Annotated in this window: 73 protein-coding genes and 1 tRNA gene (1 of these 74 only partly in view); 33 read left to right on the top strand and 41 right to left on the bottom strand. The window is 63.3% G+C overall.

Annotated elements, in window-relative coordinates; genetic code table 11:
- Positions 1-173: 173 nt before the first annotated feature.
- Complete coding sequence (locus P7A97_RS09835; protein ID WP_277689753.1) at positions 174-1,073, bottom strand: D-hexose-6-phosphate mutarotase; 900 nt, start codon at positions 1,071-1,073, stop codon at positions 174-176.
- A 104-nt stretch (positions 1,074-1,177) separates the two neighbouring features.
- Positions 1,178-1,582: an acyl-CoA thioesterase gene (locus tag P7A97_RS09830; RefSeq protein ID WP_277689752.1), complete on the bottom strand. Its 405-nt coding sequence runs from the start codon at positions 1,580-1,582 to the stop codon at positions 1,178-1,180.
- Between the two features lie 209 nt (positions 1,583-1,791).
- Here P7A97_RS09830 and P7A97_RS09825 point away from each other — a divergent pair, with 209 nt between their 5' ends.
- The 6 genes from P7A97_RS09825 to P7A97_RS09800 all read left to right on the top strand — a co-directional run bounded on the left by P7A97_RS09825 (position 1,792) and on the right by P7A97_RS09800 (position 9,669).
- On the top strand, positions 1,792-2,760 hold the full coding sequence (locus P7A97_RS09825; protein WP_277689751.1) for a phosphate ABC transporter substrate-binding protein PstS family protein: 969 nt from the start codon (positions 1,792-1,794) through the stop codon (positions 2,758-2,760).
- 175 nt (positions 2,761-2,935) lie between these two features.
- A complete protein-coding gene (locus P7A97_RS09820) occupies positions 2,936-5,218 on the top strand; it encodes an ABC transporter permease subunit (RefSeq protein WP_277689750.1) in 2,283 nt (760 codons plus the stop codon).
- A 22-nt stretch (positions 5,219-5,240) separates the two neighbouring features.
- Entirely contained in the window at positions 5,241-6,917 is a 1,677-nt protein-coding gene (gene pstA, locus P7A97_RS09815; RefSeq protein ID WP_277689749.1) for a phosphate ABC transporter permease PstA, read from the top strand.
- Between the two features lie 53 nt (positions 6,918-6,970).
- Entirely contained in the window at positions 6,971-7,804 is an 834-nt protein-coding gene (gene pstB / locus P7A97_RS09810) for a phosphate ABC transporter ATP-binding protein PstB (RefSeq protein WP_277689748.1), read from the top strand.
- Positions 7,805-7,956: 152 nt separating this feature from the next.
- A complete protein-coding gene (phoU, locus tag P7A97_RS09805; protein WP_277689747.1) occupies positions 7,957-8,682 on the top strand; it encodes a phosphate signaling complex protein PhoU in 726 nt (241 codons plus the stop codon).
- Between the two features lie 87 nt (positions 8,683-8,769).
- Positions 8,770-9,669, top strand: coding sequence for a response regulator (locus P7A97_RS09800; protein WP_277689746.1), 900 nt, complete (start codon positions 8,770-8,772; stop codon positions 9,667-9,669).
- A gap of 78 nt (positions 9,670-9,747) precedes the next feature.
- Here the strand turns inward: P7A97_RS09800 and P7A97_RS09795 are convergent, their stop codons facing one another.
- A complete protein-coding gene (locus P7A97_RS09795) occupies positions 9,748-9,963 on the bottom strand; it encodes a DUF1127 domain-containing protein (RefSeq protein WP_277689745.1) in 216 nt (71 codons plus the stop codon).
- 354 nt (positions 9,964-10,317) lie between these two features.
- Between P7A97_RS09795 and P7A97_RS09790 the strand changes: the two genes are divergently transcribed.
- Positions 10,318-11,361, top strand: coding sequence for a low specificity L-threonine aldolase (locus P7A97_RS09790; protein ID WP_277689744.1), 1,044 nt, complete (start codon positions 10,318-10,320; stop codon positions 11,359-11,361).
- Between the two features lie 364 nt (positions 11,362-11,725).
- Here the strand turns inward: P7A97_RS09790 and P7A97_RS09785 are convergent, their stop codons facing one another.
- From P7A97_RS09785 to P7A97_RS09775, 3 genes are all read right to left on the bottom strand, one after another.
- The gene (locus P7A97_RS09785; protein WP_277689743.1) at positions 11,726-12,814 is read right to left on the bottom strand and encodes a polyamine ABC transporter substrate-binding protein; all 1,089 of its coding nucleotides are present in this window, start codon (positions 12,812-12,814) and stop codon (positions 11,726-11,728) included.
- 31 nt (positions 12,815-12,845) lie between these two features.
- On the bottom strand, positions 12,846-13,874 hold the full coding sequence (locus P7A97_RS09780) for a histone deacetylase family protein (protein ID WP_277689742.1): 1,029 nt from the start codon (positions 13,872-13,874) through the stop codon (positions 12,846-12,848).
- Between the two features lie 108 nt (positions 13,875-13,982).
- Complete coding sequence (locus P7A97_RS09775; RefSeq protein WP_277689741.1) at positions 13,983-14,978, bottom strand: AraC family transcriptional regulator; 996 nt, start codon at positions 14,976-14,978, stop codon at positions 13,983-13,985.
- A gap of 133 nt (positions 14,979-15,111) precedes the next feature.
- Here P7A97_RS09775 and glsB point away from each other — a divergent pair, with 133 nt between their 5' ends.
- Positions 15,112-16,035 carry a glutaminase B gene (glsB, locus tag P7A97_RS09770; protein ID WP_277689740.1) on the top strand — a complete coding sequence of 308 codons (924 nt, stop codon included), beginning with the start codon at positions 15,112-15,114 and terminating at the stop codon, positions 16,033-16,035.
- Positions 16,036-16,156: 121 nt separating this feature from the next.
- Here the strand turns inward: glsB and P7A97_RS09765 are convergent, their stop codons facing one another.
- The gene (locus P7A97_RS09765) at positions 16,157-17,149 is read right to left on the bottom strand and encodes an asparaginase (RefSeq protein WP_277689739.1); all 993 of its coding nucleotides are present in this window, start codon (positions 17,147-17,149) and stop codon (positions 16,157-16,159) included.
- 126 nt (positions 17,150-17,275) lie between these two features.
- Positions 17,276-18,721: an alanine/glycine:cation symporter family protein gene (locus tag P7A97_RS09760; protein WP_277689738.1), complete on the bottom strand. Its 1,446-nt coding sequence runs from the start codon at positions 18,719-18,721 to the stop codon at positions 17,276-17,278.
- 169 nt (positions 18,722-18,890) lie between these two features.
- Here P7A97_RS09760 and P7A97_RS09755 point away from each other — a divergent pair, with 169 nt between their 5' ends.
- Positions 18,891-19,712, top strand: a complete 822-nt coding sequence (locus P7A97_RS09755; RefSeq protein ID WP_277689737.1) for a helix-turn-helix transcriptional regulator — start codon at positions 18,891-18,893, stop codon at positions 19,710-19,712.
- A gap of 341 nt (positions 19,713-20,053) precedes the next feature.
- On the opposite strand, the gene gabT is transcribed toward P7A97_RS09755, so the two are convergent.
- The 3 genes from gabT to P7A97_RS09740 all read right to left on the bottom strand — a co-directional run bounded on the left by gabT (position 20,054) and on the right by P7A97_RS09740 (position 24,379).
- Positions 20,054-21,334 (bottom strand): 4-aminobutyrate--2-oxoglutarate transaminase, encoded by a 1,281-nt coding sequence (gene gabT, locus P7A97_RS09750; protein WP_277689736.1) that lies wholly within the window; start codon positions 21,332-21,334, stop codon positions 20,054-20,056.
- 249 nt (positions 21,335-21,583) lie between these two features.
- Positions 21,584-23,035: an NADP-dependent succinate-semialdehyde dehydrogenase gene (gabD, locus tag P7A97_RS09745; RefSeq protein WP_277689735.1), complete on the bottom strand. Its 1,452-nt coding sequence runs from the start codon at positions 23,033-23,035 to the stop codon at positions 21,584-21,586.
- Positions 23,036-23,368: 333 nt separating this feature from the next.
- Entirely contained in the window at positions 23,369-24,379 is a 1,011-nt protein-coding gene (locus P7A97_RS09740; protein WP_277689734.1) for an AraC family transcriptional regulator, read from the bottom strand.
- Positions 24,380-24,514: 135 nt separating this feature from the next.
- Here P7A97_RS09740 and P7A97_RS09735 point away from each other — a divergent pair, with 135 nt between their 5' ends.
- From P7A97_RS09735 to P7A97_RS09675, 13 genes are all read left to right on the top strand, one after another.
- Positions 24,515-25,570 carry a fatty acid desaturase gene (locus tag P7A97_RS09735; protein WP_277689733.1) on the top strand — a complete coding sequence of 352 codons (1,056 nt, stop codon included), beginning with the start codon at positions 24,515-24,517 and terminating at the stop codon, positions 25,568-25,570.
- Positions 25,571-25,639: 69 nt separating this feature from the next.
- A complete protein-coding gene (locus P7A97_RS09730; RefSeq protein ID WP_277689732.1) occupies positions 25,640-26,359 on the top strand; it encodes an NAD(P)H-dependent oxidoreductase in 720 nt (239 codons plus the stop codon).
- Entirely contained in the window at positions 26,356-26,520 is a 165-nt protein-coding gene (locus P7A97_RS09725) for a rubredoxin (RefSeq protein WP_277689731.1), read from the top strand. The genes P7A97_RS09730 and P7A97_RS09725 overlap by 4 nt, the downstream gene beginning before the upstream one ends.
- Positions 26,521-26,575: 55 nt before the next feature.
- Positions 26,576-26,652 (top strand) — tRNA-Arg (locus tag P7A97_RS09720).
- A 166-nt stretch (positions 26,653-26,818) separates the two neighbouring features.
- Entirely contained in the window at positions 26,819-28,054 is a 1,236-nt protein-coding gene (locus P7A97_RS09715) for a tyrosine-type recombinase/integrase (protein ID WP_277689730.1), read from the top strand.
- 116 nt (positions 28,055-28,170) lie between these two features.
- A complete protein-coding gene (locus tag P7A97_RS09710; RefSeq protein WP_277689729.1) occupies positions 28,171-28,995 on the top strand; it encodes a hypothetical protein in 825 nt (274 codons plus the stop codon).
- A 97-nt stretch (positions 28,996-29,092) separates the two neighbouring features.
- Entirely contained in the window at positions 29,093-29,317 is a 225-nt protein-coding gene (locus P7A97_RS09705; RefSeq protein WP_277689728.1) for an AlpA family phage regulatory protein, read from the top strand.
- Positions 29,318-29,342: 25 nt separating this feature from the next.
- Entirely contained in the window at positions 29,343-29,588 is a 246-nt protein-coding gene (locus tag P7A97_RS09700) for an AlpA family phage regulatory protein (RefSeq protein ID WP_277689762.1), read from the top strand.
- Positions 29,588-29,773, top strand: coding sequence for a hypothetical protein (locus tag P7A97_RS09695; protein ID WP_277689727.1), 186 nt, complete (start codon positions 29,588-29,590; stop codon positions 29,771-29,773). Before P7A97_RS09700 ends, P7A97_RS09695 begins: the two co-directional genes overlap by 1 nt.
- Before the next feature lie 5 nt (positions 29,774-29,778).
- Complete coding sequence (locus P7A97_RS09690) at positions 29,779-30,192, top strand: virulence-associated protein E (protein WP_277689726.1); 414 nt, start codon at positions 29,779-29,781, stop codon at positions 30,190-30,192.
- Complete coding sequence (locus P7A97_RS09685; protein WP_277689725.1) at positions 30,189-31,850, top strand: YfjI family protein; 1,662 nt, start codon at positions 30,189-30,191, stop codon at positions 31,848-31,850. Before P7A97_RS09690 ends, P7A97_RS09685 begins: the two co-directional genes overlap by 4 nt.
- Positions 31,847-32,440 (top strand): hypothetical protein, encoded by a 594-nt coding sequence (locus tag P7A97_RS09680; RefSeq protein ID WP_277689724.1) that lies wholly within the window; start codon positions 31,847-31,849, stop codon positions 32,438-32,440. The genes P7A97_RS09685 and P7A97_RS09680 overlap by 4 nt, the downstream gene beginning before the upstream one ends.
- On the top strand, positions 32,421-33,074 hold the full coding sequence (locus P7A97_RS09675; protein WP_277689723.1) for a hypothetical protein: 654 nt from the start codon (positions 32,421-32,423) through the stop codon (positions 33,072-33,074). Before P7A97_RS09680 ends, P7A97_RS09675 begins: the two co-directional genes overlap by 20 nt.
- 141 nt (positions 33,075-33,215) lie before the next feature.
- On the opposite strand, the gene P7A97_RS09670 is transcribed toward P7A97_RS09675, so the two are convergent.
- The 9 genes from P7A97_RS09670 to P7A97_RS09630 all read right to left on the bottom strand — a co-directional run bounded on the left by P7A97_RS09670 (position 33,216) and on the right by P7A97_RS09630 (position 46,802).
- The gene (locus P7A97_RS09670) at positions 33,216-33,680 is read right to left on the bottom strand and encodes a hypothetical protein (protein WP_277689722.1); all 465 of its coding nucleotides are present in this window, start codon (positions 33,678-33,680) and stop codon (positions 33,216-33,218) included.
- A 219-nt stretch (positions 33,681-33,899) separates the two neighbouring features.
- Positions 33,900-34,778: an ImmA/IrrE family metallo-endopeptidase gene (locus P7A97_RS09665; protein ID WP_277689721.1), complete on the bottom strand. Its 879-nt coding sequence runs from the start codon at positions 34,776-34,778 to the stop codon at positions 33,900-33,902.
- Positions 34,779-34,817: 39 nt separating this feature from the next.
- Positions 34,818-35,729 (bottom strand): restriction endonuclease, encoded by a 912-nt coding sequence (locus tag P7A97_RS09660; protein WP_277689720.1) that lies wholly within the window; start codon positions 35,727-35,729, stop codon positions 34,818-34,820.
- Between the two features lie 250 nt (positions 35,730-35,979).
- Positions 35,980-38,808, bottom strand: coding sequence for a UvrD-helicase domain-containing protein (locus P7A97_RS09655; RefSeq protein WP_277689719.1), 2,829 nt, complete (start codon positions 38,806-38,808; stop codon positions 35,980-35,982).
- A 40-nt stretch (positions 38,809-38,848) separates the two neighbouring features.
- The gene (locus P7A97_RS09650) at positions 38,849-39,424 is read right to left on the bottom strand and encodes a hypothetical protein (protein WP_277689718.1); all 576 of its coding nucleotides are present in this window, start codon (positions 39,422-39,424) and stop codon (positions 38,849-38,851) included.
- On the bottom strand, positions 39,417-40,133 hold the full coding sequence (locus P7A97_RS09645; protein WP_277689717.1) for a hypothetical protein: 717 nt from the start codon (positions 40,131-40,133) through the stop codon (positions 39,417-39,419). The genes P7A97_RS09650 and P7A97_RS09645 overlap by 8 nt, the downstream gene beginning before the upstream one ends.
- 65 nt (positions 40,134-40,198) lie before the next feature.
- Positions 40,199-43,390 carry a DEAD/DEAH box helicase family protein gene (locus P7A97_RS09640; protein ID WP_277689716.1) on the bottom strand — a complete coding sequence of 1,064 codons (3,192 nt, stop codon included), beginning with the start codon at positions 43,388-43,390 and terminating at the stop codon, positions 40,199-40,201.
- Positions 43,390-44,805 (bottom strand): restriction endonuclease subunit S, encoded by a 1,416-nt coding sequence (locus P7A97_RS09635; protein ID WP_277689715.1) that lies wholly within the window; start codon positions 44,803-44,805, stop codon positions 43,390-43,392. Before P7A97_RS09635 ends, P7A97_RS09640 begins: the two co-directional genes overlap by 1 nt.
- 20 nt (positions 44,806-44,825) lie before the next feature.
- Positions 44,826-46,802, bottom strand: coding sequence for a class I SAM-dependent DNA methyltransferase (locus P7A97_RS09630; RefSeq protein WP_277689714.1), 1,977 nt, complete (start codon positions 46,800-46,802; stop codon positions 44,826-44,828).
- A 371-nt stretch (positions 46,803-47,173) separates the two neighbouring features.
- Here P7A97_RS09630 and P7A97_RS09625 point away from each other — a divergent pair, with 371 nt between their 5' ends.
- The gene (locus tag P7A97_RS09625) at positions 47,174-47,404 is read left to right on the top strand and encodes a hypothetical protein (RefSeq protein WP_277689713.1); all 231 of its coding nucleotides are present in this window, start codon (positions 47,174-47,176) and stop codon (positions 47,402-47,404) included.
- A gap of 329 nt (positions 47,405-47,733) precedes the next feature.
- Here P7A97_RS09625 and P7A97_RS09620 read toward each other — a convergent pair whose 3' ends face one another.
- From P7A97_RS09620 to P7A97_RS09580, 9 genes are all read right to left on the bottom strand, one after another.
- Positions 47,734-50,280 (bottom strand): TRAP transporter permease, encoded by a 2,547-nt coding sequence (locus P7A97_RS09620; RefSeq protein ID WP_277689712.1) that lies wholly within the window; start codon positions 50,278-50,280, stop codon positions 47,734-47,736.
- Between the two features lie 118 nt (positions 50,281-50,398).
- Positions 50,399-51,367, bottom strand: a complete 969-nt coding sequence (locus P7A97_RS09615) for a TAXI family TRAP transporter solute-binding subunit (RefSeq protein WP_277689711.1) — start codon at positions 51,365-51,367, stop codon at positions 50,399-50,401.
- Between the two features lie 168 nt (positions 51,368-51,535).
- The gene (locus P7A97_RS09610; protein ID WP_277689710.1) at positions 51,536-54,136 is read right to left on the bottom strand and encodes a LuxR C-terminal-related transcriptional regulator; all 2,601 of its coding nucleotides are present in this window, start codon (positions 54,134-54,136) and stop codon (positions 51,536-51,538) included.
- 136 nt (positions 54,137-54,272) lie between these two features.
- Positions 54,273-55,640, bottom strand: a complete 1,368-nt coding sequence (locus P7A97_RS09605) for a DUF1329 domain-containing protein (protein ID WP_277689709.1) — start codon at positions 55,638-55,640, stop codon at positions 54,273-54,275.
- A gap of 14 nt (positions 55,641-55,654) precedes the next feature.
- On the bottom strand, positions 55,655-57,478 hold the full coding sequence (locus tag P7A97_RS09600; protein ID WP_277689708.1) for a DUF1302 domain-containing protein: 1,824 nt from the start codon (positions 57,476-57,478) through the stop codon (positions 55,655-55,657).
- A gap of 260 nt (positions 57,479-57,738) precedes the next feature.
- The gene (locus P7A97_RS09595) at positions 57,739-59,070 is read right to left on the bottom strand and encodes an MFS transporter (RefSeq protein ID WP_277689707.1); all 1,332 of its coding nucleotides are present in this window, start codon (positions 59,068-59,070) and stop codon (positions 57,739-57,741) included.
- A gap of 127 nt (positions 59,071-59,197) precedes the next feature.
- Complete coding sequence (locus tag P7A97_RS09590) at positions 59,198-60,259, bottom strand: 3-deoxy-7-phosphoheptulonate synthase (RefSeq protein ID WP_277689706.1); 1,062 nt, start codon at positions 60,257-60,259, stop codon at positions 59,198-59,200.
- A gap of 406 nt (positions 60,260-60,665) precedes the next feature.
- On the bottom strand, positions 60,666-61,889 hold the full coding sequence (locus P7A97_RS09585; protein WP_277689705.1) for a CaiB/BaiF CoA-transferase family protein: 1,224 nt from the start codon (positions 61,887-61,889) through the stop codon (positions 60,666-60,668).
- Positions 61,890-62,039: 150 nt separating this feature from the next.
- On the bottom strand, positions 62,040-63,221 hold the full coding sequence (locus P7A97_RS09580) for an acyl-CoA dehydrogenase (protein WP_021699135.1): 1,182 nt from the start codon (positions 63,219-63,221) through the stop codon (positions 62,040-62,042).
- 178 nt (positions 63,222-63,399) lie between these two features.
- Between P7A97_RS09580 and P7A97_RS09575 the strand changes: the two genes are divergently transcribed.
- The 4 genes from P7A97_RS09575 to P7A97_RS09560 all read left to right on the top strand — a co-directional run bounded on the left by P7A97_RS09575 (position 63,400) and on the right by P7A97_RS09560 (position 67,785).
- The gene (locus tag P7A97_RS09575) at positions 63,400-64,317 is read left to right on the top strand and encodes a LysR family transcriptional regulator (RefSeq protein ID WP_277689704.1); all 918 of its coding nucleotides are present in this window, start codon (positions 63,400-63,402) and stop codon (positions 64,315-64,317) included.
- A gap of 330 nt (positions 64,318-64,647) precedes the next feature.
- Positions 64,648-65,544 carry a peptidoglycan DD-metalloendopeptidase family protein gene (locus tag P7A97_RS09570; RefSeq protein ID WP_277689703.1) on the top strand — a complete coding sequence of 299 codons (897 nt, stop codon included), beginning with the start codon at positions 64,648-64,650 and terminating at the stop codon, positions 65,542-65,544.
- Between the two features lie 73 nt (positions 65,545-65,617).
- The gene (locus P7A97_RS09565; protein ID WP_277689702.1) at positions 65,618-67,447 is read left to right on the top strand and encodes a diguanylate cyclase; all 1,830 of its coding nucleotides are present in this window, start codon (positions 65,618-65,620) and stop codon (positions 67,445-67,447) included.
- A gap of 89 nt (positions 67,448-67,536) precedes the next feature.
- Complete coding sequence (locus P7A97_RS09560; protein ID WP_277689701.1) at positions 67,537-67,785, top strand: hypothetical protein; 249 nt, start codon at positions 67,537-67,539, stop codon at positions 67,783-67,785.
- Positions 67,786-67,804: 19 nt separating this feature from the next.
- On the opposite strand, the gene P7A97_RS09555 is transcribed toward P7A97_RS09560, so the two are convergent.
- The 5 genes from P7A97_RS09555 to P7A97_RS09535 form a co-directional block, all read right to left on the bottom strand.
- Positions 67,805-69,145 (bottom strand): hemolysin family protein, encoded by a 1,341-nt coding sequence (locus P7A97_RS09555; RefSeq protein WP_277689700.1) that lies wholly within the window; start codon positions 69,143-69,145, stop codon positions 67,805-67,807.
- A gap of 54 nt (positions 69,146-69,199) precedes the next feature.
- On the bottom strand, positions 69,200-70,477 hold the full coding sequence (gene phoR / locus P7A97_RS09550) for a phosphate regulon sensor histidine kinase PhoR (RefSeq protein ID WP_277689761.1): 1,278 nt from the start codon (positions 70,475-70,477) through the stop codon (positions 69,200-69,202).
- A 58-nt stretch (positions 70,478-70,535) separates the two neighbouring features.
- Positions 70,536-71,225: a phosphate regulon transcriptional regulator PhoB gene (gene phoB, locus P7A97_RS09545; protein ID WP_068827619.1), complete on the bottom strand. Its 690-nt coding sequence runs from the start codon at positions 71,223-71,225 to the stop codon at positions 70,536-70,538.
- 84 nt (positions 71,226-71,309) lie between these two features.
- The gene (ubiA, locus tag P7A97_RS09540) at positions 71,310-72,203 is read right to left on the bottom strand and encodes a 4-hydroxybenzoate octaprenyltransferase (RefSeq protein ID WP_277689699.1); all 894 of its coding nucleotides are present in this window, start codon (positions 72,201-72,203) and stop codon (positions 71,310-71,312) included.
- Between the two features lie 109 nt (positions 72,204-72,312).
- The gene (locus P7A97_RS09535) at positions 72,313-72,861 is read right to left on the bottom strand and encodes a chorismate lyase (RefSeq protein WP_277689698.1); all 549 of its coding nucleotides are present in this window, start codon (positions 72,859-72,861) and stop codon (positions 72,313-72,315) included.
- Positions 72,862-73,010: 149 nt separating this feature from the next.
- Between P7A97_RS09535 and P7A97_RS09530 the strand changes: the two genes are divergently transcribed.
- The 4 genes from P7A97_RS09530 to P7A97_RS09515 all read left to right on the top strand — a co-directional run bounded on the left by P7A97_RS09530 (position 73,011) and on the right by P7A97_RS09515 (position 75,032).
- Positions 73,011-73,178, top strand: coding sequence for a rubredoxin (locus P7A97_RS09530; protein ID WP_277689697.1), 168 nt, complete (start codon positions 73,011-73,013; stop codon positions 73,176-73,178).
- A gap of 276 nt (positions 73,179-73,454) precedes the next feature.
- Positions 73,455-73,727, top strand: a complete 273-nt coding sequence (locus tag P7A97_RS09525; protein ID WP_043307679.1) for an HU family DNA-binding protein — start codon at positions 73,455-73,457, stop codon at positions 73,725-73,727.
- 123 nt (positions 73,728-73,850) lie between these two features.
- Complete coding sequence (locus P7A97_RS09520; protein WP_277689696.1) at positions 73,851-74,249, top strand: helicase; 399 nt, start codon at positions 73,851-73,853, stop codon at positions 74,247-74,249.
- Positions 74,250-74,306: 57 nt separating this feature from the next.
- Complete coding sequence (locus tag P7A97_RS09515) at positions 74,307-75,032, top strand: hypothetical protein (protein ID WP_277689695.1); 726 nt, start codon at positions 74,307-74,309, stop codon at positions 75,030-75,032.
- A 58-nt stretch (positions 75,033-75,090) separates the two neighbouring features.
- Here the strand turns inward: P7A97_RS09515 and P7A97_RS09510 are convergent, their stop codons facing one another.
- The 6 genes from P7A97_RS09510 to exbB form a co-directional block, all read right to left on the bottom strand.
- Positions 75,091-76,500 (bottom strand): aminoacyl-tRNA deacylase and HDOD domain-containing protein, encoded by a 1,410-nt coding sequence (locus tag P7A97_RS09510; protein WP_277689694.1) that lies wholly within the window; start codon positions 76,498-76,500, stop codon positions 75,091-75,093.
- A 103-nt stretch (positions 76,501-76,603) separates the two neighbouring features.
- Positions 76,604-78,679, bottom strand: coding sequence for an ATP-dependent DNA helicase RecG (gene recG, locus P7A97_RS09505; RefSeq protein WP_277689693.1), 2,076 nt, complete (start codon positions 78,677-78,679; stop codon positions 76,604-76,606).
- Complete coding sequence (locus P7A97_RS09500; RefSeq protein ID WP_277689692.1) at positions 78,676-79,611, bottom strand: hydrogen peroxide-inducible genes activator; 936 nt, start codon at positions 79,609-79,611, stop codon at positions 78,676-78,678. Before P7A97_RS09500 ends, recG begins: the two co-directional genes overlap by 4 nt.
- A 97-nt stretch (positions 79,612-79,708) precedes the next feature.
- A complete protein-coding gene (locus P7A97_RS09495) occupies positions 79,709-80,413 on the bottom strand; it encodes an energy transducer TonB (RefSeq protein WP_277689691.1) in 705 nt (234 codons plus the stop codon).
- The gene (exbD, locus tag P7A97_RS09490) at positions 80,410-80,835 is read right to left on the bottom strand and encodes a TonB system transport protein ExbD (RefSeq protein WP_277689690.1); all 426 of its coding nucleotides are present in this window, start codon (positions 80,833-80,835) and stop codon (positions 80,410-80,412) included. Before exbD ends, P7A97_RS09495 begins: the two co-directional genes overlap by 4 nt.
- 3 nt (positions 80,836-80,838) lie before the next feature.
- Positions 80,839-81,942: a tonB-system energizer ExbB gene (gene exbB, locus P7A97_RS09485; protein ID WP_277689689.1), complete on the bottom strand. Its 1,104-nt coding sequence runs from the start codon at positions 81,940-81,942 to the stop codon at positions 80,839-80,841.
- Between the two features lie 141 nt (positions 81,943-82,083).
- On the opposite strand from exbB, the gene P7A97_RS09480 reads away from it, so the two are divergent.
- Positions 82,084-82,941 (top strand): NAD-dependent epimerase/dehydratase family protein, encoded by an 858-nt coding sequence (locus tag P7A97_RS09480; RefSeq protein ID WP_277689688.1) that lies wholly within the window; start codon positions 82,084-82,086, stop codon positions 82,939-82,941.
- 122 nt (positions 82,942-83,063) lie between these two features.
- Positions 83,064-84,560, top strand: coding sequence for a methyl-accepting chemotaxis protein (locus P7A97_RS09475; RefSeq protein ID WP_277689687.1), 1,497 nt, complete (start codon positions 83,064-83,066; stop codon positions 84,558-84,560).
- Here the strand turns inward: P7A97_RS09475 and P7A97_RS09470 are convergent.
- Positions 84,557-85,004, bottom strand: the 3' portion of a protein-coding gene (locus P7A97_RS09470; RefSeq protein ID WP_277689686.1) for an NRDE family protein. It continues 314 nt past the right edge of the window; only the last 448 of its 762 coding nucleotides appear in the window; its start codon lies off the right edge, out of view; it ends in the stop codon at positions 84,557-84,559. The genes P7A97_RS09475 and P7A97_RS09470 overlap by 4 nt on opposite strands.

Raw genomic sequence — 85,004 nt, 5'->3', positions numbered from 1 at the left:
AGGGAACGGGGGCTTGGGCGCTATCGGTCGTGGTGTGTGCGCAGAAAGTGGCGCAATGGACCCGGTGCGGGTTGCCCCGGGCGAGGACTGCGTGGGTGCGGCCGTGGCCTCGACTGGGTGGGCCGGGAGTAATCGCGGCCGAAGCCGCTCCCACAGATGCTCGGAGTACGCGCTTAGAGCGCCTCGCTCCACAGGCTGACATTCAGGCTGTGACTGGCACCTGCGGCCAGCTCGATGCAGTCGTCCCAGACGTTGGCGGTTTCGATGCACAGCATGCGCTGCCAGGCGTCATCGGCGAACTGCGACAGGCGCTGGGCCTTGTCGATCCAGGGGTTCCACACCACAGCCGAGTGCGAACCGCTGGTTTCAATGAGGGTGCGTCGCTTCCAGCCGTTGTCGACCAGGGCCAGGCGCGGCGGTACGTCCAGATAGATGCGATCGGTTTCGCCGGCAAACTGTACGGCACCGCTTTGGCGGCATTCCCGCCAGTCGTCCAGGGTCTCGAGGTAGCGGCAGCCGTCCAGGCCCAGCACGCTGGCCTGGCGGATATCGCTGACGGCAAAGTAGCTGTGCAGGGCCTGGCTCAGGTGCAGAGGCTGCTCGCCCAGGTTGCGGCTGGTCAGGCTCAGGTGCAGGCGTTGGTCGAGGCGAATGTCCAGGCGCAGCTCGGCGTCATACGGCCAGTGCGGCAGCGGTTGCTGGCGGCTGTCGTAGAGAAATTGCAGGGTCACCGACTCGCCCTGCTGCTCGACACCCAGCAACTGCCAGTCCAGCCCGCGCACGCCGCCATGGGCCGGCGCGCTGGTGGGGGCGGCATGCTGGTGTTGCAGCGCTTGCGGGTTGCGCTGCAGGTCGCCGAACCAGGGCCAGCATACCGGGATACCGCCCCGTACAGACTGGCCACGGTTATAGCTGGCCTGCTCGCTGCACCAGATGATCGGAGGTTGATCGCCGTGCTGGTAATGCATGATCTGCGCGCCTTGCTGGGCCACCAGCAGCTCGCTATCGCCCAGGTGCACACGCCAGCAGGTCAGTTGGTCCAGGTCTAGGCGTTCGATTTGCGCTTGGCTCATGGGCTTTCTCCGTGTCGTGCGGTCATTTGACCGCAGCGCGGGGCAAAGGCCAAGCGCCATGAAAAACGCCGACACGGAGTCGGCGCTGTCTGTTTCGGTGCTGTCTAGCTGCGCCGGGGCGGAACCGGACGGGTGCGGCCGCTGCCGTCGATGGCGACGAAGACGAAGACCGCCTCGGTGACCTTGCGCCACTCACTGGACAGCGGGTCGTCGCTCCACACCTCGACCAGCATCTGGATCGAGCTGCGACCGATTTCCAGGGCCTGGGTATAAAAGGACAGCTGCGCGCCGACGGCTACGGGCACCAGGAAGGCCATGCGGTCGATGGCCACGGTAGCGACGCGGCCGCCGGCCACCTTGCTGGCCATCGCCGTACCGGCCAGATCCATCTGCGACACCAGCCAGCCGCCATAAATGTCACCGAAACCATTGGTTTCGCGCGGTAGGGCGGTGATCTGCAGGGCAAGGTCGCCCTGCGGGATGGGATCATCCTGTTCGAGTTCGATCATGGCTGGTACGGCCCCCGGTTCTTATGTTTGGTTGCGGCGCATGGCGCGCAGTATATAGGGCGGCGCAGCGCAGCACGACCGCCCGGTCTGGCTTTTGCGCGGCAATTTCGCGCCTTCATCGAACTGTAACAATCCGTTCATAGAGTGTTCATGCGGCCTGTCGATACTTGGGCCCGTTCCATCCAACCCCTTCCTGCTAGGAGCAAGGCATGAAACTCAAGCGTTTGATGGCGGCCCTGACCTTCGCCGCCGCTGGCGTAAGCGCTGCCAGCGCTGTTGCCGCTATCGACCCGGCTCTGCCGACCTATGAAAAGACTTCCGGTGTATCGGGCAACCTGTCCAGCGTCGGCTCCGATTCCCTGGCCAACCTGATGACGCTGTGGGCCGAGGAATACAAGAAGCAGTACCCGAACGTGAACATCCAGATTCAGGCTGCCGGCTCCTCCACTGCGCCGCCCGCGCTGACCGAAGGCACTGCCAACCTCGGCCCGATGTCGCGTGCCATGAAGGACAACGAGCTGCAGGCCTTCGAAGAGAAGTTCGGCTACAAGCCGGTCGCCGTGCCGGTGGCCATCGACGCCCTGGCCGTGTTCGTGCACAAGGACAACCCGATCAAGTCTCTGGACATCGCCCAGGTCGACGCGATCTTCTCCAGCACCCGCCTGTGCGGTGGCGCCAAGGACATCACCACCTGGGGCGACCTGGGTCTGACCGGCGAGTGGGCAGCCAAGCCGATTCAGCTGTTCGGTCGTAACTCGGTGTCCGGCACCTATGGCTACTTCAAGGAAGAAGCGCTGTGTAAGGGCGACTTCAAGGCCAACGTCAACGAGCAGCCGGGCTCGGCCTCCGTGGTGCAGTCGATCTCCAGCACCCTGAACGCCATCGGCTACTCGGGCATCGGCTACAAGACCTCCAGTGTCCGCGCCGTGCCGCTGTCGAAGAAAGGCGGTGAGGCCTTCGAGGCTTCCGAAGCCAATGCCCTGGCCGGCAAGTTCCCGCTGGCACGCTTCTTCTACGTCTACGTGAACAAGGCTCCGAACAAGGCGCTGTCGCCGCTGGAGGCCGAGTTCCTCAAGCTCGTGCTGTCCAAGCAGGGCCAGGAAGTGGTGGTCAAGGATGGTTACATCCCGCTGCCGTCCAAAGTGGTTGAGAAGACCATGAAGGAACTGGGCCTGTAACAGGCCTGCCAGCGGGCTGGCCCTCGTGCCGGCCCGTTGTTCGATGCGCCCGCTACTCTCTTGGAGTCGCGGGCGTTGTCGCGTCACTGGGCTGTAATCTTTCTGTCACACAAGCCGGATAGATTGACGTACCTCACATTGAGCGGGCTGTGTCCGCAGCGCCCGAGAACTCCTTATGAACGACCTGGCCCATAACAGCATGAGCGCTTCCGCGAACAACCACCGGATCGACTTCGACACCCCAGCCTTGCAGCGCAAGCGCCGCATTCGCGCCCTCAAGGACAAGATGGCGCGCTGGTACGTGTCCATTGGCGGCCTGGCCGTGCTGGGCGCGATCACCCTGATTTTCTTCTACCTGGCCTACGTGGTGCTGCCGATGTTTGCCGGCGCCGAGCTGGAATCGCGTGAAGCGCAGCAGCCCGCCTGGTTGGCGCAACAGGAGCCGGCCCTGCTGATGGCCGTAGAAGAGCAGAACAAGGTGGCCATGCGCCTGGACGCTGCTGGCCGTGTGCAGTTCTTTGCGCTGAAAGACAGCGCCGAGCTGAACAACATTGCCCTGCCATTGCCGCAGGGCAGCCGGATCGTCTCGGTGGCGCAGGATCAGCCAGGCAGCCGCCGCGTGGTGCTGGGCCTTTCCAACGGCCAGGTCCTGGTGTTCGAGCACGCCTACAAGGTCAGTTACCCGAACAACGTCAAGACCATCACCCCGACCCTGGACTTCCCCTTCGGCGAGGCGGCCATTGCGCTCGACCCCCAGGGGCGTGCTCTTGAGCACGTGGCGATCAGCCAGAACGGTGACAGCCTGATGCTCAGCGCCTCGGTCGGCGCCGAGCTGCAGTTGCTGACCATCAGTCGCGAAGAGAACCTGATGACCGGTGAGGTGAGCCTCAGCGAAGAGCGCATCGCGCTGCCGCAGATCGCCGAGCCGATCAAGTCGATGATTATCGACCCGCGCCAGCAGTGGCTGTTCGTGATCAACGGCAAGGCCACTGCCGATGTCTTCGACCTGCGCAACAAGAGCCTCAACGGGCGCTACAAGCTGCTCAGTGGCGAGGCGGAGGTGAGCAACGTCACGCCGCTGCTGGGCGGCATCTCGCTGATGGTCGGCGACAGCCGGGGTGGTATCAGCCAGTGGTTCATGGTGCGTGACGCCGACGGCAAGGCCGCGTTGACCCATATCCGCGGTTTCCAGCTGGGCGACGCTGCGATCACCCAGATTCTTCCGGAAGAGCGCCGCAAAGGCTTCCTGGCGCTGGATGCCGAGGGCCGCATGGGCATCTTCCACAGCACCGCGCACCGCACCCTGCTGGTCGAGCCGGTCGCCGAGGGCGCCGCCATCGCCGCCCTGTCGCCGCGTGCCAACCGCGTGCTGGTGGAGAGCAACGGCCAGCTGCAGCGCTACTACATCGATAACCCGCACCCGGAGATCTCCTGGAGCGCGCTGTGGGGCAAGGTCTGGTACGAGAGCTACGACGAGCCCAAGCAGGTCTGGCAGTCGACCTCGGCCAACAGCGACTTCGAACCCAAGATGAGCCTGGCGCCTCTGACCTTCGGCACCCTCAAGGCGGCCTTCTACGCCATGCTGCTGGCCGCCCCGCTGGCCATCTGCGCGGCCATCTACACCGCCTACTTCATGGCCCCGGCCATGCGCCGCAAGGTCAAGCCGGTGATCGAACTGATGGAAGCGCTGCCGACCGTGATCCTTGGCTTCTTCGCCGGCCTGTTCCTGGCGCCCTATGTCGAGGGTCACCTGCCGGGCATCTTCAGCCTGCTGCTGCTCACCCCGGTCGGCGTGCTGCTGGCTGCCTATGCCTGGAGTCGCCTGCCGGAGCGTATCCGTCTGGTGATCCCGGATGGCTGGGAAGCGGCCCTGCTGATCCCGGTGATCCTGCTGATCGGTGCCGGCGCCCTGGGCATGAGCGGTCACCTGGAGAACTGGTTCTTCGGCGGCGACATGCGTCTGTGGATCAGCAATGACCTAGGCATCACCTTCGATCAGCGCAACGCCCTGGTGGTCGGCCTGGCCATGGGTTTCGCGGTGATCCCGAACATCTACTCGATCGCCGAAGACGCCGTGTTCAGCGTGCCGAAGAGCCTGACTTTCGGCTCCCTGGCCCTGGGGGCTACGCCCTGGCAGACCCTGACCCGCGTGGTGATCCTCACCGCCAGTCCGGGCATCTTCTCGGCGCTGATGATCGGTATGGGTCGTGCGGTGGGTGAAACCATGATCGTGCTGATGGCCACCGGCAACACGCCGATCATGGACATGAACATCTTCCAGGGCCTGCGTACCCTGGCCGCCAACGTGGCGGTGGAGATGCCGGAATCCGAAGTGGGCAGTACCCACTACCGCGTGCTGTTCCTCTCCGCGCTGGTGCTGCTGACCTTCACCTTCGTGATGAACACCCTGGCGGAGCTGATCCGTACCCGCCTGCGCAAGAAATATGCGTCGCTCTGAGAACTGGGGAAGGTAGACGTCCGTGAAAAGCAAAGAGCAAAACCTCAAGTCCTGGTTCAAGAGCGGTTCGCCCTGGGTCTGGATGACTGCCAGCGGCGTGTCCATCGCCGTGATCATGACCATCGGCCTGCTGTCGGTGATCGCTGTGCGTGGCCTCGGTCACTTCTGGCCAGCCGACGTGGTGCAGGCCAGCTACCAGGTGCCGGGCGAGGCCCCGCGTCTGCTCGCCGGCGAGCAGGTACAGGTCGAGGAAGTGCCGCGCGCGCGCCTGGCCGCCGCCGGCCTGCCGGTGGACGTCAACGGCGGCGAGTTCATGACCCGCGAACTGCTCAAGGTCGGTAACCGCGAAGTCTACGGCGCCGATTTCAGCTGGATCGTGGCCGAGTGGCTGAGCGATCTGCAGACGCCGGAAAACCTGCTGGTGATGGAACGCCGTGAGTGGGGCAATTTCTATGGCTACCTGGTCAGCGTCAAGGAGTCCGGTCAGGTGGTGGCCGAGGGCGACGCTGCCTGGCCCGAGCTGCAGGCACGCATCGAGCGTGTCGGCGAGCTGCATCAGCAGCTGGTTCGGCTGGAGAAGAAGGACATCGGCCGCATCAACGCCGGGCTGGAGCGTATCCGCCTGGAGAGCCGCGGGCTGGAGCTCAAGGGCCAGCTGGACGCCGCCGCCCAGGCCGATCTGGATGCCCAGCGTGCCCAGTGGGATGCTGAGTACAAGGTGCTGGAGGCCGAGCTGATCGAACTCAACGGCCAGTTCAATCGCGACAGCGTAGTCGTGCGCACGGCCGACGGTCGTGAGCAGGAGATCAGCCTGGGCAAGGTGGTGCGCGCCTACCAGCCGAACGCCATGGGCACCCTGGAAAAGCTCGGCTTCTATTTCGCCAAGATCTGGGAATTCCTCAGCGACGACCCGCGCGAAGCCAATACCGAGGGCGGCATCTTCCCGGCCATCTTCGGCACCGTGATGATGACCCTGATCATGGCCGTGATCGTCACCCCGTTCGGTGTGCTGGCGGCCATCTACCTGCGCGAGTACGCCAGCCAGGGCCCCCTGACCCGCATCATCCGCATCGCCGTGAACAACCTGGCCGGCGTACCGGCCATCGTCTACGGCGTGTTCGGCCTGGGCTTCTTCGTCTATGTACTGGGCGGCTCGCTGGATCGTCTGTTCTTCCCCGAATCCGCACCGGCGCCAACCTTCGGTACCCCGGGCCTGCTGTGGGCCTCGCTGACCCTGGCGATTCTCGCCGTGCCGGTGGTCATCGTCGCCACCGAAGAAGGCCTGGCGCGCATCCCGCGGGCCCTGCGCGAAGGCTCCCTGGCCCTCGGCGCGACCAAGGCCGAGACCCTGTGGAAAGTGGTATTGCCGATGGCCAGTCCGGCCATGATGACCGGCCTGATTCTCGCCGTGGCGCGCGCTGCCGGCGAAGTGGCGCCACTGATGCTGGTCGGCGTGGTCAAGCTCGCACCGAGCCTGCCGGTAGACGGCAACTACCCCTACCTGCACCTGGACCAGAAGATCATGCACCTGGGCTTCCATATCTACGACGTCGGCTTCCAGAGCCCCAACGTCGAGGCCGCCCGCCCGCTGGTGTACGCCACCGCGCTGCTGCTGGTGCTGGTGATCGCCCTGCTCAACCTGAGCGCGGTGTTCATCCGTAACCACCTGCGCGAGAAGTACAAGGCACTGGATCATTGATTAACGGTGTCGCCGCGGCGGCACGAACGAATTGTTAGCGTAGGGAGCCTCCCATGCAGCACGAAGTACACACCCACGGTATCGACATGGCCGCCCTCGGCCGTCAGAAGCAGGGCCTCAACCTGGCCGAAGAGACGGTCGCCCTCGAGGTGCCCAAGCTCAACCTGTATTACGGCGAGAAGCAGGCGCTGTTCGACGTCAGCCTGAACATCCCCAAACAGCGCGTGACAGCCTTCATCGGCCCGTCCGGCTGCGGCAAGTCGACCCTGCTGCGCACTTTCAACCGCATGAACGACCTGGTCGACGGCTGCCGCGTGGACGGCCAGATCCTCCTCGACGGTCAGGACATCTACAAGAAGGGCGTGGACGTCGCCGAGCTGCGGCGCCGCGTCGGCATGGTGTTCCAGAAGCCCAACCCCTTCCCCAAGAGCATCTACGAGAACGTGGTGTACGGCCTGCGCATCCAGGGCGTGAACCAGAAGCGCGTGCTCGACGAGACCGTGGAGTGGGCGCTGAAGAGCGCGGCGCTGTGGGATGAAGTGAAAGACCGTCTGCACGAGTCGGCCCTGGGCCTGTCCGGTGGCCAGCAGCAGCGTCTGGTGATCGCCCGGACCGTGGCGGTGCAGCCGGAAGTGCTGCTGCTCGACGAACCCTGCTCGGCCCTCGACCCGATCTCCACCCTCAAGGTCGAAGAGCTGATCTACGAGCTGAAGAGCAAGTACACCATCGTTATCGTCACCCACAACATGCAGCAGGCGGCACGGGTTTCCGACTACACCGCGTTCATGTACATGGGCAAGCTGATCGAGTTCGGTGACACCGATACGCTGTTCACCAACCCGGCGAAAAAACAAACCGAAGATTACATCACCGGCCGCTACGGCTAACCCCTGGCTATGCGAAACCGCGCCGGGCGTTGTCGGCGCCGCTTGCCGTACGAGTTGTACTGTCTGCGCGGCGCCTCCTAGCCCGACACAATTTCGCAAAGGCCAGGACGATTGAATTTCAAGAACCTAATTCGCTGCACAAGGGCTCGACCATGATCAACAAAGACAGCCTCACCCACCACATCTCCCAGCAGTTCAACGCCGAGCTGGAGGAGGTGCGCAGCCACCTGCTGGCCATGGGCGGCCTGGTCGAGAAGCAGGTCAACGACGCCGTCACCGCGCTGATCGAGGCCGACTCCGGCCTGGCCCAGCAGGTGCGCGAGATCGACGACCAGATCAACCAGATGGAAACCAACATCGACGAGGAATGCGTGCGCATCCTCGCCCGTCGCCAGCCGGCCGCCTCCGACCTGCGCCTGATCATCAGCATCTCCAAGTCGGTGATCGACCTCGAGCGCATCGGTGACGAGGCCTCGAAGATCGCCAAGCGCGCCATCGAGCTGTGCGAAACCGGCGAAGCGCCGCGTGGCTACGTCGAGGTGCGTCACATCGGCGATCAGGTGCGCAAGATGGTGCAGCAGTCGCTCGACGCCTTTGCCCGCTTCGATGCCGACCTGGCCTTGTCCGTGGCCCAGTACGACAAGACCGTCGACCGCGAGTACAAGACCGCCCTGCGCGAGCTGGTCACCTACATGATGGAAGACCCTCGGGCGATCAGCCGCGTGCTCTCGATCATCTGGGTCCTGCGTTCGCTGGAGCGTATTGGCGACCACGCACGCAACATTGCCGAGCTGGTGATCTACCTGGTACGCGGCACCGACGTGCGCCACATGGGCCTGGCGCGCATGCAGGAAGAGGTGCAGGGCAAGGCTGACTAAGCCTTTGTCCATCGTCGCGCTGCATGCCGTTGGCCTTGGGCCATCACCCCGGACTATGCTTGTCGGCATTGTTGCCGGGAGTGGTCGATGAGCAAAGTCAGTGTGCTGGTGGTGGATGACGCCACCTTTATCCGTGATCTGGTGAAGAAGGGCCTGCGCGACAACTTCCCTGGCATCCAGATCGAGGAAGCGGTGAATGGGCGCAAGGCTCAGCAATTGCTGGGCCGGCAGGCAGTCGACCTGATCCTCTGTGACTGGGAAATGCCGGAAATGTCCGGCCTCGAACTGCTCACCTGGTGCCGTGGCGAAGAGGCACACAAGATCACGCCCTTCATTATGGTGACCAGCCGTGGTGACAAGGAAAACGTGGTGCAGGCCATCCAGGCCGGCGTTTCCGACTACATCGGCAAACCCTTTTCCAACGAGCAGCTGGTCACCAAGGTGAAGAAGGCGCTGCACCGTGCCGGCAAGCTGCAGGCCCTGGCGGCCAGTGCGCCGCCGAAGATGCTCAGCACCGGTGCCTTCGCCAATGATTCCCTGGCCGCCCTGACCGGTGGCAATGCCGAAGTGGTCAAGCCCGCAGCCAAGGCGGCGGCGCAGCCCAAGGCCGAGGCCCCTGCCAAACCCTCCAAGCCTTCCGGCCCGCCTGCCGGACGCGGCCAGGGCCAACTGCGTTTGCCCAATGGCAGCATGTCCTGCGTAATCAAGGCGCTGAGCCTCAAGGAGGCGCTGCTGGTGGTCAAGCGCGGGGATTTGCTGCCGCAGGTGCTGGAGAGTGCTGTCCTCGACCTCGAACAGGGCGAGGCCGCCGAAACGGCACGCCTCAATGGCTACCTGCACGCGGTGGCGGCGCTGGAGCCCAAGCCGGACAGCGAGTGGCTGCAGCTGACCTTCAAGTTCGTCGACCGCGACCCGCAGAAGCTCGACTACCTGTCGCGCCTGATTGCCCGCGGTACCGCGCAGAAGCATTTCGTGCCCGGTGCCTGAGCGGCGAGCCTGGGTTAGCAATTCTCACGCAACAAAAAGGGAAGCATTTGGCTTCCCTTTGTTCATTACCTGCAAGGCTTAGCGCCAGAACGGCTTGCTGATCTCTTCGGCGCGTTCGTTCAGGCTGATGCCGGCATCGGCCAGCAGGCGCTCGTCGAGACGGGCCAGCTCGCGGCGGCTGCTCACGCGGCGCTGCCACAGCAGCAGGGTGGCCAGGGCGCGCAGCGGCAGCAGGCCGGTGGCGTCGGAGGTGTGTTGCTTGAACATCGAGGCGGAACCGAGGGTACGTTCCATGGTGGTGCTTCCTTCCGCTTGTGGCGGGCTAGAGAGTGTTCTACTGGAAGGCTATTTTCCTGACTACATGGTCGATTTTGTAGGCACAGCTGGGCTAAATTGTCGGGCTGTTTATTAGCCAGCTTCCTAACTGTTCTGCTTCTATGGCAGCAACTGTACTGGTCATCCGTGGAAAATCATGCAATTGAGTGAAGGGCGTGATTTTTAACTGGGCAAGGTCGAGAAAATAGCGACTTGCCACCGGTACAGATGCGGAGATAATCCAGTAAGAACTGCATCTGTTATTGCTGTAAACGGGCCCACGAAGCCTGTCTGCAGCCTCTAGCGTTTCGGTAAGCCCACGAGGACACTTCTATGACCGACCAGAGTCAGCAATTCGCCAGCGACAACTATTCCGGTATCTGCCCGGAGGCCTGGGCCGCCATGGCCGAGGCCAATCTCGGCCACCAGCGTGCCTACGGTGACGATCAGTGGACGGCACGTGCCGCCGACCAGTTTCGCCAGCTGTTCGAGACCGACTGTGAGGTGTTCTTCGCCTTCAACGGCACGGCAGCCAACTCCCTGGCGCTGGCCTCGCTGTGCCAGAGCTACCACAGTGTGATCTGCTCGGAGACGGCGCACGTCGAGACCGACGAGTGCGGCGCGCCGGAGTTCTTTTCCAACGGCTCCAAGCTGCTGACCGCGCGCACCGAGCAGGGCAAGCTGACCCCGGCCTCGATCCGCGAGGTCGCCCTCAAGCGGCAGGACATTCACTACCCCAAGCCGCGCGTGGTGACCCTGACTCAGGCCACCGAGGTCGGCACCGTCTACACCCCGGACGAAGTCCGGGCGATCAGCCAGGTGTGTGAAGAGCTGAACCTCAACCTGCACATGGACGGTGCGCGCTTCTCCAACGCCTGCGCCTCCCTGGGCTGCAGCCCGGCCGAGCTGACCTGGAAGGCCGGCGTCGACGTGCTGTGCTTCGGCGGCACCAAGAACGGCATGGCCGTGGGCGAGGCCATCCTGTTCTTCAACAAGGCCCTGGCCGAGGACTTCGACTACCGCTGCAAGCAGGCCGGTCAGCTGGCTTCGAAAATGCGCTACCTGTCGGCGCCCTGGGTCGGTCTGCTGCAGGACGACGCCTGGCTGCGCTACGCCGGCCACGCCAACCGCTGTGCGCGCCTGCTGGCCGAACTGGTGGCGGATGTGCCGGGCGTGAGCCTGATGTTCCCGGTGCAGGCCAACGGTGTGTTCCTACAACTGTCCGAGCCTGCCTTGCAGCGCCTGCGCGACTGGGGCTGGCGCTTCTACACCTTCATCGGTGCCGGTGGCGCACGTTTCATGTGCAGCTGGGATACCGAGGAAGCGCGGGTGCGCGAGCTGGCGGCAGATATCCGCAAGGCCATGGGGGCAGCCTAGTTCGCCACTCCACCCAGGCAGTTACCCCCAGCCTGGGTGGATCACCTTGTGGATAAGCTGTAGGTCAAGCGTGCTGCGCCAGGCTTGGCGCGCTCTGCCGGTGGTTGGGTGATTTCTAGGCAGCCGTTTCATGCGGGCACGCAAGTTAATCACAGAGAGTGTGCAAGCTTATGTGCGCAGGCTGTGGATAGATGTTCGCTCGCCAGTGCTGCCGTGGGGTCTGGGTTGGCGAGTGTTTTTTGTGCAGCCACCTGTGCGCATTGCGAGCTATGCGGCGGCTGAGTGCCCGCCATTTGCGCCACCCGCCGGTGATGGCGGACAGCGTGCGCCGAGCCGGCATCCTGCCGGCCCGGGCGCGTCCGGCTCAGGTGCCGGTCTTGATCTTGCTCCAGGCGCGCGTGCGCACGCGCTCGATCTTCTGCGGCAGCGGCTTGAGCACGTAGAGGTTCTTTTGCGCTTCGGCCGAGGGTGACAGGTCGGCGTCGTCGCGGATCGCGGCGCTGACCAGGGCCATGCCGTCCTTGTTCGGGTTGGGGTAGCCGAGGAAGTCGCTGATCGGCGCCACCACTTTCGGATCGAGCAGGTTGTTGAGGAAGGCGTGGGCCTCGTCGACGTTCTTGGCATCGGCCGGGATGGCGAAGGAGTCGTACCACAGCGGTGCGCCTTCCTTCGGCAGCTTCCACTGCACCACCACGCCGTTGCCCGCTTCCTTGGCGCGGTTGGCGAACTGGAAGAAGCTGCCGGAGTAGCCGACGGCCACGCAGATGTCGCCGTTGGCGATGTCGGTCATGTACTTGGCCGAGTGGAAGTAGGCCATGTACGGGCGGATCTTCAGCAGCAGTTCGGTGGCCTTGTCATAGTCGGCCGAATTGGTGCTGTTGGGGTCGAGGCCGAGGTAGTCGAGGGCGATCGGCAGGATTTCCGCCGGCGAGTCGAGCATGGCCACGCCGCAGCTCTTCAGCTTCTCCATGTTTTCCGGTTTGAACACCAGGTCCCAGCTGTTCACCGGCGCGTCGTCGCCGAGGGCAGCCTTGACCTTGTCCGGGTTGTAGCCGATCAGCACGGTGCCATACATGTAGGGCACGGCGTGTTCGTTGCCGGGGTCGTTGGCGCTCATCAGCTGCAGCAGGTTGGCGTCCAGGTGCTGCCAGTTGGGCAGCTTGGACTTGTCCAGCTTCTGGTACACGCCGGCCTTGAGCTGGTTTTCCAGGAAGGTGTTGGTCGGCACCACCAGGTCATAGCCGGAGTTGCCCGCCAGCAGCTTGGCTTCCAGCGCTTCGTTGGACTCATAGGTGTCCCAGGTCAGCTTGATGCCGGACTTTTCGGCGAACGCCTTGGGCACTTCGGGCAGCATGTAGTCGGCCCAGTTGTACACGTGCAGCTCGGCGGCACTGGCCTGCAGCGCGCCGGCACAGAGCGTGGCGCCGAGCAGCAGCGGGATGGCTTTTTTCATCGTGGATTGCTCCCCTGGTTGAAAAACGGGCTCAGGTGCCCTGGAAACCTTCGAGTACGTTGACGGCGTTGATGCCGATCTCTTCCACCGCGTAGCCGCCTTCCATGACGAACAGGGTCGGCTTGCCCAGCGCGGCGATGCGTGCGCCCATGCGCAGGTAGTCCGGGCTGTCCAGCTTGAACTGCGAGATCGGGTCTTCCTTGAAGGTGTCGACACCCAGCGACACCAGCACCACGTCCGGCGCATAGGCGGCGATGCGCTGACAGGCGCTGTCCAGCGCCTGGCTGTACAGCGTCCAGTCGCTGCCGGCGGCCAGCGGCAGGTTGTAGTTGAAGCCGCGCCCTGCGCCTTCGCCTTCCTCATCGGCATAGCCGAGGAAGAACGGGAATTCGGCACGCGGATCGCCGTGGATAGAGGTCACCAGCACGTCGTTGCGGGCGTAGAAGATCGACTGGGTGCCGTTGCCGTGGTGGTAGTCGACATCGAGGATGGCCACGCGGCGGGCGCCCTGGTCGAGGCAGGCTTGTGCGGCGATGGCGACGTTGTTCAGGTAGCAGTAGCCGCCCATCAGGTCGGCGGCGGCATGGTGGCCTGGCGGACGGCACAGTGCGAAGGCGCCGTGAGCGCCGTCGGCGATGGCCTGCTGGCCGGTCAGGGCAACCTGCGCCGAGCTGTAGATGGCCTGCCAGGTGCCGGCGGTGATCGGTGCGCCGCCGTCGAAGCTGTAGTAGCCCAGCTGGCCGTGCAGGTGGTCGGGGCGCACGGCGCGCAGGCCGCGGGTTGGGAAGATGTAGGGCATCAGGTCGCCATCGACACCTTCCTGGGCCCAGCGCGCCCAGGCGCCTTCGAGGAATTCCAGGTAATCCAGCGCATGCACCCGTTCGATCGGCGCGCGGCCGAAATCATGCGGCTCGTGTACCTCGCCTAGGGCGCGTTCGCGCACCCGGGCCAATACGTAGTCGGCGCGTGCCGGCATTTCGAAGCAGGGCTTGAGTTCACCGTCGATCAGCTCGCAGCGGCCGTGGTGCAGGCGGTGATCGTCGCTGTAGATGGTCAGCATCTTGTTGTTCTCCACAGGGCATCTGCCGTCATTCTTGGCGGCTGGCGGCGGCTGGGGAACGGCAAGAGTGGCCACAAGGGGATAGATATGGCCACTTTTTGCCTGGCCTCAGGCGCGAAACCGGCTGGGAGGCTGGCCGCTCCAGCGCTGGAAAGCATGGCGGAAGCTGGCGGTTTCGCTATAGCCCATGGCTTCGGCGATGCGGTAGATGGGCAACTCGCCCTGTTCCAGCAGGTGCCGCGCACGGGCATAGCGCAGCTCGTCGAGCAGGCTCTGGTAGCTGCTGCCGGCATCGTGCAGGTGGCGGCGCAGGCTGCGTGAGGAACAGTGCAGTTGGCTGGCCAGACCGTCCAGGCCGGGCGGTGCTTCGAGCTGGGCGGCGAGCAGCTGGCGGCAGCGCATCACCAGCGACTGGCGGCTGGTGAACTCCTGATTGATCTGCCGGCAGCGGGCGAGCATGTCGCAGTGGGTGACCGGGTCGGCCAGCGGCAGGCGCTGTTCCAGCCACTCAGCGGCGAAGGCGAAGGCGTTGCGCGGTGCCTCGAACTGCCGGGTGCAGGGGAAGCTGTGCCGGTACTGAGCCTCGTACGCCGGCGCGGCATGGGTGAACTGTGCACCGATCAAGGGCAAAGAGCGCCCCAGCAGGTCGTCGCAGATCAGTTTCATCGAGGCCAGGCAGAACTCGGTGTTGAAGGTTTCCAGCTCCGCCTGGTCGCGGTAGCCGGCGGCCTGCAGCCAGACCCGCTCGCCTTCGTGTACCAGGCTCAGTTCGAAGTAGGTGCCGAGCAGGGCGGGGAACTCCAGGGCGCGCTGCAAGGCGTCACCCAAGGTAGCGCTGGAGATCAGGGTGTAACCCAGCGCGCCATAGGACGACACATGCATGCGCCGACCCAGCTCCAGGCCGAGGCTCTGGCAATGCTCGCGGGCATTGGCGCAGACGCGCATCTCCTGGTTGGTGCTGATGCGGAAATCCGGGTGCTGCAGGTCGGCGAGGCGAATGCCGCTGCCCTCCAGCAGGCTTTCGGCGCTGAGCCCGGGGCGCTCAGCGAGCAATTGCAGGATCAGCGAGACGGTATGCAGGGTGGTGAGTTGCGAATGCAGCATGGCGATACAACGGGCCGATGGAGCCTTTGCTGCAGCAAGAACTATGCCCCTGTATCGGTAGGTGATGGCAGGCACGCGGCTGGCGTCTAGTGCTGAACGCCGAAGCGGGTTCGGCGCGTTGTGGAGTTTGTGCATGCAAGCGCTGTTGCAGGAAATCATCGAGCAGGTCCGCCCGCTGCTCGGTCAGGGCAAGGTCGCCGATTACATCCCCGCGCTGGCCGAAGTGCCGGCTGATCAGCTGGGCATCGCCGTGTTCGGTGTGGACGGCAGCCTGCATACGGCGGGCGATGCCGAGCGGGCGTTTTCCATCCAGAGCATTTCCAAGGTGTTCAGCCTGGTGCAGGCCATCCAGCATTCCGGCGAGGCCATCTGGCAGCGCCTGGGCCACGAGCCGTCCGGGCAGCCGTTCAATTCGCTGGTGCAGCTGGAATTCGAGCGTGGCCGCCCGCGCAACCCCTTCATCAACGCCGGGGCGCTGGTTATCTGCGATATTAACGAGTCGCGCTTCGCCGCGCCGGCGCTGTCGCTGCGCGATTTCGCCCGGCGCCTGTCGGGCAATGGCCACGTGGTGGCGGACATGAAGGTGGCCGAGTCGGAATACCAGCACCGCGCGCGCAACGCGGCGGCGGCCTACCTGATGCAGTCGTTCGGCAATTTCCACAACGAAGTGGAGACGGTGCTGCGCAGCTACTTCCACCACTGTGCCCTGGCGATGAGCTGCGTCGACCTGGCCCGCGCCTTTGCCTTCCTGGCCAACCAGGGCTGCTGTCCACACAGCGGCGAGCAGGTGCTGAGCGCGCGGCAGACCCAGCAGGTCAACGCCATCATGGCCACCAGCGGCCTGTACGATGAGGCCGGCAATTTCGCCTACCGCGTCGGCCTGCCGGGCAAGAGCGGCGTCGGTGGCGGCATCGTCGCTGTGGTGCCGGGACGCTTCAGCGTCTGCGTGTGGTCACCGGAGCTGAACGCCGCGGGCAATTCGCTGGCCGGCATGGCGGCGCTGGAGCTGCTCAGCGAGCGCATCGGCTGGTCGGTGTTCGCGCCCGTGCAGGGCTGATTGGACACGGCGTGGGAGCGGCTGGGCGGCACTCCGCTTTAGCCGCGATGCTTTCTGCAAGCCCGCAATCGTGGCTAAGCCACTCCCACAAAGGCCCCTGACTGCTCCTGCTGCGGATGAACTACTCGGCCAGCTCGCCACACAGGTCGAGGGCGAACAGGCGTTCGACCTCTGCCTGTGGCAGGCCGGCGCCAAGCAGGCCGAACAGTTTGCCCAGCGCCGCTTCGCGGGTCATGCCGCCGCCGCTGACCAGGCCAGCGCCAGCCAGCGCGCTGCCGGCGGCGTATACACCGAACTCCACATGCCCCTGCGGGCACTGGCTGATGGCTGCCAGTACCACGCCGCGCGCGCGGGCTTCGCGCAGCACGTCGAGCAGTTCGGCGTCGTCGGCCGGGCCGGTGCCGCTGCCGTAGCACTCCAGCAGCAGGGCTTGCGGTGCGCTGGCCAGCACGCCACGCAGCTGGGCGGCGTCGAGACCGGGGAACAGCGGCTGCACGGCCAGGCGTACGGTTTGGCGGGGCTGGCGGTAGTGCAGGGCTGCGGGCAGCTCATCGAGATGCCGGCCATGGCGCGGCCGGGGGGTGTTGGCAAAGGCGTCGAACGCCTCGCTTTTCAGCTTGCTGGCGCGGGCGCCGTGCAGCAGTTGGCCGGCGAAATACAGGTGCACGCCGGGCAGGCAGCCTTCGGCCAGTGCGGCCAGGGCGCCGAACAGATTAGGCCAGGCATCGCTGCCGGGGCTGCCAGCCGGCAGCATGGAGCCGGTCAGCACGACGGGCACGTCGATGCCCAGCAGCAGGAAGCTCAGCGCCGCGGCGCTGTAGGCCAGGGTATCGGTGCCATGCAGCAGCAGTACGGCATCGCAGCCCTGTTCGTCGACGGCCTCGACGATGGCGTCGCGCATGGCCAGCCAGTGGCTCTGGCGCATGTTGGCGCTGTCGATTGGGGGCGACAGTTCCTGGAAGCGCCAGGCTGGCGCTGGGCGTTCGGGATGGAGGGCCTGTTCGGCGCGCAGGCGCGCTTCGAAACCGGAGGCCGGGGCCAGGCCGGCCTCGGTCATCTGCATGCCAATGGTGCCGCCGGTATAGAGCACCAGCAGGTTCTGCGAAGGAGTCATGGGCATTCCAACAACGGGCAGTAATGAAGTGCCAGGGAGGCTTGTTCGCCGCAGTTTAGCGGCGAATTACCGGCATCTGGGCAAAGAAAAGGGGGCTGTCGCCCCCTTCCCTGGTCCGGCAGCGTTTTAGCGCTGGTGCAGCTGATGAGCGATCTCAGCGGTTTGGCTGCTGCTGTGCGGCGCCTGCTGGGCGGCCCACACGCTGGGGTCGAGGTCCAGGTCGGCGAACTGCTTGGCGTCCAGTACCGGGGTTTCCACGCCGGCCTTGATCTGGCTGTCGTAGTCGCGCATCAGACGCAGGCCGACCTTGAACAACAGGGCCAGGGCGACCAGGTTGACCAGCGCCAGCAGGCCCATGGTCACGTCGGCGAAGGCGAACACGGTGGACAGGTCCTGCATCGAACCCCACAGCACCAGGGCGATGACCAGGGCACGGTAGGCGATCAGCAGCGGCTTCTTGGTGCTGAAGAAGCCCAGCGCGTTCTCGCCCAGGTAGTAGTTGTACACCAGGGTGGTGAAGACGAAGAGCAGCAGCGCCAGGCTGACGAATACCCGGCCCCACTCGCCGACCACGGCGGCCATGGCACTCTGGGTGAGGATCACGCCGCCGACCTCGGCGCCAGGCTGATAGACGCCGGAGAGCAGGATGATCAGCGCGGTGCTGGTGCAGATCAGCAGGGTGTCGATGAACACGCTGAGCGACTGCACGATGCCCTGCGCGGCCGGGTGCTTGACCTCGGCCACGGCGGCGACGTTGGGGGCGCTGCCCAGGCCGGCTTCGTTGGAGAACAGGCCGCGCTTGACGCCCATCACGATGGCCGCGCCGATGCCGCCGGCGAAGGCCGGCTCCAGGCCGAAGGCGCTCTTGACGATCAGCGCCAGGGTGGCCGGTACGGCCTCGATGTTCATGCCGATGACCACCAGGGCCATGACGATGTAGGACATCGCCATGACCGGCACCAGCACGTCGGCGGTGCTGGCGATGCGCTTGATACCGCCGAAGATGATCAGGCCGATCACTACCACCAGGGCGATGCCGCTGAAGTGGGTGGGAAGGCCGAAGGTGTCATGCAGCGAGCTGGCCACGGTGTAGGCCTGCAGGGCGTTGAAGCCGAAGCCGAACGTCACCAGCAGCAGGATCGAGAAGATGATCGCCAGCCAGCGCAGCCCCAGGCCGTGCTCGATATAGAAGGCCGGGCCGCCGCGGTAGCCGCCGTCTTCGGTGCGGCGCTTGAACAGCTGGGCCAGCGAGCATTCGAAGAAGCTGGTGGACATGCCGAGCAGGGCGACCAGCCACATCCAGAACACTGCGCCTGGGCCACCGAGGGTGATGGCCACGGCCACGCCGGCGATGTTGCCGGCACCGACACGACCGGCGACGGAGAGCATCAACGCCTGGAACGAGCTGAGTTGGCCCGGCTGACGTTTGAAGGCCTGGGCGAAGATGCTGAACATGCTGCCGAAGTAACGCAGCTGGACGAAACGCGAGGCGAGGGTGAAGTACAGACCGAGGCCCACCAGGGCGACGATGAGGACCTTGCTCCAGAGCAAGTCGTTGAGAAGATCAAGCATGGCGGAATGTCTCTCTTGTTGTAGTGAGCGCGTGCCGGCGCAGCGGCGATGCGGTATGGCCCGCGCATGGTTGGCCAGCGGCGCGTTTCGGGCAATTTCGCGGGTCGCGGCGATCTGACGCGAGTTGATGCTAGAATCGCGTCACTCGCATCAGATTCGGACGCTCCTCATGGCCGACCCGCTCGGTAGCAACCTCAAGCTGTTATGCAGCCACTACCGTTCCATCGCCGAGGTGTGTCGGCGCCTGGAGATCAACCGCGCACAGTTCAACCGCTACCTGGCCGGGCAGAGCCGGCCGACCGCGTTCAACCTCAAACGCATCTGCGACTTCTTCGGCGTCGAGGACTACGAACTGCTGCTGCCGCCGGAACAGTTCGCCCGCCTGATCGGCGCCCGGGTCGGCGCCAGCGGGCGCCAGGCACAGGCCGACCCGCTGCTGGAGCTGCTGCAGCCGCTGCGCGAGCAGGGCAACGACCTGCGTCGCTACTGTGGCTACTACTTCGAATACTCCAACTGCATGTCGGTGCCGGGCAGCATCCTGCTGTCGCTGGTGCAGCTGCGCGAGGAGCGCGGCGACTTTCTGTTCGAGCGCCAGGAGCGTCAGGGGCGGCAGGACGCGGCGCGTGGCGGCGAAAGCGAAGACTGGGTGCGTTGCCGTTACCTGGGGGCGGCGTTCTACCTGCAGGATCGCCTGTTCCTCATGGACTACGAGTCGCTGACCGGCAACGAGATGACCCAGACCATCCTCATCCCCAGCTTCAAGAGCCGCATCACCCGCCTCAATGGTCTGAAGACCGGGGTGTCCAGCGGCGACCTGCGCACGCCGGCCTGTACCCGTGTGGTGTGGGAATTCCTCGGCACGGAGGTCAATCGGGTCAACGCCTTCCGCCAGATCGGCCTGTACAGCCCGGATGACCCGCGCATCGATGCCGACATCCGCCAACGCCTGGGCGGCGCGCAGATCCGCCAGGGGCTGTTCGAGATCGAGTAAGTCGTTAATGCGGCTGGTTGGGGTGGGTTGTGAGAATGCTGTGTGGGAGGGGCCCTGGCCGCGACTGCAAGCCCGCGTGGTCAATACCTCGGTCAAGGCCACTCCTGCAGGTGCTGTGGGAGCGACTTCAGGCGCGATCGGGGGCGATTCTCGGTGGCCTTATCGCGGCTAAAGCCGCTCCCACGGACACTGTCCACCTGGAACAACCACGGTTTTCACCAAATCCCAGGCAAAAAAAGACCCGCGCAAGCGCGGGTCTGAAGGCATTCGCCTGGCCTGGTGAGCCACAGGCGTAATGTTCGGCCAGCCCCGGCAGGAGAGTCGGGGCCGGCGCGAAAGGGTCACGCCAGCTCGTCGAAGCACTCGGCGACGATGGCCAGGCCTTTTTCCAGCTGGGCGTCCGGGATGGTCACCGGCATCAGGAAGCGCACCACGTTGTAGTAGGTGCCGCAGGACAGCAGGATCAGGCCCTTCTCGCGCGCCTTGGCGACGATCTTGCCGGTCAGTTCGGCCGCCGGTTTGCTGTGGTCGCCGTTCTCGAACAGCTCGATGGCAACCATGGAGCCCAGGCCGCGCACGTCACCGATGACCTTGTGCTTGGCGGCGATGTCGCGCAGGCCGGCCTTGAGCTTCTCGCCCACGGCCTGGCTGCGCTGCAGCAGGTTCTCTTCGTCGAACACTTTCAGCACGGCCAGGGCCGCGGCGCAGGCGATCGGGCTGCCGGCATAGGTGCCGCCCAGGCCGCCGGGGGCGATCTTGTCCATGATCTCGGCCTTGCCGCACACGCCGGAGATCGGGAAGCCGCCACCAACGGACTTGGCGAAGGTGGTCAGGTCAGGCACCACGCCGAGCTGCTCAGTGGCGAAGAAGGTGCCGGTACGGCCGGCGCCGGTCTGCACTTCATCGGCGATCAGCAGGATGCCGTGCTGGTCGCACAGGGCGCGCAGGCGCTTCATGAAGGCCGGGGAGTTGACGTAGAAACCGCCTTCGCCCTGCACCGGCTCGATGATGATGGCGGCGATGTCCTGCGGCTGAGCGTCGTTCTTGAAGATGCGCTCGATGCTGGCGATGGACTCGTCTTCGCTGACGCCGTGCAGTTCGCACGGTGCCTGGGCGCGGTATACGCCAGCGGGCATCAGGCCCATGCCGGCGGAGTAGGGCACCACTTTGCCGGTCAGGCTCAGGGTCATCATGGTGCGGCCGTGGTAGGCGCCGGTGAAGGCGATTACGCCGGCGCGGCCGGTGGCGGCACGGGCGATCTTCACGGCGTTCTCGACGGCTTCGGAGCCGGAGGTGACCAGCAGGGTCTTCTTGGCGAAGTCACCCGGTACGCGCTTGGCGATTTCTTCGCACAGCTCGATGTAGGGTTCGTAGGCCAGCACCTGGAAGCAGGTGTGGCTCAGCTTGGTCAGCTGCTCTTGCACGGCGGCAACCACTTTCGGGTGCAGGTGACCGGTGTTGAGTACGGCGATACCGCCGGCGAAGTCGATGTACTCGCGGCCTTCGACGTCCCACACGGTGGCGTTTTCGGCGCGTTCGGCGACGATCGGGTGGATCTGGCCCACACCGCGCGGAACAGCGGCGGCACGGCGTTGCAGCAGGGATTCGTTGGTCTTGCTCATGGTTTCCTCATAAGTCGCTCGTGGCGACTCGGTCCAAGGATGATGACGGGGGCAACACGCACCAGCTAACGATGATCGAACTGGACACGCGCTACCGAACCGTCTGCAGGGTTCGCCGGTGCCACCACCGGAAACGCCGACGCCGGCTGACGCAGCTCTTGCCTGTCAGTCGACACCCACGGAAATCTTGTCACGCTAATGGCGCAGCCCCACCTGTGGCCCTTGGCCAGGGGTGGGGCTGCGCACGGGTCAGATACCGCCCAGGCACATGTACTTGATCTCGAGGTAGTCCTCGATACCGTACTTGGAGCCTTCGCGGCCCAGACCAGAGGCTTTCATGCCGCCGAACGGTGCTACTTCGTTGGAGATCAGGCCGGTGTTGATACCGACCATGCCGTATTCCAGGGCCTCGGCCACACGGAACACGCGACCCAGGTCGCGGGCATAGAAGTAGGAGGCCAGACCGAACTCGGTGTCGTTGGACATGGCGATCACTTCGGCCTCGTCCTTGAAGCGGAACACCGGCGCCAGCGGGCCGAAGGTTTCTTCCTTGGCCACGGCGGCGTTGTTCGGCACGTTGGTCAGGATGGTCGGCTCGAAGAAGCTGCCGCCCAGGGCGTGCGGCTTGCCGCCCATGGCCAGGGTCGCACCCTTGCCGACGGCGTCTTCGATGTGTTCCTGGACCTTGGCCACGGCCTTGTTGTCGATCAGCGGGCCGGTGGTGGTGCCATCTTCCAGGCCGTTGCCGATGTTCAGCTTGGCTACGGCGGCCTTGAGCTTGTCGACGAAGGCGTCGTACACGCCGTCCTGCACGTACAGGCGGTTGGCGCACACGCAGGTCTGGCCATTGTTGCGGAACTTGGAGATCAGTGCGCCATCGACGGCGGCATCCAGGTCGGCGTCGTCGAACACGATAAACGGCGCGTTGCCGCCCAGTTCCAGGGACACCTTCTTGATGTCCTTGGCGCATTCGGCCATCAGCTGGCGACCGATTTCGGTGGAGCCGGTGAAGCTCAGCTTGCGCACGATCGGGTTGCTGGTCAGCTCGTTACCCACGGCGCCGGCGCTGCCGGTGATCACGCTGAACACGCCAGCCGGAATGCCGGCACGCTCGGCCAGCTCGGCCAGGGCCAGTGCGGAGTAGGGGGTCTGCGAAGCAGGCTTGAGCACCATGGTGCAACCGGCGGCCAGGGCCGGGCCGGCTTTACGGGTGATCATCGCGGCCGGGAAGTTCCACGGGGTGATGGCGGCGGTCACGCCGATCGGCTGCTTGATCACGATCAGGCGCTTGTCCGGCTGGTGGCCCGGAATCACGTCACCGTAGACGCGCTTGGCTTCTTCGGCGAACCACTCGAGGAAGGAGGCGGCATAGGCGATCTCGCCCTTGGCTTCGGCCAGCGGCTTGCCTTGCTCCAGGGTCATCAGACGGGCCAGGTCGTCCTGGTTTTCCATCATCAGCTCGAACCAGCGGCGCAGCTTGGTGGCGCGCTCCTTGGCGGTCAGCGCACGCCAGGCTGGCAGGGCCTTCTCGGCGGCTTCGATGGCGCGGCGAGTCTCGGCGGCACCCATCTTCGGCACGCTGCCGAGGATTTCGCCGGTGGCGGGGTTGTTCACTTCCAGGGTCTGACCGTTGTCGGCGTCCTGCCAGGAACCGTTGATATAGGCTTGCTGGCGGAACAGCTTGGCGTCTTTCAGTTGCATATTGTTCTCCTGGTGCACGGCGCCGACAGGTTGGACGGTCTGGCAAAGGGGGGCTGTGTGGGTTGTTCAGCCCGGCGTTTGAAATGTCAAACGAATGCTAGGGCCAGCGTCGGCAAAGGGCAAGAGTGACGTTCGATAAAATCAACAAAATAATCAAAAAGACTGAACAGGCCGTTGTATGCCCGAGCATTCCTTCTAAGCAGTGCGGCGCCAGTGGTTGTCTGGCTCTCCTGCATGCCTACGCAGCAGGCATTGGCATTACTTTCGTTCAATATTCAGAACGGATATGCCGGGGTATGCCACGTAGTGGGGTTCGACCTGCGCTACAGCCGTTCAGTTCGTCCGTAGGTTGTCGCGATACTGGCTCGGGCTCTGTCCGCTCCAGCGCTTGAAGGCACGGCTGAAGCTGCTGCTGTCGGCGAAACCGAGCAGGTAGGCGACTTCGCTGATCGAGCAGTCCAGTGCCTGCAGATGCTGCAGAGCCAGAGCGTGACGGGTCTCGGCCAGCACCTGTTCGTAGCTGCTGCCTTCCTCGCTGAGGTGGCGCTGCAGGCTGCGCAGGCTCAGGTGCAGGCCGTGGGCCAGGACCTCGGCGGAGGGCTCGCCATTCGGCAGGCACTGTTCCAGGGCGCGGCGCAGGCGGCGGGCCACGGTATCCGGCTGCAGGGCTTCGAGGCGCTTCTGCAGCACGGCCTCGTTGTGGGCGGCCAGCTCCGGGTTGCCGTCGTCCAGGGGGCGGTCGAGGTCGTCGCGGGCGAAGCACAGCATGTCCGCGGCGGCGGCGAAGTGCACGGGGGCGCGGAACACGTCCAGCCAGGGTTGCGGGTCGGCCGGGGCGGGGCGGCGCAGGTGCACGGCCAGTGGCGCGTAGTCGCGACCCAGGCGATTGCGACAGGTACGCACATAGATGGCGGCGAAGGCATCGATGGCTTCGGGCGCTGGCGGCGTGCTGCCGGGCGGCAGGCGGAAGTGGAATTCGCAGGTGGTGCCGACGTCGCGCAATTCCAGCACCAGTACATCGCTGACCACTTGGTGATAACGCACGATGCGCTCGAACACTTCGCGCAGGCTGCCGCTGGCCATCACCGCCATGCCCAGGGCGTGGAAGGTGGTCGGCGCGACATGGCGCGAGGTGCCCAGGCCCAGTGCCGGATCGCCACTGGCGGCCACGGCCAGTTGCCACAGGCGGGTGGTGGCACGCAGCGGGTAGCGCGCATTGGGATCATCCAGCTGGCTGGGGTCGAGGCCCGCCTCGACGCACAGGGCGGCGCTGTCCAGGCCAAGGGCATCGAGCTGGCGGCGCAGGGCGCGGGTCCAGCTGGCCAGGGTGGTGGGTTCAGTCATGCAGCTTGGCATTCTCGGTCAACAGGTTGGCGCCATGGGTCAGGCGGCCGGTGGCGCATGAGCGCACGCTGCACCGCACAACAAATTCGATATTCGTGGCGCTGCGTGATGCGCCTGAGCCAAGAGGATGCGTGCATGACCCCGACTCCTGCAACCCACCAAGAACGTTCGGCGCATATCCGCGCCGTGGTGATGGCCCGTGGCAACGAGCTGCGCGAGCGCTACCCGATCCTGCAGCACCAGGACGCCATCGGCGCCGGTATCCTGGCCTTCGCCCTGGCCGGTATGCTCGGCAGCGCCTGGCTCTACGCCGAGGGCACGATGGCCTGGTGGGTCTGCCTGCTGCTCAACGCCTTCTTCGCCTCGCTGACCCACGAGCTGGAGCATGACCTGATCCACTCCATGTACTTCCGCAAGCAGCGTGTGCCGCACAACCTGATGATGGGCCTGGTGTGGCTGGCGCGGCCGAGCACCATCAATCCGTGGATTCGCCGTAATCTGCACCTCAACCATCACAAGGTGTCCGGCACCGAGACCGATCTCGAAGAACGCGCCATCACCAACGGCGAGCCCTGGGGCTTCGCCCGCCTGCTGATGGTCGGCGACAACATGATGTCTTCGTTTATCCGCCTGCTGCGGGCGCCGACCTGGGAGCGGCGCAAGATGATCGTCACGCGCACGCTGGTGGGCTATGCGCCGCTGGGGCTGATCAACTGGAGCGTCTGGTACCTGTTCCTCGGTTTCCACCTGATCGACTTCGTCGCGACCGCTGCCGGCGCGCCGATCGCCTGGTCGGCCGCCACGCTGGCCGTCATGGATGTCATCACTTTTGCCGTGGTGGTGTTGGTTGGCCCCAATGTGCTGCGCACCTTCTGCCTGCACTTCATCAGCTCCAACATGCACTACTACGGTGACGTCGAGCTGGGCAACGTGATCCAGCAGACCCAGGTGCTCAACCCCTGGTGGCTGTGGCCACTGCAGGCGTTTTGCTTCAACTTCGGCAGCACCCACGGTATCCACCACTTTGTGGTCAAGGAACCCTTCTACCTGCGCCAGATGACCGCGCCGGTGGCGCACAAGGTGATGCGCGAGATGGGCGTGCGCTTCAACGACTTCGGCACCTTCGCCCGCGCCAACCGCTGGGACGAGCAGGACAAGCCGGCCGCCGCGCCCGTGCAGCAAACCGCCTGATGCTCTTCATCCGCCCTTTTGCCGGGGCGTCTACGGGGCCTGTGGGCCCCGCGTTGTTTGGAAGTTTCGATGAATATCCTGATCGTTCATGCTCATCCCGAGCCACAATCCTTCTGCACCGCCATGAAGGACCTGGCCGTCGTCACCCTGGAGGGCCTCGGCCATCAGGTACAGGTTTCCGACCTGTATGCCATGCAGTGGAACCCGGTGGCTTCGGCAGCCGACTTCGCCCAGCGCAGCAACCCGGATTACCTGGTCTACGCCCTGGAGCAGCGCGAGGCGGTCAAGCGCGGCGAAATCGCCGCGGACATCGCTGCCGAACTGGACAAGCTGTTGTGGGCCGACCTGGTGATCTTCAACTTTCCGCTGTTCTGGTGCTCGGTGCCGGCCATCCTCAAGGGCTGGATCGATCGCGTGCTGGTCTCCGGCACCTGCTACGGCGGCCTGCGCTTCTATGACCGCGGCGGCCTGGCCGGCAAGCGTGCGCTGCTCAGCTTCACCCTCGGCGGCCAACAGCACATGTTCGCCGACGAAGACGCCGTGCACGGCGATTGGGAGCCCATGCTGCGTCCCCTGCAGCGCGGCACCCTGGCCTATGTCGGCATGAGCGTGCTGCCGCCCTTCGCCGCCTACCACGTGCCCTACATCAGCCAGGAGGCGCGCGAAGACATCCTGCGGCGCTACGGCGATTACCTGCTGCAGTTGGAATTCGTCGAACCGCTGACCTTCCCTACGCTGGCCGATTTCGACAAGGGGCTGCGCCCGCTCAAGCAGGAGGTTCCGGCATGAAAACCTGGATCTGCGTGGTCTGCGGCCTGATCTACGACGAGCGCCATGGCTGGCCCGACGACGGCATTCCTGCCGGCACGCCCTGGACCGAGGTGCCGGATGACTGGCTGTGCCCCGACTGCGGGGTGAGCAAGGCCGACTTCGACATGCAAGAGCTGTAATCGACCGCCCGCATGGACGCCCGCGAGGCGGATGCGTATGATTGCGCCCCGCAACGCATCCGTAGCTCAGCTGGATAGAGTACTGCCCTCCGAAGGCAGGGGTCGTGGGTTCGAATCCCGCCGGATGCGCCAGATAGCTGTTTACCGTTGTCTCTAGCAGTCTACGGAATACCCTGAAAAGCCCGCCCTGTGCGGGCTTTCTTGTTTATGGCTGTATCTTCTTATCTACCCCTATGCTTGACCTCCGTGTACACCAGCGTGTACACCTGATGAAAATTAGAACCGGTGGTGTACAAGCATGAAGCGCAGCGAAATCAAGCGTCGCCCCCTGGCAGATACCGCCCTGGCTGGCCTGGAGCCGGAGAGCGCACCCTACCGGGAGCTGGATGGCGGCGGGCTGTACTTTCGGGTCAAGCCCAATGGCCAGAAGTCTTGGAACTTCCGCTACAAGAAACCGGACGGCAAGTGGTCGTGGCTCGGCCTGGGCAGTTACCCCGAGGTGAGCGGATCGGCTGCCAGGCAGAAAGCTGCCGAGCTGCGCGGTGACCTGGCGAACGGTAAGAACCCCATCGTAAGTAAGCAGGCCCGCAAGGCTGCTGACCTAATGGCTGCCAACAGCACCTTCGAGGCTCTGGCCAGGGAGTGGATAGAGATTCGGGTGGCCGGCTGGGCGCCGACCACGGCCAAGCGCACTATCGGCGCTCTGGAGTTACATGTCTTTCCAGTGTTTGGCTCCCGCTTGTACACCGAGATTTTGCCCATCGAGTGGATGGACTTCTTCAAGGGTATGGAACAGAAGGGCATCATCGAGCAGATGGGCCGGGTGCGCCGCTCCTGCAAAGAGGTGTATGACCTGGCCCGTGTCACTGGCCGCGCAGTGCATAACCCCATTGAGGGGCTGAGTCGCTTCCTGCAATCCAAGCCAGCCGAGAACTATGCCCACGTTACGGCGAAGGAATTGCCCACCCTACTGCGTGCCATTGCTGCTTACCCCCATGCACATGATCTGCGCCTTGGTCTGCGTCTGCTGATGCTCACAGGCGTGCGCCCCAGTGAACTGCGTGAAGCGCGCTGGGATGAGTTCGACCTCAAGGCTGGCTTGTGGTCGATACCAGCTGAGCGAATGAAGAAACGCCGGACGCACCTGGTGCCACTCTCCAGCCAGGCGCTCGAAGCGTTGGAGCAACTGCACACCCTGACCGGCGCCTACCCTCTGCTGTTCCCTGGTCGCAGCAGTCGAACCAAACCGCGCAGTAACATGGCTTTCAACATGGCCTTGCGTCGCATGGGTTACGCCGGTCGGCAGACCGGCCACGGCTTCCGCCATATCGCTTCCACCACCCTGCGCGAGCATGGCTTTGCCAAGGAGCATGTAGAGGCCCAGCTATCCCATGTTGAGGATGGCGTGGCCGGTGTCTACAACAAGGCCATCTACTTGGAGCAGCGCCGTACCATGATGCAGTGGTATGCCGACCATTTGGACGACCTGGAGTGCGACAACGTGGTCGCCGTGGATTTTGGCAAGCAGGCGTAATCCCTTCCCCGCAAGAGCAACGGCCAGCCTAGCCCTGCGGGGCGAAAAGCAGACTTCCCACCTGCCTGGCTGGCCGATCTATTTAGATCGTGGGAGCGCCTGGGAGGGCGTAGCGCATGAGCGATGAGCAGTTGAGGTCGCCTGAGTATTTTGAATGGCTTTTACATACACACCTCAAGATCAAGAAGCATGTATCTATTCCGTGGCAAGAGCTGACCGAGGCCGAGCCAGGCGCAAACCTGCTCACTTCTAATCCGGCCCTTCTTGCTGCTTTATCGAGAATCCACGCTGCCAAACAAAGGGGAGACGAGCCCTCTGACGAAGACCTACAAACATACAGAGACAAGTCAGGCCCTCAAAACCCTTTGCTGAGATTCGTTCAGGCCTACAACTGGTATCACGACGATAGCGACGCGGGCCAAGACTGGGCAGAGCATGTTCTAACCGAGTTAACACATGCTAAGGCGTTAGAAGATTTACAGGCATTTAGCGTAGGAGACTGGCTCGTCTGCGCGAAATTACTGCAAGGAGACATACCGATTCCCCGGAGAATTATCGGGGAGCTTTTGGAAAAAATAATAACGGAAGGGGAGCAAGCAAAAGCCAGCATCCCGGCCCTTGGAATTAAAAAGCCTAGCCGCGGAAGACCGTCTAATCCGATTGAGCGCGAACGCTATCTAACTAGCCTCAGATTTCAGTTTCGCGTCCTGACAGAAAAGGAGGGGATGACCGCCACAAGGGCATACGAAAGCATTGCCGACGAACAGAAAAAAGACGTGTCAACAATTCGCCGCGACCTTGAACGATTCGCTGTAGCGCGCGAGCAACAGAAGAAAGATATAGAAGCCCGCCTTGCGGAGGCCGAGGAAAAACAGGCGCGCTTGCTTGAAGCGTTTATGAAACACCAAGAAGGCACAGCCCGGCAGCCGGAGGACGGTTAGACGGGGATAAAAAAGCGATTTAACCCCGTAGAGCAACCGCAAATCCGCTCGTACCTTGCAGCCATCGTTACCCACACCGCCCAAGGAGGCGCAGACGATGGCAATGCAAACCACCCCGGCCCAAGCACCCCGCCGCTTTATCAAGCTGGCACAAGTGAAGGACTTCACCAGTCTTTCCACGTCCGAGCTGTACCGGCGCATTGCAGCTGGCACCTTCCCCCGCCAAGTCATGCTTGGGCCGAAGTCATCTGTCTGGATCGAAGCCGAGGTGTTGGCTTGGTGTGAAGCCCGCATCAGCGAAAGCCGTAGTGAGGTGGCTTAAGATGAACGGCAACATCAAGCCAATCATGGCCGCTAATACCGTCATCCCCCAGTTCGACCCTTGCGCCGTCATCATCCGTATGCCGGAACTGGAGTCGCTGACTGGCCTCAAGCGCCCCACCGTATACAAGCGTCTCAAAGACGACCCCACCTTCCCCAAGCCGGTGCCATTGAGCGATAGCGTGTCGCGCGGTGCACCTGTCGGCTGGGTTCTGGCCGAAGTTCAGGAGTGGGTACGTAAACGCATCGCACTTCGGGGGGAGGTGGCCTAATGACCCAAAAAGAAAAGGCCGACCAACAGGCCAGCCCCAAGAATCAAACGCCTCCTAATGATACCCGCGACTCCAGCTTGTGGAGCCACGTGTTGGCCTACCCGGCCAACGTCCTGATCGGCCACGTGACCGCTCGTTCTGAGCAGGTGCTTCGGCAGACCAACAGCGCCAAAGCCACGGAGTAATCACTATGACTATGAAGTTCAGCGCTTCTGCGCTGACGGGCTCGGCTTGCCTGGAGAAAGTGCTGGGTAGGCTGGACAAGGTTAAGCAGAGCGGTGTCGGGAAGTGGAGTGCGTGCTGCCCAGGGCATAACGACAAAGCCCCCAGCTTGAGCATCCGTGAGGCAGATGACGGCAAGGTGCTGCTGCACTGCTGGGCTGGCTGCACGACTGCTGAGATCACGGCGGCCATCGGTCTGGAGCTACGTGATCTGTTCCCAGGGGAGTCGAAGCCGCGCCAAGGCCCGAGCAAGGCCGCTGTCGAGCATGAGCGCACTGTCTACCAGATCGGCCTTTCGATTCAGATGCAGGGCTGTCACCTGAGCGCAGAGGATCAAGCCCGCTTTGATCTGGCCAAGCAGCGCCTGGGGGTGAAGCAATGACCATTCAGGATCGCTACGCCAAAGAGTGGGAGTGCATGCCCAGCCTCCCCGAGCCGCTGCCCCTGCTGCCCGAACTGGAGAAAGCTGCGCCCTACCCGATTCAGGCTTTGGGTGAACTGCTTGGTGGCGCTGCCCAGGCCATCGTGGAAGCAGTACAGGTGCCTGATGCTTTGGCTGCTCAGTCGATACTGTCTGCCGCCGCAATGGCCGCTCAGGCGCATGGCAACGCCCAGCGCGCTGGCCAGCAGATACCACTGTCGCTGTTTGCCTTGACCGTGGCCGAGTCGGGCGACCGCAAGTCGGCAGCGGATCGCCTGGCTGTGCAGGCGCACCAGCAGCACCAGCGCGAATTGCTGGCGCAGCACAAGGCCGAAGCCAAGGAGTACCGCAACAAACGTGACGCCTTCCAGAAAGCCCGTAGCAACATCCTCGACAAGGCCAAGGGCGACCCCGAGGCAGTGGCCGATGAGCTGGGCAATCTGCTGGAGCCCAAGGCACCGCCTGAGCCGTTCATCCTGTCCGAAGAGCCGACCCTGGAGGGGCTGCAAAAGTCCCTGTTGCGCGGCTACCCCTCGCAAGGCCTGTTCAGCGACGAAGGAGGGCAGTTCTTCGGCGGCCATGCCACCAAGCCCGAGAACGCTCTCAAGAGCGTGGCGGGTTTGTCGAAGCTGTGGGACGGCGCCCCGATCAGTCGTACTCGCGCGTCGGAGGGTGAGAGTTCGGCTCGTTATGGCTGCCGACTGAGTGCTCATCTGATGATTCAGCCCATCGTCGCCACGGAGGTGTTGAGCAACCCGATCATGCAGGGACAGGGTTTTCTTGCCCGCTTCCTGATTGCCTGGCCGGAGTCGCTGGCCGGCACGCGTTTCTACCGTGACGCCGACCCGTCCCGTGACGCGCGCCTTGGTCGCTACTGGCAGCGCATGGCGCGTTTGCTGGCGCAGGAGCCCGGCAAGGATGAGAACGGCGAGCTGGCACCGCCCATGCTGGTGCTGGAGCCTGCCGCCCTTGCTGCGTGGATCACTGAGCACGACGCCATCGAGCGCCAGCTTGGCCTGGGTGGTGACATGCAGGAGATCAAGCCGACCGCCGCCAAGGGCGCTGAGAACCTGTTACGCATCGCAGGCGTGTTCGCCGTGGTCGAAGGCAAGCCAACGATCTGTATCGACCTGATCGAGCGTGCTGGCGAGCTGGTGCGCTGGTATCTGACCGAGGCGCTGCGCCTGACCAACCCGAGCAAGATCGATGCGCAGTTGCTCCAGGCCCAGAAGCTGCTCGACTGGCTTCTGAGCAACCAGCGTTACAGCTTCGATGCCCGCACCCTGCAACGCGAAGGCCCGCCCTTCGTTCGCAAAAGCGCCAAGCAGCGCGACTCGATCTTGGCCGTGCTGGTGGAGTACCGCTGGCTGAACACCATCGATGGCAAGACCTTCAATCTCAATCCCGTTGCGACAACTGCGACTTTTGCGACAAACCGCGCCACTCAAGGCCCAGAGGTTTGCGACACGATTGCGACACGTTGCGACAGCGATACCCCGGAGCTGCGTTTGTCGCAGCCTGTCGCAACTCTGTCGCGCCAGCCAGATCCAGCAACCACGGGGCTTGTCGCAGAAGTCGCAAATGTCGCAGCACCGGCCAAATTCAGGGGTGAGCTATGAGTGCCGCTGAGCTGCTGAAGCTTGCCCAGGCCAAGGGCGTGTTGCTGGCGCTGGTCCAAGGCCGCCTGACCTGGGAGGCCGACCACCAGCCGCCGGCTGATCTGCTGGCAGAGCTGGTCGCGCACAAGGCCGAGATCATCGAGGCGCTGAACGGGGCGAACGATCCGCCTGCTGAGGCAATGGAATGGCTGGCCGGAGTCGCACGCCTGCTGGAATGCTTGGCTGACTACCTGCTGGGGAATGGCTTAGTAGATCGATTCGACCTTGCCGAGCAGCACCAGCATCCCCCGCGCCTTGCTGCACGCCTGATCCGCAGTCATCCGCAATGGCCAGCGCCCGCCCAGCTTAGGGAGCAGTTCGCGCGCGTGCGCGAGGAAGCCCGCGAACCATATGAGCCGCAAAGTGCTGATGGAGGTATCTCGCCAAACTGGATCGCCGCTCGTAACGCCTACCACGCCCACGCATTTGGCGCCTGTCCGCGCTGTTATCCACCGCTCAAACGACACTGCTTAATCGGTGCTGAGCTGCGCGCTCGCTATGACCATGAGACCCACATCCTGGAGGCCCACGATGGAAAAAGTAGAGCTTGATCTGAAAGTCCAACTGAACCAAGGCGAAACCACCAACCAAGCCATGGCTCGCACCGTGACCAATCCCGAATGCCTGAGTGCTTCGGTGTTAACCATCTGCCAGAACATCGATCACGCCAAGGTCACGGAGATGGTGGCTGAGATTCGACAACAAGCGGCAGCCATCCATGCGGATGATCTGTCCCGACCAGAAAGCATGTTGATTTCACAGGCTCATACTCTCGACGGGCTGTTTGCCAAACTGGCCACGCAGGCGCTGACGGCGGGGAGTCTGGATGGGATGGAGCGCTATATGCGCTTGGCCTTAAAGGCGCAGAGCCAGTCCCGAGCAACGCTCCAAACCCTGGGCGAACTCAAGGCACCCAAGCAGATCGCATTCGTGAAACAAGCCAACATTGGCAACCAAGTGCAAGTCAATAACGAGAGCAGCCCTGCGCGCACGCGCGCGAAGAAAAAACCAAAAGCGCCAAACGAACTATTGGAGGTGCAACATGGCGAAAGGTTGGACACCCGAGCGCAGAGCTCGGCAGGCGGAGCTGATTCGGCAATGGCGCCCCTGGGAGAAAAGCACCGGGCCGACCAGCCCGGAAGGCAAGAGGCGAGCCTCGCAGAATGCCTGGAGAGGTGGCGTTAGGCCCGAGCTACGAGAGCTGGCAGCGTTACTCCGAGAGCTGGAGGCAGCCTCTGCCGAGTGGCGATCCAGCCGGGATAATGAGTTTCCAGGCGAGTAACTGATCTGCCGCTCATATGTACGGAGAGCGGCATAAACCTTTGATCACGGTTCGATTTCATTTACCTGGCGTCCTTCCAGGTCATAGGCCTTGTCTGTCAGAGATACATTGAGACGCATACCGTCACAGGCAATGGTTATCTGCCCGCCACAACCCGGATGCACGAACGCAATCGGCACAGGTGATGCGTCTGTGCCAACGTAGTCGACTTCATGTGGCGGCAACACACTGCAACCTTCTGCTCCACACCTTAAGCAACGAGCCTGGCTCTGGCGGGCGGAAAGGGCTGTTCGCGTCAATTGGTACTCAGCCAGGCTTTCGGCTGCTGACTCAATCTCACCTTCGAGGCAGCGTTGCCTGGTGCTTTTTCTTGGCTGAAATAGCCAGAAACGCTTCTTGGGGGTGACTGCAATAATCACATCAAGCTCGGCCTGAAAAGCCTGCAGCTTTCTTTGCAGTAGCAGCTCACCCGAAGCATCCGGCAGCACCTCAACTGCGTTCAAATCCATACAGGAAGGACACCAGCCCATAGCCGCACGTAGACGAAGCTTTGTCTCTCCATAAACGTAATACCTATAGCCCCAAGTGCCTGCGTCCCAGCAGCTCAGCTCACAGGCAGTGCATTGGTATGTAGCGACTGGCATGGACATGACACACCCTCCCTGGGTGAGTGGATTGCATGCTCAACCCCCCAGCAACTTCTGGGACGAAACTGCTCTATCCCTCACTCAGCGTCTGACTTGGGGGATCTCGTAGCGAGTATGTGCGGTCAGCTCCAAAAGCGTTTCCATCTGACCGACTGCCCTGACTATCTGGTAAAGGTCGAGATTGTCGATGTTCGTGTGCTGACTAACGTAGTTGGCCAGATAGGCCTTCGATTTGCACTCAACGCCATTGCGGCAGCAGGCCAGATAGGCGAAAGATTCGGCCTCCAGCTCCCGCTGTGCATGAGTCAACGGTGGGCGCTCGGGAATGCTGAGCCGCTCGTCAGGGCCGAGATGCCCAAGGAAAAGATGACCGAGCTCATGAGCCAAGGTGCTGAACTGCACATTGGGCGCGTGGTTCTGGTTGATTCGCATCAGGTACTTGCTGGTGGGAGCGATCTTTTTATTCTTGTCATGCTTGGCTGGTGGCTTTTGCGTCACCTCGATGGAGCCGGCGCTGTGGCCACCGCCATCAAAGTAGTGGTACAGAATGCCCCTGCGCTCCATTAGCACCAGGAAACGCTTCATACGCTCCATGGTGATCTCGCCGCAGGCCTGGAAGAAACTGACGTCCGCAGGCAGCGGAGTCCCCTCCGTATCCTCTACGTCATAGACCAAGGCCACCGGCCCGAAGGGCCAGAGGATAAGCAAGGGCCGGGCATCCCGCTTCGGGCGACGGTTGAACCGTTCGCGCCAGTCGAGTGCCGATGCGGCGTAGCTCAACCCTGGTTTCTGTATCTGCAGCAGCATGGCGTTGAACGGCGCGAAATTCCTGAGCTTCACCACAAAATCAAGCAGGCTCAGGTAATCGGCGCTGCTGTGATAGAGCCGCGAGTCGTCAAGCAACTGATCCAGCAGCGTACGGGCGGCCTCTGACTCGAACAGGTCTTGCTGATGAGCCATGATCGGTCACCTCTTCCATGAATGAACTCTAATTGCAGATCAGTCTTCAACGAAGTAATCGCTATCCAGCTGCTTCACCTCGTACACCTGCTTAACGCTCACGCCGAGGTTGTTCTCCACCATCAGCCGCGCCAGCTCCACGCCGTCGATTAGCACTACTTTGATATCCAGCCCCAACGCCGCCTCGCGGGCACCGGCGGAGAAGTCCGAAGTGGTGATAAACACGCCCTTGCGTGCCCGCTGACGGGTCAGCGCGCCGATGAACTTGTCGATTTCCGGGCGGTGCACGGTGTTGCTCCAGCGCTTGGCCTGAAGGTAGATCACGTCCAGGCCGAGTTTGTCCTCCTTGATGATGCCGTCGATACCGTCGTCGTTGGTGGCCTGGGTCGCCTTGCCGGCCTCCTTGCGCGAGCCGCCGTAGCCCATGGCGAGCATCAGATCGACCACCAGTTGTTCGAAGAAGCTCGGCGTGGCCGCCCGCACCTGCGCCAGCAGCTCATCCGCCAGCGACTGCAGCAGCGCCTGGTGCGCCTCTGCCAGTTGTTCGTCCGGCGTCGTTTCGGCGGCATCCAGCTCTATGGCAGTCGGCGCATCAGCCGTCTGCGGCTTGGCGGTATGGAAGTCGGCAAACTCGGGAAACTGCTTCAACCAACTCACGGTGATGCGCTCGGGACCACTGACCAACGCATCGCGGCCCCGCGCAGTGATCTGCACCATGCCCTTGGCCGGAATACACAGCAGACCAGCCTTGTTCAGGTAGGTGCGTGCCCAGCCCACGCGGTTGTTGATCACCGTTTGATTACCCGAAGGTAATCGTTCTTTGCGCTCGTCCTCGGTCAGTTGGAACTGATCGGCAACGCGCTCGCGCAGCTCGTTGAGTGCCAGTGGCACGCCATCCTGCACAGTCGCCAGCACCGGACGCATCACACTTTGAAAATCCGGAATTGCCACCTCTACTTTTCTCCTTGCAGACTCGACTCCTGCATGAGCCGATCAGCCCTCGTCCTTATGGAAGCATCCTGTGTATGCATTGCATTTCACTTAGAGCAATTCGTTTAGTATCCCGAACCACCGCAGTGACTGCAGGCTGAATGACAGTCATTATCTGCTTCATAAATCTCTTGCCCCGTGACATCTCGGACAGAATGAATCGTAGTAGCCTCCTGACCTATCGCTGCTGGAGGTGTCGGAACTCTTTGAATCACTCGGCTTCACTTTTGGGGAGGTGCACCGGATCAGCTTGATTGCTGTTCGCCAGCGTCTCGACTAAACGATCAAAAACAATGGTTGGACTTCCATTCATAAGAACATAGCTGGCTAGGATCTCACCATGGTCATCTTCAAAGAAGAGGTGGATTCCGTTCGCCTGCGGCAGCCATTTGGACTGCTCAAGCCAGCCTGAAAAGGTGAACCCTTTGGAGGCAAAACTACGCGACCAAGAGACACCTTCCGAATTCCAGCGGTAGCCTGACTGCTTAAGGTGATGTCTGAGGCCATGGGTGCCACCCTCAACACCCTGATAGATATTGCTCAGCCTGACTACGATGCGCTGTATTTCCCCAGAAAGAGGCGGATAGTCATTCCACTTCAGCGAGCAGAACTGGTCACGCAGCTCGTGCAAGAAAGGGGACTCTTCTTGGCTACGGGTCAGCAGGTACAACTCGTGCTTCGGTCGGGTAATGGCCACATAGAACAGGCGGCGTTCAGCCTCAATAAGGCTTTCGATGTTGTCGCCAAACAGGCGAAAGAACTGACTATCCGAATGTATCAGCGGGTAACGCCCCTGCAGTGCATCCAGCACGATCACCACCGATTTCTCCCGACCTTTATACCTGTGAGTGGTGGAGGCCGTGATGCGCTTGCGATCGTTAGCAGGGAACTGCTGACGCACCCACTCTAGGAAAGTCTCCCAAGCTCTGCTTTTATCACCCGGCTCAGCCACCGCCCACTTTAGGTAGCTGGCACGGGCTAGCAGTACTACATCCCGGTTGTTCATCAGAGCCCGATTCACCAACCGAATCACCGCTGCTGCAAAGGCTGAACCGTTGTACAGATGCCGTTCACGCTCGGTAGGTTGAAACGCATCTACATCGACACGATATATGGCCGGTTCGCCGGTGATGGATGAGAGTGCTGGCTTGCCTCGGCCCCGCATCAACTGATTACCCAGCTCTACGATCGAATGTGTGGAGCGGTAATTGGTGGTGATGTAGCAATCCAGTGGGGCCGGGAAGTAGTCGCCAAAGTCATTAAAGAATCGCAGGTCTGAGCCGGCGAAGCCATTGATTGCCTGCCAGTCATCACCTACGCAGAAGACCAATGCATTTGGGGCTTGCTGACAAATCGCGGCAAGCAGACGGTGAAAGAGCTCACTGAAGTCCTGGTACTCGTCCACACCAATGAAGCGCAACTGGCGCAGGTCGCCAGCACCATCCTTGCGGGAAAAACCTGTCTGATCTGCACTGATGCACTGAGCAGCCTTGAGTAACAAGCCGTCAAAATCCTCTTCGCGACTGTGCTCCAGCCAGTGTAGATATGCACCATACAACTCGGCCGCTAGCAGCAACCAATCACGCTCTGCCTGCCCCGCACTGTGTTGCTCAATGCGCTGAGCAAGATCATCCAGACTCCAAGCCTGCTTACGGCAGCGCTGGATGAACTGCACCACCACCCTGGTGAAACGATCCAAAGGCCGCTGCTCCCAGATGCGCTCCCAGATCTGGTCCAAGCTCAGCGGCTGACACTGCCAACCCTGCTCGGCGAGACGCTCGCACAATAACTGATAGCATTCGGAGCGCGTCTTGGCGCTGAAGTCAGAAGGCGTTAGTTCGAGGAGCTTCCAGTTCGGATTTTGAGCCCAGAACTTACGCTTCTGCTCAGCAGCCGCATCGTAATCCGGGTCACCGAGCAACCCGAAATACTCAATGATCAGGCCGCGATTAGCCGAGGCATCCGTCAAGGCAAAGTCGGGTTTGTAGGGGACTCCCTGCCAATCAAAACGGCGCTCGTACTCATAAAGCACGCCATGCTCGAACAAAAAGTCGGCAATACGCTTCTCACCACGGGACTTGTAGTCCCTTCCATCCAGACCGAGCCGGGGAATGTTACGGCGCCATTCCAGCAGATCCGCTGGCGCCCTGTCGAATCCAGCACTAATAATGTCTTCCCAATCCTGGCGAAAAAAACGCAACATTACGTTGCGCACACGAGGTAGGGTTTCCGGCCGCTGGATTAGGCAGTCGATCAGCGCTTGCAGTGCACGGCTCTTGCTTTGCTCCGCAGGTTCATCCACTAGGATGGCTTGCTGCGGATGCACCACTGCGTAGGCCAGTGCATGAAAGGTCATGATGTGCGGAATGCGCTCGGGACTTAGCTTTTCGAACTGCTCGCGCATGTTCTGTGCTGCCTTGCGGTTGAAGGCCAGTAGAAGCATTTCGTGGGGTTTTACACGACAGTGTTCCATAAGGAACAGAAAGCGGCGGATCAGCGTGGTGGTCTTGCCACTGCCGGCACGGGCTACCACGCGCACATTGCCTTCTACAGTTGCTATAGCTGCAAGCTGCTCGTCATCTGGTAACGGGATTATGCCTCGCTTCTGAAGCCAATCCGCGACAAAGGTCTTGCGCAGCTTGAGAAACTCATTTTCGCTCACCAAAGCCGCATAGCGCTCTTCATATGCACCGCTGGCGGTCAGATAGTCTTCTTCCAGATCCAGGCGGATGCGTTCGGCACGTCTGGTCCGCTCATTTAGGCTTTCTATCCTTGCGCGCTTCAGGCGCTGCTGCTCACGCTCGACAATCAGCTCCTGCAGCAACTCAGCCTCGAAGCAGCGCATATATACGTGCAGATATGCCAAGTCGCAAACGCGACTCAGCGCATACAGCAGCTCTAACTCTTCCTCGGTACGACCATCAAAAACGACCTGCGGTTCACAGTCTGGATCGGAGTCCTCGAAATAGCTGCGCCAGTCAGGCCAGAGCACCAGAAGCCGATGCACTAGCTTGCCGGCAAAACTATACTTGGTGATCATTGGAAAGCCTTCCAGCATCGTCCAAGGCACAAAGCAGGCATCAAGCAAGCGCCTCGATCACTTTAAGCTTTATCGAGTTGAGCAGATCGGCAGAGTCGTAGATCTTCTTGATGCCGAACTCTTTGCTGAGTTGTTCTGCGTTACCGGTGAGCGCATGACCTGCATAACCCGTCAAGATGATCAGCAGATCAGCGCTGCAATGCTTCTCCTTGAGTATGGAGTAGGGCGGCGGGCTGCCCTCTCCGGCGGTAGCCTTGCTTTTGATGCCTAGATCTTGGTCAAGCATGGCCTCGATTTTTCTAATATCAGAGACATGCCCACCGATGATGCCCACACGCTTGCCCTTCAGCTTTCTGATCTTCTCTTTATCAAGCGCATGTTGGTTTAGCTTGCAGCTAATCGAGTCACGCTCCGATTGGCATTCTTCCAAAAGCTGTTTCAGTTTAGCCATGCTGTTTTTTAGGTCATTTTCCTCCCCAGAAAGCTCCCTATCATGACTATCAACCATATCAATCAGCTCGTCGATAAGATCCTGATCCTTACCGCTACGAATCAAGCTAGTGGAACTCTCCACCTTTGCGATCAACTCCAACATTTTTTCTGTAGATTTAGGCATAGTTCTTCATTACCCCCTTACGAAGAAGAATGGCAATCCCTTTCCTCAACTTTTTTTCTAGGTAGTAATTTCGAACCAGAATAAAAAACAGAAAAAACGAAACAGATAAAAACAGCGAGAAAACCAGATTGGAAAAATAGGCGATATACCGAGAGGCATATGCTTCGCCGCTCAGGGCTTTCTTTGCAAACGTCCAAAACTCATCATAAAGAGCCAGCGGCTCGCTCCTATATAACCTCAACCTCCCCAGCACCTCTTGCCCAACCACAGCTGTCACCAGCGGTTTTTCGCTGTAAGAATGTTTGAAGCTGACCGTAACGGGTACCGCTGCACTTCTGAATACCGGAATTTCGACCAGCTCACCGCGAGTAAGTCCCTGATTACTTGTCCACTCTCTGAACGCAGAGCACTCCAGATCAACACAGATATCTACAGCCATCGTAAAGGCTGAAAAGTTCGACTCCAGTAGCTGCGTTAGCGATTTTTTGTCATTAGCACGAATATGCTCGCGCACAAGGGCCGGGAAAGCATGGGCAACCATGTTGAAATCCACGGTCTGCACTCTAGAAATTGCCTGCCAGTATGATTGATAACTACTTTTGAAAGAAAAAAGAAAGGCTGCAAAAAAAACCAGAAAAGCAATAGCCAAGCCCGCCGCCACGGCAACGGTACGATTTTTCAGAATGCGATACATAACTTCATCTTTCATTTAAACATCCCATACTGGCAATGATAAAAAACTGAACTAGGTGGCTCATTTAGCAGCCATCAGTCCTACAAATTTGCAGCAGACGAACCTGGTAGTGACGTCAGCATCTTCAAGATCACCAGCGCAAACGCCCGACTCTTGGTCTCGTTATCCAGCACTTCCAGTGACAGCTTCTCGTGGTCGGTCATGGCATCCAGCACCATGTCCTCGACCCGCTTGGGAAACAGACCGTGCATCACCTGCTCGGGAGAGTGGCTATTGACCTGTGCCATCAGCGCTTCGTCCTTGCTCAGACGACCGACAATGCCATTGGTGTAGTGGAGCTTGTTATCGTCGCTCACCTCGGCACCGAAGATATCGTTCAGCGCCTCGATGATTTCCGATAGCCGTTTCTTCTCCGGGTCATGGGGTTTGCCGCTGCCGAGCCCTGTAGCCGGATCGAGGCCGTAATCGCCTTGCTCCTCACTCAAGCGCAGCTGGTGCTCGGCGCGCTTGGTCAGGCGATAGTGGGTCAGTTGCAGCTCGCCTACGTCTACGTCTTCCTGCTCCAGGCGATCCACGCGCAGCAGCGGGTACAGGTGCTTGGCATACACGCACAGCTGCTCCAGCTCGCGATCCTCATAGGGGATGATCTGCGAGAGGAACTCGTACAGGCGCACGAAGCTCTGCAGGTTCTTCTTGAACAGATCGAGCTGATCCACCTGCTCGCCGGCTTCCTTCACGGCCGCCTCGGCCTTTTTCAGGCCGGCGCTGTCGCCGTTCTGCTCGGCGGTACGCTTGAAGTCCAGCGCGTGCTGGCGAGATTCCTGGGCCAGCTTGTAGCGCTTGGCAAAGCGCTCCCTAGCCGGCGCGCAGTAGTAACTGAGCTTGCTGGCGGCGGCCCTGGGGTCGAAGAAGGCCAGGGCGAACGCCGTCACTTCCTCCCAGTGGTAAATGCCCTCGGCATCCAGCTTCTTCTGCAGGTCATAGATGAGCTGCGGGTCGGTCACATCGGTCAGCTCGGCCTTGGTGTAGTACGGCAGGAAGGCGTCGAGAATGTCCTGGGGATCGTTGAAGAAGTCGAGGATGAAGGTCGGCTTGCTGTCGCCAAAGGTACGGTTCAGGCGCGACAGGGTTTGCACGCAGTCCACGCCTTGCAGCTTCTTGTCCACGTACATGGCGCACAGCTTGGGCTGATCGAAGCCGGTCTGGTACTTGTTGGCGGCGATCATCACGTTGAAGTCCTGGGTGTCGAAGGCTTCCGCCAGGTCGCGCCCGTTCAGGCCGGGGTTGAGCAGGCTACTGCTTTCCGTCACCTCTTCGGGGATCACCCCGTCCGGCAATACGCTGCCGGAGAAAGCCACCAGCGGGTGCACATCGGTGTAGCCCATCTGCTTCACATAGGCATGCACTGCCAACTGGTAGCGCACCGCCTCCTGCCGGCTGCTGGTGACAACCATGGCCTTGGCCTGGCCGCCCAGCAGATGACGGATATTGGCGCGGAAGTGCTCGACGATCACCTCCACCTTCTGGCTGATGTTGTACGGATGCAGGCGCACCCAGCGCGCCAGCTTCATGCGCGCCTTCTTCGAATCCACTTCCTCGTCGTCGCCGTCCGCGTGGGCGATCTTCCAGGCGGTGCTGTAGGTGGTGTAGTTCTGCAGCACATCAAGGATGAAGCCTTCCTCGATGGCCTGGCGCATGGAATACAGGTGGAACGCCTCGGGCTTGTTGTCGGCGCTCGCCGGCAACGCCGGGTTGGCTGGGCGACCAAACAGCTCCAGGGTCTTGGCCTTGGGCGTGGCGGTAAAGGCGTAGTAGCTGATGCGTTCGTTGGGCGCACGGGCGGCCACGGCGGCGTCCAGCAGCTCTTCGGCGCTGATTTCCTCAGCCTCCCCTTCGTTTCCAACAACAGCATCGCTGCCGAGAATCTGCTTGAGCTTGCTGGCCGATGAGCCGGTCTGCGAGGAATGCGCCTCGTCGGCGATCACTGCATAGCGGCCGCTGGCCAGCTTGGGGTACTTGTCCAGGGCATCGAACAGCGCCGGGAAGGTCTGGATGGTGACGATGATGATGCGCGTCTGCTCGGCCAGCGCCTCGGCCAGTTGCTCGGACTTGCTCTGGCTGCCGATATCACGGGTGATGCACTTGACCACGCCCTGGGCGTGCTCGAACTGGTAGATGGTGTCCTGCAGTTGTTTGTCTAGCACGGTGCGGTCGGTAATCACGATCACCGAGTTGAACAGGCGCTGGCCCTCGGCATCGTAGAGCGAGGCCAGTTGATGCGCCGTCCAGGCAATCGAGTTGGACTTGCCCGAGCCTGCGCTGTGCTGGATCAGGTAACGCCTGCCCGGGCCTTCGGCGCGGGTGGTCTCGATCAGCGAGTTGACCACTTCCCACTGGTGGTAGCGCGGGAAGATCAGGGTTTCCTTGGTAACGCGCTTGCCGTCGGCATCCTCTTTAACGCTCTTCTGCAGGTGCAGGAAGCGGCCCAGCACCTTGAGCCAGGCATCCGGCTGGAACAGCCGCTGCCACAGGTAGCCGGTGGCGTACTGGCTGTCATCCGGTGCGGGCGGGTTGCCGGCGCCGCCGTCGAGGCTGCCGAGGTTGAACGGCAGGAAGAAGGTGTCCTTGCCAGCCAGTTTGGTGGTCATCGCCACCTCATCCTGGCTCACGGCAAAGTGCACCAGCGCGCCGCGCTTGAAGCTCAAGAGCGGCTCGGGCTTGCGCGTCAGCGGGTCTTTCACCGGGCGGTCGTAGCGGTACTGGCGCTTGGCGTTTTCCACGCTCTGCTTGAACTCGCTTTTCAGCTCCAGCGTGGCGACGGGGATGCCGTTGACGAACAGCACCAGATCCAGACGCGGGTTGTACTCCCCCTCACGGTAATGGGGCGAATAGGACACCTCCGGCACCACGCGCAGGCGGTTGCACTGGTAGCGCTTGAGGGTGTCCGGGTTCATGCCGTGGTCAGGCTTGAAGCTGCACACCTCAATCTTCACCCCCGGTAGCTTGAAGCCATGGCGCAGCACATCCAGGGTGCCGTCCTGCTCCAGCTCGCGCACCAGCTTTTGCACCAGCACGTCTTCAGGCTTGTTCGGGTTGGCCTTGGCGAACTTGTCCCAACGCTCCGGCCAGGCCTCCTTGAAGTAACCGAGAAAATCCTCGGTATACAGCGCCGTGCGCCGGTCATAGCCGCTGGCCGGGCCGGTGAGCCAGCCCTGGGCGACCATGGCGGTGATGATGTCCTGCTGGAATTGTGCTTCCTTGCTGTCTGCCATTACACGGCCTCTGCTACTGCTAATTCGGGGGCTTGGGTGCTGGCCGGTGGCTGCCAGCCACGTACGTCGATTTTGCCAGTGACGGCGGCGGAGATGAGGGCGGAGCGGCGTTCTTGGAGTAACTGTATCGACTCGAACGATTGCGAAAGTAATGCATCAAATCGAGCATTTGCCTCATCGACATATAAACAAATTGACTCTTGCTCGTCGGCAGAAGGAACCAACACTGGAAGGTTTTCAAAGCCCTGCTGATTCACATAAACCAGTGTTGCCGCAGTGCCAATCAGCTCAAAATACTCTTTTGATAGCGAGACGATACTTCTCAGGTACTCAGCCTTAATTTTTCTGGGCTCAAAAGCTTGAAGCTGTTGATTGATAACAACATCAACAGCGTTGATTGCAACTATCCCGAAGCGTCCGACACAGCTTGCAATGACAGCACCTTTTTTGAGCACTTTAGAGCCTGCCTCACGGGCAGCAGGCTCTGTGACTTTAAGGTTCGTCGCCGAGATATATCCGCCGTTCATATCCTCCATCGTTACCCACGGAATACCTTCACTATCGTTGAGCTCTGGCTTGTTTCGCTGAGGCACGAATATGTCAGATACAAGCTTCGCCCTGCCTACTACCCAATGCGCCGGCACCTCGCCCAGCCACTCCACGCCGGAGTCTTTCATCGGCACCGTCGGGTCGAGACCTTTGGTGACGGCGTGGGAGATTACGGCCTGGCGCTTTTCCTTGAGCAGTTCGATCAGGCGCTGCTGCTCTTCGATCAGCGCGTCGATGCGGGCGGTTTCGTGGTCGAGGAAGCGGGCGATTTGGGTTTGTTCTTCAAGCGAAGGAGTAACAACTCGAATGTTGCCTAAAAGCCCACGACTAATACGCTGCATCGTGGCACCACGAGCAAGATTGCTTGTGTGCTTGAAATACTCTTCGCTACTGAAGAGATAAACGATGAATTTCTTATCGAACTTTGAGTCCGGCCTAAAAATCACGTTATCTACAGAGGTGACCACTCTCCCGCCGAGGTCTGGAACCACGCAGGCACGCCCGATAGGGTTGTTCAAACGAGAGACCAGAACGTCACCCTCGTAAACCTCTGTGCATCCAAGTGCATGGAAAGTTTCTTCAGAAATAAATCCAGCGCCTTGCTCTTTATAAGCACCCTCGCCGACGTTCCCTGTTGTTATGTAGCGAATCCCATCGGACGAAATATCTTTGCTCTCAATCCAGTCACCATCCAAGAACAATGAATTACGCTCAAGCGCCATGTACTTAATGGGAACGCTGCACCAATGATCGGGCACCTGTTCTAACCACTCGACCCCGGAATCCTTGTACGCCGGATACGTCGAAAACCTACTCGGGCTGTCACTGCCCTCGCCCTGCGGGCCAACGGCGGAGCCGTTGTTCAAATTTGCTCCCGACAAATTTGTCATGCCGACAACCCCTCAATCATCTGCTTGATACGGTCGGTGCAGGCTTTAAGGTCGCGGTCGATTTCTTCCAGCGGACGCGGTGGCTGGAACACATAGAAGTGGCGGTTGAAGGGAATCTCGAAGCCGACCACACCGACCTCGCCATCCTGCTCATCGCGCTTGCTTTCGTCGATCCAGGCGTCCGGCACATGGGGTTTCACTTCGCGTTCGAAGTAGTCGACCACCGACTCGCCCAACGGCACGTTCTCGTTGTCGCGCAGGCCGGCATCGGCTTCCGGCTGGCCTTTAACCATGCAGATATCAGCCTCGGGGTCGCGCTCGCTCAGGGCGTTGAGGATGGCCTTCAGCTCGGGCGTGCTGGGGAATACGTCGCGAGTGTTGAGCGCCTTCTTCAGCAGCTTGCTGAACTGCTCGCGGTTGCGGTGCAGCACGCTGGCGTCCATGGCCTGCAGGGCTTCGATCAGGCGCTGGCGGGCCGGGGCTTCGAGCTTCTCGATGGCTTTTTCTTCAAGCACCTTGGCGATGCGCTCGGCACTGGTCTGGAAGTTCAGGCGCAGCGGACGCTCGACGGTGATGCGCCGGTAGCCGAAGGCTTCAACGGGGAAGATCTTGCTCTGCGGCGTTTCATCGAAGCGGCCATACAGGCGCACCAGTTGGTCGATCTGCTCCTCGGTGAGGTACTGGCGCTTGCTGCCCAGCGACTTGCGCATTTTGGCAAAGTGCTGGCTGCCGTCGATCAGCTGCACCTTGCCCTGGCGCACGGCGGCCTTGTGGTTGCTCAGCACCCACACATAGGTAGCGATGCCGGTGTTGTAGAACATGTCGGTGGGCAGGGCGATGATGGCTTCGACCAGATCGTTCTGCAGCAGGTAGCGGCGAATCTCCGACTCGCCCGAGCCGGCGCCGCCGGTAAACAGCGGCGAGCCGTTGAGGATGATGCCGATGCGCGAGCCACCTTCACGCGGGTCACGCATCTTGCTGACCAGGTGCAGCAGGAACAGCAGCGAGCCATCGGACACACGCGGCAGGCCCGGGCCGAAGCGGCCGTTGAAGCCCTTGTCGGTGTGCTCGTCGGTGATCTGCTTCTGCACCTTCTTCCACTCCACGCCGAACGGCGGGTTGCTGAGCATGAAGTCGAAGCGGTTGTCGGCCAGTTGGTCGTCGGACAGGGTGTTGCCCAACTTGATGTTGGAAACGTCCTGGCCCTTGATCAGCATATCCGCCTTGCAGATGGCGTAGGACTCGGGGTTCAGCTCCTGGCCATGCAGCGACACGGTGACCTGCTGGCTGATGGACTGAATGTACTCGTCGCCCTCGGAGAGAAAACCGCCGGTGCCGGCAGTCGGGTCGTAAATGGTAACGATGCTGTTGGGCTTGAGCTTGTCGTCCTGCCCGGTGATCACCAAGGATGTGGTCAGATGCACGATATCGCGCGGGGTGAAGTGTTCCCCGGCGGTTTCGTTGGAGCTTTCCGCGAACTTGCGGATCAGCTCTTCGAAGATGATGCCCATGCCGAAGTTGCTGATGCGCTCGGGGCTCAGGTCGGTGGCGGCAAAGCGTTGCACCACCTGATACAGCAGGTTGGCGGCGGCGAGCTGCTGCACGAAGTCTTCAAAGTGGAAGTGCTCGAAGATCTCGCGGGCGTCCTTACTGAAGGACTGCACGTAGCTCATCAGGTCGGCGGCGGTCTGGGTGTCGGACAGCGTGCCCAGGGTCAGCTTGGAGGCATTGAAGAACTGCTGCCCGGCCGCTCGCAGCAACAGCCGCTCACGCACCAGATCAGGCCGGCCTTCCTGCGCATAGGACTCACGGATCACCGCTTCCTTGGTCGGCTCCAGCACACATTCCATCCGCCGCAGCAGGGTGAACGGCAGAATGATGCGGCCGTACTGCGACTGCTTGAAGTCACCGCGCAACAGGTCGGCAATCGACCAGAGAAAGGCGGCCGTCTGGGAATGGTTTTCCGTGTTCACGCTACTGCTCCTGGGTGATCGGTCAAAACCGCTACTTTAACCCTGTGGGCGTCACAAGGTCAGGGCAATGAAGGGGCAATCTTTGGTGCAGGATGGTGCGCAAGTCGGCACGCAGGGAATCCCTCGTTTAACGCAACCTGGCCAGCGACATAGCAAGCGCGTGACAGGTTAACAGGCGGGTTAACACGCTATTAACCACATTGGATCACTACGTGCGATAAGGCCTGGCTGCGAAAAGCTAGACGCAGTTTCAGATGCCTAGATAGCAGACATACCCGGTTTGGCATGCTGAGTCTGTCTATCTAAGATGGCCGTGGGCACATTGGTGAGCCCACCCTGTAACCCCTCGCATGGAATGGCCGGAGGGCAACATGATCGTTCTCAAAGTGGTGGGTATTCTCCTGCTTCTCATCTTTGCCTTGCTCAGCCTGGTGGTGTTTCTGCAGAGGCGCAGCGATAAACGTCGCCTTGTAGAGATGCGAGCAGAGCTCCAGCGCAAGACCGAAGCGGGCATCAATCCGTTTGATGATGGTTTCTACTGTTTCATGCTCAAGGATGGGACGTGCCGCTCTGGCTATATCGAGCGGTCACCAGCTGAATAGCCTGGCTGATGCGATACCGTTGGTCGGTTGTTTGATTGGCCCTTGGGTAGGTGTTGGGGGCTGAGCAATGCTGCTCCATTTTCCGCCCAGCAGCCGGCACCGTGTACACCAGTATGTACACCTGGTTCACGTCTATCTAAAAAATGCCTTATTAATCAATGTCATGCGTACCAAGTTAGAAGCACGCCGGAGCGCCAAATACAAAGCCCTGGGCGAATGCCCGGGGCTTTTTCGTTTCAGTCCTTGGCGCTGCGCCTTTTCTGCTGGCACGACATAGAAAAACGGCCCCGTTTGGGGCCGTTATTTCAGCTCAGGCTTGGCGCCAATGGTCAGGCCCGGCGGCGGCGCTGCAGCCAGACCACCAGGGCAAACAGCAGCAAGCCCGGCAGCCACATCAGCTCCTTCGGCCAGCGTGCGGTGGGCGCGCGCACGGTGACAATTTCCTGGTCGAACTCCAGGCCGGCTTCGGCCGCGGGGCTGCTGAAGCCGACGCTGTCGATCAGCACCTTGCCGTCCTGCTCGTAGGTGACCAGGCCGAGTTTCTCCAGGCGCTCCTCACCCGTGGCGCCGTCCGGTACCGGTAGCAGCACGCTGAACACCCGCTCATCGCCGACCGCATCCTCGCCGCGAATACGCAGGCGCAACTGGCTGTCGCCCTCGATCTCGCCCAGGGTCTGGGCCAGTTGGCTCGGCGGCACGTCACGGTAAGGGTCATGCACCATATCCATCCAGAAGCCGGGGCGGAACAGGGTGAAGGCGACCAGCAGCAACAGCACGCTCTCGTACCAGCGGCTCCTGACCAGGAAGTAGCCCTGGGTGCCGGCGGCGAAGATCAGCATGGCCACCGTGGCGACGATGAAGATCAGCACGCCGTGCCAGAAGTCCACGTCGATCAGCAGCAGGTCGGTGTTGAAGATGAACAGGAACGGCAGCGCCGCCGTGCGCAGGCTGTAGTAGAAGGCGGTGATGCCGGTCTTGATCGGGTCACCCTTGGACACTGCCGCGGCGGCGAACGAAGCAAGGCCCACCGGCGGGGTCACGTCGGCCATGATGCCGAAGTAGAAGACGAACAGGTGCACGGCGATCAGCGGCACGATCAGGCCGTTCTGCTGCCCCAGTGCCACCACCACCGGCGCCAGCAGACTGGAGACCACGATGTAGTTGGCGGTGGTCGGCAGGCCCATGCCGAGGATCAGGCTGAACACCGCGGTGAGCAGCAGCATCAGCAGCAGGTTGCCCATCGACAGCAGCTCGACCAGGTCGGCCAGCACCAGGCCGACACCGGTCTGCGACACGGCGCCGACGATGATGCCGGCCGCCGCAGTGGCGATGCCGATGCCGATCATGTTGCGCGCGCCGGCGATCAGGCCTTCGCGCAGGTCGATCACGCCGTCCATGAAGGTGCCGTGATCATGGCTGCCGTCATGGCGCATCCAGCTCAGCAGCGGGCGCTGGGTGAGCAGGATGATCACCAGCATGACGCTGCCCCAGAAGGCCGACAGGCCGGGCGACAGGCGTTCGATCATCAGGCACCAGACCAGCACCACGACTGGCAGCAGGAAGTGCAGACCGGACAGCAGCACGGCGCGGGTCTTGGGCAGTGCCTCAATCGGTGCGTCGGGGTCTTCGGCCGGCAGTACCGGCACGCTGGCGGCGATTTTCAGCAGGCCGAGGTAGACGATGGCCAGCAGCACGCCGATGCCGCTCAGGGCGTGCTCGCCCAGCGCCGGCTTGAGCCAGCCGAGGCCGTAGTAGACCGCCAGCGACAGGCCGCTGATCAGCGCGGCACCGAAGGCGAAGCCGGTCAGGCGACGCAGCCAGGGCTTGGGTTGATGGCCGCCGATAGGCTGCAGGCCCAGCTTGAGGGCTTCCAGGTGGACGATGTAGAGCAGCGCGATGTAGGAAATCGCTGCCGGCAGGAAGGCGTGCTTGATGATCTCCACATAGGGTAGGCCGATGTACTCGACCATCAGGAAGGCCGCGGCGCCCATCACCGGCGGCATGATCTGGCCGTTGACCGAGGCGGCCACTTCCACCGCACCGGCCTTTTCCGAGGAGAAACCGGTGCGCTTCATCATCGGGATGGTGAAGGTGCCGGTGGTGACCACGTTGGCGATGGACGAGCCGGAAATCATCCCGGTCAGCCCCGACGACAGCACCGCCGCCTTGGCCGGGCCGCCGCGCAGGTGGCCGAGCAGGCTGAAGGCGAGCTGGATGAAATAGTGGCCGGCACCGGCGCGTTCGAGCAGCGCGCCGAACAGGACGAAGAGGAAGACGAAGCTGGTCGACACGCCGAGGGCAATGCCGAACACGCCTTCGGTGGTGATCCACTGGTGGTTGGCCAGGGCGGTGAAGCTCACCCCGCGGTGGGCCAGCAGGCCGGGCATGTAGGGGCCGGCCAGGCTGTAGATGAGGAACACCAGGGCAATGATCGCCAGGGGCGGGCCGAGCGCACGGCGTGTCGCTTCGAGCAGCAGCGGGATGCCGATACAGGCGGTCACCAGGTCGGCGGTGGTCAGGTTGCCCGGGCGCTGTGCCAGCTGCTGATAAAAGATGAACAGGTAGGCCGCGCTGGCGGCGGCGATCAGCCCGAGGGCGATATCCAGCAAAGGTACCCGGTCGCGAGGCGAGCGCTTGAACGCCGGGTAGGCGAGGAAGGCCAGCAGCAGGGCGAACGCCAGGTGGATGGAACGGGTTTCGGTGTCGTTGAACACGCCGACGCCGAACACGAACGGCAGCGGGGAGGCGATCCACAGCTGGAACAGCGACCACAGCAGGGCCAGGCCGGCGATCACCTGGGCCATGGCTCCCACCGGCAGGCGTGCGCCGACGTCCTGGGCGATCAGTTCCTCGGTGGAGAGTTTCTCGTCATGCATGGGTTGGACCTGAACATGAAGTGCGAATAAACGGCAAAACCCGCGGCCGAGTGACACGCGGGCTCTGAAGGAAGGCTAGTTCAAACAGGGCCGCCCCGGTTGGCGGGGCGGCTGTGGCTTACAGCCAGCCGCGTTCCTTGTAGTAGCGCTCGGCACCTTCGTGCAGCGGCGCGGTCAGGCCGACCTTGATCATGTCCTCGGCCTTCAGGTCCTTGAACGCCGGGTGCAGGCGCTTGAAGCGGTCGAGGTTGTCGAACACCGACTTGACCAGCTGGTAGACCACTTCCGGGTCGGCCTTGGCCGAGGTAGAGAGCACGGCCTTGCCGCCGATCGACGGGGTCGCGCTGTCGTTGCCCTTGTACAGCCCGCCGGGAATCTCGGTCTTGCTGTAGTAGCTCTTGTCCGCCAGCAGCTTGTCGATGTCGGCGCCGGTCACCGGCACCAGCACGGCGTCGACGGTGGTGGTGGCTTCCTGGATCGCACCGTTGGGATGGCCGACGAAGTAGGTCATGGCATCGATGTTGTTGTCGCCCAGAGCGCTGGCCTGTTCGGCCGGCTTGAGCTCTGCGGCCAGGGCGAAGGCGGATTTGTCCCAGCCCTTCACGCGCATGATTTCTTCCAGGGTGTCGCGCTGGCCGGAACCCGGGTTGCCGATGTTCACGCGCTTGCCCTTGAGGTCATCGAAGCTGGCGATCTTGGCGTCACGGCGGGCGAGGATGGTGAACACTTCGCTCTGCAGCGAGAACACCGCGCGGATGTCCTCCATGGCACCTTCCTTTTCGAACGGCGCAACGCCATTCATGGCCTTGAACTGGTGGTCCGACTGCATGATGCCGAAATTGAAATCGCCACTGCGGATACCGTTGACGTTGGCCACGCCACCGCCGCTGGCCGGGGCATTGCACTTGATGCCGTGGTTGGCAGTGTCACGGTTGAGGAAACGGCAGATGGACTGGCCCGCCACGTAGTACACGCCGGTCTGGCCGCCGGTACCGATGGTGACGAATTTGTCCTGCGCCTGGACCATACCAGGCAGAGAAGCGGCAAGAGCGGCGGATAGGGCCCAGGCCAGGGATTTTCCTTTCATGGATGATCTCCATTTGTTGTTCGGTTTTAAGTGCCGCGACCTTGTGGGTGCGGGGCATGAACCATACAGCCTAGACCCCTCTGATAAAAGTCATGGGAGCTTTTGCTTACGAATCGGGCGATGTACCTGCGGGGTGAAAGAAAAACGGCCCCGGTGGGGCCGTTATCTTCAGCTCAACCAGCCCTCGGCCTTGGCCCGGGCAACCGCCTGGGTGCGTCGCTGTACACCCAGCTTGACGTTGATACGTCGGGCATGGGTTTTCACCGTGTGCAGGGAGATGTACAGGCTTTCGGCGATCTGCTGGTTGGAGTGGCCCTGGGCGATCAGGCTGAGCACGGCCAGTTCGCGCTTGCTGAGCAGCGACTCGCTGGCGTTGATCACCTCGTTCTGCCCCGTGGTTTTGCGGCTCAGGCGCTGCAACCAGCCAGGCGCCTGCTGCTCCAGCCATTGCGGCTGACGGTTCAGCAGCGATTGCACCGGCAGCAGCTGTTGTTGTTGCTCGGCCTCCTGCAGGCCTTGCCGCAGCTGTTGCTCGGCCTCATCCGCCTGGTCGAGCAGATACAGGGCTTCGGCCAGACACAGGCGGGTCTGGGTGGCCAGGCTGGCATGGCCGCTGCGCAGGCACTCGTCCAGCAACTGGCGCAGGGCGAGCAGCGCAGTGGCTTGGTCGCCCAGAGCCATGTTGCTGCGTGCCAGGTACAGCTGGGTACGCGGCAGCAGGTCGTAGAAGCCAGAGGGGGCCTGCAGGTGATCACGTTCGAAACGCTGAAGCACACGCTGGAAGACCTGGCGGGCACGCTCGGCCTGGCCCTGATGCAGCAGCATGCGCCCCTGGGCCAGCAGGATGACTTCGCGGTAGCGCACCTCGGGCACATGCAGCCACTGCATCTGCCGCTCGGCGCGCCGCAGCAGTTGCTGCGCCAGTTCGGTGTTGCCCTCGTACCCAGCCAGTTCGGACAGGCTCAGGTAGCCAAACAGCATGTAGGCATCCTCGCAGGCCTCCGCTTCCTGCAGCCCTTTGCGCAGGCTGGCGCGCGCCGCCTCACGCTCGCCGCGCTTGTTCAGCAGGGTGCCGCGCAGCAGCAGCAGGCGCGCCAGAACCGGGCCGCGCAGGCCATGGTCCTGCAGCAGTTGCAGGTACTGTTCGGTCTGCTCCAGGGCGCGTCCGGGCTCGCCGGTCATGTTCAGCAAGTGGACGTGGTCGACCCCGAGCAGGGCCTCGAACAGCACGTTGCCGCGCAGACGGGCCAGGCGCAGACCTTCCTCGCTGTGTTGCTGGGCCAGTGGCAGGTTCTGTTCGGCACAGGCCTGCTGTGCCAGGGCCTGGTGGCAGAGGATGTGCAGCGACCAGGACTCTTCGTCCAGCACGGCCAGGGCCTCGCGGCAATGCTGGGCGGCGCTGGCCAGGCCGCGCTGGCGATGCAGCACGCCAAGCACCGCCTGGTACTCGGCGATCAGCTGCTGCTGGCGGCGGGGGCTGCGTTGCGGCAGAAAGCGACCGACGTCAACCAGGCACTCGTCTACCTCGTCCAGGCGCGTACAGATAATCAGGGCCCAGGCCTGCAGCAGGATCAGGCGAGGTGCGCTGGAAAACAGCTCGGCCGGCAGCTCGTCGCGCCAGTGCAGGAACTGCGCGACGCTCTGGCCGATCAGCAGCTGGTCCTGGCCATAGCGTTGCAGGTAGCTGGCAGCGACTTCCGGCTGGCCCGCCAGCAGGGCGTGTTCCACGGCCTCGCGCACATCGCCCTGGCCGGCGAACCACTGGCAGGCCAGTACATGTACATGCTGCGCGCCCTGGGTGGCAGGCAGGCGCTTGAGCAGGCTGGCCAGCGGACGCCACAGACGGAACCAGGTGCCGGTGCCGTCGAGGCTGCGCAGGAACAGCTGACGTTGGCGCAGTTGTTCGAGGATGTGCTCGCCGTCCAGTTCCTCCAGCAGATGCTTGCACAGGGCTTCGGAGAAGCGCGGGATGCGCGCCAGGATCAGCAGGGCCTGGCGCAGGGTGTCGGGCAGTGCGGCCAGCACTTCGCGCTCGACATACTCCTGCAGCAGTGGTGTGCCGGCGGCCAGACGTTCGCCGAGCTGGTCGGCATTGCCGCCGAGCAGCAGCAGGCAGACGCCGGCCAGCCAGCCCTCGCTGTGCTGCAGCAGTTGCTCTTGCTGTTCGGGCGAGAGGTGCAGCTGGCGGCGTTCGAGTAATTGGCCGAGCTCCTCCTGGTTCAGGGTCAGGGCGTCGGCATCGAGTTCCTGCAGGTCGCCCTGCAGCAGCAGGCGGGGCAGGTTCCAGGCTGGCCGGCGCCGACCGCCGATCCACCAGCGCAGGGTATGCGGGCCGCGCTCGAGCAGGTGGTCGAGGCAGGCATCCAGCTCGGCGCACGGCTGCCTCGGGTAGTCATCGAGAATGATCCACAGCGGCTGCTCGACCCGGCCGAGCAGCTGACTCAGTTCGGCGCAGGGGTCGCCGTCGTCATGGCTGAGCTGCAAGGCTGCGGCCAGGCGACCGAGCAAGTCTGCGGGGCTGATGGGGTGGCCGAGTAGATCCAGCCAGACCACGCGGGTATCGGCGGGGGCCTGACGGGCACATTCGTTGAGCAGGACGCTCTTGCCGAAACCGGCAGGGGCGCACACCAGGCTCAGGCGATAGTCGCCAGCCAGCAGTGCCTGGGTCAGGCGCGGGCGGGCGATATGCGCGGCCGGTAGGCGCGGCAAATGGTGTTCCGCGTGCTGTTTGCCAGCAACGGGATGCAAGGCGCGAACCTTGTTCTGCATGGTCGAGGCCTCGGCTGTTTATTTTAGTTGTAGCGAGAGGTCGATCTTATCCGCTCGCCAACTCAATTGGGCAGCACGGATAAAAAAGGCGACCACGAGGGTCGCCTAAAGTCTGGAGCAACGTTGTGCGTGAGTCTCAGCGTACGCCGGCGTTACGCAGCGCGGCCGGAGTGAAGTCCGCGGCGCTGGCGGAAATGCCGTATTGCACTGCGGTCTTTTCTTCGTTGGCCATGCCGATGGCGATGTAGCGGCCGGCAATGATGTCGTACAGCGCCTCGAAGGCGTATACCGGCACCTGCTGGTCGAACTGCTGAGTCAGCATGGCCTGGCCGATGCGCCACAGCTGGCCACGGCCGTCATACAGCTCGGACGAGGCGATCTGCCAGGTGTCTTCGTCGACGAAGAAGCGGCGTTTGGCGTAGATGTTGCGCTCGCCGGCCTTGAGGGTGGCAACGACTTCCCAGACGCGGTGCAGCTCGTAGCGGGCGAGGTCCTGGTTGGTGTGGCCGGGCTTGAGGATGTCGGCGTACTTCACTTGCGGCGAGGTCAGCTCGAAGTTGTTGTACGGGATGTACATCTCGCGCTTGCCCACCAGCTTCCAGTCGTAACGATCCGGCGCACCGTTGAACATGTCGAAGTTGTCCGAGGTGCGCATGCCGTCAGAGGCAGTGCCTGGGCCGTCGTAGGCCACCTGCGGAGCGCGTCGTACGCGACGCTGGCCGGCGTTGTAGATCCAGGCCATGCGCGGCTCGGCGATCTGGTCCAGCGAGTCGTGTACCAGCAGCACGTTACCGGCCAGACGAGCCGGGGCGGTGACGCGTTGCTTGAAGAACAGCAGGGCGTTGGCTGCTTTCTTCTCGTCCAGGCCCTTCATGCCGGTCGGGAAGGCAATTTCGTCCTCGAAGTTGACCAGGCTGTAGCTGCCGTTGGTTTGCGGGGCTGCCTGCACGATGTTGCGCTTGAGGTTGCCGCCGCGATAACGGGTGATGTGGTTCCAGATTACCTCCAGGCCGTTTTGCGGAATCGGGAAGGCGTAGTAACGGCTGTCGGCGAAGCCTTTCAGGCCGTTGCCGCCGTCGATCAGCGAAGTGTTGAGCGCGCTTTTCTTGGCCGCCTCATAGATTTCCGGCGGCAGCGCCGCGCTGCGACGGCTGGTGTAGACCGGCATCTTGAAGGTTTCGGGATAGCGCTTGAACATGGCCAGCTGGCCTTCGTTCAGCTTGTCCTTGTACTGGTCGACATTCTGCGCAGTGATGGTGAACAGTGGCTGGTCACCAGCGTAGGGGTTTTCCACGAAACCGCCGGACAGTACGGCCGCGGCGTCCTTGGCCAGGCCACCGGTCCAGGCCGGGATGCTACCGTCGGCGTTCCCGGATTTCTCAGCGCCGGTCGGGGTCAGGCTGGTGCCCAGTTTGGCCGCTTCCTCGGGCGACACTGCGGCGAGCACGCTGCTGGCCAGCAGGGACAGGGTGAGGGCGGTGATCAGTTGTCTTGTTTTTCTCATGGTGATCGGATCCCTTAGAAGTTCACGCCGAAGCTGAGCGCGATGAAGTCGCGGTCAGTCTGGGTGTTGTAGTCGCCATCGAAGAAGTCGGTGTAGCTCAGGCTGGCGGTGTAGGTGTTCAGGTAGTCGGCATCGACACCGACGCTGATGGCCTTGGAGCCTTCATTGAACACCGGGCCGTAACCATCGACGTCATGCGCCCAGGCCACGTTGGGCTTGAGGTTGATCCCGGCGAATACGTTGCTGTACTCGAGGATGCCGCGAGCGCGGTAGCCCCAGGAGGTGTTGGTGAAGAAGCCGTGGGTGCCATACTCCTCGCGCGCAGCGATGTTGGAGGCAGCGGTACCATGCGGCGAACCATAGATGGAGTCGCGGCCGTAGGCGACGTCATCGCGGCTTTCCAGGCCACCGATGCTGGTCATGCCGACTTCACCTACCAGGGTCAGACGCGAGGCGCCCAGTACCTGGTCGAAGAAGTGAGTCATGGTGGTTTGTGCCTGGGTGACTTCCTTGCGGTTGTAACCTTTGCTGACGACGCCTGCCTGGGCCAGGGCGCCGGCAGCCCCGCCTGCGGTCAGTCCGCCAACGACCGACGTAGCCAGTTTGGCAGTCATGTCGGTGCCGTTGATGCCCAGCGGCATGTTCGGGCGGTAGCTGATCTCGCCTGTCCAGGCGGTGCCGGTGGGCAGCGTGGTGGAGAAGCTCAAACCATACAGGCGAATGTCTTCCGGGTATTCGAGGTAGTACTGACCGCCACCCAAAAGAAGAGGCTGAACCAGGCCCTGGAACGGTGTGCCGATGAATCTCAGGGCGCCGCCGATCGTGGTTGCATCGGCATTCTGGAACATCGCATTGGGCGTGCGGCTGTGGTAGTTCATGAAGTAGGCACCGTATTCGGTGTCGTCACCGAGCCAGCGCAGGGCAGCACCCCACTGACCGTCGTCACGCGCATCACGGTCACCGCCGCGAGGCACTACCAGCCCCTCAGGGGTTACAGTTACTCCACGGCTGGCGAGAAGTGAGCGGGTGCTGGGGCTGTTGAGCGCAGCCACAGTATTCGCGTCGAGAATGGTGTAATTGGTATCGCAGCCGTCGGCGACCACATCGCTCGAAGCGAAGAAGGTGCCGCAATTGTCGATGACGGTCTGGTCCCATTCCAGCTGGTAGAAGGCTTCAGCCGAGAGCTGGTCGGTGATGGTCTGCGACATGTAGAACATGTTGACCGGAATCAGGCCTTCCTTGATTTCCGCGCCTGGGCGGCGGAAAGCGGCGGCATCGACCGGGTTGATCGAGTTGATGCTGTTGCCGATAAAGGTGCTCTCACCCCAGCTGACAACTTGCTTGCCGAGGCGCACGGTGCCTGGCATGTCGCCAATGGCGTAGTTGTGGTAGACGAAGGCGTCGAGGATTTCCGCGCCGGAGGCCTGCGCGGCTTCCTTGCGGTTGTGGTCGTCGATGTCCTTGAACAGGCGGCTCTCGTCCTTCAGCTCGAAGTCGTACCAGTACTTGCCGCGCACGAATACGCCGGTGTCGCCGTATTTCAGCTCGAGGTCGTGAATACCTTTGAAGATTTTCGAGAAGGTTTCGCCCTTCTTGAAGTTGAGGCGTCCGTCATCACCGGTTTGGGTGAAGCCGGTGCCGCCGTTGGCGGTACCGATCAGGTCCTTGTCCGGGCTGGCAGTAGACCAGCTGGCGCCGACCGACAGCGACGAGTCAAGCTGGCCTTCGATTTCCCCGATGTTGAAATTGACGGCGTGGGCCGGTGCGGCAGTGCCCAGGGCGACTGCAAGGGCGAGGGTGTGCGGCTGGAAGATTCCGGGCCTTTTTATTCTTGTCATGAGGCTCTCCAAGTGTTGGGTGGAACTGCTGTGCACCCTACCCAGCGGATGACAGCCTCATAAGCGCACCAAGGGAGTATTTTTGGTGTAGCTCCAAAGTACTAATGGCCTTGATTGATGGGGCTTTTGCTCTGCCAAAAGTTCGGTGAATGCTTGGCTATCAGAGGTATGGGTATGGCTGCCGATGTACAGGTGTGAGTCGGCAAAGAGGCAATAAAAAACCCCGCATCTGCGGGGTTTTTTATTGTGTGTGAACTGGATCAGGCGGGCTGTGTCGACCATTGCTGCAGACGCACCAGACTGTCGCGGTAGGGGCTCAGGCCGCGCCAGAGCAGCAGTACCGAGCCGAACACGGCCAGAGTGGTGACAATCAGCAACGAGTAGCGCAAGGCGTTGTCGTCGGCGAACACGTAGTCGGTGACCAGTGCCACGGCGGTAGGGCCCAGGCCCAGGCCGAACAGCGTGATGACAAACAGGTAGATGGCCGAGGCTTGGCCGCGCATCGAGTTGGGCATGATTTCCTGGATGGCGGCCGGCGCTACGCCGAACGGCATGCTCAGGCAGAAGATGGTCGGCGCCAGCAGCACGGTGGCCCAGAGTGCATTGGGCATCAGTGGGAAGATAAGTACCAGCGGTAGCGCGCCCATTGCGGCGTAAAGCCCCACGCGCATGTTGGCGTCAGTGCGTCCGCGCTTGGCCAGCCAATCTGCCAGGCGCCCGCCGAAGACGATGCCGATGCAACCGAACACGGCCACCAGGCTGCCGTAGATGATGCCGACCTGCCCGGCATCCCATCCGTAAGTACGAATATAAAAGGTCGGAATCCAGGCTGCGCTACCGTAGCCGGCGAAGGACAGCCCGGCGAAGCCGAAGTTGTGGCACAGCACGGTGCGGCGGTTGCTGCGGATGTAGCGGCCTACTTCTGCCAGGGGCACGGACACGCCGGCTCCGGCACCGCGCCGCGCGGGTTCTTTCACGGCCAGCATCAACAAGGTGAACAGGATTCCGGCGGCGCCGAGGATAAGGAAGATCAGTTGCCAGGGGCGTACTTCTCCGAACACGGGTAGCACGACATCGCCTTGGGCCGAGGCGAACTGGATCACCAGGCCGCCAAGCAGGAAGGCGATCCCTGAGCCGAGGTAGACCCCCATACCGTAGACCGCCATGGCCGTGGCGCGGCGGTTGGGCGGGAAGCTGTCGGCGATCAGCGAGTAGGCGGCGGGCGACAGTGCCGCTTCGCCGACACCTACGCCGATGCGGCAGAACAGGAACTGCCAATACTGTTTGGCCAGGCCGCAGGCGGCAGTGGCCGCGCTCCAGAAGATGATGCCGAAGGCGATCAGGCCACGGCGGCTCTTGGTATCCGCCAGACGTCCGAGGGGAATGCCGCAGATGGTGTAGAACAGCGCGAAGGACAGGCCCATCAGCAGGCTCATCTCGGTATCGCTGATGGCCAGATCGCGGCGGATGGGGCCGACCAGCAGATTGAGGATCTGTCGATCGATAAAGGACAGTACGTAGGCGACCATCAGAATGGTCACGGTGATCCAGGCGGAGAGACTGGAGGGGTAGCCGTTGTTGTTATTGGACACTGGCAGGGCTCCTCGACCATCAGGCGAAAGGGGGATGGTCAGAGTAGACCTGCCGTTTGCGGGTTTAGTATCGCTCGTAAGTGTTATCACCCTGCTGAATCAGGGTGATATCCCTCCATTGATGGTTTCAAGATGTCTCAACGCCCTGCCGTAGACGCCTGGCTGCCTCAAGCAGCAGCGCTTCGCTGGCACTCCAGCCGAGGCAGGCGTCGGTGATCGACTGGCCGTAGCGCAATGCCGGTTGCAGGGGCTGGCAGCCATCGATGAGGTGGCTTTCCAGCATCACGCCTCGTAGTGACAGATCACCCGCCAGGCGCTGACGTAGTACTTCGTGTAGCACCTCGGGTTGGCGCGCCGGGTCCTTGCCGCTGTTGGCGTGGCTGCAATCGACCATGATGCTTGCCTGCAGGCCACGCTTGCTCAGCGTGGCGTTGGCGGCAGCGACCTGCTCGGCGGCGTAGTTCGGCCCCTGATGGCCTCCGCGCAGCACCAGGTGAGTGTGCGGGTTGCCCAGGCTGTGCAGCAGCGCCGGTCGGCCCTGCTCATCCAGGCCGAAATGGCGATGGCCCTGAGCGGATGCCTGCATGGCGTCGCAGGCGATGGTCAGGCCACCGTCGGTACCGTTCTTGAAGCCCACAGGCAGGTCGAGCCCGCTGACCATCTCTCGGTGCACCTGGGATTCACTGGTGCGCGCGCCGATAGCCGCCCAGCCGAGCAGGTCGTCGATATAGGCCGCCGCCATCGGCTGCAACAGCTCGCTGGCCAGCGGCAGGCCCAGGCGCAGCAGGTCGAGGAGCAGGCCGCGGGACAGGCGCAGACCCTCGTCGGCGGCACCGCTGCCATCCAGGTGCGGGTCGAACAACAGGCCTTTCCAGCCCACCGTGGTGCGCGGTTTTTCCAGGTAGGCGCGCATCACCAGCAACAGCTGGTCGCCCACTTCTTCCTGCAGCCTGGCCAGGCGCTGACCGTAGTCGAGGGCGGATTCGGGGTCGTGCAGCGAGCAGGGGCCGATCACCACCAGCAGGCGCGGGTCGCGGCCGGCGAGGATGGCGCGGATGGCGGCGCGTTGCTGGTGTACGCGCTCGGCGAGCAGCGGGTCGAGGGGTAACTGCTGGCGCAGCTGGGCCGGTGTCGGTAGGGTTTCGGCGCGGGGTTTGGCAGTGGCGACGATATTCAGGGGAGCATTCATGTTCGGCAGTCCTTGGCCGGCGGCATTGCCGCGCGGCGCTAGCGAGGTGTTCGGCAGTCGGTTCGGTGTGGGTGGGCGAAGCGGCTAAATCGCCAGGCAGAGCTGCGGTAACGGTATGCGGTCATGTTGGTTTCCTCGATGCAAAACAAAACCCCCGGTCGGGTGGCCGACCGGGGGTTTTGGGGAAACTCACTGGTGGCGACCCGGATGTGCGGGGCGCCTGTGGGGTATCAGGCGCGCCCGTGGCTAAACCAGTACCCATAAAAGTATGCGCGCGCAGCCGACAGCGCTGCGGCACGCGGGGCGGCGCAGACGAGGGCGAGGTGCGGGCGAAGGTTCATGGAATCGGTGTCTCCTGAAAGCTGGCTCAACGCTACCCGGCCGAAGCTGGCAGCGCAAGTGTCGCTTACACCACGCCCTGTTCGCGCAGGCGGGCGATAGTGGCTTCATCCAGATTGAGCAGGCGCTGCAGCAGAGCGTGCGAGTGCTCGCCCAGCAGCGGCGGCGCCGAGCGGTACTCCACGGGCGTTTCCGACAGGCGTAGCGGGCTGGCCACCTGCGGGGTCGTGCTGCCCATGCCGTTGGCCAGATCCAGACGCAGGCCGCGGGCCCGCACCTGCGGGTCGGCGAATACCTGGGCCAGGTCGTTGATCGGCCCGCAGGGCACGCCGGCGGCTTCCAGCAGGGTGATCCATTCGGCCGTGGTCTTGAACACCGTGGCCTGGCGCAGCAGCGGGATCAGCTCTGCGCGGTGAGCGACGCGGGCCTTGTTGCTGGAAAAGCGCGGGTCGTCGGCCAAAGCCGGTAGGCCGGCGACCTCGCAAAACTTGCGGAACTGCCCGTCGTTGCCCACCGCCAGGATGAAATCGCCGTCGGCGCTGGGGAAATCCTGGTAGGGCACGATGTTCGGGTGGGCGTTGCCCAGGCGTTTGGGCGCGTTGCCGGTGGCCAGGTAGTTCATCGCCTGGTTGGCCAGGCAGGCCACCTGCACGTCGAGCAGCGCCACGTCGATGTACTGGCCCTGCCCGGTTTGTTCGCGGGCGTTCAGCGCAGCCAGTACACCGATGGTGGCGTAAAGGCCGGTGAGAATATCGGTGAGGGCGACGCCGACCTTCATGGGGCCGGCACCGTCCTCGCCATCGGGCTTGCCGGTCAGGCTCATCAGCCCGCCGAGCCCCTGGATCATGAAGTCATAGCCTGCCCGCTTGGCGTAGGGCCCGTCCTGCCCGAAGCCGGTGATGGAGCAGTAGATCAGTCGCGGGTTGACCGCTTTCAGCGATTCATAACCGAGGCCGTAGGCCTTGAGGCCGCCGACCTTGAAGTTCTCCAGCACCACATCGCACTGCGCCGCCAGTTCGCGCACCAGGCGTTGGCCCTCGGGCTGGGTGAAGTCCAGGGTCAGCGATTGCTTGTTGCGGTTGGCGCACTGGAAGTAGGCGGCCTCGCGGCTGTCGTTGCCTTCGGCGTCCTTGATATAGGGCGGGCCCCAGTGACGGGTGTCGTCGCCCGAGCCGGGGCGCTCGACCTTGATCACCTCGGCACCGAGGTCGGCGAGTATCTGCCCGGCCCAGGGGCCGGCGAGCACGCGGGACAGGTCGAGGACGCGGATATGCGACAGGGCGCCGGGCATGGAAACCTCACGGGCAGGCGAATGGGCTAAGCGGCTCCCTCTCCCGGAGGGAGAGGGGGGGCAGACGAAGGCTGGGGAGAGCATCGCGAAACCCAGCAACTCGACGCTGGGTTTCGCCGCATGCGGCTCTACCCAGCCTACGGCATTGGCTTAGAAGAACGCCTGCAAACCGGTCTGCGCGCGGCCGAGAATCAGCGCATGCACGTCGTGGGTGCCCTCGTAGGTGTTGACCACCTCCAGGTTGACCAGGTGGCGGGCCACGCCGAACTCGTCGCTGATGCCGTTGCCGCCCATCATGTCGCGGGCCATACGGGCGATATCCAGCGCCTTGCCGCAGCTGTTGCGCTTCATGATCGAGGTGATTTCCACCGCGGCGGTGCCCTCGTCCTTCATCCGGCCCAGGCGCAGGCAGCCTTGCAGGGCCAGGGTGATTTCGGTCTGCATGTCGGCCAGCTTCTTCTGGATCAGCTGGGTCTGCGCCAGTGGGCGGCCGAACTGGGTGCGGTCGAGGGTGTACTGGCGGGCGGTGTGCCAGCAGAACTCGGCGGCGCCCAGTGCGCCCCAGCTGATGCCATAGCGGGCGGAGTTGAGGCAGGTGAACGGGCCTTTCAGGCCGCGCACGTCGGGGAAGGCGTTTTCTTCCGGGCAGAACACGTTGTCCATGACGATCTCGCCGGTGATCGAGGCGCGCAGGCCGACCTTGCCGTGGATGGCCGGAGCACTCAGACCTTGCCAGCCCTTCTCCAGCACGAAGCCGCGAATCTCGCCGGCATCGTCCTTGGCCCACACCACGAACACATCGGCGATCGGGCTGTTGGTGATCCACATCTTGCTGCCGGTCAGGCGGTAGCCGCCGTCGACCTTCTTGGCGCGGGTGATCATCGAGCCCGGGTCGGAGCCGTGGTTCGGCTCGGTCAGGCCGAAGCAGCCGATGTACTCACCGCTGGCCAGCTTGGGCAGGTACTTCTGCTTGGTGGCTTCATTGCCGAACTCGTGGATCGGCACCATCACCAAGGAGGACTGCACGCTCATCATCGAGCGGTAGCCGGAGTCGATGCGCTCTACTTCGCGGGCGATCAGGCCGTAGCACACGTAGTTGAGGCCGCTGCCGCCGTAGGTTTCCGGGATGGTGGCGCCGAGCAGGCCGGTCTCGCCCATCTCGCGGAAGATCTTCGGATCGGTCTGCTCGTGGCGGAAGGCTTCCAGCACGCGCGGGGCCAGCTTGTCGGCGGCGAACTGCTGGGCGCTGTCGCGCACCATGCGCTCTTCTTCGGTCAGCTGTTGGTCCAGCAGCAGTGGGTCGATCCAGTTGAAGCTTGCCTTGGCGGCCATGGGCGAATCCTCGAAACAGGGCAGTGAAGGGCCGGCGCGCTGGCCGGGCAGTGGGGAAAGACTAGGCCCGTGCGCCGCATGCGGCAAACGAGTTATTCGCATACTGTTGTGCGAATAACTCACTCCGAGATAGCTTTAATAGGCATTTTTAGTGGTTTAGAGTGAGGCCTTGGCATAGATGCGTCGCAAGATTCCCAGCACGGCTGCCCTGGTGGCCTTCGAGTCGGCCGCTCGCCACCAGAGCTTTACCCAGGCCGCCCACGAGCTGGCGCTGACTCAGAGCGCTATCTGCCGGCAGATCGCCGGGCTGGAGGAGTTCCTCGGCGTCGAGCTGTTCCGCCGCTCGCGGCGCGGGGTCAAGCTGACCGAGGCCGGCCTCACATACAGCCGCAAAGTGGCCGCGCAACTTGACGCCGTGGAGCGCGACACTCTCGCCGCCATGGGCCAGCAGGGTGCGCAGAGCCTGGAACTGGCGGTGGTGCCGACGTTCGCCACCCAGTGGCTGGTGCCGCGGCTGAAGGATTTCCAGCGGTTGCATCCGGAAGTCACCGTGCACCTGACCAACCGCACCCGGCCGTTCCTGTTCGCCGACACCGCCTTCGATGCTGCCATCTACTTTGGTGACGGCGACTGGTCCGGTACCGAGGCGCATTACCTGATGCCCGAGGAGCCGCTGCCGGTGTGCAGCCCCGCGCTGCTGGCGGGGCGCGAGCCGTTCAGCGCGGCCGAGTTGGCCATGCTGCCGTTGCTGCAGCAAAGCACTCGGCCCTACGCCTGGCGGCAGTGGTTCAACGCCCAGGGCCTGAATGTGCCGCGCGACCTGGCCGGGCCGCGCTACGAGCTGTTCTCCATGCTTGCCCAGGCCGCCGCACACGGCATGGGCGTGGCGCTGATTCCACCGTTTCTGATCGAGCGCGAACTGGCCGAGGGGAGGCTGGTTGCGGCGCATCCGACGGCGCTGCACAGCAGTGACAAGGCCTATCGGCTGATGATTCCCGAACGCAAGCTGGAGTCGGCCGCGCTGGGGGCTTTTCGTGACTGGCTGCTGGCGGCGGCGCAGGCCTATCGGGAGGCGCGGGCGGGTAGTGCGGTATAGCTGCGCAGAGGTCGCCTGAAAAGCATCGTGGCTAAAGCCACTTCCAGGAAGAGCCGCATCTCTGCGGCCGGACGTGCAGCACCGAAGCCCAGCGAGGCCGACTATTCCGCCTGCCATGGGGCGTCACGACGTTCAATCACGCAGCCAAGGTCAGCCGTGGCGAGTTTGGAATGAATACGCTGCGATGAGCCTTTCGTCGGATATGGAGACATTTCGCCGGATTACCCTGCCGATTGCCGCACAGCTTGGGGGCGCGATGCTCGCGAGTCGATTTCGACGCTGCTAGTCTTGCCAGTCCCGGATACCAATAACCATTAAATCCGAGAGCTTATGCTAGGGCGTTCATTCCTTTTCTGCGCATTGTTGTTGGCAGCAGCCCAGGCCAGTGCGCTGACCATTTACAAGTATGTCGACAAGCACGGCACGGTGACCTATAGCGACAAGGCCGTGCCCGGTGCCCAGGTGTTCGTGTTCCGCGACCGCATGGTGGAGAAACTCGACAACCTGGTGAAGCTGGAAACCAAGAAGCACTCTGCCGGAGAGACGCTGCTGGTGCGTAACGACCTGTACGCGCCAGTGGAGATCGAGCTGCGCCTGGACAAGGTCAGCAACGCCGTCGGGGCCCCGGATGAGCCAATCCGTTGGGTATTGCCGCCGCGTACCAAGATTCGCCTGGTCACCCTGGCCCCGCAGGATGCCGGCAAGCCGTTGCGCTACAAGCCGCGCCTGCGCTACGCCATGGGTGACCCACGGCTGCAGCCGCTGGTCTATCGCTACCCGCTGCCCTGGCGCGGCGGCCCGTTCAAACTGACCCAGGGTGCCAATGGCCGCTACAGCCATTACACCCCCAAGGGGCGCTATGCCATGGACATTGCCATGCCCGAGGGCACGCCAATCCTCGCCTCGCGCGGCGGCATGGTGGTGAAGACCGAAAATCATCAGAGTGGTCGGGGCAATAACCCTTCCGGCAACTTTGTGCGCATCCTGCATGACGATGGCACCATGGGCGTCTATCTGCACCTGATGCGCGGCTCGGTCAGCGTCCGCGAGGGGCAGCGGATCGCTTCCGGTACGCCGATTGCGCGCTCAGGCAACACCGGCAACAGTACCGGGCCGCACCTGCATTTCGTGGTGCAGCGCAATGTTGGCCTGGCGCTCGAATCCATTCCCTTCAACTTTGCCCAGCCGGTAGACAGCCTGCCCAATTTTGCCGTGGGTGGCGAATAGCCATTACGTTCGGCTTGCACACGGGCTCTTTAACGGCGATGGTTAGCGCACTGCCCAGTCGAGGGAAGCGTAGTTGCCAATCCGCCTGCTTTTCCTACTGTTCTGCCTATTGCCGAGTCTCGGCAGTGCCGCCGCATTGGAGCTGAGTGAGCAGAGCACTGCGCTGCGTCTGGCGGCGCAACTGGAATACCTGCTGCCCGAGCAGGAACTGGACTTCGCTGGCGCCAGCCAGGCCGAGGGCTGGCAGCCGGTAAAGGGGTCGTCGCTGAGTCTGGGCCGCCAGTCGGGTGCGGTGTGGGTGCGTCTGCAGGTCCATAACGGTTCTGCGCAGACTGATTGGCGCCTGCTGGTGGAGTGGCCGATCCTCGACCTGATCGAACTGCGTACCCTGGACCCCGCCACGGGTAACTGGAGCCCGCTGCAGCAGGCAGGTGACCATCTGCCGCTCAGTGCCTGGCCACAGGCCTCGCGCCAGCCGACCTTTCCTCTGTTGCTGCCCGCCGATGCGACCCGCTGGATCTACCTGCGTCTGCACAGCGAGGAGAATATGGTTGTGCCCATGCAGCTGCTGAGCAGAGACGCTTTCGAGCAGCAGGAGCTAACCCAGCGCATGCTGCTCGGCCTGTTCTTCGGCGCCATGCTCGCGGTGCTGCTGTACAACGCCAGCCTGTTTCTGTTTACCGGCAGCCGCAGCTATGTCTGGTACACCTTCTATCTGCTGGCCGTTGTGGTCTACGAACTGGCCCTGAGCGGCTTCGGTATTCTCTATCTTTGGCCCGAACTGGGGCGGCCAGCCGCGATGATCTACGGGGTTTCGGCAATCTGGAGTTTTCTCGCCGCGACCATTTTCGTGCGCAGTTTCCTGCGTATCCCGCACTACGGTGGCTGGGTGCTGTGGGCCAACAACCTGCTGCTGGGCTACTGGCTGCTGGCGTTGCTGTTGCTGGTGCTGCGCCCGCAATGGCTGCATGGCTTTGGTGTAAACCTGGTTGCCCTGCTGAGTTGTGTGGTCGCCGTGGCCACCGCGATCAGTCTGTGGCGCCGGGGCAATCGCTCCGCACCTCTATTCGCCGTGGCCTGGGGCTTTCTGATTTTCTGCACCCTGGTGCATGTAGCGGCGCTGCAGGGGGCGCTGCCGGTCAATCCGCTGACGCTGCGTATCCAGACCCTGGGCTTCTTCGCCGAATTCGTCCTGCTCTCGGTGGCGCTGGCCGAGCGCATCAACAGTGAACGCAAGGCGCGCATCGAGGCGCAGGGTGAGTTGATCGGCGAACGTGAGGCGCGCCTGGCCAGTCAGCAGCAACTGCTGGAAGAGCAGGCCCGGGCCAACGAGGAATTGGAGCGCCGGGTCCTGGCGCGTACCGCCGAGCTGCAGCAATCAACTCGCGAACTGGCCCAGGCCAATGCCGAGCTGACCCGCCTGAGCAATACCGATGCCCTGACCCAGCTGGCCAACCGCCGCCACTGCGATCAACAACTGGCGCAACAGGCCAACGAACCGTTGGCGGTGATGGTGATTGATATCGACCACTTCAAGCGCATCAACGACACCTATGGCCACCCCTTTGGTGATCGCTGCATCAGTGCTGTGGCTGAAGTGCTGCGCCATAGCGCCCGGCGCAGTGGCGACCTGGCCGCGCGCTACGGTGGCGAGGAGTTTTTCCTGCTGCTCAGCGGCGCCTCCTGCGAGGCGGGCCTGGCCCGCGCCGAGCAGATCCGCGCGGAGGTGGCCGCGCTGGCGCTGCAGTATCGAGGCACCCCTGTGCCGCTGACTATCAGCATTGGTCTGGCCTGCCACGATGCCTCTGGCGAGCTGCACATGCAGGCGTTGATCGATGCCGCCGACAAGGCGCTATACGCGGCCAAGGGCGCCGGGCGTAACAGGGTCTGCCGCGCAGAGTAGTACGACCCTTGGTCGGTAATCGGGGACGGGTGGTGTCAGCGCGTTAAGGTGAAAGAACGCCCATCCGCCGCTTGAGCGAGGCCAAGACCATGAACAACCTGCACTGCACCTATCGCGACCACGCCATCAGCGCATCCATTATCGAGCACCCCGGCATCCCCACGCCCTGGGCTGCTGGCTGCCAGATCACCCTGCCGGACGGGCAGGCTACCCGGCGTATTCCCCTGCCTGTGAAGAGCGCCTTCCTCGCCGACCTGGAGAGCGCCCAGCACGCTGCGCTGGCCCACGGTAAATGGCTGGTGGACCAGCATCTGGATAGCGGTCGGGCACTGAGCTGACGTTTACGCAGCATCCAGCTCAGTCCAGCTTGAGCACCTTGGCGAGGACGATCTTCGGGCCTTTCATCTTTTTGACGATTATGCGCAGGCCTTCAGTCTCCAGCACCTCGTCCTCGTCGGGCACCCGGTTCAGGGCTTCGTAGATCAGTCCGGCGAGGGTTTCCGCTTCGAGATGATCGAGGTCGATGCCGAGCAGGCGTTCGATCTTGAACAGCGGGGTGTCGCCTCTCACCAGCAGGCGCCCCGGCTGGTAGGCCAGCACGCCGCGTTCGGCCTTGTGGTGCTCGTCCTGGATATCGCCGACCAGCACTTCCAGCACGTCTTCCATGGTCAGGAAACCGACCACCTTGCCGTCGGCCTCCTCGACCAGGGCGAAGTGCGCACCGCCCTGGCGGAACTGCTCCAGCAGCGAGGACAGCGGCAGGTGCTTGCTGACCCGCTCGATCGGGCGCATCAGCTCGGCGATGTTGAATTTCGACGGCAGCATTTCCAGCAGGCTCAGCTGCAGCAACAGGTCCTTGATGTGCAGTACGCCGACGAAGTTGCCTTCGTTCTCGTCATAGACCGGGAAACGGCTGAACTTGTGGCGGCGGAACAGGTTGAACAGCTCGTCGAGCTTGGCGCCGACATCGACGTAGACCAGATCCTCGCGCGAGTTGGCCCAGTCCACCACTTCCAGCTCACCCAGCTCCACGGCCGAGGCCAGCACGCGCATGTCCTGGTCGCTGGGGTCGCGGGCGCGGCTGGAATGCAGGATCAGCTTGAGCTCATCGCGGCTGTAGTGGTGCTCGTGGTGCGGCCCCGGCTCGCCCTGCCCGGCGTAGCGCAGGATGGCGTTGGCGCTGGCGTTGAGCAGGTAGATGGCCGGGTACATCAGCCAGTAGAAGGCGTACAGCGGTGCTGCGGTCCACAGCGACAGCAGCTCGGGCTTGCGGATCGCCCAGGACTTGGGTGCCAGCTCGCCGACCACGATATGCAGGTAGGAAATGATGAAGAAGGCCACGAAGAAAGAGATGCCGTGCACCAGCTTCTGCGACTCGATGCCGAGGGCACTGAGCAGCGGGGTCAACAGTTCGGCGAAGGCCGGCTCGCCGACCCAGCCAAGGCCGAGCGAGGCCAGGGTGATACCCAGCTGACAGGCCGACAGGTAGGCATCCAGCTGGCCGTGCACCTTGCGCAGGATGGCCCCGCGCCAGCCGTGTTGTTCGGCGATGGTTTCGACCTTGGTGGCGCGCAACTTGACCATGGCGAACTCGGCCGCCACGAAGAAACCGTTGAGAAGGACGAGGAACAGGGCGAACAGTACGAGACCGAGGTCAGCGAACAGATTGGGGGCGGGGAGACTCGTGGAAGGGTCCATGGAGGGGCTAGGTGGCTAAAGGTCGCACAAGGGTGGCGGCTCTCGCCGCCGCCGTCAATTGCGACGATTGAGCTGTTGCTCCGGGAACTGGCAGGTGAAGGTGCTGCCCTTGCCCGGCACACTGGTGATGTCCAGGCGGGCGCGATGACGCAGCAGTACGTGCTTGACGATGGCCAGGCCGAGGCCGGTACCACCGGTACTGCTGGCGCGGCTGGAGTCGACCCGATAGAAGCGCTCGGTGAGGCGCGGCAGGTGCTTGGCCTCGATGCCGATACCACTGTCGGTCACGCTGAAATGCCCGCCCTGCTCGTCGCCCCACCAGCGGATGCGGATCTCGCTGTCGTTCGGGCTGTACTTCACTGCGTTGAACACCAGGTTGGAGAAGGCGCTGCGCAGCTCGGCCTCGCTGCCCTTGAGGCGTAATTTGGCGTCGACCTCCAGGCTGATACGGTGGTTGCGATTGCCGGACAGCGCCTGGGCGTCGTTCTTGATCGACAGCAGCAGCAGGTCGACCGCCACTGGCTGGTTGTCCGAGGGGTAGTCGGTGGCCTCCAGCTTGGCCAGCAGGAGCAGGTCGTTCAGCAGGTTTTGCATGCGTGCGCCTTGCTGCTGCATCTGCTGCAGGGCGCGCAGCCAGCGTGGATTGACGTCTTCGACGTTGTCCAGCAGGGTCTCCAGGTACCCGGCGATCACCGTCAGCGGTGTGCGCAGCTCGTGGGAGACGTTGGCGATGAAGTCTTTGCGCATCTGCTCCAACTGGTGCAGGCGGGTGACGTCGCGGACGAACATCAGGTGCTCGTTGTTGCCATAGCGGGTGATCTGCATCTGCAGGCGCTGGCGGTCGTCGACCGGCGAGGGTAGCTCGAGGTCTTCCTGGAAGTGGCCGGCCTCGAAGTATTCCTTGAAGCGCGGGTGGCGCACCAGGTTGGTGATCGACTGGCCGCTGTCCTGTGGGGTCTTCAGGCCCAGCAATTGCTCGGCAGCGCGGTTCCACCACTCCAGGTTGCCTTCGTTGTCGAGCATGATCACCGCATCGCGCAGCGCGGCGGTGGACTCCTGCACCCGATCAATCACCGCCTGCAGGCGGCCACGCACGCGCTGGTCGCGACGTTGCAGATGGTAGATGTTGTCGAACACTTCGCCCCACAGGCCATAGCCCTCGGGCGGTGCATCATCGGCCTGGCGGGTACGCAGCCACTGATGCAGGCGCAGCAGCTGTTTGATATGCCAGATCAGGTAGGCGCCGAGACCCAGTACCAGGGCCCAGGCGTACTGGCCACTGACCAGGCCGAGCAGTCCGCTGGCTAGCAGGATCAGCAGCAGGTGGCGCATGACGGCGCCACGCCAGTTTGAATTCACCTATCGCGTCCTTACTCTGGCTACGCCGGGCTCAGCTTTTGGTAGAGAAACGATACCCGGTGCCGCGCACCGTTTGTACGAGATTTTCGTAGGCCTCGCCGAGCGCCTTGCGCAGGCGGCGGATGTGTACATCGACGGTGCGCTCCTCGACATAGACGTTGCCGCCCCAGACCTGATCGAGCAGCTGGCCACGAGTGTAGGCGCGCTCCTGGTGGGTCATGAAGAACTGCAGCAGGCGGTATTCGGTGGGGCCCATCTCGGCCGGCTTGCCATCGATGGTGACGCGGTGGCTGATCGGGTCGAGCAGCAGACCGCCGACTTCGATCGGCGCCTCGCTATCGCTGGGGCCGGTGCGGCGCAGCACGGCCTTGAGACGGGCCACCAGCTCGCGCGGTGAGAAGGGCTTGGTGATGTAGTCGTCGGCGCCGACTTCCAGGCCCTGGATCTTGTTGTCTTCTTCGCCCTTGGCCGTGAGCATGATGATCGGTATGTCGTCGGTCAGCTCGTCACGCTTGAGGCGGCGCGCCAGCTCGATACCGCTGGTGCCGGGCAGCATCCAGTCGAGCAGGATCAGGTCCGGCTTGCGGTCCACGATCAGAGCATGCGCCTGCTGGGTGTTTTCCGCCTCCAGGCAATCGTAGCCGGCCATCTCCAGGGCCACTGCGATCATCTCGCGGATGGGGGCTTCGTCGTCAACGATCAGGATGTTCTTGCCAACCATGGGTCGAGCCTCGGGTCGTTCTGTCTGCGCCGCATTAGATAACGGAATTATTGCAGCGATGTGACAGTGGTGCGGCAGGCCCGGCTACCTTAATGCGTAATCCACCAGAATGCCGACGAAGATCGCCAGCCCGGCCCAGTGGTTGTGCAGGAAGGCGGCGAAGCAGGCCTGCGGCTCGCGGTTGCGTGTGCTCCAGAATTCCCAGGCAAAGCAGGCGGCAGCGACGAACAGGCCGAACAGGAACCAGATACCGAGACCGAAGCGCGTGCCGGCCATGGCCAGGCAGAGCAGGGCCAGACCCTGCAGGGTAAGGATGACGATGCGGTCGGCCTCGCCGAACAGGATGGCGGTGGATTTCACGCCGATCTTCAGGTCGTCCTCGCGGTCGGTCATGGCGTAGTAGGTATCGTAGGCCACCGTCCACAGCAGGTTGGCGATATACAACAGCCAGGCCTCGGGCGGCGGCAGCTCACCAGTCACCGCGCTGAAGGCCATTGGCATGCCCCAGCTGAAGGCCGCACCCAGCACCACCTGCGGGTAGTAGGTGTAGCGTTTCATGAAGGGGTAGCAGGCGGCCAGGGCCAGGCCGCCGAAGGACAGCAGGATGGTGGTCAGGTTGGTGAACAGCACCAGCACGAAGCTGATCGCCACCAGCACGGCGAACAGGATCAGCGCCTCGCGCGGCTGCACCCGGCCGTCGGCCAGCGGCCGCGCCTTGGTGCGTGCCACGTGGCCGTCGAAATTGCGGTCGGCATAGTCGTTGATCACGCAGCCGGCGGCACGCATCAGCACCACGCCGGCGACGAAGATGAACAGCAGTCCGAAGTCCGGCAGTCCCTTGCTGGCGACCCACAGGGCCCAGAGGGTCGGCCACAGCAGCAGATAGATGCCGATGGGTTTTTCCAGGCGCATCAGCTGGATGAAGTCCCAGCTGCGTGGATACAGGCGGTTGAGGGAGAGCAGGAAGGATTGGTACATCGGCGGCCTCCGGGTGAAGTGCGCCGATTATAGGACCAGGGCTTGCCGCAGGAGTGGGCTCTGCGCGCGAAGCGGGCAAGCCTGCACAAAACGCAGCGCGGTTTCTGTCCTAGGCCTGGGCGGCGCGCTCCCAGAAGGCAGGGAGGAAGACTTCGGCCACCAGCACGCCAAGGCCGTCGCGGCGAAAGCACGAGCGGCGCCCCCACAGCTGTTCGGTACGCACCTCGGCCGGCAGCCAGGCAGCAGGGTAGCGACAGACCTGCAACTCACCGCGAGCAAAGGCGCGGTCGCTGAACAGCAATTCGCCGAGCGAGCGGCTGCCCAGCTTGCCCAGGTCGAGGCCGGAGCCCTCCAGCGCCGCGCGTGCCGCCACGCTGCGGGCGAACACCCAGTTGTCGCCGTCGCCTTGGAGAAACACTTCGCGCACCCAGCCCTGGCTGCCGCTCGGCACCTGCAAGGCCAGGCATTCGTCCTGGCGCAGGCTCTGCCAGCCCTGGACCAGCGGTTGCACGGTGAAGCGCCCGGCACTGAGGGCGGTCAGCCGACGGGTCAGCGAGTCCTGGCCGAACAGCCAGTCACGCTGCAGGGGCGCAGGGGCGGGGTGCAGTTGCACGGCGTTCAGCCAGCGCGGCGGATGGGCAAGGGCGGAGGAGGGCACGACAGGGCGCTTCACTGATCGAAAGGCGGCGAGCTTAGCATGCTACCGATGCCGGTCTGCACTTGCGTCACGCGCCACATGCCAGTACAAAGCCTGCTGATTTTTTAGCCAGATAACGCCCGCAGTGGCGTTGTGTGATGAGGTAGAGCATGAAGAAGTGGCAGTGTGTGGTCTGTGGCCTGATCTATGACGAAAGCCTGGGTTGGCCCGACGATGGCATCGCCCCCGGCACCCGCTGGGAAGATGTACCGGCCGACTGGTTGTGCCCGGATTGTGGGGTCGGCAAGGCCGACTTCGAGATGATCGAAATCGGTTGATCCAGAGCGTTTCACGACGAACGGCGACCCAGGGTCGCCGTTTGCGTTTGCAGTACTTGCGTACCGGATTTTCCCAGGCTTTGGCGGATATGGCAGTCGTTCTGTCTGGAACGCCTTGTTCTTGCCTCGGCAAACCGCCCGCCAGCACTGGCGCAGTCCCGGATGGCGTGCCATTCTCCCCTGGTCTGCCGCAGCGCAGAGCCGTTGCGGCGCCTTTGGCGCTGTTCTGGACGGACAGCACGGACACAACAACAACAAACCGTCAAAGAGGCATCTATGCGCAAACCTGAACTCGCCGCGGCCATTGCCGAAAAGGCTGATCTGACCAAAGACCAGGCCAACCGCGTACTCAACGCCGTGCTCGAAGAAATCACCAGCGCGCTGAACCGCAAGGACAGTGTCACCCTGGTCGGCTTTGGTACCTTCCTGCAGCGCCACCGTGGTGCCCGCACCGGCAAGAACCCGCAAACCGGTGCCCCGGTGAAGATCAAGGCCAGCAACACCGTGGCCTTCAAGCCGGGTAAATCGCTGAAAGACGCCGTCAACTGAGCCAGCTCCGGTCCGGAGCCCCAGGGCTCCGGGCTGTTCCACCCGCGCCAGGCTGCAAGATGTAGTCGTTCGCGCAAACCGCTACAATGCGCCGCCGATTCCCCACCCATGAGGCCGCGCGCCATGAAATTCCGTTTTCTCCTCTGGATGCTGGGCCGTCTGATGGCCAAGGCAAGCCGCAGTAACGCCGACTTTCAGCAGCAGCTGGAGGGCAAGGAGCTGGTCTTCCAGCTGCATACCCTGGATGGCAAGGTTGCGCGTCATTTCCGGATCAAGGATCAGCGTGTCAGCAGCCACGCTGGCGCCGCCAAGGAACCGGCCTTCGCCATCGGCTTCAAGGATGCCACCTACGGCTTCGCCACCATGAACGCCAAGAACAAGCAGCTGGCCTTCATGCAGGGGATCCAGAACAAGGACATCCAGATCCAGGGCAACCCGGCACTGGTGATCTGGTTCCAGGGCCTGCTCAAGCACGTAGTGCCGAAGAAGAAAAAGCCCAGCGAGCACAAGAAAGCGGCCTGATTCGCGGCCCGATCGAGTCTCTATCGCTAAGCTTGTTGTTTTGAATGGAAGTCCCCCATGCGCTTGATGACTGCTGTTGCCCTGTTGGTTTCGCTGAGCTTTGCGGGGCAGTCGGCTGCGGCCACCCTGGAGCGGGTGCTGGAGCTGGCCGGCGTGCAGTTGCTCTGCGAGCAGACCCTGCCGCTGCTGCAGCGTGGCATGAGTGGCGAGCAGCAGAAGGCGCTGGCTGAGCAGTTTCAGGCCGAGCCGCTGTGCGCCGACCTGGCCAAACAGGTGGCACCCAAGCTGCAGCCGCAACAGCTGGAGGCTGCGCTGAAGCTGCTCGACAGCCCATTGGCCAAGCATTTCACCGAAGCCGAGCGCGCCGTGGCCAAGGACGGCGGGCTGGCAGCCTATCGTCTGCAATTGCAGGAACGTCCCCCGCTGCAGGCGCGCCTCGAGCTGGTACGGCGCCTGGATCAGGCCGCGCACACCACCGACCTGGCCACCCTGCTGCGTTACGAAGTGGGCAAGACCCAGGCGCTGCTGGCACTGCGTGCGCGGGGTGAGGACATCGACGAAAAGGTTCTGGCCGAGCAGACTGCCGCTCAGCTACAGCCCCTGCGTGCCTCAAGCGCCAGCGGGGTTGAGGCCTTCATGCTCTACGCCTACCGCAGTACGCCCAGTGCCCAGCTTGGCGAGTACGCGGCACTCTATGAGCAGCCGGCGCTACGTGCAGTGCTTGAGGCCAGTACCCAGGCGCTGCCGGCGGTCTTTGCGGCACGGCGGGCCAAGCTCAAGTAATGAAAAAGGGGCCAGATGGCCCCTTTTGCATATGTGGCGTTTAGCCGAAGCGCGAGGATCAGTGCGGGGTGTTGAACTGCGAGGCCAGCTCACGCAGCGCCACTTCGGCCTGCAGCACCTTGTTCAGCGCTTCCTCGGCCTTGTCGCGGCTGATGCCCAGGCGTTCGAACAACGCCTCCGGCAGCTCGCTCTGCGGGCCGCTGCCGATACCGCGGCTGCGCAGCAGGTTGACTGCCAGGCAGACCAGGTTCGGATAGGCGGCATGGGCGCCTTCGTAGCTGGCGTCATGCTGGAAGCGCAGGGCGCTGGCCAGCTCTTCCGGCATGTCCCAGAAGCGCATCAGCCAGGCACCGATCTGCTCGCGTGTGATGCCCAGCAGATGTTGCTCGATATAGCCGGCGGACAGGTGCGGGTTGACCTCCAGATGCCGGCAGATCAGCGAGAAGTGCGGCGGAAAGACATGCGCCAGCACCAGGTAGCCGAAGTTGTGCAGCAGCCCGGCGAGGTAGGTCAGGCCGGCCTCCGGGCGCTGGGCGCGAGGCATGGCGCGGGTCAGGCCTTCGATCACGGCGGCGGTGTAGATCGCCTGTTGCCAGTAGGGCGTGGTCTGCTGCGGTTGGTCCTTGGGTAGCGCCAGGGTCTTGCCCAGGGCCAGGCCCAGTGCCAGGTTGATCACCAGGTCGAAGCCCAGCACGCGGACGATGGCGTCTTCCACCGAACGGATCTTGCCGGGGGCTGCGTAGTAGGGCGAAGCGGCCCAGCTGACCACCTGGGCGGCCAGCGCCGGATCGGTTTCCACGACGCCGGTGATGTCATCCACCGTGGCGTCCGGGTCGACACGCAGCTTGATGATGCGCTGGGCGGTTTCCGGCAGTGGCGGGATCTCGATGGTTTCTTCCAGGCGCTGCTGGATGCGGCGGGCGGTGAACGCCTGCACGGCCTGGGTGATCTCGGCACGGTCGTCGTCGGGGCGATCGAGGTTGGGGCGGATATCGATGACCGGCTCGCCGAAGCGTGCGGCGCTGGCCTTGGCCAGCAGGATGCTCTTGTAGTGTTCGCTGCCGATTTCCAGCAGCACGCCGGGTTGGCCGGACTCTACCAGCAGGCTGGATTCCTGCAGCAGGCGCTCGTCATACAGGCAGGGCGAGCTGGTCAGCGGCGGCAGACCTGGCAACACGCCGAGGCTGTGCTTGGCCAGCATGCGCTCCATGCGCTCGGGCTTGACGGCGGTGAGCTTGCGTCCGGTCAGTTCGGCCAGGCGGTTGAGGTCGAGCAGTTGGCTCTGTGGGAACAGCACCAGCAGGGCGCCGACGGCGTCGTCCAGCAGTACGGCTTGCACCCGCCGCGCCGCTGGCAGCGCCGGATGATCGGGGCGGACATGGCAGGGAACGCCAAGCTTTTCCAGCAGTTGCAGGATCACCATCGGAGGGCGCGGGGCGGAATCGGGGGCGAGAGCAACTTCGGTCATCGACAATATCCGGCTGAGAAACAACTGACGGGGAGTATAACCAGCGCTGCGCGGGCTTCGCTTTGCCGCCGGACGGGCGACCGGCGGCAGTCTGTGCGCTGGCTCACACTTGACCGTACTGCTGGCCGTGGCGCAGCCAGCGCTCCAGCAATGGCGCGACATGCTGCGGCCAGCGCTCCAACAGGGCCTGGGCGGCGTCGCGCACGGCCGGCAGCAGGTCGGCGTCGCGCATCAGGTCGGCGACCTTGAACTGCAGCAGGCCGGTCTGGCGGGTGCCGAGCATTTCACCGGGGCCGCGCAGCTCCAGGTCCTTTTCGGCGATGACGAAGCCGTCGCAGGTCTCGCGCATGATGCCCAGACGCTCGCGCCCCAGCTGCGACAGCGGCGCGTGGTAGAGCAGCACGCAGTGGCTGGCGGCGCTGCCGCGACCGACCCGGCCGCGCAGCTGGTGCAGCTGGGCCAGGCCCAGGCGCTCGGGGTTCTCGATGATCATCAGGCTGGCGTTGGGCACGTCGACGCCCACTTCGATGACGGTGGTGGCGACCAGCAGCTGCAGCTCGCCGCGCTTGAATTCATCCATGATCGCGGCCTTCTCGGCCGGTTTCATGCGCCCGTGGATCAGGCCGACGCGCAGCTCGCCGAGGGCGGACGACAGCTCTTCGTAGCTGGTTTCGGCGGCCTGGCAGGTGAGCTCCTCGGATTCCTCGATCAGCGTGCACACCCAGTACGCCTGGCGCCCTTCGCGGCAGGCGGCGCGGACCCGCTCGACCACTTCGATGCGGCGGCTGTCGGCGATCACCAGGGTGTTCACCGGTGTACGTCCGGGCGGCAGCTCGTCGAGGATCGAGGTGTCCAGGTCGGCGTAGGCGCTCATCGCCAGGGTGCGCGGGATGGGCGTGGCGGTCATGATCAGCTGGTGCGGGCAGAGGCGGCCATTGATGCCTTTCTGGCGCAGGGCCAGGCGCTGCTGCACGCCGAAACGGTGCTGTTCGTCGATGATCGCCAGGGCCAGGTTGCGGAACTGCACTTCGTCCTGGAACAGCGCGTGGGTGCCGACCACCATCGGCGTGCCACCGGCGATCTGCTCCAGGGCGGCGGCGCGCGCCTTGCCCTTGAGCTTGCCGGCCAGCCAGGCGACGTCGATGCCCAGCGGCTGCAGCCAACGGGTGAAGTTGAGGTAGTGCTGCTCGGCGAGAATCTCGGTGGGCGCCATTAGCGCCACCTGGTAGCCAGCCTCCAGCGCCTGCAGGGCGGCGAGCGCAGCGACCACCGTCTTGCCGGCGCCGACATCGCCCTGCACCAGGCGCAGCATGGGCTCGTCCTGGGCCAGGTCGTAGGCGATCTCGGCGCCGACGCGCTGCTGCGCGCCAGTGGGGGTGAAGCCGAGGTTGTGCAGGAACAGCTGTGGCAGGCGTTTGGCCGGTGGCAGGCGCGGTGCCTGCTGGGCGCGCACCTGCTCGCGCAGGCGTTGTAGCGACAGCTGGTGGGTCAGCAGTTCCTCGAAGGCCAGGCGGTGCTGGGCCCAGTGGCGGCCCTCGGCGAGTTCTTCCAGGTCGGCGTCCGGCGGTGGCCGGTGCAGGTAGCGAATGGCCTGGTCCAGCGGGCCAAGCTGGTAGTCGCGGGCCAGCTCTTCGGGCAGCCAGTCCGGCAGGCTGTGCGGGCCGAGACGGGCCAGGGCCTGCTGGCTGAGGGCACGCAGGCGCTGCTGGGTGAGGCCTTCGGTGGTCGGGTAGATCGGTGTCAGGGTCTGTTCCACCGGCGCCACTTCGTCGGCGCCGAGGGCGCGATATTCCGGGTGGTAGATCTCCAGGCCGGAAGCGCCAGGGCGGGCCTCGCCATAGCAGCGCACGTGGGTACCGCGCTTGAGGCCGTCCTTTTGCGCCTGGCTGAAGTGGTAGAAGCGCAAGGATAGGGTGCCGCTGCCGTCCTGCAGGCGTACCAGCAGGCTGCGGCGCTTGCCCATGACCACGTCGGCACCGGCGACCACGCCTTCGATCACCGCATCCTGGCCCGGACGCAGGGCGCCGATCGGCACCACGCGGGTGCGGTCCTGATAGCGCAGAGGCAGGTGGAACAGTACGTCCTGCAGGGTTTCCAGGCCGACCTTGGCGAGTTTTTCCGCCAGCGCCGCGCCGACTCCCTTGAGCGCGGTGACTGGCACCTGGGCCAGCTCGGTCATGCCGGCAGGGCTTCACCCTGGGGACGGGCGGCCACCGAGCACAGGCGGATCGAGTCGGCGAGGATCTCGATGGCCTTGGGCCGCGGGAAGCTGGCGCGCCAGGCAATGGCGACGGTGCGGTACGGAGCCGGCGCAGTCAGCGGGCGGATCTCGATCACACCCGGGGCGTAGTGGTGGCTGTCCACGGCGGTGAACGGCAGGATGGAGATGCCCAGGCCCGAGGCAACCATGTGGCGGATGGTTTCCAGCGAGCTGGATTCCACCGTGGTGTGCTTGGCGCTGTCTTCGCCGCCTTTGCGCAGCGACGGACAGGCTTCCAGTACCTGGTCGCGGAAGCAGTGGCCTTCGCCGAGCAGCAGCAGGCTCTTGTCGTTGAGCATGTCCTTGTCGATGGTGTCGAGCTGGGCCCAGGGGTGGCCGGCCGGCAGCAGGGCGAAGAACGGCTCGTCGTACAGCGGCTTGGTCAGCACATCGGCTTCCTGGAACGGCAGGGCGATGATGATCGCGTCCAGCTCGCCGGTGCGCAGCTTGTCGCGCAGCACGTGGGTGAAGTTTTCCTCGATGTACAGCGGCATATCGGGGGCGACCCGGTGCAGTTGCGGGATCAGGTGCGGGAACAGGTAGGGACCGACCGTGTAGATGGCGCCGATCTTCAGCGGCGCGGCCAGCTGGTTCTTGCCGGCCTGGGCCAGCTCGCGGATGCCCTGGGCCTGTTCCAGCACCTTCTGCGCCTGGGTGACGATGCCCTCGCCGACCGGGGTCAGGCGCACCGCGCTCTTGCTGCGCTCGAAGATCAGTACGCCGAGCTCGTCTTCCAGCTTCTTTACGCCCACCGACAGGGTCGGCTGGCTGACATGACAGCGCTCGGCGGCGCGGCCGAAGTGCTGTTCCTGGGCGAGGGTGACGATGTAGCGCAGTTCGGTGAGGGTCATAGTTTTAGTCCATTGAGATGCGAGCAAGCATAGCCGCTGTCTTCAATGGAACCAACCGCCCTGCACGGCAAGTTGCAGGGCGGTTGCACGGGCCTGATCAGCGCCGTTCGAGGGAATAGACGAAGGGGGCGACGATCTCCAGCTGGCCGTTCTGCAGCATGTCCGCCGGCGGCGCCGGCAGCGGCTGGGCGCGGCGGATCATCTCTAGGGTGGCGCGGTCCAGCGAGGCGCTGCCGGACTTGCCGACCAGCGCGTAGGACAGCACCTTGCCGTTGCCGTCGAGCACGAAGCGCAGGCGGTTGACCCCTTCGAAGCCACGGCGGCGGGCATCTTCCGGGTAGCGTTTGTACTTCGCCAGGTGGCCGAGCAGCTTGCTCTGCCAGCTGACCTGGGCCTTGGTTGGTGCGCTGACCGGCGCCTTCTGCGGTGCGGCGGCCTTCTCGTCGCGGGCGGCCACGGGGGCGGGCTCCTGTGGCGGTTTGACCTCGGGCTCGGGCGGCTTGGGCTGCGGCGGCTTCGGCTTGGGTTGCGGCTTGGGCTTGACGATGGCGATCTTCGGTTTCGGCGCCTCGACCACTTTCGGCAGCTCCGGCTCGTCCGGCTCGACCACCGGCTGCGGCGGCGGCGGTGGCGGTTCGACCGGTGCCACCAACGGCTCCAGCTCGATCATCATGGCCGCTGGTGGTGGTGCCATGGGTGTCAGCTTGGGCTTGAGCTGAGTGATCAGGTACAGGCCGAAATGGGCCCCGATGACCACCAGCAGGGCAATGGCCCAGTATGGCAGGCGACGTGTGAGGGTCATTGCGCGCCGACCGTTTCCAGGCCCACCAGGCCAATCTTCAGGTAGCCGGCGCCGCGCAGGTTATCCATGACCCGCATCAGGTCGCCGTATTCCACGCCCTTGTCGCCGCGGACGAAGATGGTCTTGTCCTTGTCGCCGGCCGTGCGCTTGTCCAGCACGCTACCGAGCAGCACCAGGTCGACCTGCTCGTTGTCCAGGTACAGGCTGTTGTCTTCCTTGATGCTCAGGTAGATCGGCTTGTCCGGGCGCGGCGCCGGTTTGGCGGTGGAGGCCGGCAGGTCGATCTTCACATCCACCGTGGCCAGGGGCGCGGCGACCATGAAGATGATCAGCAGCACCAGCATCACGTCGATGAAGGGGGTGACGTTGATCTCGTGGTTTTCCTGAAGATCGTCGCCGCCCTCGTTGAGATGCAGACCCATGGCTCAGACCACCTTGGCCACGTGGGGCGGCTGGCTGCGTTCGGCGGTACTCGGCAGGTCGAGGTCGCGGCTGACCAGCAGCAGCACCTGGGCCGAGGCGTCGGCGACCTGGGCTTTGTAGCCGGTGATGGAGCGGGCGAAGACGTTGTAGATGACCACCGCCGGAATGGCTGCGACCAGGCCCAGGGCCGTGGCCAGCAGGGCTTCGGCGATACCGGGGGCGACGACGGCGAGGTTGGTGGTCTGCGACGTGGCGATGCCGATGAAGCTGTTCATGATGCCCCACACGGTGCCGAACAGGCCGACGAAGGGCGCGGTGGAACCGATGGTGGCGAGCACGCCGGTGCCCTGGCTCATGCTGCGGCCGCTGGCGGCGACCAGGCGTTCCAGGCGGAAGCTGATGCGCTCCTTGATGCCTTCCTTGTCCTTGCTGCCGGCGGACAGGCGCAGCTCGTCGCGGGCGTCCTCGATCAGCAGGCTGCTGAAGCTGTGCTTGGCGCGAGCCTGCTCGGCAGCCTGGACCAGGCTGCGTGCGCCTTTCAGTTCGGGCACTTCGCGGCGCAGGCGGCGGCGGGCGATGAGCAGCTCCAGGCCCTTGGCGATCCCCACGGTCCAGGTCAGGATCGAGGCCAGCACCAGGCCAATCATCACGCTTTTCACCACGATATCGGCATTGCGGTACATGCCCATGGGCGAGAGGTCGTGCAGCAGGGTCTCGTCTTCTGTCAGCACGGCTTCGTTTACCAACAGGCTGTTCAGATCCTGTTCCAGGGTGGCGGCGTTGTTCAGAGCCTGCAGGGTCTTGGTGATTTCTTCCGCGGAGGCGCCGGTTTCCGTCAGGTGCTCCCGGGCGGCTTCGCGCAGCTGTTCGGCAGTGGCCTGCGGGCCGAGGGCCTGCAGTTTCTGCAGCAGGGCGTCCTGTTGCGCCTGCCCGGCGGCGGGTGGCGTCTGCTCGCTGCTGGCGGCTACAGCAGATGCTGCTTCCGGTGTGGCCAGGGCAGCTTCCTCGGCGAAGGCGCCGAACGGCAGCAGCAAGCCCAGCAGGATGGCGGCGAGTGTCAGTCGAGGGGCGGGAGTGGGCTGGGCGCGGAGGGCGTTAGGGTTCATGCTGGCCGGACCTGGTAGTAGAGAGGCCTGTCCCGGGTTTGGGGCAGGTTGAAGGTGCGGCATTATTGCAATTAATTCTTGTTTATGAAAGTAACGATGTAACATTTTCACCGGTAGAGCTCCCTCGGAACAGGAACAACGATGACTCAACACTCTTTGCTGATCGCCGGTTGTGGCGATGTGGGCAGCCGGCTCGGTGAGCGCATGAGCGAGCTGGGCTGGCAGGTCTATGGCCTGCGCCGTGATGTATCCCACCTGCCGGCCACCATTGTGCCGGTGGCCGGCGACCTGCAGCAGCCAAGCTGCCCGGCGGCCTGGCCGCAGGGGCCGCTGGATTATCTGGTGTACTGCGCGGCAGCCAGCCAGCATGACGAGGCAGGCTATCGCCGTGCCTATGTCGACGGCTTGCGTCATGCGCTGGCCTGGCTGGCCGAGCATGGGCAGCGGCCGCGGCGCCTGGTGTTCGTCTCCAGTACGGGCGTGTATGCCCAGCAGGGTGGCGAGTGGGTGGACGAAACCTCACCAGCCACAGCCGAGAGCTATTCCGGACGGATCATGCGCGAAGCGGAGCAGGTGGCGCTGGACAGTTCCATACCGGCGACGCGGGTGCGCCTGGCCGGCATTTACGGGCCGGGCCGCGAATGGCTGCTGGGCCAGGTGCGCCAGGGTTTCCGCGTGGCAACCGAGCCGCCTTTGTATGGCAACCGCATCCATGCCGACGATGCCGCCGGCCTGCTGGGCTTTTTACTGCAGGCGGATGTGTCGGGGCATGTGTTGGAAGACTGTTATATCGGGGTGGATGACGAACCCGCGCCGCTGCATGAGGTGGTTGGCTGGCTGCGCGAGCAACTCGATGTCACGCATTGGGCCGAGCAGCAGAGCGTGCGGCGCGCCGGCAGCAAACGCTGCCTCAACGCGCGTGCCCGTGAACTGGGGTGGGCTCCTCGGTATCCGAGTTATCGCGAGGGGTATGCCGCCGTTCTGGCTGGACGGAGCTAGGCGGAGTGCTCTCCTGCGTCGGTGGGTGATAAAGAGGCATCACTGGGCCTATACTTGTTGTACATAAATGTGTTCTTGTACAACTTTGCTCGTTTCTGAGCTTCTGCCAGGTAGATGTCGTCATGAGCCAGTCCGCCTTCAATCTCGATGCCCATTACCGCAGAGCCGACCGCATCATGCTCGGCGTGCTCTGGCTGATGTTTCTTTATGCGCTCGGCCTGGCCGCCTGGCACGGTACCTGGGCGCAAGCACTGCTGGTCGGCGGTGGGACCGCGCTGGTGCTGACCCTGCTCAATGCGCTGGTCGGAGGCAGCCGCCTGATGCGCTGCTGCGTGGCGGTGGCGTTCATGGTGATGTCGGCGCTGCACATCAACCAGAGCGGCGGGGTGCTGGAGATGCACTTCGGCATCTTCGTGCTGCTGGCCTTCCTGGTCTATTACCGCGACTGGCTGCCCATCGTGATAGCAGCGGGTGTGATCGCCGTGCATCACCTGAGCTTCTTTGCCCTGCAGCAACAAGGTGTGGGTGTTTTTGTGGTGCCGCAGGGCAGCTGGGCGATCATCTTCCTGCATGCCTTCTACGTGGTGCTGGAGAGCGCCATCCTTATCTACCTGGCGCGTCAGGCCTATGCCGAGGCACGCGAGGGCGAGGCGCTGATGCAGGTGGTGGCGGGCATTACTGCGCAGGACGAACGCATCGACCTGCGCCTGCGGGCCCGGACCAGTGGGCCGGTGGTGGAGCGTTTCGATCACTTCCTCGCCCAACTGGAAGAGTTGGTGGCCGAGGTGCTGGCCGATACACAGGGGCTGGCCGCAACCGGCGACAGCCTAAGGCAGGCGACCCAGCACCTGCGCCAGGGCTCCTCGCTCCAGCTGGAAGAAATCTCGCACATGGCGGGCACTATGCAGGAAATGAGCACCGCCATCGATGCCGTCGCCAGCCACGCGCAACAGGCTGCCGGCGCGACGCAGGAGGCCACGGCCAAGGCTGTAGAGGGCCGCGCAGCGGTGACCCAGAGTGCCGGCGAGATCGCCAGCCTGGCCGAGCTGATCGACGGCACGGGTCAGGAGGTGCAGGCGCTGGCCGAACAGTCGCAGCAGATCGGCCGGGTGCTGGAGGTTATCCGCGCCATCGCCGAGCAGACCAACCTGCTGGCGCTCAATGCTGCCATCGAGGCGGCCCGGGCTGGCGAGCAGGGTCGCGGGTTCGCCGTGGTGGCCGACGAGGTGCGTAACCTGGCGCAGAAAACCGCCGCTTCCACCGCGGAAATTCAGGACATCATCGGCCGCCTGCAACAGAGCAGCCGTCAGGCTGCCAATGCCATGCAGGACAGCCAGCAGGCGGTGACGCGCTGCGTGGCTGACAGCCACCGCGCCGGCGAGTTGCTGCTGGCCATCGTCGCCGAAATCGAAGCCGTCAGCCAGATGAGTGGGCTGATCGCCGCGGCGACCCATGAGCAGGCCAGTGCCAGTGGTGAGGTCAGTCGCTACCTGGCTGGCGTACAGCAGGTGGCCGAGCGCAATGCCGAGAATGCCGAGGTGCTGGATGGCGACAGCCAGCGTCTGCGTGAACTGGCGCGCAAGCTGGGCGAGTTGAGCCGGCGCTTCGTGGTGGGTTAGGTGGCTGGTGCCGGTAGCTGGATGGCTGATTCGCCGGCAATCTGTCCCTGCGTGTCATAGCGCTGCTCGACCAGCGTCACGCCGCCGCCGCTATCGAGTAGCAGTGCGTTGCTGGAGCAGGTGCCGTAGCCGGGGCCGACGATGAACATGCTCGACAGCAGCTGTTCCCAGTCGAGGCCGATGCCGGTGTCCGGCAGCAGCGACCTTGGCGGTTGCTGGCGGTCACGCATCAGCGCCAGCAGCTGTTCTGGCTGTGGAGTGTTCAGGGCTGCCGCGAGTTTTTCGCTGGCGCGCAGCACCTTGGGCCAGGGCGTATCCAGCTCGGCGTTGGACAGGCCGTAGAGGCCGGCTTGCAGGCGTCTGGCCTGGCCTTCCTTGGAGTTGAAGTAATACAAGGCGTGACGATCACCGAGCAGTAGGTTGAAGCCGCTATACAGGCCGAGG

Origin of the sequence: Pseudomonas sp. GOM6, from assembly GCF_029537485.1 — a bacterium.
Lineage (GTDB): Bacteria > Pseudomonadota > Gammaproteobacteria > Pseudomonadales > Pseudomonadaceae > Aquipseudomonas.
This window is presented reverse-complemented; position numbering and strand designations above follow the sequence as displayed.

What these genes read in the sequence shown, in the direction of transcription:
- P7A97_RS09835 (WP_277689753.1), bottom strand. Translation starts at nt 1,073, where the DNA reads ATGAGCCAAGCGCAAATCGAACGCCTAGACCTGGACCAACTGACCTGC.
- P7A97_RS09830 (WP_277689752.1), bottom strand. Translation starts at nt 1,582, where the DNA reads ATGATCGAACTCGAACAGGATGATCCCATCCCGCAGGGCGACCTTGCC.
- P7A97_RS09825 (WP_277689751.1), top strand. Translation starts at nt 1,792, where the DNA reads ATGAAACTCAAGCGTTTGATGGCGGCCCTGACCTTCGCCGCCGCTGGC.
- P7A97_RS09820 (WP_277689750.1), top strand. Translation starts at nt 2,936, where the DNA reads ATGAACGACCTGGCCCATAACAGCATGAGCGCTTCCGCGAACAACCAC.
- pstB (WP_277689748.1), top strand. Translation starts at nt 6,971, where the DNA reads ATGCAGCACGAAGTACACACCCACGGTATCGACATGGCCGCCCTCGGC.
- phoU (WP_277689747.1), top strand. Translation starts at nt 7,957, where the DNA reads ATGATCAACAAAGACAGCCTCACCCACCACATCTCCCAGCAGTTCAAC.
- P7A97_RS09800 (WP_277689746.1), top strand. Translation starts at nt 8,770, where the DNA reads ATGAGCAAAGTCAGTGTGCTGGTGGTGGATGACGCCACCTTTATCCGT.
- P7A97_RS09795 (WP_277689745.1), bottom strand. Translation starts at nt 9,963, where the DNA reads ATGGAACGTACCCTCGGTTCCGCCTCGATGTTCAAGCAACACACCTCC.
- P7A97_RS09790 (WP_277689744.1), top strand. Translation starts at nt 10,318, where the DNA reads ATGACCGACCAGAGTCAGCAATTCGCCAGCGACAACTATTCCGGTATC.
- P7A97_RS09785 (WP_277689743.1), bottom strand. Translation starts at nt 12,814, where the DNA reads ATGAAAAAAGCCATCCCGCTGCTGCTCGGCGCCACGCTCTGTGCCGGC.
- P7A97_RS09780 (WP_277689742.1), bottom strand. Translation starts at nt 13,874, where the DNA reads ATGCTGACCATCTACAGCGACGATCACCGCCTGCACCACGGCCGCTGC.
- P7A97_RS09775 (WP_277689741.1), bottom strand. Translation starts at nt 14,978, where the DNA reads ATGCTGCATTCGCAACTCACCACCCTGCATACCGTCTCGCTGATCCTG.
- glsB (WP_277689740.1), top strand. Translation starts at nt 15,112, where the DNA reads ATGCAAGCGCTGTTGCAGGAAATCATCGAGCAGGTCCGCCCGCTGCTC.
- P7A97_RS09765 (WP_277689739.1), bottom strand. Translation starts at nt 17,149, where the DNA reads ATGACTCCTTCGCAGAACCTGCTGGTGCTCTATACCGGCGGCACCATT.
- P7A97_RS09760 (WP_277689738.1), bottom strand. Translation starts at nt 18,721, where the DNA reads ATGCTTGATCTTCTCAACGACTTGCTCTGGAGCAAGGTCCTCATCGTC.
- P7A97_RS09755 (WP_277689737.1), top strand. Translation starts at nt 18,891, where the DNA reads ATGGCCGACCCGCTCGGTAGCAACCTCAAGCTGTTATGCAGCCACTAC.
- gabT (WP_277689736.1), bottom strand. Translation starts at nt 21,334, where the DNA reads ATGAGCAAGACCAACGAATCCCTGCTGCAACGCCGTGCCGCCGCTGTT.
- gabD (WP_277689735.1), bottom strand. Translation starts at nt 23,035, where the DNA reads ATGCAACTGAAAGACGCCAAGCTGTTCCGCCAGCAAGCCTATATCAAC.
- P7A97_RS09740 (WP_277689734.1), bottom strand. Translation starts at nt 24,379, where the DNA reads ATGACTGAACCCACCACCCTGGCCAGCTGGACCCGCGCCCTGCGCCGC.
- P7A97_RS09735 (WP_277689733.1), top strand. Translation starts at nt 24,515, where the DNA reads ATGACCCCGACTCCTGCAACCCACCAAGAACGTTCGGCGCATATCCGC.
- P7A97_RS09730 (WP_277689732.1), top strand. Translation starts at nt 25,640, where the DNA reads ATGAATATCCTGATCGTTCATGCTCATCCCGAGCCACAATCCTTCTGC.
- P7A97_RS09725 (WP_277689731.1), top strand. Translation starts at nt 26,356, where the DNA reads ATGAAAACCTGGATCTGCGTGGTCTGCGGCCTGATCTACGACGAGCGC.
- P7A97_RS09715 (WP_277689730.1), top strand. Translation starts at nt 26,819, where the DNA reads ATGAAGCGCAGCGAAATCAAGCGTCGCCCCCTGGCAGATACCGCCCTG.
- P7A97_RS09710 (WP_277689729.1), top strand. Translation starts at nt 28,171, where the DNA reads ATGAGCGATGAGCAGTTGAGGTCGCCTGAGTATTTTGAATGGCTTTTA.
- P7A97_RS09705 (WP_277689728.1), top strand. Translation starts at nt 29,093, where the DNA reads ATGGCAATGCAAACCACCCCGGCCCAAGCACCCCGCCGCTTTATCAAG.
- P7A97_RS09700 (WP_277689762.1), top strand. Translation starts at nt 29,343, where the DNA reads ATGGCCGCTAATACCGTCATCCCCCAGTTCGACCCTTGCGCCGTCATC.
- P7A97_RS09695 (WP_277689727.1), top strand. Translation starts at nt 29,588, where the DNA reads ATGACCCAAAAAGAAAAGGCCGACCAACAGGCCAGCCCCAAGAATCAA.
- P7A97_RS09690 (WP_277689726.1), top strand. Translation starts at nt 29,779, where the DNA reads ATGACTATGAAGTTCAGCGCTTCTGCGCTGACGGGCTCGGCTTGCCTG.
- P7A97_RS09685 (WP_277689725.1), top strand. Translation starts at nt 30,189, where the DNA reads ATGACCATTCAGGATCGCTACGCCAAAGAGTGGGAGTGCATGCCCAGC.
- P7A97_RS09680 (WP_277689724.1), top strand. Translation starts at nt 31,847, where the DNA reads ATGAGTGCCGCTGAGCTGCTGAAGCTTGCCCAGGCCAAGGGCGTGTTG.
- P7A97_RS09675 (WP_277689723.1), top strand. Translation starts at nt 32,421, where the DNA reads ATGGAAAAAGTAGAGCTTGATCTGAAAGTCCAACTGAACCAAGGCGAA.
- P7A97_RS09670 (WP_277689722.1), bottom strand. Translation starts at nt 33,680, where the DNA reads ATGGATTTGAACGCAGTTGAGGTGCTGCCGGATGCTTCGGGTGAGCTG.
- P7A97_RS09665 (WP_277689721.1), bottom strand. Translation starts at nt 34,778, where the DNA reads ATGGCTCATCAGCAAGACCTGTTCGAGTCAGAGGCCGCCCGTACGCTG.
- P7A97_RS09655 (WP_277689719.1), bottom strand. Translation starts at nt 38,808, where the DNA reads ATGATCACCAAGTATAGTTTTGCCGGCAAGCTAGTGCATCGGCTTCTG.
- P7A97_RS09650 (WP_277689718.1), bottom strand. Translation starts at nt 39,424, where the DNA reads ATGCCTAAATCTACAGAAAAAATGTTGGAGTTGATCGCAAAGGTGGAG.
- P7A97_RS09645 (WP_277689717.1), bottom strand. Translation starts at nt 40,133, where the DNA reads ATGAAAGATGAAGTTATGTATCGCATTCTGAAAAATCGTACCGTTGCC.
- P7A97_RS09640 (WP_277689716.1), bottom strand. Translation starts at nt 43,390, where the DNA reads ATGGCAGACAGCAAGGAAGCACAATTCCAGCAGGACATCATCACCGCC.
- P7A97_RS09625 (WP_277689713.1), top strand. Translation starts at nt 47,174, where the DNA reads ATGATCGTTCTCAAAGTGGTGGGTATTCTCCTGCTTCTCATCTTTGCC.
- P7A97_RS09620 (WP_277689712.1), bottom strand. Translation starts at nt 50,280, where the DNA reads ATGCATGACGAGAAACTCTCCACCGAGGAACTGATCGCCCAGGACGTC.
- P7A97_RS09615 (WP_277689711.1), bottom strand. Translation starts at nt 51,367, where the DNA reads ATGAAAGGAAAATCCCTGGCCTGGGCCCTATCCGCCGCTCTTGCCGCT.
- P7A97_RS09610 (WP_277689710.1), bottom strand. Translation starts at nt 54,136, where the DNA reads ATGCAGAACAAGGTTCGCGCCTTGCATCCCGTTGCTGGCAAACAGCAC.
- P7A97_RS09605 (WP_277689709.1), bottom strand. Translation starts at nt 55,640, where the DNA reads ATGAGAAAAACAAGACAACTGATCACCGCCCTCACCCTGTCCCTGCTG.
- P7A97_RS09600 (WP_277689708.1), bottom strand. Translation starts at nt 57,478, where the DNA reads ATGACAAGAATAAAAAGGCCCGGAATCTTCCAGCCGCACACCCTCGCC.
- P7A97_RS09590 (WP_277689706.1), bottom strand. Translation starts at nt 60,259, where the DNA reads ATGAATGCTCCCCTGAATATCGTCGCCACTGCCAAACCCCGCGCCGAA.
- P7A97_RS09585 (WP_277689705.1), bottom strand. Translation starts at nt 61,889, where the DNA reads ATGCCCGGCGCCCTGTCGCATATCCGCGTCCTCGACCTGTCCCGCGTG.
- P7A97_RS09580 (WP_021699135.1), bottom strand. Translation starts at nt 63,221, where the DNA reads ATGGCCGCCAAGGCAAGCTTCAACTGGATCGACCCACTGCTGCTGGAC.
- P7A97_RS09575 (WP_277689704.1), top strand. Translation starts at nt 63,400, where the DNA reads ATGCGTCGCAAGATTCCCAGCACGGCTGCCCTGGTGGCCTTCGAGTCG.
- P7A97_RS09570 (WP_277689703.1), top strand. Translation starts at nt 64,648, where the DNA reads ATGCTAGGGCGTTCATTCCTTTTCTGCGCATTGTTGTTGGCAGCAGCC.
- P7A97_RS09560 (WP_277689701.1), top strand. Translation starts at nt 67,537, where the DNA reads ATGAACAACCTGCACTGCACCTATCGCGACCACGCCATCAGCGCATCC.
- P7A97_RS09555 (WP_277689700.1), bottom strand. Translation starts at nt 69,145, where the DNA reads ATGGACCCTTCCACGAGTCTCCCCGCCCCCAATCTGTTCGCTGACCTC.
- phoR (WP_277689761.1), bottom strand. Translation starts at nt 70,477, where the DNA reads ATGCGCCACCTGCTGCTGATCCTGCTAGCCAGCGGACTGCTCGGCCTG.
- phoB (WP_068827619.1), bottom strand. Translation starts at nt 71,225, where the DNA reads ATGGTTGGCAAGAACATCCTGATCGTTGACGACGAAGCCCCCATCCGC.
- ubiA (WP_277689699.1), bottom strand. Translation starts at nt 72,203, where the DNA reads ATGTACCAATCCTTCCTGCTCTCCCTCAACCGCCTGTATCCACGCAGC.
- P7A97_RS09530 (WP_277689697.1), top strand. Translation starts at nt 73,011, where the DNA reads ATGAAGAAGTGGCAGTGTGTGGTCTGTGGCCTGATCTATGACGAAAGC.
- P7A97_RS09525 (WP_043307679.1), top strand. Translation starts at nt 73,455, where the DNA reads ATGCGCAAACCTGAACTCGCCGCGGCCATTGCCGAAAAGGCTGATCTG.
- P7A97_RS09520 (WP_277689696.1), top strand. Translation starts at nt 73,851, where the DNA reads ATGAAATTCCGTTTTCTCCTCTGGATGCTGGGCCGTCTGATGGCCAAG.
- P7A97_RS09515 (WP_277689695.1), top strand. Translation starts at nt 74,307, where the DNA reads ATGCGCTTGATGACTGCTGTTGCCCTGTTGGTTTCGCTGAGCTTTGCG.
- P7A97_RS09510 (WP_277689694.1), bottom strand. Translation starts at nt 76,500, where the DNA reads ATGACCGAAGTTGCTCTCGCCCCCGATTCCGCCCCGCGCCCTCCGATG.
- recG (WP_277689693.1), bottom strand. Translation starts at nt 78,679, where the DNA reads ATGACCGAGCTGGCCCAGGTGCCAGTCACCGCGCTCAAGGGAGTCGGC.
- P7A97_RS09500 (WP_277689692.1), bottom strand. Translation starts at nt 79,611, where the DNA reads ATGACCCTCACCGAACTGCGCTACATCGTCACCCTCGCCCAGGAACAG.
- P7A97_RS09495 (WP_277689691.1), bottom strand. Translation starts at nt 80,413, where the DNA reads ATGACCCTCACACGTCGCCTGCCATACTGGGCCATTGCCCTGCTGGTG.
- exbD (WP_277689690.1), bottom strand. Translation starts at nt 80,835, where the DNA reads ATGGGTCTGCATCTCAACGAGGGCGGCGACGATCTTCAGGAAAACCAC.
- exbB (WP_277689689.1), bottom strand. Translation starts at nt 81,942, where the DNA reads ATGAACCCTAACGCCCTCCGCGCCCAGCCCACTCCCGCCCCTCGACTG.
- P7A97_RS09480 (WP_277689688.1), top strand. Translation starts at nt 82,084, where the DNA reads ATGACTCAACACTCTTTGCTGATCGCCGGTTGTGGCGATGTGGGCAGC.
- P7A97_RS09475 (WP_277689687.1), top strand. Translation starts at nt 83,064, where the DNA reads ATGAGCCAGTCCGCCTTCAATCTCGATGCCCATTACCGCAGAGCCGAC.